The sequence below is a fragment of the Yoonia vestfoldensis SKA53 genome (genome assembly GCF_000152785.1).
In the GTDB taxonomy this organism is placed as follows: Bacteria; Pseudomonadota; Alphaproteobacteria; order Rhodobacterales; family Rhodobacteraceae; genus Yoonia; species Yoonia vestfoldensis_A.
Map to the genome: position 1 here is coordinate 2,384,591 of NZ_CH672414.1, position 113,593 is coordinate 2,498,183.

Here is a 113,593-nt window from a genome sequence, read left to right on the forward strand (position 1 = left end):
GCAGCCTGACACTGCGCCAGACCTATATCACCCCGTTCTGGCATATCGAAAAACAGGCGGAACGCTGGGACTGGCCTGTCGCGCATACGCCCTTCGATCCGGCAATGGTCGATCCCAAAAAGGCTGCCAATTTTCAACGGTTCTGGCAAAACCGCCTGTTCGGTGACACGATCCATGTGCCGCGCAAGGACGGTTTTGTCTTTGTGCCGTTGCAAGGGCGCTTGATGGAACAGCGGTCGTTCCAGTACTGCAGCCCGATCGACATGATCCGCACCGTCCTGCGGCATGATCCTGTCCGCCCTGTTATCGCCACGCTGCACCCGTCTGAAACCTATCAGCGCGATGAAGAACGCGCCCTGGAACAGCTGCTGGCGGAAAATGACCGGCTTTATATCCGCAAGGGCGACCCTGACAGGTACCTGCGCACCTGCGATTACATCGTTTCGCAGAATTCCGGCGTCGCGCTTCAGGGGTTCTTTTTCAATAAGCCTGCGATCCTGTTCGGACGGTCCGATTTTCACCATATCGCGCTGAATGTGGCCGACACCGAAGCACAGGCCGCGTTTGGTGCAGTGACCCGACACGCGCCCGATTTTGCAGCCTATCTCTATTGGTTCTTGCAAATGCAGGCGATCAACGCAGGCAGGCCAGAGGCGCAAGACCGGATTGCACAGGTCTTGCGCGGCCATGGCTGGCCTGTCTAGGGGTTAGATCGACTCTTCGATCCAGCCCTGGATCGCGGCTTTGGGAGCAGCGCCCGCCTTGTTGGCGACGACCTGACCGTTCTTGAACACGAACAGCGCGGGAATGCCGCGCACGCCCATCTGTGCAGGCGAGTTGGGGTTGTCGTCCACGTTGACTTTGACGATTTTCACCTTGCCGGCCATCTCGTTGGATAATTCTTCCAAAGCGGGGCCGATCTGTTTGCAAGGGCCACACCATTCCGCCCAGAAATCTACGACGACGGGGATATCGGACTGGCGCACTTCGGCGTCAAAGGTTGCGTCTGTTACTGCTACGGTGGCCATTGGGATGCTCCTTGGCGAAATTCATTGGAAGGCGAAGGTATGAACGCAGGCCGGAATGGTCAAGCCGTGGCAAGACCTGTCATCGTTTCGTGAAGCAGGGTCTCAGGCAAATCCATCAATTGCGCCTTTGCTGTCCACAAGATTGCGACCGTGATCTGGCGGTCCGGGAACACCTGCCGCAGCGCCGCGCAATAGACGGCCTGCTGGCGCAACACGCCGAGCGGCGTATGTGCGGGCTGGTCCGGCACGATACGGTTGGTCTTGTAATCTACCGCCAACACGGTCGTCGGGGTCAGGATCAGACGGTCAATTGTGCCATGGATGCGGCCAAGATCTGGCAGATCGGCGGTAATCGGCACTTCTGTCAGAGCATCGTCGTTCCATAGATGCGCAAGCGCGGGCTGGTCCAGCAGCTGGATCACGCTGTCCGTCAGGGCTGTGTCGGTCGGTACCAAGGCATATCCCAGCGCCGCCCTGTCGGCAGGGGTGGCGCGCGGCAGATGTTCCAGCAGCAGGTGGATCAGCGTGCCGCGTTCCTTGGCATCCGCGTCGTCCTCCGCGATATCGCCTGGCAGCACTTTGGCGCCCAGCAATTCTGAAGGAGAAATCGTCTTGGCGCGCGCAATGTCAGGCAGTGGGCCAAACTCTGGCACGATCACGTCGGGTGCAGTAACCGCGTCCTTTGGCACCAGATCGAGCCCGTTCCAATCCAGATGTGCCACGCGCTGCACCTGCAGATCGCCCGACATCGCGGCTCCGGCCTGCCGTTTCTTCATCCCTGCGGCGACGATGTTGTACCAGCTTTCCATCCCTTCGCCGACATCGCCAGAGGCCCCGATGATCAGCCATTTTTCCGCCCGCGTCATCGCGACATACAGCAGGCGCAGGCGTTCTTCGTCCTGTTTGGCCAAGACAGCATCGCGCAGCGTGACCATCGACGCGGGCGTTGCGGCGCTGATTGTTTTCCAGATCACACAATCGGGCGCGGGCAGGATTTCGCCTTTGAAGTCCTTTTTTCGCGTCATTGTTTCGGGCAAGATCACGATGGGTGCTTCCAGCCCCTTGGCGCCATGGACGGTCATCACCCGGATCTTGTCGCCCTGGCTGTCCATCTGGCGTTTGACCTCCAGATCATCGGTCTGCATCCAGGTCAGGAACCCGGTCAGGCTGGGCACGCCAGTCTGTTCATAGGCCAACGCCTGCGACAACAGCGCGTCGATGCCATCCTCGGCCTCTGGCCCCAACCGGGCGAGCAGCTTGCGCCGCCCGTCGTGGCGGGTCAGGATGCGGGCTATCAGGTCATAGGGGCGCAGGAAATCGGCCTTGCCACGCAGGTCGTTCAAGACCGCAAGTGTTTCATGATGCGCCGATTTGCGCAGGGCTTCCCACAGGAATTTCTTGTCACCGCGATGGTGCGCCAGCGTGAAAAGATCCTGTTCCGACCAGCCGAACAGGGGCGAGCGCAAGGCAGCGGCCAGCGACAGATCATCCTCGGCCAGTGCCAGAAACGATAAAAGCGCCGCCAGATCCTTGACCGCCAGTTCGGCGCCCACGCGCAAACGGTCGGCACCGGCGATGTTCAGCCCTGCGGCCTTGCAGGCGCGGATAATCTCGGCGAACAGGTCCGACCGGCGCTGCACAAGGATCAGGACATCCCCCGCCGTGATCCTGCGGCGTTTGTAGGTGCCGGTATTGCCGTCTTCCACAGGGATGGTTTCATGCGCGATCATATGACTGATCTGGTCCGCAATGCGCTGGGCCATCTGCACATGATGGTCGGCATCGCCGGGCTGATCAACGGGTTGATACCAGGGGCGGTTATCCTCGGTCTTGGCGGCTTCGATTACGGGCCACAGATCGACACGCCCCGGCATCCGGTCCTTGAACGCGATATGGGTCAGCGCGTCATCCATCCCCGCGGCCTGATCGCCGGTGAACGTGGCATCAACGACTGACAGGACCGCCTGCGACGACCGGAATGAATGGTCAAGCGATGTAGCCTCGAAAGGTTTGCCAATTGCTTTGTGCGCTGCGCGAAAATGCGCCTTCATCTTGTCAAAGGCGGCGGGATCGGCCCCTTGGAACGAATAGATTGATTGTTTTTTGTCGCCTACGACGAACACCGTGCGTTCGCGGTTGGGCCGCGACCCCGCGCCGGTCGCAAATTCCTGTGTCAGCGTTTCGACCACATCCCATTGGGCGGGGCTGGTGTCCTGCGCTTCGTCCACCAGCACATGATCAATGCCACCATCCAGCCGGAATAGGACCCATTGCGCCACTGCCGGATCGGTCAGTAGCGCGCGCGCCTTGCTGATCAGATCGTCGAAATCAAGCGACCCCATCGCCAGCTTGCGCGCCTCGTACGCGGGCACGAAAGCGCGGCCAAAAGCATAAAGCGCAAGGGTCCGATCCAAGGCGGCCAGCGCCATCCGGTCCTGGCGCGCGCCTGCGACCAGTTCCATCAGGATGTCGATATCCGCGATGAGTTCGGGGTGGGCTTCGCGCAGGGCCTTGGTGGGAAAGCTGCCGATCTTGGGGCCAAAGGGGTCTTTGGCACTGTCCCCGAACAAAAACACGCCTTCCAGCAGTTGCAGGTCCGACAGCCGTGCTGTGCCATCGGCAGCGACCGCACGCAGTTTTTCGGCAGCCTTGCGATCTGTGACGCTGCCGGTGGCACAGATCTGCTGCAACTGGCGTAGCGCGGCGATGGCATCGGCATCCAGAACCCGCAAAACCAGCGTTTGCACTGTCATCGCCGGATCAAGGTGGAGTGTCCGGCAGATGTCGGATCGTTGCGTATCTTTTGGGAAAGCGTCCTTGTGGCGCGCGACCTCGGCTGTCAGTTTGGCCAGACTATCGCCGCTGAAATGATGCAGCATCTTGTGTACGACACCTGATGCATCGCCTTGCACCAACTGGTCCATCACATCAGCGCGCAGCAATTGCGCGGCGCGGTCTTCCATTTCGCGAAACTGGGGGCTGACCCCGGCTTCCAGCGGGAAACGGCGCAGCACACCGGCGCAGAACGAATGGATTGTCTGGATTTTCAAACCACCCGGCGTCTCGATCGCACGGGCGAACAAGGTACGCGCAGCGCGCAGCTGGTCTGCGTCGATGGATCGGTCCACGCCAAGGCCCCGCAGATCGGCGCGCAGGGAATCATCCTGCATCATCGCCCACGCACCCAACCGCTTGAACAGGCGGTTCTGCATTTCGGCGGCGGCGGCCTTGGTATAGGTCAGGCACAGGATGTTTTGCGGCGACACATCCTCTAGCAGCAAACGCGCGACGCGGTCGGTCAACACGCGGGTCTTGCCGGACCCCGCATTGGCAGCCAGCCATGTGGATATCTGCGGATTGGCGGCATCGACCTGCCGCTGGGTTGCAGCGTCACGGATCATGTCAGCACCTGCGGTTGCGCGGGATCGCTGCTGTCCCATTCGCCAAAGCGGGACAGATGGTCATAGCTGCCCACGTCTTTCTTGGAAAATAACGCATAGCGAGCGGTATAGCCGCTGTCAGCCCGCCGCCAATGTTCGAAAAGTGCTGTCAGTTCGGCCATGGTCGTGTCGGTCGGATTGTCACTGATCGGTGCAAGGACGGTCTTTGCATCGGGCTTGATGCTGACAAATTGTGCATCGTCAACCTGCACCGGACCAACACCTTCAAAACCACCGCGTTCTACCATCGCCACCTCTAGCAACAGTTGTTTGTCGAACTTTTCCTGCTGCGGTTTGGTTGGCATGGTGCCGGTCTTGTAATCATACAGGATCGCCGTGCCGCTGGGCGTCAGGTCGATCCGGTCGGCCTTGCAGGTCAGTGTCACCTCGACATCAGGGATCAAAAGCTTGCCTTCTTGCTCGACCAGACGTGTGTCTGACAGGGCATGCCGGCCCACCTCGGCCTTGCAGAATGCATCTGCAGCCAGCGCAAAGCGTGCCATCCATTGCGCGCGATGCGTGGGCCATGGGCATTTTTCGGTGAAATGCCGCGTGGCGATAGCCAGCAAGGCGTCCAGATCATCAGGCGCATGGTTTTGCCTGACAAACTCCTCAAGTATGCCGTGGATGATCACCCCGCGTAGCGGGGCATCGGCGCTGGGCGTCAGCGGGTCCAGCGGGTCCAGCCGCAGCACTTTGCGCGCATAGATCGCATAGGGGTCGCGGATCAGCGTCTTGATCTGCGTGACGGAAAACCGGTTTGGCCGTGCCGCGACAGGCGGGCAGGGCGCTGGGCGTTTCACTTTTGCGACATCAGCCCCGGGGGCGGATAGTTTTGCTGCCATCGCCAGCCACGCCGCACCGCGCGCTTGCATACGGTCCAACGCCTCTGGCCCGTTCTGGTCTGGCAAACCGCCCAAAAGGTTCGTAAGCCGGTTGAGCCAGCGCGACGGGATGGTTTCGGCGTCAGATGACCGTTTGGCGCGGGTAATCCAGACCTCGCGGCCGGCCACGGCCTGCTGGTAATCATGCGCTGACAGCCCCACGCGGCGTTCTGGCAGCAACAGCCCCGCCTGCGCGCGCATCATCCGGTTTAACCAGGGGTCGGGGGCGGGCGCCTCTGGCCAGACGCCATCATTCATGCCGCCAAGGATGGTCAGATCAGCGCCTTGTACGCGCGCCTCTAGCGTGCCCCAGATCAAGATCTGTGGATGGCCTGCATCACGGTCGCGCACCACGCCCGCCGACAGGATCTTGCCGAACAAAGCCGCATAATCGCGGGGCGACATGACGCCACCGGCACCGGCATGGGTGCGCAGATCGGTGCAGATGCGCTGTGCCTCACGGCCCGCCGCTTCGTCCCAAAGACCGCCGGCACCGGGCAGGGCGGGACCGGCGCAAAACGATTCTGCCAACGTCAGATGCGCGTCCAGATGGTCGGTCAGATGTTTGTCGCCCACGGTATCAAGGCCTGTGACCAGCTCCGCCACCCATTGCGCCCAAGGCTGGCGATCTGCGCGTGTGCTTGCCCATCCTAGCAGCGTGTCCGCCGTCGGGAACGGTGGCCCATACTTGCGCAGGTCCAGTTCCAGATCATGCGTCATGCGCAGGTGATCACCGCGGTCGGCGTTGTCCGAATGGCACAGCGGGTGCTTGAGCAGGGTCAGCAACGCCTCGCCCGTCAATTGCGTGCCGAACAGGTCTGCCACATGCCGCAAAAACCGCCCCGGTGGCGACAGTTGCAAGGGCGTGCCTGCGCTGTCGTCAGGTTTGATGTCCCACCGGTCCAAGGCGGCGGTCACCTGCCGCGTCAGCATCCGGTCAGGCGAGATCAGCGCGGCGGTGATCCCGTCCTGCACCGCTTGGCGCAGGCGCAGCGCGATGGCCTCTGCTTCGGCGCGCGGGGATGCGGCCTCTAGCAAGGTTAGCCCTTCGGTCGCGGCGATCAGACAGCCCAGGTCGGGGCCTTCTTGCAACCACTGGTTTGTGACGGGTGCAGGCCGCAGCGACAGCGACACCAGGCGGTTGCGCGCGGGGCGTTGTGGCGCAAGGTCGGACCAGCGGGCCACATCGGCAGGGCCAAAACCGATCAGGTCCATCAACCGTTTGAACCGGTATTGCGGATGACCCTCATGCGTCAGCCCGTCATCCATCGCGGACCAGACGGTATCCGGCAGGTCGGTGTCATAGCCCGGTAGCACGATCGCCCCTTGCGGCAGTTTCGCCACCGCCTGCATGAACAGCGCCGTCGCCCCGCGCGACCCGGTGGACCCTGCCACGATCACGGGATGATCGGGGGGCGCGTCCGCCCAGCGCGCGGCTAGTGTTTCGATCACCAGCCTTTGGCGGGCCTCTGTATCGGGCTGGGTGGTGGTGTCGAAAAACTGCGCAATGATCGTCAGGAATTTCTGCGCGCGCGCCCAATGGCCAGACTGATCGCTGACATCAAGTTTGGCAATGGCATCGGGGCTGACCCCTTCACCCTGCATTTCATCCATCAAGCTGGCCAGACTGTCTGACAGATCATAAAGTGCCGCACGCGGGGCCAGATCGGGTTCGCTTTGCAGCAGCTGCGCAACCAGTTGCGACAGTTCCAGACGGCGCTGCAAAGGTGCTATGGCAGGTGGTACATCTTTCGAGATGGGGTCCCGGGCAAGGTCCGTTACCAGCCGGATGCGCGGCAACAGCAGTGCAGGCCCGTCATCGAACATCGCACGGATGCGACGCTGCATACGGGCGGTGTTGACGTAGATCTCCACCCGCGCGAAATCCTCTGGTGGCATATGCTGCGCGCGCGCCATCAGCCCCGTGACAAGGCCCTTGGCATAATCAACACCGCAGGGTTCGCAAAAAATGCGGGGGGTGGTGGTTGGGTCAAACATGCAGCATCGCCTCTGCCAGCGGGATGCTGGATGGTTGCCCGACATCGCACCATTGCCCGTCATAAACCACGCCATAAAGCCCGCCACGTGCGGCCATCGCATCCCAGATCAGGTTCAGCGAAAAGACATCCTGCCCGACATCACCCAACGTCTCGGTACGGATGATCTGCACGCCGGTATATATTGCGTCTGGCGCGCGGTGCAGCCTGCCGTCCGCATCACGGGCGAAATCGCCCGCGCCTTTGTGCCCGTGGACGCGGTCGCGCGGCACGATCAGCAACAGCGCTTCCATCGCGTCGTGCCAGGCGGCGGTCAATTGCGCAATCGGGTTTGGCCCGCGCCAGACCGCGTCACTGTTCATCGTGATCACCGGACCTGTGCCCAGCAATGGCAGCGCGTTGCGTAAGCCGCCGCCGGTTTCGCGCAGCTGGTCGGTTTCGTCGGAAAACATGATGTTCCTGCCTGCCAGATGCGTGCGCAGCATGGGAGCATGGTAATGCAGGTTCACGACCTTTGCACCGATCTGTGGCAAGTCAGTCAGCGCCAGCGCATGGTCGATCAGCGGTTTGCCTGCGACCTGTACCAGCGGCTTGGGCCGGTCCTTGACCAGATCGCCCATGCGGGTGCCCAGCCCCGCCGCGAACAAAAGCACAGGAAACTTCATCGTTGCAACCTTGCCAGTAGAGCTGTGTCTGGTGCTGGTAGCATGTCAGATACTGCCGCGCGCAGATCGGATAGCGCGGGATGCGCGAGGTCTTTTTGCAACTGCGCCCAGACGCGCGGGATCATCGGGATGTAGCGGGTTTTGCCCATTTCGACAGCTAGCCGCGCAAAGACGCCCAGGATTCGCAGGTTCCGCTGCGCACCCAAACAGGCCAGTTGCGCGGGGAAATCCGCGCCTGCGCCGGTCTCTGCCATGAAATGCGCGACCATCGCGGCGCAGATATCATCCGGCACATCGCGCCTTGCGTCACGCAGCAGCGACGCCAGATCATAGCCCAAAGGTGCGACAAAGGCGTCCTGAAAATCGAGCAACCCGACGCGGGCAAGACCCACCAGTTCAGGCCGCCAGATCAGGTTTTCTGCATGGTAATCGCGCAGCGCCAATGTATCAGGCTGTGGGGCCAGCGCCTGCATCGTTTTGGTCACGGCGGCAACAAGATCAGGCAGGGGGCGCTGGGCGTAATGGGTGCCGGTGATCGCCACCATTTCTCCTGCAACCTGTGGTGTCAGCCGTGTCAGCGCAGGAGGTGGCAGCTTGGCCAGATGGATCAGCACATCGGTGCTGGCGCGATAGACCGGCAGCGCCTCGGTCGGGTGTTGGTCGAGCCATTGCGCCACGCTGTCGCGGCCAAGGTCGGACAACAGCAGCAACCCCGCCTGGCTGTCCTGCGCCAGTATCGCGGGCGGGTGCAGCCCAGCACTGACCAGACAGTGCGCAATGTCGATAAAAGGCGCAATATTCTCGCCCGTCTCGGGTGGTGCGTCCATCAGGATCACGGTCTTGGTCCCGTCGGTCAGCCGCAGATAGCGCCGGCTGGACGCATCGGCTGCGATGACCTGCCGTGTCCAGCGTTCATGCCCGGTGCGTGACAGGAAACCGGTGATGGCAGGGTCACGGTCAGACATGCAGGTCTGCCAGACGATCCTGCCAAGCAAGCGGCGCGTCGAAGGTTACAAGGTGATCAGTCGCACGCGCCGCGAAAGTCAGGGTCAGCGCATCTAGCGGCGTATCATGCCCCAACCTGTCAGGCCATTCAATCAGGCAGATCGCGGTCTGGAACGCCTCGTCCAAACCAAGCTCCAGCACTTCGGACGGGTCGGTCAGGCGATACAGATCGCAGTGCCAGATGTCGCCATCCGGTGCGTCATAGGTCTGGACCAGTGTGAAGGTTGGGGATGGCACATCCTCCATCCGGTTCAGGCGGGCGCGGATCACGCCGCGCGCAAAGGCAGATTTTCCCGCACCGATGGGACCCTGCAACAGGATCGTATCACCGGGGCGCAACAATGCGGCCATCGCTGCGGCAAAACGATTGGTCGCCGCTTCATCGGCAAGGCTGATCTGGCGGGCTGTGGCGGTCATGGACGGACTCTATGGTCTGTGCCACCACCTGCAAGTCCAAATCAGCGTTTCAGCGCGCGGATCGCGGGATCGGTCTGGGTCAGTTTGCGCAAAACAGGCAGGTGCCGCGGAGCCAGCGAGAAACGCACCATCGTCATGCCGCCGGCAATCGGTGTCGCCTGACAGCGCAGCATCCGGCCATCCGCCAAGAGCGCATCATCAGACCAAGTTTCGCGCGGTCCTGCCTGATGGATAAAGTGGTGCAAGTCGGTCCAGTCTGTGGTGGGCGCGCAATAGGCATGCCATCTGGCGATTTCGGATGTTGCAGCGCGATGTTCCAACCCTGGATCTGCCACCATCCCCCACAGCGATGCATACGCACGGTTATACATCACCAGCGTCCCGGCTACAGTGAACACTGCGATCCCGTCTGACAGCGCGTCCAGTACGGCCTGTCCTGTTTCAATATCGGACCGGAACCGGCGGGTCAGGGACAGATCGGCGGTGACATCCTCGAACAGAAAGGCAAAGGCGCCGTTGGGATGCGGCCGACCTGTCACGCGAAAGGCTTGCCCGTCAGGTAGGTTCCACATCTCTCGGTAGGTGCCGTTCTTGGCAGCCGCTTCAACGGCGGTGAATTGATCGCGCCAAGACGCATAATCCTTGGGTTCGGGCAGGATGCGGGTTTCGCGCAGCCGGTCCAGCACGGTATCAATTGTCGGGCGTGTGCTTAGAAATTCGAACCCCAGCCGTGTCATATCCAGCAGCGCGGGGTTGAATGTTACCAACCGGCGCTGTTTATCAAAAATCGCAAGCCCGATCGACAATTCAGCAAATGTCTTGCCAAGGGTCTGAACAAAACTCTGGCGGTCTTGGTCTGCGCGGACGGCGATGCTTGTGTCGGTGGCAAAATGTAGCGTTGACCCACCCTGTTGCACCGATAGCACGTCGAACCATTGGTTGGTCTCTTTGCCCGCCGTTGGAAAGGCAATCCGGCGGGTGCCATTTGTCGCGCCCGCCTCGAATGCCGATCTCTGCGCCACCATCTCGTCGTGTGTCATGTCGTGTTTTGCCCAGAAATCTGCATGGGCTTGATTAGACCATGTCACCTTTCCGTCGCCATCTGTGCGCCATATCAATTGCGGCGTATGCCGCAGCACATCGCGCAACAAAGCCAGTTCGCCGGCTTGCTGGCTGGTCGCGAAGGGGACTGGTGCTGCGCCATCCGCCTCGGTCGGTAACGCGCCGCAGACGGCCACGCGCAACTGGCCAAGCGGCCAGTCCACCTCGATCCACATGGTATCGTACTGACGATGCCCGATCCTGCACGGCTTTTGTTCGGTGGTGTCAAGATACCCGGCCAGACCAGGAAATTCTGGGTCAAGGACATGGATCATCGCATCACGTTCGGGAATCAGGTTGAACGGTGCGATCATCTGCTGGGCGTCCTGCGTCGTGTCGATCAACTGATCGCCATGAAACAGGAACACCGGCCCTGACGGCGCCATCACAGGCTCTGGATCAACCGCCGCCGCGCGGGTGGTTATGTGCCATTGCGATCGAAGTCCGACGACGATCGCCAGAACGGCGATGGTCAAGAGAATCAGCGACATCATGCAGCAATCCTTGCCAGTTCACGCCAAGACCCTCACCCAGCAAAGTTAATCGCCGGTTAAGTGTCAGGCAGAATCATGGCCAGGGTCTGATCGGTACATTCTGCCCCAGCGCAGTGGCATTACCCTTGGGATCGGATGCCAGCTTTTCGCGTGGCCAGACGACTTCAACGATCGCGCCACCCGTGGCCTGCCCTGTCCAGCTGGCATGGCCATGTCTGCGGCTGTTGGCAAAGGTCAGTTGTGCGCCGGATCGTTCAAGCAGCGTCTTGGCGATGAACAGTCCCAGCCCCATGCCTTCGTATCCGGGGCGGCGATAGCCGTCTTCGGCCAGCCTGCGCCGCCTTACATAAGGATCGCCGATGCGCCCGATCACAGATTGTGGAAAACCGCTGCCATCGTCTGATATGCGGATGCTGATCGCGCTGTCGGACCATGTCATTTCGATCCAGACTTCGCTTTGGGAAAAGTCGACGGCGTTCTGGATCAGGTTGCGCAGGCCGTGGATGATTTCGGGCCTGCGGTTGATAACCGGTTGGGTCTGGCTTGCGCCTTGCTCGGGGGCGATCTCAAACGTGACCATCTTGCCACGGCTCAGATGTGGCTCTGCCGCTTCGCGCACCACGGTTTCCAAGGGCGCCTGCCGCAAATGCAGGTCATCCTTGCCGACGCGTCCCATCGAATGCAGGATGTCGCGGCATCTGTCGGCTTGCGTCCGGATCAGGATGGCGTCCTCAAGCAGTTCGGGGTGGTTTTCCAATTCTTCCATCAGTTCGGTGCTGACCAGTTTGATCGTCGCCAGCGGCGTGCCCAGCTCATGCGCAGCGGCGGCGACGACACCGCCCAGATCTGTCAACTTCTGTTCGCGCGCCAGTGCCAACTGCGTGGCAAGCAGGGCTTCGCCCATGGCGTGCATCTCGGTTGTGACCTGGCGCGCATAGATCGCCAGAAAGACGACACCGATCACAAGGGCCAGCCAGAACCCGAACTGGAACAACATGGGCAAGGCCAATGGGCGCCCATCAGGCATGAGCAATGGCATGTGAGAATTGGTGATCAACGTGATCAGCAAGATCGCGACAACGCCCAGAAATACCGTGCTGCGCAAGTGCAAAACCGTCGCGGCGATCGTGACAGGGGCCAGCAACAAAAGGGCGAAAGGATTGTTCATCCCCCCCGTCAGAAACAGCAGAACACCCAATTGCATCAGGTCAAAAAATAGCCACAGGGTGGCTTCGCGTTCGGACAATCGCTTGTTTTCGGGGCTGCTGTAGCGCGACAACAGATTGGCAAGTACCGCGCTGGCGATGACCAGCCCAACCATCCCGTACTGAAAATCCAGTTGATAAATGTTCGCTGCGACAATCGCAGCAATCGCCTGCCCCAACGCCGCGAACCAGCGCAGCGTGACCAGTGTGCGCAAACGCACCCAGTTGCTGCGTTCCTGATCTTGAAACATCTGGAATTCGGAAATTGACATCGGCAGCGCCTCTGCAGCTGAAAGTGTCGTGATAATGCCTGGCCGCGCTGCGATCAATGCGACCAATCGACGATCGGCCTGCCACCGTTGACTGGCTGGCCGCGCGGCCTACTTAATAGGCGGTAAGATCAAGGATGACACGCATGACGACCGATCCGTTGGACCTTGGCGACGATAAATCGCTGCTTTTGGTAGATGATGACGAAGCTTTTCTGAAACGTCTGGCCAAGGCCATGGAAAAGCGCGGGTTCGAGGTTGAAATGGCTGGGTCCGTTGCCGCAGGCAAGGCGATTGCCACGGCCCGACCACCCGCCTATGCCGTCGTTGATCTGCGGCTCGAGGATGGCAACGGGCTGGATGTGGTCGAGGTCTTGCGCGCCCGCCGCCCAGAAAGCCGGATCGTCGTGCTGACCGGTTATGGTGCGATCGCAACGGCCGTCGCAGCGGTCAAGATCGGGGCGACAGATTATCTGGCAAAACCAGCGGATGCGACCGATGTGACCAATGCGTTGCTGGCTCTGACCGATACCCTGCCGCCGCCGCCCGAAAACCCGATGAGCGCAGATCGCGTGAGGTGGGAACATATCCAGCGGGTTTACGAACTTTGCGACCGTAACGTGTCTGAAACCGCGCGGCGGCTTTCGATGCACAGGCGCACTTTGCAGCGTATATTGGCCAAGCGCAGCCCACGCTAGCTGTCCTTGCGGGACGTGTTTTGTCGCGCTAAAGCTCTCGGAAAAGGAGAGCCTTATGAAGTATTTGATGATTGCCGCGCTGTTGCTGCCCACCTCCGTGATTGCGCATGACTATACTGTCGGTGGCTTGCAGATCATCCACCCCGCAGCCGGGGCCACGGCGCCTGCGGCGCAGGCCGGTGCGGGATATTTCCAGATCGTGAACAAAGGCGACCAGCCCGACCGGCTGATCGGGGTGACTGCTGATTTCCCGCGTGTGATGATCCACACCACCCAGATGGACGGCGATATCGCACGCATGGTGCATCTTGATGCCGTCGACATTCCCGCAGGCGAAACTGTGACCTTTGCGCCCGGTGGATTGCATGTCATGTTCATGGGACTGAACGGCGATCCGTTCGAAACTGGCGAAAGCTTTGATGCCGTGCTTGTTTTTGAAACCGCAGGCGACGTGCCCGTGACGTTCCATGTCGAAGACATCAACGACCTGACCGACCATAACAATCACTGATTGTCGTCGGGTTCCCGGATCAACAGATCAAATTTGCGCAGTTTGACGTAAAGCGACTGGCGCGACAGGCCCAACATTTCTGCGGCCGCAACGCGGTTGTTCATGGTCAGCGCCACCGCTGTTTCGATACACATCTTTTCGACGACATTCGTCGTTTCGGCCACGATTTCCTTGAGCGTGGCACTGCCCACCAGTTCAACGACAGATCGCATGCTTTCGTCGTTGCTGGGCAACATTGCGCCACGGCTGGTATCGGCGTGGTTCGAATCGCGCATGACGAAGGCAAAGACAGAATGGGTGCCTGCGTGCAGTTTGGTGACTGAAATTTCCACCGACCGGGGGCTGCCGTATTGCCCGGCGATCCGTGTGGCGTAAATCCGCATCCGGCCTGCGCGCGTGGCGTTTTCAGTCATCACCTTCAGATCGACACTGCCGCGCTGCAGATAATCACCAAGGCTGCGCCCGCGCACATTGATGTCATGGGCCACGTCTATCAGGTCGAGGAAAGCATCGTTCGCGGACAGCACATCACCATTTTCCGACGCAAAAACAATGGCTTCTGGCCCACTCAGATACAGGTCCTGCATATTGCGGGCAAGATTATCCGCCTTAAGACTACTGTCATCGTCAGGCACGATCCGGCAGAGTAAAATGCGTTCGCCTGCTGCACGGAACAATGTCGGCGCAAGCTGGACCGCCTTGGATTTGCCGCGCAATTCTATCTTCATGCCATCTGCACGCTCTGAAATCGCAAGCGTGGTTAACGCCTCAACAAGATCGCCGCGCTTGCGGCTCTCGAAACAGCTCATCAGCGGATCGCCGATCAGGTCGTCGCGCGATCTGTCCAGCAATGTCGTGGCGGCGGCATTTGCTTCGGTTATTTCACCGCTTTGGACAGATACAAACAGCACGGGTTCGGCCATGCTGCCCAGCAGCACACGAAACCGCGTGTCGAATTCGCGCTGCACCTCGTAATCGCGTTCCAGCGCGAGTTGCGCCTTGATCAACTGCTGCTGCATTTCGGAAATCGCACGCAGGTCACGGCCCAGCATCAACACGGCCCCATTGGGCGCGATCCGGTGAAAGCTATAACGGACAGGCGAATCCCAATCGCTGACGTCACGCGAATGGTTCAATTCGACCGGGCGCACATCGGCCCTGCCGTCCAGAAACTCCGCTAACCGGCTTTCGAATTTTGGCAGACTATCGGCAGCCAGCGAATCGCGGATATCCTTGCCCTCCCAATGTTCAAGCACCAGAAACGAACGATGGTTCGGGTTGACGATGACCGATAGCACTAGGCCTTCTTCGGAAATCACGATGGCCAGATCGGCCACATCAGCGATAATATCGCCCAATATTTCGGGTGCAATCAGGGGAATTGCGCCGCTTTTCCAGAATTTCGCACCACGCGAGGTCATCGTAAATTTCCTTCGGGCAGCGTCTTTGGCATGATCTAGACCTCGCGCGGCTGTCGCGCGAGGGTCAGATATTTTGTCGTCAGGCCGCAAAGCTCTAACGCCTCGCTTGGCACATTGGTTGCATGATCCGCGCCCGTCAAAGCCGTAACATCATATTGTTTTTCGACCTCGAGGATTGTCCCGCCGATCACGACAGGCATGGATGTCTTGGACGAACTGCGGATGACGTAGACAATACGCCGCAGCGATTCAAGACTTTCGCCCGAGGATGCTGAAATGAACACCGCGTCATAGCTGGTCTTGGCCAGTTTCTGTGCAAGCTCTTGCGAGTCCGCACCCAGCATCAGCCGGACCGATAATCCCTTGCGGCGCAATTGCCCGCTCAGCACCATGGCGCCCAAAGTGTGATATACGTCCTGTCCGACGATCAACATGATCGAGGGCGCCGCTGGATTGGCCGACTGGTCGCCTGCCCATTCGGGGCCAAGTTCACGCAGCATCGCCTGCAACCGCGACACGCCGATTGTCACAGCCGCAAAGCTAAGCCCGTCCGAGCACCAATCGTCACCAAGCTCACGCGCAAGCTGGGGAATATAAAAATCCGCGATATCATCACGGCCGATTCCTGCCAAAATCGCATCCTGCATCACTGCGATACACCCATCGCGGTTCACATCCAGCGCGGCGGCGCGCATTGCGGTTATGACTTTCCTGTCTAAATGTCGGGGGGCAAAGGGCACAAGCGTCAGCCCAGTGCCGGTAGCCTGTGGTATCGGGTCCGGAATCTGGCGAAGCGCGTTTGCCGCCATGACGTCTATGTTGCGGCGATCAGCCATGTCTGCTCCTGACCTTTGACCCGCATCAGCGCGCATCAATAGAGTTGGGCTATTGTCGGTCTTGCCGCCCATAATGTCAAAGTAAATTGACACAACGCAAAACAAGCTTCCAATTATATGTGATAAATTACTGTTTTATATGTTATTTAATGCCCCCGAAGGGGTTGGGTGGTGATCTGACACATCCTGCAAGATAAGTGTAAGTTAAAGTTGACACATGCCCCCAAAGGCTCCTAATCTGGGTTCAGTCAATATCGGGAGGCCACATGTCAGTCACAAGCACCGCGCCGGGAAATACCGCCGTTCGGGGTCGCCCTGCGGCCCGCCGGCTTTATTCCGATGCAGAGCGTGCACGGCGTGACAGCACCCGCTGGACCTTGGTTCAGGGTATTCTTGCGCCGGTGCAGTTTTTGGTCTTCCTGATCTCGCTGGGGTTGGTGTTGCGCTATCTCGTGACGGGGGCCGGATATGACGCTGCGACACTCTCGATCGTGATCAAGACCGTCTTGCTGATCACCATCATGATCACCGGTGCGATCTGGGAAAAAGTTGTTTTCGGTCAATACCTTTTCGCCCCTGCCTTTTTCTGGGAAGATGTGTTCAGCTTTGGCGTGATCGCCTTGCATTGCTGGTACATGGTCGCACTGCTGACTGGCGCGATGGACCCCATGTCGCTGATGTATGTGGCTCTTGCCGCCTATGCCGCCTATGTCGTCAACGCCGGTCAATTCCTGTGGAAACTGCGCATGGCGCGCCTTGATGCAGAGGCACGCGCATGAACGCCCTGACCCCCTCTAACGGCGGTTGCCGCACAGCGCCGGTCCTCAAGGAGCGTGGCCAGCGCGAAGTGTTCTGCGGCCTGACGGGAATCATCTGGCTGCACCGCAAAATGCAGGACGCGTTCTTTCTGGTCGTTGGATCGCGCACCTGCGCCCATTTGCTGCAATCGGCGGCGGGAGTGATGATTTTCGCCGAACCCCGATTCGGCACAGCGATCCTGGAAGAAACCGATCTGGCCGGCATGAAAGACGCGCAGGTCGAAATCGACCGCGAAGTCGCCCGCCTGCTGGAACGCCGCCCGGATATCCGGCAGCTGTTCCTTGTTGGGTCTTGTCCGTCCGAAGTGATCAAGATCGATCTGGCCAAGGCCGCTGAGCGCCTGTCGCAGATTCATGCGCCGCATGTACGCGTGCTGAATTATTCCGGCTCCGGGATTGAGACGACCTTCACCGAAGGCGAAGACGCCTGCCTTGCGTGCATGGTCCCAGTACTGAAATCGACCGCGGCGCGCGAATTGCTTGTCGTCGGCGCACTCCCCGATGTGGTCGAAGACCAGATGCTGTCGCTGCTGGCTGATATGGGCATTGGCCCTGTCCGCCTGCTGCCCGCGCGTCGGATAGACGACACAACCGCCGTTGGTCCCAATACCGTTTTCGCACTGGTGCAGCCTTTCCTTGGCGAAACCCATGCCGCGTTAGAGCGGCGTGGCGCGCGCTATTTGCCCGCCCCTTTCCCCTTCGGTGACGAAGGCACCACAGCCTGGCTGCGCGCCATCGCCACAGAATTCGGCGTCAGTGAAGAAACCTTCGACGCCGTCACAGCCGCCCCCCGCGCCCGCGCGCGCAAGGCGATTGCACAAGCGGCAGAGGTATTGCGCGGCAAATCGGTGTTCTTTTTCCCCGATAGCCAGCTTGAAATCCCGTTGGCCCGTTTCCTGACCCGCGAATGTGGCATGACTGCGATCGAGGTTGGCAGCCCCTATATCCATGATACCTTGCATGGTCCCGATCTCGACCTGCTGCCTGCTGGTCCACAGATTTCCGAAGGGCAGGACGTGGACAAACAACTTGACCGCGCCCGCGCCGCACGGCCTGATTTGACAATATGCGGCCTTGGTCTCGCCAACCCGCTGGAGGCCGAGGGCCTGTCCACCAAATGGGCCATCGAGCTCGTCTTCACGCCCGTGCATTTCTACGAACAAGCAGGCGATCTGGCGGGTCTGTTCTCGCGCCCGTTGCGCCGCAAGGCCGTGCTTCATCTGGAGGCCGCCGAATGACACCTGCCCTCGCTTTGTTCAAAATACTCATCTCAGGACGGACCGAATGAAGCTGACCGTCTGGACATATGAAGGCCCGCCCCATGTCGGCGCGATGCGCGTCGCCACGGCTATGAAGGGTTTGCATTACGTCCTGCACGCCCCGCAGGGCGATACCTATGCTGACCTTCTGTTTACGATGATCGAACGGCGCAACCACCGCCCGCCGGTCAGCTACACCACCTTTCAGGCGCGCGATCTGGGCGCCGATACCGCCACCTTGTTCAAGAAATCCTGCCAGGATGCCGTCGACCGGTTCCAGCCCGAGGCGATCATCGTAGGTGCGTCCTGCACCGCCGAACTGATTCAGGATGATCCCGCAGGCCTGTCGGAAACGATGGGCCTGACGATCCCCGTGATCCCGCTCGAACTGCCCAGCTACAGCCGCAAGGAAAACTTTGGCGCGGATGAAACATTTTACCAGATCGTCAAAGCCTTGGCCAAACCCAAAGACCGCACAGCGCGGGTGACATGTAATATCCTTGGGCCCACAGCCCTTGGATTTCGCGCCCGCGACGATGTCGAGGAACTGACCGGTCTTTTGTCTGACCTTGGTGTGCAGGTGAATGTCACAGCGCCATTGGGCGCGACGCCATCCGATATCGCTCGCCTGCCTGCTGCGCATTTCAACGTGCTGTTGTCGCCTGAAACGGGTGAAGCCGCCGCGCGCTGGCTGGAAAAAACCTATGGTCAGCCGTTCACGAAAATTGTCCCTATCGGCGTCGGTGCGACCCGCGATTTCATCGCAGAGGTCAGCGACATCATCGGCAAACCTGTGCTGATCGACGAAAGCCGTTTGCGCCTGCCGTGGTGGTCGCGGTCGGTGGACAGCACCTATCTGACCGGCAAGCGCGTGTTCATCTTTGGCGATGGCACCCATGTCGCTGCCCATGCCCGAATCGCGCGCGATGAAATGGGGTTCGAGGTCGTCGGGCTCGGCTGCTACAACCGCGAAATGGCACGGCCCGTCCGCGCGCTGGCCAAATCCTACGGCTTGGAAGCCCTGATTACCGACGATTACCTCGAGGTCGAGGCCGCGATTGAGGCACTCAGCCCCGAAATGATCCTTGGCACCCAGATGGAACGCCATATCGGCAAGCGTCTGGGCATCCCCTGCGCCGTGATTTCCGCGCCCGTCCATGTACAGGATTTCCCCGCCCGCTATTCCCCGCAGGTCGGTTTCGAGGGTGCGAATGTCATCTTTGACACGCTGATCCATCCGCTGGTCATGGGTCTGGAAGAACATCTGTTGACGATGTTCCGCGACGATTTCGAATTTCACGACGATGCAGGCCCCAGCCATCACGGCGGCAAGGCAACAGCAAAGGTCGAGCCTGTGGCCGAAGAAGTGCACGCACCGCAGGACGATAATATCATCTGGCTCGCCGATGCCGAAAAAGAGCTCAAGAAGATTCCGTTCTTCGTGCGCGGCAAGGCGCGCCGCAACACTGAAACCTATGCGACGCAAAAGGGTCTGCATCAGATCAGCCTTGATACGCTTTATGAAGCAAAGGCACATTATGCGCGATAATGTTGATCATAGCGCGTATCGCTTCGTCATCCTGACGCTGGATTCGCATTCCGCAGGCCCTGCGATGCGGGCCAGTGACAAGCTGACAGCGGCTTTTCCGGGGCTCGATATCACCATCCACGCCGCCGCCGAATGGGCCGAAAATCCCGCCGCGCTGATCGACGCCAAGCAATCCATCGCGACGGCCAATATCATCGTCACGAACCTGCTGTTCCTCGAGGCCCATACCGCCGCGATCCTGCCTGAGCTACTGGCGCGCCGCGCGGGCTGCGACGCGATGATCAACATCATCGCCGACAGCGATATCGTCAAACTGACGAAAATGGGCGATCTGGACATGTCCAAGCCCGCCAGTGGCCTCATGGGTCTGCTCAAGCGGCTGAAACCCACGGCCAAGGCCAGCAAATCCGGCGAAAGCCAGATGAAAACCCTGCGCCGCCTGCCCAAAATCCTGCGCCTGATCCCCGGCAAAAGCCAGGATCTGCGCAACTGGTTTTTGTCGATGCAATACTGGCTGGGCGGGTCGGACGACAATATCGAACAGATGGTCCGCATGCTGGTGTCGCGGTATGCCAAGGGGCAGGACTGGAAGCCGGTCAAGATCGCGGCGCCCATCGAATATCCTGATGTCGGCGTTTATCACCCCGACCTGCCCGGCCATCACATCAGCACCGATATCGCTGATTTGCCCAGCCCTGCCGCGCCGGTTGCTACTGTCGGCATCCTGATGCTGCGGTCCTATATCCTGTCGTCGGATTGCGCGCATTACGATGCGGTGATCCGCGCTTTCGAGGACAAGGGGATGCGCGTCATCCCCGCCTTTGCGGGTGGCCTTGACGGACGTCCCGCCATCGAGCAATTCTTTCAGGGTCGGGTTGATGCGATGGTGTCGCTGACCGGCTTTTCGCTGATCGGTGGCCCTGCCTATAACGACAGTGATGCGGCTGTCTCGCTGCTGTCGAAACTGGATGTGCCTTACATCTCGGCCCAGCCCTTGGAATTCCAGACGCTTGGCCAGTGGGCCGGATCTGCGCAGGGCCTTGGCCCGATCGAAACCACGATGCTGGTCGCCTTGCCCGAAATCGACGGGGCGACCAACCCGACCGTTTTCGCCGGTCGCCACGGCCCTGACGGCTGCGACGGTTGCGCCCATAAATGCCAGCTGCAATCCCATTGCAAGGCGATGGCCCCCTGCCCTGAACGCATCGAAAGTCTGGCCGAAAAAACCCGCCGTCTGGCTGTCCTGCGTCGTAAGGATAACGCCGATAAAAAGGTCGCCATCGTCCTGTTCGGCTTTCCACCCAATGCAGGCGCTGTCGGCACGGCTGCTTATCTGGCAGTATTTGAAAGCCTGTTCAACACGCTGCACCGTATGCAATCCGAAGGTTACGCGCTGGAAGCCCCCGAAACGGTGGACCATCTGCGCGCGATGATCCTGCAAGGGAATTCCCAGCAATACGGCGAGCAGGCCAATGTTGCGGCCCATGTCGATGCAGATACCATCGTGCGTACGTCCAGGCATCTGCCCGAGGTCGAGGCCGCATGGGGCCCTGCCCCCGGCAAGGTGCAATCCGACGGGCGCGGTGTGTTCGTTCTTGGCCATCATTTCGGCAACGTCTTTGTCGGCGTCCAACCTGCCTTCGGCTATGAAGGCGACCCGATGCGCCTGCTGTTCGAACGCGGTTTCGCGCCGACCCATGCTTTTGTCACTTTCTACAGCTATCTGCGCGATACGTTCAGTGCCGATGTCGTGCTGCATTTCGGGATGCATGGCGCGCTGGAATTCATGCCGGGCAAACAGGCGGGCCTAGGCGCGCGCGACTGGCCGGACCGGTTGATCGGCGAGATGCCGAATGTCTATCTTTACGCCGCCAACAACCCGTCCGAGGCGTCGTTGGCCAAGCGCCGGTCAAACGCGATCACGATCACCCATCTGACGCCGCCTTTGACGACGGCGGGGCTTTACAAGGGCCTGATCGACCTCAAGGACAGTCTGAAACGCTGGCGCGAAATGCCGGCCGAGGATAGCCAGCGCGACGATCTGGAACAGCTTATCCGAGATCAGGCCAATGCGGTCGATATGAACGCGCGCAACATCGACACGCTCTGGCTGAAACTGCTGGAAACCGAAGGGTCGCTGATCACCGAAGGTTTCCATGTCGTTGGCCAGCCGATGTCTGCCGCCGCCCGTGCTGATATGATCCGCCTGATGCCAGCAGGTGAAGCCGCCGACCGCGCCGCTGAACTCCTGAAAGAAGACCATGAACTGCCCGCGCTGATGCGTGCGCTGTCGGGCCATTTCATCGCCCCCGTGCCGGGTGGTGACCTGATCCGGTCGCCAAACATCGTACCGACAGGCCGCAATATACACGCCTTCGATCCGTTCCGCATGCCGACCGCCTTTGCGATTTCCGAAGGCCGCAAACAGGCTGATCTGCTGCTGGAAACCCACCCGACATTCCCGCGCACTGTGGCGCTGGTGCTGTGGGGGTCTGACAATATCAAATCTGATGGCGGCCCCATCGGGCAGGCAATGGCCTTGATGGGCACTGTGCCGCGGTTTGACAACTTTGGTCGTCTGGCCGGTGCTGACCTTGTGCCGCTGGAAAGACTCGGCCGCCCGCGCATTGACGTGGTGATGACGCTGTCGGGTATTTTCCGCGACCTGCTGCCCTTGCAAACCCGCATGTTGGCCGAGGCTGCGTTGAAATGCGCCCAAGCCGACGAACCGCTGGAGCAGAATTTCATCCGCGCCCATGCGCTGACCTATGCGCGTGAAATGAATTGCGATCTGGAAACCGCCGCGCTGCGTGTGTTTTCCAACGCTGAAGGCGCCTATGGGTCCAACGTCAACCAATTGGTCGATAGCTCTGCCTTTGATGACGAGGATGAACTGGCTGATGCCTATGAGGCCCGCAAGAGTTTCGCCTATGGCGTGAACGGCAAGGCCACGCAGAACCCCGGCCTGCTGCAAAAGGCGCTGAAGGATGTGGATCTGGCCTATCAGAACCTTGAATCCGTCGAACTGGGCGTCACCACCGTTGACCATTATTTCGACACGTTGGGCGGCATTTCCCGCGCCGTCAAACGTGCCAAGGGTGGCGTGTCTGCCCCCGTCTATATCGGCGACCAGACACGCGGGTCGGCCAAGGTGCGCACTTTGCAGGATCAGGTCGCATTAGAAACCCGCAGCCGCAGCCTGAACCCGAAATACTATGAGGGTCTGCTGAAACACGGCCACGAAGGTGTCCGCCAGATCGAGGCCCATGTCACCAACACGATGGGCTGGTCCGCCACCACGGGTGAGGTCGAACCCTGGGTCTACCAGCGCTTGTCGGAAACGTTCGTGTTGGACGATGCCATGCGTGAACGGCTGGCGGCGCTGAACCCGCAAGCCTCGATGAGGATGGCCAACCGCCTTTTGGAAGCATCGGACCGCAAATATTGGGCACCCGATGCCGCAACGCTGGCGGCCCTGCAAAACGCAGCCGACGCCCTTGAAGATCGTATGGAAGGGATCGCCGCAGAATGACCCCTTTCACCATGAATATAACTGAAAGGAGGCTCCCATGAGCCCCAGAGACGAAATCCCAAACCTGCGCGGCCAAGATGGCGAAGGTTCGGTTCAGGTCCATCAGGATGACGACACCAAGATCGAAGGCGCAAAGGTCTTTGCCGTTTACGGCAAGGGCGGCATCGGCAAATCGACGACATCGTCGAACCTGTCGGCGGCCTTTTCCAAGCTGGGCAAGCGGGTGTTGCAGATCGGTTGCGACCCCAAGCATGACAGCACTTTCACGCTGACCGGCACTTTGGTGCCGACGGTGATCGACATTCTGAAAGAGGTCGATTTCCACGCCGAAGAACTGCGCCCCGAAGATTTCATCTTTGAAGGTTACAACGGCGTCAAATGTGTCGAGGCTGGCGGCCCCCCCGCCGGTACCGGTTGCGGCGGCTATGTTGTTGGGCAGACGGTGAAACTGCTCAAGCAGCATCACCTGCTGGAAGACACCGATGTCGTGATCTTCGACGTGTTGGGCGATGTGGTTTGCGGTGGCTTTGCGGCCCCCTTGCAGCATGCCGACCGCGCGCTGATTGTCACCGCCAATGATTTCGACAGCATCTATGCGATGAACCGGATCATCGCGGCAGTGCAGGCCAAATCGGCCAATTACAAGGTGCGTCTGGCAGGCTGTGTCGCCAACCGGTCCAAGGCCACGGACGAGGTGGACCGCTATTGCGCCACGGTCGGTTTCAACCGCATCGCGCATATGCCTGATTTGGATGCGATCCGCCGCAGCCGTCTGAAAAAGAAAACCCTGTTCGAAATGCCCGATGACCAAGATGTCGTCATGGTGCGCGCCGAATACATCCGCCTTGCCGAAACGCTGTGGAACGGGACAGAGGCGCTGGCCCCCGCACCGCTGCCTGATCGTGAAATCTTTGAATTGCTCGGGTTTGATTGATGACGCAATACGCCGCCACACGTGACCGGGTCGAACACTATTTCGACCGCACCGCGACCAAGGTCTGGGAACGGTTGACGTCCGACGCGCCGGTGTCGGGCGTGCGGGCGACCGTGCGCGCGGGCCGCGACCGGATGCGCGCGCTGATGCTGGCGCAATTGCCCGACGATCTGCGTGGTGCGCGGATTTTGGATGCCGGATGCGGCACGGGCGCGATGGCGGTTGAACTGGCGCAGCGCGGGGCCGATGTGGTGGCGGTGGATATTTCGCCCGCACTGGTTGAAATCGGGGCAAAGCGGATGCCAGCCGGTCTGCCCGGCACGATCACCTGGGTCGCGGGCGATATGCTGGACGCGACCACCGGCGTGTTCGACCATGCCTTGGCGATGGATTCGTTGATCTATTACAGCGCGCCCGATATTGCCGCGCTGCTTGATCGGGCCTCGCCACGGATCAACGGCAAATTCGTCTTTACCCTTGCCCCGCGCACACCTGCGCTGATGCTGATGTGGCGGGCGGGCAAGCTGTTCCCCGCCGGGGACCGAAGCCCTGTAATGATCCCGCACACGACCGCAGGCGTCGCAGATGCCCTGCGCAAGGGCGGCGTCAAAGGTGCGCTGCGCGATATCGAACGGGTCAAATCGGGTTTCTACATCTCGAATGCGCTGGTCTTTGAAAGGGCACGCAAATGATTTTCAAGGCGTCGACACTCAAGCGTATTTCGGTCAACCTGCTGCCCTTTAGCGACGCGGTCAGCGATGATCTGCCGCTGGGCCAGCTGTTGCGCCTGTCGCTATTCCAGGTGTCGGTGGGCATGGCGGCCGTGATGCTGCTGGGCACGCTAAACCGTGTGATGATCGTCGAGCTGAACATCGCCTCGACCCTTGTGGCGTTGATGATCGCGATTCCGGTGCTGGTGGCACCGTTCCGCGCGCTAGTGGGGTTCAAGTCCGACAATTACCGCTCCGCCATCGGGTGGAAACGGATTCCCTATCTTTGGTTCGGGACAATGTGGCAATTCGGCGGCTTGGCAATCATGCCGATGGCGCTGCTCGTGCTGTCTGGGGATCGCACGCTGGATGTGGATTGGGCGGGTTATGTCGGTGCGGGGCTTGCGTTTTTGCTGACCGGTGTCGGTATGCATATGACCCAGACCGCAGGGCTTGCGCTGGCAGCGGACCGCGCCACCGATGAAACGCGGCCACGTGTTGTGGCGTTGCTTTATGTAATGAACCTTGTCGGCATGGCGATTTCGGCGCTGATTATCGGCGCGCTTTTGCGTGATTATAGTGCTTTGCGCTTGGTTCAAGTCGTGCAAGGCACCGCGGTTGCGACCTTAATTTTGAATATGATCGCGCTGTGGAAACAGGAACGCGTGAACCCGATGACCAAGGCGCAACGCGCCGAACCGACCCCAAGCTTTCGTGAAGCATGGGGCGATCTGGCCAAAGGTGGCGATGCAGGTCGGTTGTTGGCGGTCGTGTTTATCGGCACCATGGCGTTCAGCATGCAAGACGTGTTGCTGGAACCTTATGGCGGCGAAATCATGGGCCTGTCGGTTTCGGCCACAACATTGCTGACCGCGATGTGGGCCTGTGGCGCGCTGGTGGGTTTTGCGCTGGCGGCGCGTTGGCTGGCGGCATCGCTTGATCCGTTCCGCATGTGTGCGCGCGGTTTGCTGGCGGGCGTGCTTGCGTTTAGCCTTGTGATTTTCGCAGCACCCATCGGGTCATCTGCATTGTTTTATCTGGGCGCCGGTATGATCGGTTTCGGCAGCGGGTTGTTTGGGGTTAGCACGCTGACCGCCGCAATGACCATGCCGACGATCGGGCGCGCCGGTCGCGGTCTTGCCCTTGGTGCCTGGGGGGCTGCACAGGCCACCGGCGCAGGGCTATCCATCTTTATCGGGGGCACCTTGCGTGACCTTGTAAACCACGCCGCTGGGAACGGCATATTGGGAGAGGCGCTCGCCACGCCTGCCACGGGGTATTCGGTGGTTTATCACACCGAAATCGCCCTTTTGTTCATCACAATGATCGTGCTGGGGCCGCTTGTGCGGCTGCGGCCAATAACACAAGGGGGGTCTGCCAAGCTGGAATTGGCCGACTTCCCGACCTGATCTCGAAAGGACCACAACATGGTTGGAACTACATTCTTTGGCAACTTCGATCTGGCGAGCGCAGCAATCTGGCTTTTCTGGATCTTCTTTGCGGGTCTGATCTATTACCTGCAAACCGAAAACATGCGCGAAGGCTATCCGCTTCTGGACGAAGAAGGAAAGCCTGCCCCGAACCAAGGGCCGTACCCAGTCCCGTCCGACAAGACATTCCACCTGCGCGATGGTCGCGGTGAACTGGCCCTGCCAAGCGGCCAGCGCGGCGATCGTGACGATCTGGCGCTGGTGCAATCGTCGCGCGCTGCTGGATCGCCTTATATTCCAACTGGCGATCCGATGATGGATGGCGTTGGTCCGGCATCCTGGGCGCCACGCCGTGACGCGCCGGAACTGGATGCGCATGGTCACGTCAAGATCAAGCCTATGTCGATGCTGCCTGAGTTCAGGATCTCTGCTGGCACCGATCCGCGCGGCAACGTTGTCGTCGGCGGTGATGGCGAGGTTGTCGGCCGTGTGATCGACATGTGGGTCGATGTGCCAGAAGCGCTGGTGCGTTTCCTGACCGTCGATCTGAACCCCGAAGGCAGCGGCAAGACCCGCCTGATCCCGATGAATATGGCACGGATCAAAGGCGACCGTGTCGTTGTCCGGTCGCTGTACGCGCACAACTGGGACGGCGTGCCTGTGACCAAGTCACCGGATGTCGTCACCCTGCTCGAGGAAGAAAAGATCATGGGCTACTACGCTGGTGGGACGCTTTATGCCTCTGCCGACCGCCTAGAGCCACAAGTCTAACCGCTACTGGCCCCGGCTCGCCACCGGGGTCCGCCAACCCAAGGGAATACGAAAATGACCCACGACGATTTCGCCGCAGAACCGATCCCCGGACTGCCTGAAAGACTGCCCGCAGGTGAATATATTATCTGGCAGGGATCACCCGACCACAAAGCGCTAGCGCGTGAAGCCTTGTCGCTCCGCTGGGTGGCTGGGTACTTCGCGCTGCTGACGGTGTGGCGCATCGGCGCGTCCTCGGCGGATTATCCGCTGAATGTATCGGTCATGCACGGCGTGCCTTTCGTTGTTGCGGGCCTTGTGGCCTGCGGCCTGCTGTATCTGGTTGCCTATGTGCAGGCGCGCGCCACGATCTATACGCTGACCAACAAGCGCGTTGCGATGCGGATCGGTGCGGCGCTGACGATGACGCTGAACCTGCCCTATACATGGATCGGCACGGCCAAGCTGGATCTGCGGCCCAATGGAACCGGCACGCTGGCGTTCGAGCTGATCGGTGACAGTCGCGTGTCCTATCTGATGACCTGGCCGCATGTCCGGCCTTGGTACATGACCCGCACCCAGCCTGCGCTACGCTGCATCCCCGATGCGGAAAATGTCGCGCGGCTGTTTGCCGAAGCCGCGGAAACCCGCATTTCCGCGCCGAAAGTGACCCGTGCCGCAACCAAAACCGGCGTATCTGCCGTCGCAGCGGAGTAAGTATCATGGCACATGCCCCCAACACGATGAAGCATCCTGAAACGATCCTCGTGCCGCCATTTGTCGCGCGGGCGATGTTCGCGCTGATGATCGCCGCGGTCGGTCTGGTCGCTTATGCCAAGATCACCGACAAACCGCTGGTGGCGGTTGTCGCGCAGACACCGGTCGCGCAAAGCCTGGATGTCATCATCACCGGCGACAAAAGCGGGATTTATACCGTCACCAGCCTTGATGGTGCGCTGCTGGCACGGTCGTCGGATGAATTGGCCGGATTTTTGGGTGTCATGGGGCGCGTGATTGACCGTGAACGCCTTGTGGCGGGTGTGATGGGCACGCCGCCCTTGCAGATCGTGCAGCGCCAGAACGGGAATGTCGCTATTCTTGATCCAAGTACTGGTATGACGACCGAACTGATTGGCTATGGCCGAGATAACGTGGCAGCCTTTGCCAAGCTGTTGGATTGAAACTGTGCGCAGGCTAGCCCCCTGCACGCGATGATGTGAAAGGGAACTCACATGGGACTATTTTTAAGAGAGACGGAAACCGCGCCTTGCACGGTGACCATTTCCCACCGGTTCGAGGAACTGTCGGCACATGTCCGGTTGGACAATGGTGCTGTGATCTATCCGGGGGACACCGTGCAGGTGCAGGGGCCGGAAATCATGGCTGCCTTTGGTGAATTGATCGAGGAAAAGCGCACCGCCGTCATCACACGAGCGTCCAAGCTCGAACAGCTCTGGACCCGCGCAACGGGTGATTTCGAATTCATGGAACTGTGCGAATTTTCCTTTAGTGACGAGGTGCTGTCATGAACATGCATTCATCCAATGCCGCCACCGCCGAAGAAGCCATCGCCGCGCAAGAGGCCCTGCCGCCGCTCACGAATGAAGAAGCGACCAAGGTCGCGATGTCGAATACGTTGCTGACGCCGCGGTTCTATACCACCGATTTTGCCGAAATGGATGCGATTGATGTCACACCAGTGCGCAAGGATTGGGATGTGCTGATCGCGCAGATGAAGGCCGACCCCAACAAGGGTCATTTTCGCAAGAACGCAGACTGGGACCATGTCGATTGGGACGGGATGGAACCCAAGCTGAAGGCAGAGTTCATTGATTTCCTGATCTCAAGCTGTACTGCCGAATTTTCGGGCTGTGTGCTGTATAAGGAAATGAAACGTCGCGGATCGAACAAGGACATCACCGAATTGTTCCAGCTGATGGCCCGCGACGAGGCCCGCCATGCCGGTTTCATCAACGATGCGCTGCGCGAAGCGGGCATTGCCGTGAACCTTGGGTTCTTGACGCAGGCCAAGAAATACACCTATTTCCGGCCGAAATTCATCTATTACGCGACCTATCTGTCGGAAAAAATCGGTTATGCGCGGTATATCACGATCTACCGTCATCTGGAAGAAAACCCCGAATACCGGTTCCACCCGATTTTCAAATGGTTCCGCGAATGGTGCAATGACGAGTTTTCGCATGGCGAGGCGTTTGCCCTGCTGTTGAAAACCGATGCCAAGCTGACTGAAAGCCGCACCAACAAGTTGTGGATCAAGTTTTTCCTGACAGCGGTGTTTTCCACGATGTGGGTGCGCGATCACCAGCGGCCCGAATTCCACAAGGCGCTGGGCGTTGATCCGGCATGGTATGGCCAGGAAGTGTTCCGCAAAACATCGGACATTTCGCGGCAGGTGTTCCCCATGGTGCTGGATATCGACCATCCGCGCTGGCAACCCGCGCTGAACCGGATACAGGATGCCAATGTGCAGATCGCATTGGGACGCAAGCAGGGCGGCTTTGGCGGCTGGGTGAAACGCATGACTGGATCGGCACGGGCCGCAACGTCATTCGTGTCCTTGCTGATGATCCCAGTCGTGAAAAGCGATGTTCCTGAAAGCCCGCTGATGGCGCCGGCCTATTGATGGCGCGGGCGGTTTTCATCTTGAAAACCGGTGGAGGCGCTGCCTCCACACCTCCGAGGTATTTGTGCTCGGAAGATGAAACATGACCGGCGCGGTGACAGCCATCATCGCGGCGATATTTCTGTGGTGGTTTTCCACAGGGGTGATTTTGCTGGCTGTGCGCCGCGCGGATCGCAGTGGGCGCCATCAGGCGGTCGTTCTGGCAGGTCTGCCGTTGCTGATGGTCGGTGTCTGGGCTGTCGCCGCGTCGCTGATGCGGGTCGATGTGGCGGGGGTTTATCTGGGGTTTCTCGGCGCGCTGGCGATTTGGGGCTGGATCGAGCTTGCGTTTCTGGCTGGTGTCGTCGCCGGCCCGATGCGCGACGATTGCTTGCCCGGCCTATCTGGAAAAGCGCGGTTCTTTCGCGCCTTTGCCACCGTTTCTCATCATGAACTTTTGCTGACGGCTGGTCTTTTGGGGCTGGTTCTGGCCTCTGGCGGGGTTGAAAACCAGATGGCGGTGGCGACTTATCTGATCCTGTATCTGGCGCGTATCTTTGCCAAGCTGAACCTGTTTTTCGGCGTGCCGCGGATCAATATGGAATTTGTGCCGCTGCGCCTGATCCATCTGAAAAGCTATTTCCGGCGCGGCCCTGTCACGCTCGCCTTTCCTGCGGCGATCACCGTCCTGACCGCCTTGCTTGCGCTGTGCACCGAACTGTTGTGGTTCGCTGGGTCTGGCGCGGCGGTTGCGGGCTATGGCCTGCTGACGGCGCTTGCGGCGCTTGCCCTTCTCGAACATTGGCTGATGGTCATTCCATTGCCGGATGCGAAACTCTGGCGCTGGATGTTGCCCGCGCCCAAAACGATGCCCAAAGAAGAAAGATAAGACCGATGGATTTTGACGCCCTTTTCAATGCGCAGCTGGATCAACTGAAGGCCGATGGCAATTACCGCTATTTCGCGGAACTGGAACGCCAATGCGGCAAGTTTCCCCGCGCGGCCAGCCATGCTGTGGACGGTGCTGTGCGCGATGTGACGGTGTGGTGTTCCAATGATTACCTTGGCATGGGTCAGCATCCCGCTGTCATCGGCGCGATGTGTGAGGCTGTCCAGCGCACCGGCACCGGATCGGGCGGCACCCGCAACATCAGTGGCACCAACCATGATCACCTGCTGCTGGAACGCGAATTGGCTGATCTGCATGGCAAGGAATCGGCGCTGCTGTTCACATCCGGCTATGTGTCGAACTGGGCCGCGCTGTCGACCTTGGGTAGCCGGTTGGAAAACTGCGTGATCCTGTCGGATGCGGGCAATCACGCCTCGATGATCGAGGGCATCCGCCATTCGCGCGCGCAAAAGGTAATCTGGAAGCACAACGATTATCGTGATCTGGAGATGAAGCTGCGCGCCCTGCCCGCCGACGTCCCCAAGATTGTCGCTTTTGAAAGCGTCTATTCCATGGATGGCGATATCGCGCCCATCCGCCAGATCGTCGAAGTCTGCGAAAAATACGGTGCCATGACCTATCTGGACGAGGTCCATGCCGTCGGCATGTATGGCCCGCGCGGTGGCGGTGTGAGCGAACGCGAAGGGCTTGCCGACCGGATTACCCTGATCGAAGGGACGCTTGGCAAGGCGTTTGGCGTTGTCGGCGGCTATATCACCGGATCGGCGGCGCTGTGCGACTTCATCCGCAGTTTTGCCTCGGGGTTCATTTTTACAACCGCCTTGCCACCCGCGATCGCTGCTGCTGCGCGCACATCGATCGCCTATCTCAAGCAGTCCGAGATGGAACGCGCCCGCCAGCGGCGTCAGGTCGCGCGCCTGCGCGCCGCTCTCGACCGCGAAGGCATTCCGCATATGCATAACGATAGCCATATCGTGCCGGTCTTGATCAAGGACCCGGTCAAAACCCGGATGCTTGCGGATTACCTGATGCGCGAATGGGACATCTATGTGCAGCCGATCAATTATCCCACGGTCCCCAAGGGAACAGAAAGGCTGCGTTTTACCCCATCGCCGCTGCATTCGGATGAAGATATTGACCATCTGGTCACGGCGCTGCGCGTTTTGTGGAAACAATGCGCATTGGCGCATGCTGTTGCCTGAATGCTAGGCCACTTCTTTTCCTGCGTGGGGGTGGACCGCCGCACAGGATGCTCTACAGTAACAAACGACTGGGGCAACGGTCACTTAATCAGGTCGAAAAGGAATACGATCATGAAAAATTTTACAATCGCTGCGGCGCTGGCCATTCTGGCAGCACCAGCATTTGCACAAGACCTTACACCGACACTCGGCGATGCCGCGAACGGTGAAGAACAGTTCAACCGTCAGTGTGTGGCGTGCCATGTGGTGGCAGACGCTGATGGCAACGTTCTGGCAGGCCGTAACGCGCGCACGGGCCCGAACCAATATGGTCTGATCGGCCGTGTGCTGGGGTCAAATGAAGATTTCAAGTATAGCGACGGCCTTGTCGCACTTGGCGAAGCAGGCGAAGTCTGGAACGAAGCGAACTTCGTGGGATACGTTCAGGACCCAACCGGCTGGATCCGCGAAAAACTGGAAGATCGCCGCGCACGCGGCAAGATGGCCTATCAGGTGCGCGCCGAACAGGACGCCTATGACCTTTATGCCTATCTGGCGACTTTCTCTGACATGTAAGAAATGGGCGGCGCGCGAACGCGCCGTTTCGCTGTGATCGAAGGGCTGTCAGGGAAACCTGTCAGCCCTTTTTCATTGGCCAGTGATCAGCCTTGCGATCAGGGCTGCGTTTTCTTCATGCGCCAGATGGCCCAGCTGTGCCAATTCGGTCAGGCGTGCCTGTGGCAGGCGGGTGGCGGCGTCACGGCTGACAGATGGCGGCACGGCCCTGTCATTCAATCCGCTGATCAGATGCACAGGGGCGGTGACCTGAGGCAAGCGCGATAGCAACCCATCCAGCGACCATTGCGCCATCATCGACAAGGTGCCGTCGATATGAGATCGGTCGCCCAGCAAGCGATAATAAAGGTCGATCCCGTCATCATCCAGCACCGAACCTGTCCCCTTGATCAGGTTGCGGATCGTATTGCGGCTGCTGGTCACGGTCACCATGCTGGCGGTGAACGGGGTTGCGGCCAGCGCCTTGGCCATGACCGGAAACAAAAGCCCTGCGACACCTTTGAAATTGCTGAGCGCCGCATTGATCAGGACGATTTCCGCAGGGCGCAACCCCAGTTCCCACAATCGCAGCGCAATCGCGCCACCGGCTGAATGGCCAAGGATGATGGTGGGGTTCCAGCCCTGCGCGCGGCACAGCGATACGATATCCTCGGCCATGTGATCCAGCCCGCAGCGTTGCCGCGCGCCCATCTGGGTGAACCCCTGGCCGGGCAGGTCGATGGCCACGACATGATGGGTCTGGATCAGAATCGGGAACAGGTGCCGGAAACTTTGTGTGGCCCCACCAGCGCCGTGGATCAGCAGGATCAGCGGGCCGGTCCCGGCCTCTTGCACATGCCAGCGGTGCGGGCGGTGCAGGATCTGGCGGGAATGGTCTGACAGCGGCCAGTCGCGCGGCGGCCAGCGCATCAATCACCCAAGGCGGTGGCAACGCTGGCCGACAGGCGCGCCGCATCCGCGCGGGGCAGGGGCAGATAAATTGCGCCCAAGGTCTGCGCCAGCGCCGCCAACGCGGGTTCTGGCCGGTTGCCGGTATCGATGATCAATGCGTCGATCCTTTGGGCGCGTACCGCCTGCGCCATGCGTTGGGCGTCGGCGGCAGCTTGCGCGCGGTTTCCCGCGCCATCCAGCGCGACATTTGCGCGGCCATCTGTCAGGATGACAATCGTCGGCGTCAGCCCTTTGCGCGTGGCGGTGATCGCCTGTTCCAAGGCCGTAACGATCCCGGCAGCCAGCGGCGTGCCACCGCCACCGGGCAAGGCGGCAAGGCGGCGTTTGGTCTGCACCAGCGACCGTGTGGGCGGCAAAAGTACCTCGGCCCCGGTCCCGCGAAACGACACCAGCGCCACATGGTCTCGCCGTGCATAGGCCTGCGCCAGCAACAGCTCGATCGCGCCTTTCGCCTCGGCCAGTCGGGACAGGGCGGATGACCCAGATGCATCGACGGTGAATACCAGCAGGCGGTCGGATTTTTCCTCGAACCGTTTGACGCGGATGTCATCACTGCGCACTTGCACGCTGTCGCGCCCTGTCGCCTGCTTGCGGATCGTCTGCCAAGGTGCGGCGGCCCGCAAGGTTCCGACAATATCAATCCGCGCGCCGTCACCCAGCCGCCCCGCGCGTGACGGCATCGGCCTGCCGCGCCGGTTGCCCTTGCGCGCAGCGCCGCTGCCGCTGCCTTTGCCTTGGCGTGCTTTTTGCGCGGCGATCCGGTCTAGTAGGTTGTCAGGCAGCAGGGCCTTGATCGCCTCTAGCAGCAATTCGTCCGGCAGATTGAGCGTATCGGTCTGATCCTGATCGTCGCGGTCGGTCTGGTCGGGTTCGGGGGCTTCGGCTTCTTCTTCATCGCTGCCCGGCATCTGCGTGGCGCGGTGCGCCAGCACCAGCAAGCAGGCAATTTCCACATCATTGGCATCGACTGTCATCTTGCCGCGCAAGGCAGCATGCGCCTTGGCCGCGCGCAAGGCGAACAGTGGCGCGCGCAGGCTGTCGATCCCAAATTGTGCCGCGATACGCGTTACTTGTTCGGCGATGTCGTTCGGGACAGCGACCTGGTGCAGATGCGTGATCGCGGCGGATGGATCAAAAGGGTCGGGTGCGATGGCTTCGCTGATGGTGACATCCGACAGGTCGGCGGCAAAGGCCAGCCGTTCAGCCAGTTTCGGGTTCAGTGCCTCGTCAGGTTCAGCGCCTTCATCCAGCGCGATCAGCCGGTGGGTGGTGCCTGCATCCAGCACCATCGCCAGCCGCGCGGCCAGCTGTGTTGCCGCCCGTTCCGCCATCGTCAGGATCACCGTGCCGGGGCGTGATAACAGACCCTGTTCCTGCACAAATTGTCCACGGGCCAGCGTTGCCGACAGGTCCAGCCCGCCAAACAGCGCCTCGTCCGAAATCGCGGGATGGATGCGTTGCTGTGGTTGCGGCAACCAGTCGAGCAGGCCAACCAGCCTGTCGCGCACTGGCCCTGACCTTGCGCGCAAAGCCATGCCGCCCAAGGCAGGATCAATCGCCAGCAATTGCATCGCCAGAACAGCGCGGTGCCAGACGGCCTCAGCCAAGGGTTTCTTCCACGATCCGCGCAACCCGCGTGCCGCTGCCCGCTTCGTCCAGCGGATCGCGGCGCAGGCGATGGCGCAGGGCCATTGGCGCCATATCCTTGACATGCGCTCGGGTCAGCGCGGTGTCATTGCGCCACGCAGCATAGGCGCGGGCGGCTTTTAGCAGGGTCAGTTCCCCGCGCAAACCATCGGACCCCAGCGCAAGGCACAGTTCAGCGACGTCATGCAGGGTCTTTTCCGGCGTTTTCAGCCGTGCCAGTGCGTTGCGCGCGGTTATGATCCGGTCACGGATCGCCGCATCCTCGGCCTGCCAGCGCAGCATGAAGGCCGTGTTGTCGTTGTCGAACGCATCGCGGCGTTTGATGACCTCAACCCGTGTTGCAATGTCCTTGGGGGATGCCACCTCGACCGACAGGCCGAAGCGGTCGAGCAATTGGGGGCGCAATTCGCCTTCTTCAGGGTTGCCGGACCCGACCAGTACGAATCGCGCGGCGTGGCGAATCGACAGCCCCTCGCGCTCCACCACGTTTTCACCCGATTGCGCCACGTCGAGCAGCAGATCGACGATGTGGTCCTCCAGCAGGTTCACCTCGTCGATATAAAGGTATCCCCGATTGGCGCGCGCCAGCAGGCCGGGCTGAAACGCCTTTTCGCCCTTGGTCAGCGCCTTTTCGATATCAAGCGCGCCGGTCACACGATCCTCTGTCGCGCCAAGCGGCAAATCGACAACGGGGGTGGGCATTTCCACCAACGTTTTCGTCGCTAACACGGCCCAATCAGGGACATCACCGGCCTTGGCGCTGTTCACGGGGCAGCCCTGCACCGCCATGATCGGTGGCAGCAAGGCGGCCAGCGCGCGCACGGCGGTCGATTTGCCGGTGCCACGGTCCCCGAACACCAGAACGCCGCCGATCGACGGGTCAATGGCTGTCAGGATCATGGCCTGTTTCATCTCGTCCTGACCGACGATGGCGGAAAAGGGGAAGGGCTGTTTCATGCGGCCTCTGGTCTGGCAAGGGGGGAGGTACCGTTCCATGTGCCGGCATCGGAATGCACGGCGAAACGGGCGTAAAGTTCTTCGGCAAACCAGCCTTCGTCACGCACGGCGCGGATCGCCTCGGCATGCGGGCCAGTGCGGGCGAAAGCGGCCATCGCGGCCTCGGACGGCCAGATCGAGAACGTGACCTGATGCAGCATCGGCACCTCGCCAATGCCGATCTTGAACATCACATTGCTGTCGGCACCGATCTTGGCGGAAATATTCGGCACCCGCCCCCAGAACCGGGCAAGGATGCGTGGCTTGATCGTCGCGCGCGTCAGGGCTGCCAGGGGACCGGGCGTCGTGGTTGCATCGGGCGCGAAAGGTGCTTTGCCAGACCATTGCCCGCGGACGGATTGGGTTTGTAAAAAGACAGTCCAGTGTTCCGCCGCCCGCGCCATGTAACGGGCGAAAACGCCGGTGCTGGTGCGCGCCTTGGCAGTCGCGATGTCGGGCCATGTGGCAAGGATTGCATAGACGGCGGTATTAGGAACAGGCGTGAATCCTTCGCCGCTGCCCGACCCGCAAAGTTTCCAGAAACCGATGTCGGGTGTGCGCGACAATGGCAGGCGCGCGCCGCCCATCATCGTCAGCGCCCAAGCGCGCGCCAATGGCCCGGCAAAGCGGAAAAACGACAATGTCACGATCTGGGTCAATGGTTTGCCTACGCTAGTGTCAACTTAGTCTGACATAGCACCCGTCTTTTGAAAAGGGAGTGCGAATAATATTTGTCAACTTTGGTTTACACATCTACTGTGGGCTTATGTTGACACATGAACACACCGATTCAAATGCAGCCATCGTGATTGGCGCGGGGCTTGGCGGCCTTGCCGCCGCGATGCGACTGGGCGCCAAAGGCTATGCCGTCACCGTTCTGGACCGGCTCGATCTGCCCGGTGGGCGGGGGTCGTCCGTCACGCAGGACGGGCACCGCTTTGATCTGGGCCCGACGATCATCACCGTGCCGCAGGTCTATGAAAACCTCTGGCGCGCCTGCGGGCGGGATTTCCACAAGGATATCAGCCTGCGCCCGATGGACCCGTTCTACGAGGTGCGCTGGCCTGACGGATCAACGTTCACCGCGCGTCAGGATACCGATGCCATGCTGGCGGAGGTTGCCCGCCTCAGCCCTGCGGACGTGGCAGGCTACAAGCGGTTCCTGAAGGATAGCGAGGCCTGCTATAAGGTCGGTTTCGAAGGCATGGTCGCCCAGCCGATGAACAAGATCTGGGAAACGATCAAGGTGCTGCCTGAATTCGTGCGCCTGCGTGCAGACCGGTCGATCCTTGGTCTGGCCAAGGCGCGGGTCAAGGATGCCCGCCTGCGCATGGCGCTGTCGTTCCATCCGTTGTTCATCGGGGGTGATCCGCGCAAGGTGACGTCGATCTATTCGCTCGTCGCTTATCTCGAAAAAACCTATGGCGTGCATTATGCAATGGGCGGGGTGCAGGCGATTGCCAATGCGATGGTCAAGGTGATCAAGGGGCAGGGCGGCACAGTGGTGCAGAATGCCGAAGTTGACGAGGTACTGATCGAAAACGGGGCCGCGAAAGGCGTGCGCCTGACCGACGGCACCGTGATCCATGCGCCGTTGGTCGTCAGCAATGCCGACGCGGGCCATACCTATCAGCGCCTGTTGCGCAACCATCCGCGCAAGCGCTGGACCGATGCCAAGCTGAAATCGCGCCGTTGGTCGATGGGCCTGTTTGTTTGGTATTTTGGCACCAAAGGCACGGCGCAGATGTGGCCCGACGTGGGCCATCACACGATCACCAACGCCCCCCGCTATGAAGGTTTGCTGCGCGACATTTTCATCAAGGGCAAATTGTCCGATGACATGAGCCTATATATCCACCGCCCCAGCGTCACCGACCCCGGCGTCGCGCCAAAGGGTGATGATACGTTCTATGTCCTGTCGCCGGTGCCGCATCTGGGGTTCGACAATCCTGTCGATTGGGCCAATGAATCTGCGATCTACAAGGCCAAGGTCATGGCCGAGGTTGAAAAAACCATCCCCGGTTTCGCAGAGCGCATCAGCACCGAAATGATCCTGACCCCCGAAGATTTCCGCGACAGATATCTGTCGCCCAACGGGTCGGGGTTTTCCATCGAACCGCGTATCCTGCAATCTGCCTGGTTCCGCCCCCATAACATCAGCGAAGAGGCTAGGGGCCTGTTTCTGGTCGGCGCGGGCACCCACCCCGGCGCCGGTGTGCCCGGTGTGATTTCCAGCGCCGAGGTGTTGGCCAAACTGGTCCCTGACGCCGCCGCGCGCGTGACAATGAAAGTGGCGGCAGAATGATCCGGCCCGACGATCTGGCGCATTGCGAAAATGCGATCCGGCATGGGTCATTGTCGTTTCACGCCGCGTCACGCCTGTTGCCATCCTCGGTCCGCGATCCGGCGCTTGCGCTTTACGCCTTTTGCCGTCTGGCCGATGACGAGGTGGACGAAGGCACGCAGCAGGCCGGTGCCGTGCTGCGCTTGCAGGACAGGTTGGACCTTGCCTATGCCGGCCGGCCGCGCAACGCGCCCGAAGACCGCGCCTTTGCCGCGATTATCGACGCGTTCGAGATGCCGCGCGCCCTACCCGATGCCCTGCTGGAAGGGCTGGCATGGGACGCAGCCGAATACCGCTATGATACCTTGTCCGGCGTGCGCGCCTATTCCGCGCGCGTGGCCAGCGCCGTGGGTGCGATGATGTGCGTGCTGATGCGGGTGCGCGACCCCGACGCATTGGCGCGCGCCTGCGATCTGGGTGTTGCGATGCAGCTGACCAATATCGCGCGCGATGTGGGCGAAGATGCGCGGATGGGGCGGATCTATCTGCCGCTGGATTGGCTGGCAGAGGCGGGGATCGACCCGCTGAACTTTACCCGCGACCCGCTGCCTGATGCTGCCTTGCGCGGCATGGTCAAACGGCTGCTGGCCGAGGCCGACAGGCTGTACCTGCGATCCGAATCCGGCATCAACGCCCTGCCCGTCAAGGCGCGCACTGGCATTTGGGCTGCACGGCTGATCTATGCGGGCATTGGCAGACAGGTTCGGCAGAACGGATATGACAGTATCACGATGCGCGCGCGCACATCCGTGTCACAGAAACTGGGCTGGGTCGGGCAATCTGCACTGCGCACCGCCTTTTCTGTCATCACGCCAAGATCACCCATCATCTATGCGCGTCCTTTGGACGAGGTGGCCTTTCTGGTGGATGCCGCCAGCCGCAGCAAACCCAGCCAAAGCCGGTCCTTGGCCGTGCTGGATGTGCTGGCCGAATTGCGTAACCGCGAAGCAGGGGTTGGAAATACCGGCCATCGCGCTTAGGTATCTGGTGTACCGCGAAAGGGCACCTGATGGACTATCTGCTGTTCTTCTTGTTTTTGGCCGCGACCTTTGCCGCCGGATCGACGGGTGCGCTGTTTCCAACAGGCGCGTGGTACAAAAGCCTGAAAAAGCCGACATGGGTACCGCGCGACTGGATGTTTCCGGTCGCATGGACATCAATCTATTTGCTGATTTCCTTCGCAGGCGCACGGGTCGCAGGCATCGACGACAACGGCTATGCAATGGCATTCTGGGCGATCCAGATCGCATTCAACGCATTGTGGACCCCGGTATTTTTCGGCCTGCGCCGCCTGAAAGGGTCGTTGCCCATCATTGGTGGTCTGTGGCTGGCCGTACTGGGCTGCACGGTCACGCATTTCCAGCTGGATTTCTGGGCGGGTCTGGCCTTTGTGCCCTATCTGGTCTGGGTGACGATCGCCACCGCGCTCAGTATTGCGATGCTGCGGCTGAACCCGAATGAAAAACCACTCGACCTGAGCGCGATCTGACCCCCCTTGAACACCGCCTGAATCGGTGTCAATTTTGGGGATGGAAAATCACATCAAATCTTGGGCGGAGGTTGCTCCGCAATTGGTGGCAGTCGCGGCGGGGCGGATGCCTGCGGATTGCGTCATTCGTGGCGGCAAGCTGGTCAATGTCCAGACGCGCGAGGTGCTGGACTGGCAAGTCGCCATCGCTGCAGGGCGTTTTGCCTATATCGGCCCTGACGCCAGCCATTGCATCGGCCCCGATACCGAAGTGATCGAGGCGGCTGGCCGTTACCTGATCCCCGGCCTTTGCGATGGGCATATGCATATCGAAAGCGGGATGCTGACCCCTGCCGAATTCGCCGCTGCCGTGATCCCGCATGGCACGACTACCATGTTCACCGACCCGCATGAGATTGCCAATGTCCTTGGCCTGCGCGGTGTGCGGATGATGCATGACGAAGCACTGATGCAGCCCGTTAACATCTTTACGCAGATGCCGTCCTGCGCGCCGTCTGCGCCGGGGCTTGAGACGACAGGGTTCAAGATTTCGGCAGATGACGTGGCCGAGGCGATGGCATGGCCTGGCATCATCGGGCTGGGCGAGATGATGAACTTTCCCGGCGTCGTGAACGGCGATCCGCAGATGCTGGCCGAAATGGCCGCCACAATGCGCGCGGGCAAGACCGTGGGTGGCCATTATGCCAGCCCTGACAAGGGCGTCGCGTTCTCAGCCTATGTCGCAGGCGGTGCTGCCGACGACCACGAAGGCACGGCAGAGGCGGACGCCATCGCGCGCGTACGCAACGGGATGCGGTCGATGATGCGGCTGGGGTCGGCATGGTATGACGTCGAAAGCCAGATCACCGCCGTGACGCAAAAGGGGCTGGACCCGCGCAATTTCATCCTGTGTACCGATGATTGCCATTCCGGCACGCTGGTCAACGACGGCCATATGAACCGCGTTGTCCGCCATGCCATCGCTTGCGGCTGCGACCCGCTGGTTGCGCTGCAGATGGCGACGATCAACACCGCCACCCATTTCGGGCTGGAACGTGAACTTGGGTCGATCACGCCGGGACGCCGCGCCGATGTGATTCTGACATCCGATCTGGTGACGCTGCCGATCGAGCATGTGATCGCGCGCGGCAAGACCGTGGCGCTAAATGGCAAGATCACGGTCGATTGCCCGCATTATGACTGGCCCGATGACGCGCGTCAGACGGTGCGCATGGGCAAGGTGCTTGATCATGCCGATTTCGCCGTTCATGCGCCCAAAGGGGCCAACAGCGTCGTGGCCAAAGTGATTGGCGTCGTCGAAAACCAAGCCCCGACCGAGGCATTGACGGCGGAACTGCCCGTCGTCGATGGCGTCGCCTGCGGGCAAGGCGATACCTACCAGATCGCGCTGGTCGAACGGCACCGCGCGACGGGTAAGGTTGTGAACGGTTTTGTTTCCGGTTTCGGCTATACGGGTCGGATGGCGATTGCGTCGACCGTGGCGCATGACAGCCACCATATGATCGTTGTCGGCACCGACCGCGCGCTGATGGCCAAGGCCGCGAACCGGCTGGGGCAGGTTGGCGGTGGCGTGACCGTCTGGAAAGACGATGCCGAACTGGCGCTGGTCGAACTGCCCATCGCGGGCCTGATGTCCGACAGCCCCGCCGCCGAAGTCGCTGCCAAGGCTGATGCAATGGTCGCCGCGATGGCTGCCTGCGGTTGCACGCTCAACAATGCCTATATGCAGCATTCATTGCTGGCGCTGGTTGTCATACCTGCGTTGCGGATTTCTGATCTGGGCTTGGTCGATGTGACAAGATTCGAAATTACCGATCTGTTCGAGGAAAATACATGAACGCTCCCCAGAAGGTAGTCATCCGGACACCTGACCTGCCGCCGCACGAGGCCTTTACCGATCCAAAAAAGGCCGTGGTGCGCCTGAACGAACTTTATGCCGCGTCTGTGCGGTTTTTGTCGGAAAATTTTGTCGCCGCCCTGCGCGATGGCCAACCAGACGGGCGTTTTCGTGCGTTTTATCCCGAAATCCGGCTGACGACGACGACCCATGCCAAGATGGACAGCCGCCTGTCGTTTGGCCATGTCGCCGAACCTGGCATCTATGCGACGACCGTTACCCGGCCTGACCTGTTCCAAAGCTATCTGGAACAGCAGATCGACCTTTTGCTGAAAAGCCACGGTGTGCCTGTGGTGATCGGTACATCGGATACTGTGATCCCCGTGCATTTCGCGGTCGCCAACGATGCCGGTGTCACCGTGCCGCAAGACGGGTCGATGGAATTCAACCTGCGTGATAATTTCGACGTGCCGGACCTGAGCACGACACATGATGCCATCGTGAACGGGGCTGGTTTCACCTATCCTGACGGCGCGCGCCCGCTGGCGCCGTTTACCGCACAGCGGATCGACTATTCGTTGGCGCGGCTATCACATTACACCGCCACCGCACCTGAACATTTCCAGAACCATGTTCTGTTCACCAACTACCAGTTCTATGTCGAGGAATTCGAGGCTTTCGCCCGCAAGATGCTGGCCGATCCTGCCAGCGGCTACACCAGTTTCGTCAGTACCGGCAATGTCGAGATTACGGCCCATGACGGACCGCTGCCGGTACCAGCAAAACTGCCGCAGATGCCGACCTATCACCTCAAACGTCCGGGGGGTGCGGGGATCACGCTGGTCAATATTGGCGTTGGCCCGTCGAATGCGAAGACTGCGACCGACCATATTGCCGTGCTGCGCCCGCATGCGTGGTTGATGGTCGGCCATTGCGCCGGTTTGCGAAATTCGCAGCGGCTGGGCGATTTTGTGTTGGCGCATGCCTATCTGCGCGAAGATCACGTGCTGGATGATGATCTGCCCGTCTGGGTGCCGATCCCCGCGCTGGCGGAAATCCAGATCGCGCTGCAGACGGCGGTGGCGGATGTGACACAGCTGGAAGGGTATGACCTGAAACAGATCATGCGCACCGGCACCGTGGCGACAATCGACAACCGGAACTGGGAATTGCGCGAACAGGCAGGGCCGGTGCAGCGCCTGTCGCAATCGCGGGCGATCGCGCTGGATATGGAAAGCGCCACCATCGCCGCAAATGGATTCCGGTTTCGCGTACCATACGGCACCTTGTTGTGCGTGTCGGACAAACCATTGCATGGTGAATTGAAATTGCCTGGAATGGCGTCGGAATTCTATAAAACACAAGTCGCCGCACATCTGATGATTGGCATCCGCGCGATGGAATTGCTGCGCGAAATGCCGCTAGAACGCATCCACAGCCGCAAATTGCGTAGTTTTGAGGAGACGGCATTCCTCTGAACATATAAAAAACGGCGGAAAGGTGCGTTTTTGCCTTGTCAGGAGCCACTATTCGTAGTGGTGTGCCACAACATACCGTTATACAGGCGGGGAATAGGCCCTATAGGTGGGGCGAATGAGGGAGACCAGTAACATGGCGACGAAACCAATGACAAAAGCGCAGCTGGTTGCTGCAATTGCCGATCAGACCGGCATGGACAAAAAAGCAGCCGGCGCTGCGCTGGATGCTGTGACCGGCATCATCACATCCGAAGTAGCTGGCGGCGGTGCTGTTACTCTGCCAGGCGTCGGCAAGATCTATTGCCGCGAACGCCCAGAGCGGATGGTGCGCAACCCTGCGACCGGCGAGCAGATCAAAAAAGAAGCTGACAAGGTCGTCAAAGTCACGATCGCCAAGGCTCTGAAAGACAGCGTCAACGGCTAAGCTATCGGGCCTTGTGCCGGATACGAAATCAGGAAAGGGTCGCCCCAACAGGCGGCCCTTTTTGCGTGAGGTGACATGGATATCAAAGCGGTTCTGATGGGCCTTGCCTTCGCGTTCATGTGGTCCTCGGCTTTTACATCGGCGCGGGTGATCGTGGAATATGCGCCGCCCCTGTCGGCGCTGGCGCTGCGGTTCCTGATCTCTGGCCTGATCGGTGTGGGCATCGCGTGGATGCTGGGCCAGTCCGCGCGGCTGACACGGCGGCAATGGACGGGGGTGCTGGTCTTCGGGCTGTGCCAGAATGCCCTGTATCTGGGCCTGAATTTCGTGGCGATGCAGACGATTCCCGCATCCTTGGCGGCGATCATCGCGTCGAGCATGCCGTTATTGGTGGCGCTGGTCGGCTGGGGCGTGTTCGGCACACGCGTCCGGCCCTTGGGGATCATCGGGTTGCTGGCGGGGCTGTTGGGTGTTGTCCTGATCATGGGTGCGCGGTTGCAGGGTGGCATAGATTTGTTCGGCTTGGTCCTATGCGTGATTGGCGTGATGTCCCTGACGGTTGCCACGCTTGCCGTGATGGGCGCGTCGTCGGGTGGCAATGTGCTGATGATCGTCGGGTTGCAGATGCTGGTCGGCAGTGCGCTGTTGTTCATTCCTGCCATGGCGCTGGAAACGCTGGTCGTCACATGGAACTGGCAGCTGATCGTTGCCTTTGCTTATACCGTGCTGGTGCCGGGGCTGGCGGCGACATTGGTCTGGTTCCTGCTGGTGGGTCGGATCGGCGCAGTCAAGGCGTCAACCTTTCACTTTCTTAACCCATTTCTGGGCGTCACCGTGGCGGCGATCCTGCTTGACGAACAAATTGGCCCGCTTGACGTGGTTGGCGTGATCATCATCGCGCTGGGCATTCTGGCGGTGCAATTGTCGCGTCAGGCAGCCCCGATCACGCCGCGCACGCCGCCGGTCTGACCGCGATCCAGCAACAGGTGGTCGAGGATCACGCAGGCCATCATCGCCTCGCCCACCGGCACGGCGCGGATGCCGACGCAGGGGTCGTGGCGGCCTTTGGTGATCACCTCGGTGGGGCTGCCGTCCATCATGATCGACTTGCGCGGTGACAGGATTGACGAGGTCGGCTTCACCGCAAAGCGCACGACGATATCCTGCCCCGTGCTGATCCCGCCAAGAATACCGCCCGCATGGTTGGACGAATATTCCGGCCCGTTCGGACCCATGAAAATCTCGTCCGCATTGTCGCGCCCTGTCAGCGCGGCGGCGGCCATGCCTTCGCCAATCTCGACACCTTTGACCGCATTGATCGACATCATTGCAGCCGCCAGATCAGTATCCAGTTTTGCGTAAACCGGCGCGCCGATGCCCGCAGGCACGCCGCGCGCCACCACCTCGATGATCGCACCGACGGAATTGTGATCATCCTTGCGCAGCCATGTCAGATAGTCGTTCCATTCTTCGGCCGCCTGCGCATCGGGGCAGAAAAAATCGTTCTGGTCGATCTGGCTCCAATCCATCCGCGCGCGGTCGATCTGTTTGGTCCCCATCTGGGTCATGTAGCCCTTGATCTGGACGTTGGGCGCAATCAGCTTGATCGCCTCGCGCGCCACACCGCCTGCGGCAACGCGCGACGCTGTTTCACGCGCCGAAGACCGCCCGCCGCCGCGCGGATCGCGCAGCCCGTATTTCTGGTGATAGGTGATATCGGCATGACCGGGGCGGAACGTGTTCAGGATATCGCCGTAATCCTTTGACCGCTGATCGGTGTTGCGGATCATCAACTGGATCGGCGTACCGGTCGTGCGCCCCTCATAGACGCCCGACAGGATTTCGACCGCATCAGGTTCATTCCGCTGGGTCGTGTTCTTGTTCAATCCGGGGCGGCGTTTGTCCAGCCATTGCTGGATCATCGCAGGTTCCAGCGGCACATTTGGCGGGCAGCCATCGACCGTAGCACCAAGGGCTGGCCCGTGGCTTTCGCCCCATGTGGTGAACCGGAACAAATGACCGAAACTGTTGATGGACATGGCAAACCCCCGTTTGACAACGGTCTAGCGGGCGGGGCGGACAGGCTCAAGAGGTTTCCCTTGCGCCTGCCTGCGTTCCACCCTAGCTTTTGCCCCACCTCGGGGTGCCTTTACTGGCTGAGATGCGCAAGCAGACCCGTTGAACCTGAACCGGTTAGGACCGGCGGAGGGAAGGTATGGCAATTCCGCTATCCCCCAATCCGCCCGACGCATTTGGAGGATAGAATGCAAAAATCCATTTATCTGCCACTTGTTGCGGGATTTGCGCTTTGTGCCAGCGGCACATCTGCGCAGACCCCCGTGCTGCAAGTGATGACATACGACAGTTTCGTCAGCGAATGGGGCCCCGGCCCCGCCATCGCGGCCGCGTTCGAGCAAACTTGCGGATGTGATCTGCAATTCATCGGCACGGGTGACGGTGCTGCCCTGCTCGCGCGTTTGCAATTGGAAGGGCCCCGGACCGAGGCTGATATCGTGCTTGGCCTTGATACCAACCTGATCGCCGCCGCGCGGGAAACTGGCCTCTTCGCGCCGCATCGGGTGACCGCCGATCTTGATCTGCCGATTACATGGGACGATCCCGAATTTCTGCCGTTTGATTGGGGCTATTTCGCTTTCGTCGGCAATGCCGGTGCCGAAGCGCCCATATCACTGCGCGCCTTGGCCGATAGCGACATCCGGATCGTCATTCAGGACCCGCGGTCATCCACCCCGGGTCTGGGGCTGCTGATGTGGGTCAAGACGGCCTATCCTGACAGTGCCGCCGAGCTGTGGGCCGATCTTGCCGACAATATCGTTACTGTGACGCCGGGCTGGTCCGAAGCTTACGGGTTGTTCCTTGAGGGCGAGGCGGATGCCGTCCTGTCTTACACGACATCCCCTGCCTATCATCTGATCGCGGAAGAGGATGACAGCAAGGTCGCATGGGCGTTTGACGAAGGGCATTACATGCAGGTCGAAGTCGCGGCAAAAGTCGCAGGGACCGACCAGCCTGAACTGGCAGATCAATTCCTTGCCTTCATGGTGTCGGATGCGTTTCAGTCCATCATTCCTGAAACCAACTGGATGTATCCTGCCGTGGTCCCCGAGGGTGGCCTGCCCGCAGGGTTCGAGACGCTGATCACGCCTGCAACCGCCCTACTGCTGTCGCCCGAGGAGGCCGCAGCGATCCGTGACGTGGCGTTGGACGAATGGCGCAACGCGCTGTCGCAATAGCCCCGCGCTGGCCCGGTGCCGCTGCGGCGGCGCTGGTGCTGGTGCTGACCATCGGCACGCTGGCCGCTGTCGGCTGGCGTGCTGCATGGCAGGGCGGGTTGACGCCGGCTGATTGGGCCGCGGTGCGTTTCACCGTGATCCAAGCGCTTGTGTCGGCAGGGCTGAGCGTGCTGCTGGCGATCCCTGTGGCGCGCGCCCTTGCGCGCCGGCAGTTTCGTGGCCGTGCGGCGTTGATCACGCTGATGGGCGCGCCGTTCCTGCTGCCAGTGGTCGTTGCGGTGATCGGCTTGCTGGCCGTGTTCGGACGCGCAGGCATGGTCAACAGCGCCTTGGCATGGCTGGGCCTGCCTGCGATCAGTATCTTTGGCTTTCACGGCGTGGTGCTGGCCCATGTGTTTTTCAACGTGCCGCTGGCAATCCGATTGATCTTGCAAGGGTGGCTGTCGATCCCTGCGGAAAGGTTCCGTCTTGCGGCATCGCTGAACGCGCCCGTCGGGCGGTTGCTGGAATGGCCGATGCTGCGCGCCGTCGTGCCGGGAGTTTTTCTTGTGATCTTTCTGATCTGCCTGACCAGTTTCGCCGTCGCGCTGACGCTGGGTGGCGGGCCGCGTGCCACGACGGTCGAGCTTGCGATCTATCAGGCGTTGCGGTTCGATTTCGATCTGGGCCGTGCGGCGTTGCTTGCTTGCGTGCAATTCGGGCTGTGTGTCGTGGCGGCGGCGATTGTCTGGCGGATGTCGTTGGTCGATGCAATGGGCGCGGGGCTGGACCGCACCGTGCAGCGCTGGGACCTACGCTGGCCAGTGCTCGATTACCTGATGATCGGATTGGTCGCTGTTTTCCTGTTCACCCCGCTGGGCATGGTTGTCTGGCGCGGTGTGCCAGGGTTGGCGTTGTTGCCGGCCGAGGTCTGGGCGGCGGCGGGACGGTCGGTGATCGTGGCTGTGGCCTCTGCCCTGCTTTGCACATCTATGGCGCTGGCGCTCGCTTTGCGCGGCGGGCGCATGGTTGCAATCACCGGCGTGCTGCCCTTGGCAGCATCCGGTCTGGTGGTCGGTACCGGAGCCTTTTTGCTGGTTTATCCTCTCATCAACCCCGCGCGTCTGGCGCTGCCGGTCACAGTTCTGGTGAACGCAGTGCTGGCGCTACCATTCGCGCTGCGTGCCATCGGGCAGGCGGTCGCAGGCGTCGAGCGTGATTTCGCACGCCTCGGAGCCAGCCTAGGCTTGTCGCGCTGGGGCTGGGTGGGCATTGTCGTGTTGCCACGCATCCGCCGCCCCTTGGGGTTTGGCGCGGGTCTTGCGGCGGCCTTGTCGATGGGCGACCTTGGGGTCATCACCCTGTTCGCCGGCGAGGCGCAGCAGACCTTGCCGCTGGCCATGTATCGCCTGATGGGCGCTTACCGGATGGAGGCGGCGGCGGGCGCCGCGCTGGTGTTGCTGGCGCTTAGCCTTGCGGCATTCTGGATCTGTGACCAAGGAGGGCGCGGCAATGCTGATCTGTGAGGCTCTGGTCATTGAGCAGGACGATTTCCGCCTGACCGCCGACGTGACGTTCGACAAAGGCAAGATAACCGCGTTGATCGGGCCGTCGGGTGCTGGCAAATCGACCTTGCTTGCGGCATTGGCGGGGTTTCTGGCCCCGGCATCGGGGCGGGTGCTGTGGCGCGATATGGACCTGACACCTGTACCGCCGGGTGCGCGGCCGATCAGCGCAATCTTTCAGGACAACAACCTGTTTCCACATCTGACCATCGCGCAGAATGTGGGTCTTGGGCTGCGCCCGACGTGGCACCTGACTGCGGACGAACGTGGCTGTGTTGAGCGCGCTTTGTCTTCGGTCGGGCTCGCGGGGCTGGGGGCGCGCAAACCGGCGGCCCTGTCAGGTGGTCAGCAAAGCCGTGCCGCATTGGCGCGGGTGTTGCTGGCGGACAGGCCGGTGGTGTTACTGGACGAACCTTTCGCGGCACTTGGGCCGGGCCTGAAAGACGAAATGCTGGATCTGGTGCAATCGACGCTGGGCGTTGCCGGACGGACGGTGCTGATGGTCACGCATGACCCCGATGATGCACGGCGCATCGCGGATCAAGCATCCTTGGTCGCTGCTGGGACTGTGTCCGCACCGGTTGAAACGCGGGTATTTTTCGAGGCTCCGTCCCCGGCGCTGTCGGCCTATCTGGGCTGAACGAAAAAGGCCCGCCGGGATGGCGGGCCTTTTCATGTTGGATCAAACTGGCTTTATGCCTTTTTGTTCTTGTAAGGCGCCCAAAGCCGCTTGTTGGTCAGATACAGCAGCACCGACAGCAAGGTCAGGAAAATGACGCCGGTCAGACCGGCCTGTTTGCGTGCCATCATCTTTGGCTCGGCGGTCCACATCAGGAAGGCTGCGACATCCATGGCGACTGCTTCCAGCTCGGTCGAGCTGCCATCTTCGAAAGTGACGTCATCGCCATAAAGCGGGGGTGACATCGCAATCCAGCTTCCGGGAACAAGATGTTCGCCGTGGTCGCCCTTGCAGCTATCTGGGAACCCACCAGCGGCAAAGGCGATGTTGTAATAGCCATCCATCGGCTCGCCTTCCAGCGCGCATTCTGGCTCATCAACATAGCCGGTCATCAAAGAAGCGATGTATTCCGCGCCCCCCATACCCTGGAACAGCTGTGCCATGCCCGTCCCGTATGGTCCGGAAAAGCCTGCACGCGCCTTAGCCATCAGCGTCAGGTCTGGCGCGTTGGACAGGTTTGACATCGGAAATTTGTCGGCTGGCGTGGCGGGGCGGAAATCGCCTTCGCCGTCAAACAGGGACTGATCGAAGATTTCGTAGAATTCGGCATAGGCGAAAACCTGATCTTCCGGCAGGTGAGGCCCACCTTCGTCACCAAGGTTGCGGAAAGACAGGTATTTCAGGCCGTGGCAGGCGGCGCAGATTTCGGTGTAAACCTGCAGACCGCGCTGCAATTGCATCTGGTCGAACTGGCCGAACGGCCCTTCGAACGGGAAGGCGAAGTCGGTCACTTTGATTTCTGCGCCCGCAGCGGATGCTTGCCCTGATGTCAGGGCAAGCGCTGCTGCTGCGGCGAGTGTGGCGTTACGGAGCATATTCATTGGTCTTCCTCACTCGGCCGGATTGACGACAGGTGCGCTGTCGCTTTTCGGCGCGTAATGCGCGTTGTAGTCATCCTCAATCGTAGCTGGCGGTGTCAGCGGCTTTTCGATGACGCCAAGCAGTGGCAGGATCACGAGGAAATAGGCGAACCAATAGGTCGACGCGACCAAAGAGATCATGTCGTAAGGCGATTCCGCTGGGCGGGCGCCAACCCACATCAGAACGAAGAAATCGACCACCAGCAGCCAGAACCACCACTTGAACATTGGCCGGTACCGGCCAGACCGCACGCTGGATGTGTCCAGCCATGGTGCCAGCGCCATCACCGCGATTGCGCCGAACATCGCCAGAACCCCAAAGAATTTGGCGTCGATGATGCCAAAGCTCAGGAACTGGACGATCTGTACGACCCAGACGTCTGCGGTAAAGGCCCGCAGGATCGCGTAGAACGGCAGGAAATACCATTCAGGCACGATATGCGCGGGTGTCGCCAGCGCGTTCGCAGGGATGTAGTTGTCGGGGTGGCCCAGATAGTTTGGCATGAACCCGACGATGGCCACGAACACGGCCAGGATGATCGCCAATGCGAACAGATCCTTGATCACGAAATAAGGCCAGAATGGCAGCGTGTCCTTTGCAGCATCTTCTTTGGATGTGCGGCGGACTTCGACGCCGGTCGGGTTGTTGTTCCCCGTGGTGTGGAACGCCCAGATATGCACGATCGTCAGGCCCAGCAGGATAAAGGGCATCAGGTAATGCAGCGAAAAGAAGCGGTTCAGCGCAGGCTGGCCCACAGCGGACGCGCCCAGAAGCCAAGTCTGCACGCCTTCACCGATGAACGGAATAGCGCCGAACAGGCCGGTGATAACGGCAGTGCCGTGGAACGACATTTGGCCCCATGGCAGCACATAGCCCATGAACGCAGTGCCCATCATCAGCAGATACATCAACATGCCGATGATCCATGTCACTTCGCGCGGGGCTTTGTATGACCCGTAATACAGCGACCGGAAGATGTGGGCGTAAACAGCAACAAAGAACAAGGATGCGCCGTTCTGGTGGAAATAGCGGATCATATGCCCGCCGTTCACGTCACGCATGATATGTTCGACCGATGCAAAGGCCATGTCGACATGCGGAACATAATGCATCACCAGCACGATCCCGGTGATGATTTGCAGCACCAGCGTGAACACCAGCACGATTCCCCATATCCACATCCAGTTCAGGTTGCGGGGGGTCGGCAGCATCAGCGTGTCATAAAGAAGCCCGACAATTGGGAGCCGGGAATAAAGCCACTTTTCGCCGTTGGACTTTGGTTCGTAATGGTCGTGGGGGATACCAGCCATGGATCGCTCTCCTTAACCGAGTTGAATGGTTGTGTCGTCCACGAAGGACGCGACGGGAATATCGAGGTTGCGTGGCGCAGGTCCGCGGCGGATGCGTCCTGCTGTGTCGTAATGCGACCCGTGACATGGGCAGAACCAACCACCGAAATCACCTTGTTCACCCAGCGGCACACAACCGAGGTGGGTGCAGACACCCATCTGGACCAGCCAGACGCCATCTTCGGACAGAGCACGGTTCGCGTCGCTTGCATCCGCTGCCGGATCAAGGTTGGCGTTCTGTGACAGACCATCAGGCAGCGTCGAAAGATCCACGGCATTCGCTTCGGCGATCTCTTCTTCGGTACGCGCGCGAATGAAGACGGGTTTGCCTTGCCAAAGAACCGTCAACTGCGTGCCGGGGTCTACGGCGCTGATATCCACACGGATCGACGCCAGCGCGAGCACGTCCGCAGAGGGGTTCATCTGATTAACTAGCGGCCAGACCGCGGCACCCGTCACGACAACGCCGGCACCGGCGGTGGCATAATAAAGGAAGTCGCGGCGTGTTCCCTGATGTTCTTCAACTTGTGACACTGGGTGCATCTCCGGTTCGTTGGCGGGCAGTCTGCCCATAAATAAAATAGGCCGATGTCGCCATCAGTCCAATTTGCCGCTGTTTAGCCCCGTTCACCACAGGCGTCCAGCGGACATTCGGGCGCAGGGGCAGCCGCGACTAAGCGACTGTGCAAGCAGCGACACAGATGTTCCTGCAGGCAAGCGCGTGGGACAGATAAGTTGAATAACCAACCAGTCTGTAATCAATGCGCATTTTTCCTGCCGATATGCTGAATTTGTGGCCAAGTAGGCACATAATAACAAGATAGACTATATCACTTAATGTTTTATTGCGCGTCTTTCTGGCAGTCTTTAGGGGTACACTCCGACCGACACGCTGGAGATTCGATAATGTTGCGCACCTTTGCACTTTGCTGCGGCCTTCTGGCTTTGCCGACCTTGGCGTCTGCCGAGGTTGAGCTGAGCTTTTATGGCGGCGCGCAATCGGCGCCTGCGTCCGACGTGGTGATTCGCGATGACAGCGTAATACCGGATTCGAATTTCTCGCAAAGCTGGGAAGGCCGGTCCGCCAGCGCGCCAATCTATTATGGTATCCGCGTGACCCGGTGGCAGTCCCCGGTGTTCGGTTTTGGTCTCGATTTAGCCCATAACAAGATCTATCCCAAAGATGATGTATTGCCGACAGGGTTCAGCGTACTGGAATTCACCGACGGTTTGAATACGCTCACAGTCAACGCCTATCGTCGCTGGCCCAACATGCTGGGCGATGTCACGCCTTACGTTGGTGGTGGGCTTGGTCTGGCGATCCCGCATGTCGAGGTGACGCACGGCGCCTCTGAAACCTTTGGCTACCAGCTTACTGGTCCTGCGGCGACGTGGATTGCGGGTGCAAGATATCCGATCAGCGACCAATGGTCCGTCTTCGGAGAATATAAGGGCACATTCACGTCCAACGTGGGTGAGCTCGATACTGGTGGCAAAATAGAAACTGATGTGTTCACCAATGCGGTGAACCTTGGCGTCAGCTTCAATTTCTAAATATCAGACGGCTGTGGCGGCCATGCTGGCGCGCGTGGTAAAATCCGCGTGCCATTTCGCCAACGCGTCATTGCCCTGCCGCCAGCCACGCGCATCGTGGCGCAGGTCCACATAAGATAGCGCGCAAGCGATCCCGATATGGCCGATGTCCAGCGGGCCTTGCAGATGGCTCATCCAGCGGGTGTTGACATCGGCGATAGTGCGGCTGGCCTTGCTCCATTGCGCTTCGACCCAGTCGGATGATTGCTGTGCCTCGGGACGCAGCCGTACTTCGTAGGTCATCAGAACGGCGGCTTCCATGATGGCATCCGCCGTTGCCTCGAGCGTCAGCACCTCCCAGATCCGCGCCTGCGGATACAGCGATCCAGCTGCAAGGTCATTCAGGAACCGTGTGATCACGCGGCTGTCATAGATGGCAGGGCCGGTGTCGCGCATCAGCGCTGGGATCTTGCCGGTCGGGTTCGCCGCAACGACCGCCGGGTCTGAGGCAAGCGGTGTTGTCGTCACGCTCATTTCTTCTACCTGGTCAACCAGATCAAGCTCGCGCAACGCAACACGGACCTTGCGCACGAAGGGAGAGGCGGGGGACATCAGTAGTTTCATTGCGGTACCTATTTGACAATCACCCAAACAAGACCTGATCCTGCCCGCTTTGCCAAGGTGGATATTTCCGCATCACGCCAGCAAAGCGCACGGAGCTTTTGAAATCTGCGAGCCAGCGCGCCAGATCCGGCATGCCTTGGGTGGCAAACCACGCGAAGTCGATATGCGCGAACTGGCGCACGAAGGGCAGGATCGCCATATCGGCCATGCGCGCTTGCGGTCCGAACAGGTATTCCGACCCACGCAACCGCGCGTCCAGATCGTGCAGAAAATCCAGCGCCTTGCCACGTTCTGTTTGCATGTCCAGATCGGGATAGCGCACGGCATATTTGGTGTGATCAAGGGCTGTCTTGAACGGCCCATCACAATAAGCGATCAGGTCATGCCCGTCCTGTGGCATGGCAAGCCAGTCTTCTGGGTCGTGCTGGCCTAGCGCCCACAGCATGATGTCGCGGCTTTGCGCGATCACGCGGTTGCCGGTGTCGATGACCGGCACGGTGCCTTTGGGGGATGTCTCCAGAAACGCCGCCGGTTTGTCGCGCAGCAGGATTTCACGCAGCTCGACCTGCACGCCGCTGGCATGGATCGCCAGCCTTGCGCGCATGGCGAAAGGACAGCGGCGGAATGTCCAGAGGATGGGGCGGGATTGCAAAGATTCTATGCCTCAGACGTGATTCAACGATGTCAAATGGTCAGGCGATTGTCGGCAGAACCGGTGATTGTCGCCGTGACGATCCGGCTTTCGGGTTGGTCGGTGGTAAAGGTCACTTCGGTGAATTGTTCGGTCCGGCCCATGCGCGGACTTTCCATCAGGATGTGATGGGTGCGCCCGATCTGGGCAGCCAGATGGCTGCTGACCTGCGCATCGCCTGCGGCCCGCAGGCGGGCGGCGCGGTCCTTGATCGCGGCACCATTCACGGCGGGCATGCGCGCGGCGGGCGTGCCGGGGCGCGCGGAATAGGGAAAGACATGCAGCCATGTCAGGTCGCATTCCCGCACAAGCGCCAGCGAACTGGCGAACATGTCTTCGGTTTCGGTTGGAAAGCCTGCAATGATGTCGGCGCCGAACGTCATGTCAGGGCGCAGGCGGCGCGCGGTTTCACAGAACCGGATCGCATCATCGCGCAGATGGCGTCGTTTCATCCGTTTCAGGATCAGATCGTCACCATGTTGCAGCGACAGGTGCAGATGCGGCATCAGGCGTGGCTCGGTCGCAATGGCGGCCAGCAGGTTGTCGTCTACCTCGATCGAATCAATGGAACTGATCCGCAGGCGTGGCAGGTCTGGCACCAGCTTCAGGATGCGCATCACCAGATCGCCCAGTTTCGGGGCAGAGGGCAGGTCTGCGCCCCAGCTGGTTAGGTCGACACCGGTCAGCACAACCTCGGCATAGCCGCGATCCACCAGCCGTTTGATCTGGTCCACTACCACGCCAGCGGGGACAGAGCGCGAATTGCCCCGCCCGAAGGGGATAATGCAGAACGTGCAGCGATGGTCGCAGCCGTTTTGCACCTGCACATAGGCGCGGCTGCGGGTGCCGAAACCGTCGATCAGATGGCCCGCCGTTTCGGTCACTGACATGATGTCATCGACCTGCACGGGCTCGGTCTGGCCGATCAGGTCGGGCGTCAGGCGCGCCCATGTGGCGGGGTCCATCTTTTCGGTATTGCCGATCACCAGATCGACCTCGGCCATTTTTGCGAAAGTGTCCGGTTCGGTCTGGGCGGCGCAGCCTGTCACGATGATGCGCGCACCCGGATGGTCGCGGCGCAGCTTGCGGATATCCTGCCGCGCCTTGCGCACAGCCTCGGCCGTGACGGCGCAGGTGTTTACGATCACCGCGTCTTGCACGCCAGCCTGTGCTGCAAGCTCTTTCATGGCTTCGGTTTCATAGGCGTTCAGACGGCAGCCGTGATTCGAAAAGATCGGTGCCTTGGTCATCACAGCCGCCATTGCCCGTCAAAGACATAGGCCGTGGCCCCAGTCATCCATATCCCGTCATCGCGCCAGTCGATGGCAAGATCGCCACCGTCGAGCGTGATTGTCACTTTGCGCCCGGTCAGTCCGCGCCGTGCGGCCGCCACCGCCGTGGCACAAGAGGACGAACCAGAGGCCAGCGTGACCCCGACACCCCGTTCCCAGACACGCATCCGCAGATGGTCGGGTCCGATCAGGCTGGCGAACTGGACATTGGTTCGTTGCGGGAACAGCGGGTGATGTTCGATCAGCGCGCCGCGCATGGCCAGATCAACCGCCTCGGCATCATCGACGAAAAACGTACAATGCGGGTTGCCCATGCCGGTGGCTGTGGGTGATCCGTCGATGGGCAGCTGCAGCGTATCTATTTGTTCTGCCAAGGGAATTTCATGCCAATCAAGCTGCGGCTGGCCCATGTTGACCGATGTCAGGCCGCCACCCGTATCGACTGCCTGCAATGTCCCGCGGTCTGTCGTGATTGTCAGGTTGCGCTGTCCTGTCTGGTCCATCACCAGCCGCGCGATACAGCGTGTCGCATTGCCACAGGTAGCGGCGGTCGATCCGTCACTGTTCCAGAATGTCAGATGCAGGTCCGCATCGGGCGTGTCAGAGATCACCGCCAGCTGGTCAAACCCGACGCCGCGGTGTCTGTCGGCAATCGCCTGCACAAGCGCTGCCGTGACGCGCGGCGTTGTCCCGCGTTCGTCCACGACGACAAAGTCGTTGCCAAGCCCGTGCATCTTGCGAAAGGGCAGAAAGGTCTGATCGGTTTGTGCCATCGTCACGATATAAACAAAGCCCTGACACATATCCAGCCATGAAGGCATTTGGGGGTTGACCGCGATGCAGCAGCTTTCTAAGTAGCGCCCTGTGTGGGCCGGTAGCTCAGTTGGTAGAGCAACTGACTTTTAATCAGTAGGTCTCGGGTTCGGATCCCGACCGGCTCACCAAAATAAAAAGGCCCAGGCATTGCTGCCTGGGCCTTTTGTTTGGTTGTCTTGCAAACTTTTGACGTCTTTCGTTTATCTTCCGATTTTGCGACTTGGTTGTCAAACAAGTAAGCAGCAGAGTTTTGACGGTGTTGGATAATTTCAAGGGAACCCATTATCCCAAAAGCGTGATCCTGTACGCAGTGTTTTTCTACGTGCGGTATGGCGTTTCCTATCGTGACCTGGAAGAGATCATGGAGGAGCTTGGATTCAAGGCTTTCCATTCCGCCGCCGCAACATTGGCTGGGATCGAGACAGCACATATGATCCGTAAGGGGCAATTCGACATCAACGGGCCCAACACATTCCAGCAGTTCGCGGCGCTCGCAGCATAAATGTGTCCACAGAACGCTGGCCCGCAATTGTTAAAAACTTTGCGACAGAACCTTTTGTTTTTGTCGTGCCGCTCTTGTGCCGGTCGAGATCCACAGCGAGATGATGATCTAGACGACAGATGGCCTGCGCGGTGGGCCGGTCAGCCTTGGCGATAGGTTGGCAGGATATCCCCCTGTGCCGCCGTCGCCTCATGGACAGCGCGCGCGATGGCGCGGCTGAGGCAGATCGCACCAGCCGCCGCGATGCTGCGAAAGGCGGTTGCATCGACCAACCCATCGCCGCCGGTGGCGACCCCGAACACAAGATCACCATCCAGCGGCGTATGCGCCGGTACAATCGCACGCGCCATGCCGTCATGCGCGGTCACGGCCAGCCGGTGGCATTGCACCTTGCTGAGGGGCGCATCAGTGGCGACGATGGCAATGGTTGTATTTGACCCGCCCGTGGCCTGCATCTGCATCGCCTGTTCTTTCAGGCTGGGCTCAGGGCTGACCAGCCCGCCGCGCGGGTCAGGGCCAGCGCCGCCGAATTCGCCGCCAATCTCGAAGGGTGCCGCCCAGAAATGCCGCCCGCCCGGTGTGGTCACGCTGCCCAGCGCATTGACGACGACCAGCGCGCCGACCGTCGTGCCATCGGGCAGCACCAAGGACGCCGACCCAAGCCCGCCTTTTTGCATCGCCGCCAGCGCGCCTGTGCCAGCGCCTGCCGTGCCAAGCGCGAAATCGGTGCTTGCCGCTTCCAGCGCTGCTCGGCCCAGTGCGCGATAGGGGTTTTCATCCCAATCCTTGGCTCCGCCGTTGATCAGATCGAAAATGATCGCGCCCGGTACGATGGGTATCCGCATCGGCCCAATGGCAAAGCCGCGCCCCATCGCGCGCAGCCCGTCCATGACGCCGGAACAGGCATCAAGGCCGAAAGCTGACCCACCCGACAACACCAGCGCGTCGATCTGTTGGACGGTCTTGTCAGGTGCAAGCAGGTCGGTTTCCTTGGTTCCTGGTGCGCCGCCCATCACATGCACGCTGGCGGTGAATGGCGCATCTGCAACCAAAACTGTCGTGCCTGTCTTGATGTGATTGTCTTGCGCATTGCCCACGCGCAGCCCCGCCACATCGGTGATCAGGTTTCTTGGTCCGGGTCTATATGCACCGCCCACCGTCCACCTCCATCGCGATACCTGTGATCATGCTGGCTTCGTCCGAGCACAAAAAACAAGCGGCATTGCCCATATCCTCGGGGGTAGAAAAGCGGCCCAAGGGGATCGTTGCCAGAAACTTGGCGCGGATTTCCGGCGTATCCTCGCCCATGAAGGATTTCAGCAGCGGCGTTTCCCCCGCCACCGGATTGATCGCATTCGCTCGGATGCCAAAGGGCGCAAGTTCCACCGCCATCGTTTTCGTCGCCGTAATCATCCAACCTTTGGAGGCGTTATACCAGTTCAGCCGTGGACGCGGCGACACGCCAGCGGTGGATGCCACGTTCAGGATTGCCCCCGTCCCTCGTTCCTTGAAATGCGGGACAAAGGCACGGGCGGTCAGATAGACCGATTTCATGTTCACGCGGAACACGCGGTCAAAATCATCCTCTGTCACATCCTCCATCGCCTGCGGCAGATGCGTGATGCCGGCGTTGTTGACCAGAATGTCCAGTGGTCCGGCGGACAGCACGATTTGCGCCATTTCAGACACTGACCCCGCATTCCCCACATCGCAAGTGATCGCTGTGCCGCCCAGTTCCGCCGCGATCTGTTCTGCCGCCGCACCGTTGATATCGGCGCACCAGACCCGTGCGCCTTCGGCTGCGAATTTGCGCGCGATGCCAGCGCCGAACCCTGATCCGGCCCCTGTCACCAAAGCTGTCTTGCCTGCCAGTCTCATCCCGTCACCCATGCCATGCGGCCACTGTTTTCAGGGTTGAAAAGCCATAGAGCGCTTCGAACCCCTTTTCGCGGCCATGCCCCGATTTACCGACGCCGCCAAAGGGCAGTTCTACCCCGCCGCCCGCGCCGTAATTGTTGATAAACACCTGCCCTGCATGCAGCGCCTTTGCCAGCCGCATCTGGCGGCCACCATCGCGGGTCCAGATTGATGCGACCAGCCCGAAGGCAGTACCATTGGCGATGGCTAACGCCTCGGCCTCGTCGTCAAACGGGATCAGCACCTGCACGGGGCCGAATATTTCATCCTGCGCCAGCACATGATCGCGCGGCACGTCGGCGAATAGCACGGGGGCTATGTAATGGCCCGCCGCATCCGTCACGATCTGGCCCCGCGCCGCGATGGTCAGATCTTCCCCCTGCGCGATGAACCCCGTCACGATGTCTTTTTGTCGGGCAGATATCAGCGGGCCAAGGTTCAGGTCATCCAGCGCAGGCCCAACCTTGAGCGCAAGATAAGCCGCAACCATGCGGTCGCGGACCTGATCGTAAACCCCGCGCTGCACCAAAATCCTGCTTGATGCCGAACAGGTCTGGCCCGCGTTCTGGATGCCGGCATTCACCAGAAACGGCAGCGCACGGTCCAGATCTGCATCGTCGAACACGATCTGGGGCGATTTACCGCCCAGCTCCAGCGTGACGGGGATCACGTTTTTCGCTGCGGCCGTCTGTATCGCTGCACCCGTGCGGACCGACCCGGTAAAAGACATGTGCTGCACGCTGGGATGGCTGGCCAATGCCGCCCCCGCCTCTGCCCCCAGCCCTGTCACAACGTTCAGCGCGCCCGCTGGCAGGCCCGCCGCTTGTGCGATGGCGGCGAATGCCAGTGCGCTCAGGCAGGCATCCTCGGCGGGTTTCAGCACGCAGGCATTGCCCATCGCAAGTGCTGCCCCAACAGACCGCCCGATGATCTGCATCGGATAGTTCCAAGGAATGATATGGCCAGTCACGCCATGCGGCTCACGCAGGGTATAGACGGTGTAGCCGTCCAGATAGGGAATCGTTTCGCCCATGATCTTGTCGGCGGCACCGCCATAGAACTCCATATAGCGAGCCAAAGCCACAGCATCGGCGCGCGCCTGTGTCAGCGGTTTTCCGACATCGCGCGCTTCGAGTTCCGCCAGTGCATCGGTCTGCGCCAGCACGGCTTGCCCGATGCGGGTCAGGATACGACCACGCTCAGTCGCTGTCATCCTTCCCCAGTCTCCGGCGCGGGCGGCATGGGCGGCAGCGACAGCCGCGTCGATATCTGCCGCCGTGCCGCGTGCGATTTGCGTCAGGTTCTGACCTGTCGATGGGTCTGTAATCTGGATCGTGGCTGCGCCACGAATCCAGGACCCACCGATCAGGTGGCTGGCAGGCGGGATATCAAAGGGCGTCAGCGGCATGGGCAAGCTCCGGCAATTGGGGGGCGGCGGCGATGAGGGATTGGGTATAGGGATGTTGTGGATCGGCAAAAACAGTCTCTGTTAAACCCGATTCAACGATTTTTCCGGCCTGCATCACCAGCACGCGGTCAGTGATGCTGCGCACGACGCTCAGGTCATGGCTGATGAACAGATAGGCCAGCGGGCGCTTGCGGCAGATGTCTGCGATCAGATCCAGGACTTGGGCGCGTACTGATACATCGAGCGCTGACACCGCCTCGTCAAAGATAATGAGATCAGGTTCCACGATCAATGCGCGCGCAATGGCAAGGCGCTGGCGCTGCCCGCCGGAAAACTCATGAATGTACCTGTCCGCGGCATCAGTTGGCAGCCCCACATCGGTCAGCGCTTTCGCGATGGCCTTATCGCGCGCTGCCCCTTTGGGCGGGCTTTGCAGCAGATGGAACGGTTCGGTGATCAACCGGTCCACGCGATGACGCGGATTGAAACTGCCGTAGGGGTCCTGAAACACCACCTGCATCTTGCGCCGCAAGGCAAGATCGCCTTGCAATACTGGCGCACCGTCAAGCGTGATCTGCCCACCTTGAACGGGCTCTAACCCCAAAATCGCCCGTGTCAGTGTCGATTTTCCGCAACCGCTTTCGCCGACAAGCCCCACACGTTCAGCGCGGTTTACGGTCAGCGACACGTTGTCGAGCGCGCGGAAGGTCGGGCGCGGCCCCAACAGGGACACCCGCTTGGTCGGGTAATCGCGCACCACATTGCGTACCGCCAGCAAGGGCGCGTCTTGCTGCACCGCAGGCAGGTCAACCGCATGCGTCGAAGCGGCGAACAATGCGCGCGTATAGGGGTGGCGCATAACGCGCAGCAGGTCGCTGGTCGGGCCTTGCTCTACGATGCGGCCATGCTGCATCACGGCGATCCGGTCGGCGACATCGGCCACCACAGCCAAATCATGGGTGATCAGCAGCAGGCCCATGCCGAATTCATCCACCAGCCCTTGCAGCAGGTCCAGGATGCGCGCTTGCGTCGTGACATCCAGCGCGGTGGTCGGTTCATCTGCGATCAACAGCTTTGGGCGCATCGCAATCGCCATCGCGATCACGACACGCTGCCGCTGTCCGCCGGACAATTCATGCGGATAGCGTGTGGGCGCCACCTTCAGCCCGACACGGTCGAGCATGGTGGCGGCGCGGGCGTGGGCCTCGGCCTTGGTTACATGTTCATGGACCCGGATCGTTTCGGCCACCTGCGCCCCAATCGTCTGTACGGGGTTCAGCGCCGTCATCGGTTCCTGAAACACCATGCCCATCGCATTGCCGCGCATCTGGCACAGGTCGGGTTCGGGGGTTTGCACGATATCGGTGCCATCCAGCAGGATTTGTCCCTGCAGCTCTGCCCCCTGCGGCAACAGCCCCATAATCGCCAGCGCGGTCATCGACTTGCCCGACCCGCTTTCGCCGGTGATCGCGGTGATCTGGCCCTGTGCCATGTCCAAGTCGATGCCCTGCAGCACAGGCGTGCCGCCAATCTGCAGCGACAGGGTCTTGAGTGACAAAAGGCTCATGTCCGTACCACGCGGATGCGCGGATCAAGCCAGTCGCGCAGCCCGTCACCGAGCAGGTTCAGCCCCAGCACCGTCAACAGGATTGCAAAACCGGGGATCAGGGCCACATGCGGCGCGATACTGACCAAGGTCTGCGCATCGGCCAGCATCCGCCCCCAACTGGCCGTGGGTGGCTGCGCGCCAAGGCCGATATAGGAAAGCGCCGCCTCGGCCAATATCCCAAGGCTGAACTGGATCGTCCCCTGCACGACCATCAGGTTGGCGATATTCGGCAGGATATGTTCCGCTGATATGCGTGCTGCCCCCTTGCCGCTGACGCGGGCGGCAAGGATGAAATCACGCTCCCACAGCGGCAGCGCCGCGCTGCGGGTCAGGCGCGCGAAAACGGGGATGTTGAAAATACCGATGGCGATGATTGCATTGCCTGCAGAGGGGCCGAACACGGCGGTAATCAGGATCGCGATCACCAGCGACGGAAAGGCAAACACCAGATCATTGCCGCGCATGATCACATCATCCAAAAGCGACCCCCGCCGCGCCGCCGCCCACAGCCCCAGCGGCACACCAAGGCCCATCCCGATACCCACCGCGACCAGCGCGACAGCAATCGACGTGCGCGCACCCATCATCACCATCGACAGGATATCGCGGCCAAAATGGTCGGTGCCCAGCAGATGCACGCCACCGGGGGTCAGCAGGCGGTTGGGGATGTCCAGCACCTCGATATCGTAAGGCGTCCAAAGAAACGACAGCGCCGCCAGCCCGGTGAAAAAAGCGGTCAGGCCCGCCCCGATGATCAGGTTGCGCGACATCAGGCGCGCGCCCGCAGGCGGGGATCGACGGCGGCATAGGTCAGATCGACGATGAAATTCACCATGATGACGGTGAACACCAGCAGCATCACCACGCTTTCCACGACGATCAGATCACGTGCGCTGATCGCCTGAAAGATCAGCCGCCCCAACCCTGGAAGAAAGAACACCTGTTCGATGATAATGGCCCCCGCGAGCAGGAACGAAAACTGCAACCCGATGATCGTCAGCACCGGGATCAGCGCATTGCGCAGCGCGTGCCGCCACAGCGCCTGCCGACGGGTCAGCCCCTTGGCCCGTGCCGTGCGCATGAAATCCTCGCCCAACATATCCAAAAGCGACGACCGCATAACCCGCGCAAGGATCGCCGCCTGCGGCAGGGCCAGCGCGATGGCCGGCAGGGTCAGCGCCTTGATCGCGGCGAACGGATCGGCCCAGCCCGGAAAGCCGCCTGCCGAAAACCAGCGCAGGTTGATGGCAAAGATCAGCACAAGGATCATGGCGAACCAGAAATTCGGAATCGCCACACCCAGTTGCGTCGCCCCCATGATCGCGGTGTCGCCTGCGCCACCCCTGCGGCTGGCGGCATAGATCCCTGCCGGAAAGGCCACCAGCGTGGACAGGGCTAGCGCATAGATGGCCAGCGGCAGCGACACCCAGATCCGGTCCGCAACCAGTGTCGCGACGGGCGTTTTATAGGTCCATGACATTCCAAAATCACCCTGCACCATGCCACCGACCCACGCGGCGTAGCGGGTGACCATCGGCTCATCCAGCCCCATTTCTGCGCGCAAGGCCGCGATCGTGTCAGGCCGCGCGTTCACCCCCAGCATAAAGGCCGCGGGATCGCCGGGGATCACCTCGACCACCGCGAAGATCACGATGGAGGCGACAATCAGGCTGGCTGTCAGCGACGCAAGCCGCCCGAGGGCAAAGCGAATCATGTCCGCTCAATTGCCCCAGGACACGCCCGTCAGATCGACCGCAGCGGTCGGCTGGTTGACCCAAAGCCCTGTGATCTCGGCCCTCGCGACGGTCGCAACACCCAGCTGGAACAGATAGGCGTTGACGTAATCCTCGGAAATGATCGTCTGCGCCTGCGCCAGCAAGGCTGACCGCCCCGCAGGGTCTGTCGTCGCGTTCAATTCGTCCAGCACGGCGCGGAAATCGGCGTTATCGTATTGGAAATAGTAGCCGGGGTTGGCGTAGATGTTGATGTCCATCGGTTCGGTATGGCTGACGATGCTCAGGCCGAAATCCTTGTTGGTGAAGACTTCTTCGATCCATTGCGCCCATTCAAGATTGGCAATCTCGGTTTCGATCCCGACCGCGCGAAGCTGGCTGGCGATGATTTCACCGCCACGACGGGCATAGGACGGCGGCGGCAGTTTCAGCGTCGTGGTGAAACCGTCGGCCAAACCAGCCTCGGCCAGCAGGCTGCGCGACAATTCGGGGTCGAATTGCGAATTGGCCAGCAGGTCGACGTAATCGGGGTTATGCGGTGCGAAATGCGTGCCGATGGGCGTGCCTTGCCCGAACATCGCGCCGTCGATGATCGCCTGACGGTCAATGGCATGGGTGACAGCGCGGCGCACCAGCGGGTTGTCGAAAGGTTCGCGCTGGTTGTTCATGGCAAGGATGGTTTCGCCTTCGGTATTGCCGTTCAGCACCTGAAAGCGCGGGTCAGCCGCGAATTGCGGCAGGTTTTCAGGGGCAGGGAAGCCCACGAAGACATCCACATCCTCGGCCATCATCGCAGCAAAGGCAGCGGTCGGGTCCGAAATAAAGCGGAAGGTCGCGGTTTCCAGCGCGGGGGCGGCCCCCCAATAGCTGTCGTTGCGCGCCAGTTCCAGCCTGTCACCCTGCACCCAATTGGCAAAGGCGAAAGGCCCGGTGCCGATAGGGTTGGTTGCAATCGTGTCGATGCTTTCAGGCGCTACGATCACCGCATCACCCCAGGCCATGTTGAACAGGAACATGCCGTTGGGCTTTGACAGCGTGACCTGCAGTTTCAGCGGGTCGATCACAGTGACATCCGCGATATCCGCGAACAGCGCCTTTTGCGCATTGGTGCTATCCTCGGCCCGCGCGCGGTCAAGGCTGAATTTCACATCCTCGGCGTCCATCGTCGTGCCGTCGTGAAAAGTCACGCCAGCGGCAAGGTTGAACGTATAGGTCAGCCCGTCCTCGGAAATGTCCCAGCTTTGCGCCAGACCGCGAATGATCGCGCCATCAGCATCGAAACGGGTCAACCCCTCGAACACATTGGCATAAAGGACGCTGTCAATCGCCTGCGCCGCCCCGCTGGTCGGGTCAAGGTTTGGCGGCTCCAGCTGGATTGCGACAGTGATGCTGTCCTGCGCCAGCGCACCAGAGGCGCAAAGCACGATGGCGGTGGATGCGGCAAGGCGTTTGAAATGATGCATGATGGCCCTCTGTTTGTTGATGATAGTGTTCACTGAACCGGGGTGGCAATTCAAGCCCCGGTGGTCGAGGTTCATCTCGACATTCCCCCCAAGATCACAGCCAGCCCGCCTGCCATGACCTGCGCACTGTCGATCATGTCGTCCACGCCGATATATTCATCCGGCTTATGCGCCAGTTCGAGCAGACCCGGACCGTAAGCGATGCAATTCTTCAGCTTGCCGATCCTGTCGATATGTTTCTGGTCATAGGTGCCAGGGCTGGCCACGAATTGGGCGGGCCTGCCCAGCACTTTTTCAATCTCATCCGCGATTACCTGCACGACGGGCGCTTCGCGGTCAGTCATGCTTGGCAGGACCATATTAATCTCGCGCAGGTCATAGCGGAATTTGTCGCGCTGCGTTTTGAGGTCTTCAAGAAGGGCTGTCACCTCGCCGCGCACATCGTCGATGTTTTCCTCGGCCAGAAAGCGGCGGTCGATCACGATGCGGCAGCTGTCCGGCACGCAATGGGCGGGCAGGCTGGTGTCACCCATGGCGAATTCAGGCTGGCCGCCGTGGATGGAATTGATGTTCATCGTGGACGACCGCGCGCCATCGGGGACCACTGGCATATCGGTGCGCCGCGCCGCCATGGCGGGGTAAAGCGTGGTCTCGAACGCGGCCAGCACCGCCCCCATGTGCCGCACGGCGCAATCGCCCAGAAACGGCATTGACCCATGGGCGATTTCGCCGTGAGTCTCGATCTCGGCCCACCAGCCGCCGCGATGGCCCAGACAAACGCGGTCCTTGTGCAGGGGTTCGGGGATGATCACATGCTGCACGCGGGCTGGGTCGAAAAACCCCTGTTCGGCCAGATAGGCAACACCGCCATAACCGCCCGATTCTTCGTCTGCGGTGCCGGAAATCTCGATCGCGCCGGCAAAATCGGGGTGGGTCGCGATGAACGCCTCGGCCGCGATGATGGATGCGGCCAGCCCGCCTTTCATGTCGCAGGCGCCACGACCGTAGATTTTGCCGTCGATCAACGCGCCGCCGAAAGGGTCCTGTGTCCAGCCATGCCCGACCTCGACCACGTCGATATGGCTGTTGAAATGCACACATTCACCCAGCCGTGTACCGTCGCGCCGCGCGACGATGTTCCAGCGGGGGTATGCGTTGCTGTCGCCCGGCGTGCCATGCGCGCGGATCAGTTGCGTCGCGAACCCTGACTTGCGCAGTCGTCGGTCCAGATAGTCGCAGATGTCACGGTACAATGCGCCGGGCGGGTTCAGCGTGGGGATGCGGATCAGGTCTTGGGTCAGCGCGATCAGATCCTCGCGCCGGTCAGTGATGGCATCCATCAGGGGAATGTGGTCGGTCATGTGTAAACTATCCGTCAAGCCCTGCGCGCGCGCAAGAGGTCAGATGATCTGCCGTGGGTTGATTTGTTGTTGTAGCATCGCCGCCAGAAACCCTGTGGTGATAATCTGCACACCCAGCGATGCGGCGACCACGGCAAGGGCTGCAGGCCGCACGATGCGGCGCGCGTCCAGATCACCAAAACCTGTCGCCCCCCAGCTGAACACGCCCGACAGGGTCGCGATGACCGCGACCAGCAACAAAACGCCGCCCGCAATACAGGCGTTGTCAACGGACAGGCGGGATTTGAACCGCTCAAACCGATCCGAACTGGGCAAAAGCGCGAAACGCACGGCAAAAATCCGCGACAGCGCGTAAAAGCAGATCATCTGAAAACCCGTCAGGATCAGCGCGGCGGTCAGGATGAGCGTTGCCACATCGAAACTGACGGCCCCGATGGTCACAGGGCCGAACAGTAGCGCAAGAAAACCGGCACCACCCAGCCCGAACAGGATCAGACCCGGGTAATAGAATAGCCAATAGGGCGCGAAGGTCATCAGCAGCTTCAGATGCAGCCAGCCATCGCGCCAGCTGCGCAGATGCGGCGGGCGCGACCGACCATCGGGTTGCAGCGTCGTCGGCACCTCGCGGATGTCCAGACCCGACAAGGTGGCTTTGATCACCATTTCAGACGCGAATTCCATGCCGGGCGTGTTCAGATGCAGGCCAAGGATAGCGTCACGGTTGAACCCGCGCAGCCCGCAATGGAAATCGCCGACCGGTGTGCGGTAAAAGATCCGCCCCAAAGTGGACAGCACCGGGTTGCCAAGATAGCGGTGCAGGGGCGGCATGGCCTTGGGCGCGATCCCGCCGCGAAAACGGTTGCCCATCACCAGATCGGCCCCGTCGCGCAATTGCGCGACGAAAGGATCAAGATTGGCAAAATCATAGCTGTCGTCGCTGTCGCCCATGATCACGAACCGGCCCTTGGCGTCCGCAATGCCCGCGATCAGCGCCGCACCATACCCTTTGACAGGCACAGCGATGACGCGCGCGCCAAGGCGGCGGGCGATGTCCTGACTGCCATCATTTGACCCGTTATCCGCAATCAGGACCTCGCCAGCGATGCCCGCGCGGTCAAGATAGCCTTTGGCCTTGCGAATGCAGGTTTCCAGCGTTTCCGCTTCGTTCAGGCAGGGCATCAGAATGGTCAGCTCGGTCATCAAGGCGCCCCGGTCCTGCGGCATCATCTGGCCGGTCTGCCCGGTCCTCTCCAGCGGTACGACAACCAGTGGCTGTTATGCAACAACCATGACGTGCAAAAATGTTTGCGCTGGCGGGCTATGTTGCCAAATGGTCACCTGTGCTAGCCACCCCGGATCATTGAAGAAAGACAGGACCGATGCGCGACACGCATGCCCTGACCCCTGTTCGGGTCGATCGCTTTGCTGCGACGCTGGTGGCTGCGATCGTTCTGGTCGTGCTGCGCGCCGTGCTGGACGGGCGCGCCATGCATGACAATTTCGCGACCATGGACAATGACGACATCCTGCGGCTGGTGATGGTGCGCGATTTCATCGCGGGGCAGGGCTGGTTCGACATGACGCAATACCGGCTGTTGCCACCCCAAGGCGTGGTAATGCATTGGTCGCGCTATATTGACGCCGGTATCGCCGCGATCATCGTGCCGCTGTCATGGCTGCTGCCGATGGCGATGGCCGAGCAGTTGGCGGTAACGATCTGGCCGACCGCGATCCTTGGTCTGACGGTGCTGGTCATCGGCTATGGCACGCGGCGTGTTTTTGGGGCCTCGCCTGCCTGTTTCGCGCTGGCGATCACGGTCATCTGGCCCACGACGGGGCAATTGCATGCAGGTGCCGGCAATATCGACCACCACAATGTCCAGATGCTGATGATGACAATTGTCGCCTTTGCGCTGATCTGGCCTGCGCGTCCCGTGATGGCGGGCTTGATTGGGGGCGTTGCTGCCGCTTTTTCACTGGCTGTCGGGCTAGAGGCCCTGCCTTTTATCGTTGTCGCAGGCACCGTGGCACTAGGCCGTCATCTGCTGGACATGTCATCTGAAAGCCGGGCCTTTCTGGTAGCATTCTGTCTGGCGCTGGCCGTAGCGGCCCTGCTGTTCTGGCTGGGCCAGACCGCCGCTGACCTGCGCGCCATCGGCCATTGCGACAGGCTGAGCCTGCCTGCCTTGGCGCTGATCGCCATCTGCGTCATCGCAAGCCTGCTGGCGGCTTGGATCACCCGCTTTGGCGCCTTGGCGGGTGTTGGTGGTGCGGTGTTGGTCACTGTCGCGGGCTGCATGCTGATCTGGCCGGTTCTGGCTCCTTGTCTGGACGGACCTTATGGCACTTTGCCCGACGAACTGCAGGTTTTCATCGCAACCCGCATCAACGAGGCTTTGCCTCTGCACCTTTTTATCCGTGACAGCCCTGCGGGTTTTGTCGTTTTCACCTTGCCGATCATCGTGGTTGCGGGCGCTGGCGGGGTCATGCTGTGGCGCGGGGCTGCGCCGCGCATGGCTTTGACGGTGCTTTGGGTGCTGTGTCTGTTGGGGCTGGTAATGCTGTTCTATCAGATGCGCACGGTGGTGATGGCCGCCGCTGTCGTCCCTATGCTGGGCGGTGTGGTGATCGCGCGCGCGCTGGATGTCTATCTGCAAACGCGCGCGCCCAAGGCGGCCGCGATCTGGCTGGCGCTGGCCACGACGATCATCGCGCCCACGCTGATTGCGCAACAGGTCACAGCGCTGACGCCGAACGATGACGCGCCCGGTTCTGCGCTGACAGCGGCCTGTCGGGGGTATGATGCCTTGGTGGGTTTGAACGCCCTGCCGCCAGCGGTTTTTATCACGCCGATGAACCTTGGCCCTGCGCTGCTGTGGGCCACGCATCATGATGTGGTGTCGGCGGGGTATCATGTTGATCCGGTGATCCTGATGAATGCGATCCGGCCCTATCACCTGCCCGAAAATGACATGGCGGCGTTTCTGCGCCAGTCCGGCGCCTCACTGGTCCTGATCTGCAGGGGTGCGACCTATGACAGCGATTTTGCCACAGAGTTGGCAGCCGGTGCGCAGGTGGACTGGCTGCGCCCGGTGCCGGTGCCTGCCGAAGCACTGCTGGTGTTCGAGATTTTGCCGCAATGATGGCCTTTGTGCGATTCTTACTGGTTGGTGCCAGTTTCAGCCTTGGCTATGCGGTGATCACTGCCGGATTGATCAGGTTCGCGGCAGCACCGCCGCTGCCGACCTCTGTCGTTGTTTATCTGTTGTGCATTCCCGCTGCATTCTGGGCGCAACGCGACATCGCATTTCGCGCGAAACGTCAGGCCAAGGGCGCGATCTGGATTTATAGCGCCACGCAGATTTGTAGTCTGGCGGTCGTATCCGCTATCACCACGCGTTTTGTCACGCGGGTGTTTTGGCAGGATATACTGTTGTTTTTGACAACAGCGGGCGTGGCGGCGGTGGCAAGTTTTCTGATCTGCCGCTACATCGTGTTCAGGACGCAGGCACCAGACGGGCGATGAAATGCAGCTGGCGGCCAAAGACCCAGGATGCGGGGGCCGGATACAGCGGGACCGCGCTGTCAAAGACATCGGTGGCAAGCCCCGCCTGCGCAAACCAGCGGTCCCAATCGGCGCGCGACGCATAATTATAGGGCAGCACGACGCCATGCGGCGCGTTGCCGACCCAATCCATCAGTCGCAAGGTGGCGTGGTCGAACGCGTTTTCGCTTAGATGATCCTTGATGATGACAGCACGCCGCGCGACGCGGGCGGCCTGCGAAATCAGCTGTTGCGGGTCATCGGTATGGTGCAGCACATCGACAAAGGTCACGACATCGACGCTGTTGTCGTCGAACGGGATTGTGGTGCCATCGAATAGCGTGACGGGGATATGGGTCTTGTCGCGCAGCATGATGTCGATGCCCTGCACCTGCGTGCCTGCCTGTTCTTCGCCGATCATCCGGGCGATTTGCCCGTCGCCGGTGCCGACATCCAGCATCTGTGCGCCTGCGGGAACCAACGCGCCAATCTGATCCACCAACACCCGCACGCGACGGTTGAAAACCAGTCTTTCGTGGGCCTGACCCAAAGTCTTTTTGAACATCATTCGAATATATCCCACAGGTTGTGTGAACATTGGGTCAGATTCGTGCCGCCGTAAAGATTGCGCCTTGAAACGCATAATCCGCGTTGCAATTTCGCCCATTCCTTCGTTTACCGTATGCAGGGTTCGCAGAGGTACCAAATGGCCTATCTACTCGGTGTCGATACTGGCGGCACATATACCGATGCTGTCGTGCTGGATGACACAAAACAACGGGTCGTTGCCTCTGCAAAAGCGTTGACGTCGCGCCCTGATTTGGCGCTGGGCGTGGGGGCAGCGATTGATGCGGCGCTGACCAAGGCCGGTGTGGCCGCGCGCGATATCGCCATGGTGTCCTTGTCCACAACGCTGGCGACCAATGCGCTGGTCGAAGGGCAGGGTGGGCGGATTGCCCTTGTGTTCATCGGGTTTGACGCCGCCGAACTGACCCGCGCAGGTTTGCAAGACGCCTTGCGCGGCGATCCGGTCATCGCGCTGGCAGGCGGGCATAGCCATGCCGGGGTCGAGGCTGCGGCGCTCGATCTGGCCGGTTTGCAGGTGGCATTGGCGGCGTTGGACGCGGGCATCACCGGTTTTGCCGTCGCCGCCAGTTTCGCCACCCGCAACCCCGCGCATGAAATCGCGGTGCGTGACATGATCCGTGATCTGACCGGCCTGCCCGTAACCTGTTCGCATGAATTATCCTCGGCGCTTGGCGGGCCGAAACGGGCGCTGACGGCTGTGCTGAATGCCCGCCTGATCGGCATGATCGACGGGCTGATCACCGCCTGCGAAACCCATCTGGCGACCTGCGGGGTCACCGCCCGCCTGATGGTCGTGCGCGGCGACGGGGCGCTGGTTTCAGCGGCTGTCGCGCGCGAAAAGCCGATTGAAACAATCCTGAGCGGGCCCGCCGCATCCATCGCGGGGGCCAGCTGGCTGACCAAGCAGACCGACGCACTTGTCAGCGATATTGGCGGCACCACCACCGACGTCTGCCTGTTGCGCGATGGCCGCCCGATGATCGACCCCGCAGGCGCACGCGTCGGCCCGTTCCGCACCATGGTCGAGGCGGTGGCGATGCGCACCACCGGCCTGGGTGGCGACAGCGAGGTCCATGTGACAGAAGGTCTGACCGCTGCTCTGCGACTTGGGCCGCGGCGGTTGATGCCGATCGCGCTGGCCGCAACGCAATTTCCCGATCTTGTGCATCAGGCGCTGGACCGCGCGCTGGCCAGCGGTGTGCCTGCGTCCGATGGCGGGCAGTTCGTGCTGCCGTTGTGGCGGGTGCTGCCGCAGGGGCTCGATGCGCGCGAACAGGCGGTCGCGCAGCGGCTGGTCGATGGTCCGTTGCGGCTGGGCCAGGCGGTGCAGACGCGGATGGAAAACCCCGCGCTTGGCCGGTTGATCGGGCGCGGGCTGGTGATGTTGGCGGGGGTGACACCATCGGATGCGTCGCATGTGCAGGGGATGCAGGATGTCTGGGACAGCGATGCCGCGACCAAGGCGCTGACGCTATTCGCGCGCAGGCGCACCGGTGGTGGCCAGCAGATCGCGCCGGATGCACAGACACTTGCGCGGATGATCATCGACCAGTTGACCGCGCAGACCGTCGATTGCCTGCTACAGGCCGCCTTTGCCGAGGATGGGCGCGACTGGCCCGACCCCGCCGCCATGGCGCAGCACCCGTTGGCGCAGGCGGGGTTGGACCGGCACCGGGGGATCGTGCGGATAGACATGGCGCTGGCGTTGCCGGTGATCGGGCTGGGCGCATCGGCGCGCGCCTATTACGGGGCGGTAGGCACGCGGCTTGGCACGGAAATGCTGGTGCCGGATCATGCCGATGTCGCTAATGCCATCGGCGCTGTCGTTGGGCAGGTGCAGATGCAGGCCTCCGGCACCGTGACCAGCCCGGGCGCAGGCGCGTTCAAGGTACATCTGGCAGGCGATGTGCAAAGCTATTCCAGCCGTGACGCCGCCTTGTCCGCGATCCGCGATGCGCTGACAGCACAGGCCACGGCTGCCGCGCGTGGCGCGGGCGTCGAAGATATCAGCCTGCATGTTGCCCAAGACATCACCGAGGTCGATGTTGAAGGCCAGCCCATGTTCATCGAAGCCAAGGTCAGGGTAACCGCGCAGGGCAGGCCGCGTATCGCGGCGGGGTGATTGTGGCTGGTCACTTTCTTGTCAGTCCGATTGCGCGGCTGCGCATGATGAAGGACAACGTCGCGATATTCAGGACCATATCATGCTAGACCGCTATCTTCGCCCAATGATCGACCCGCCGCTGAACCGGATCGGGCGCCGTATGGCAGCGCGCGGGATTTCGGCGGATCGTGTCACGTTGGTCGGGTTGGTGCTGGGGTTGGTGGCCGCGCTTGTGATCGCGCTTGGCGCGCCAATGCTGGCATTGGTGCCTTTGCTGGCCAGCCGTGTGGCAGACGGGCTGGACGGGGCGGTGGCGCGGGCCACGCGCCAGACCGATTTTGGCGGCTATCTGGATATCGCTGCGGATTTCCTGTTTTACGCAATGATCCCGTTGGCCTTCGTGCTGATCGATCCGGCTGGCAACGGGGCTGCGGGTGCGTTTTTGCTCGCATCGTTCTATGTCAACGGCACCAGCTTTCTGGGCTTTGCCATACTGGCTGAAAAGCATGGCCACAGGACAACCGCGCAAGGCCAAAAATCGCTGTATTATTCCAACGGTATCCTTGAAGGGACCGAAACGATCCTGTTCTTCGTGCTGCTTTGCCTGTTCGCACCTTATTTCGCGCCGCTGGCGTGGGTTTTTGGCGCTTTGTGCTTTCTGACTGCCGCACTGCGGGTCAGGGCGGCCTATCGTATCTATGTTAACTAAAGGACATCTTTGATGAAACACCTTGCCGTTCTTGCCGCCTTGCTGGCGCCTTTGCCTGCGATGGCGGATGTTGATCCCGCCGATTGGGAGGCGGTGACAGCACAGGCCGAAGGCCAGACCGTCTATTGGAATGCCTGGGGCGGATCGACGACGACGAATGATTTCATCGCTTGGGTCGGATCGCGTGTCGCGCAGGACTATGGCGTGACCCTGAACCATGTCAAACTGACCGATACCGCCGATGCGGTCACCCGCGTGCTGTCGGAAAAGCAGGCAGGCCAGAACGAAAACGGCGCGATTGACATGATCTGGATCAACGGCGCGAATTTCGCTGCGATGAAAGAGGCCGATCTTCTGTTTGGCCCCTATGCCGAACAGCTGCCCAATTGGGCGCTGGCCGATTTTGAAAACAAACCTGCCCTGCAGACCGATTTCACTGTGCCGGTGGACGGATATGAGAGCCCTTGGGCAATGGCGCAGGTCGTGTTCGTGCATGATACCGCACGGATGCCCGACCGTCTGGGGTCGATGGATGCGCTGCTGGGCTGGGCGCAGGCCAATCCGGGGCGGTTCAGCTATCCGCAGCCGCCGGATTTTCTGGGAACAACTTTCCTGAAACAGGTGCTGATCGACATTCTGCCTGATCCATTGGTGCTGGCCGAACCTGCAACAGATGCCAATTATGATGCGGTGACAGCGCCTTTGTGGGCCTATCTTGACGCGCTGACGCCGCATCTGTGGCGCGAAGGCCGCGCCTATCCGGCAAGCGGTCCTGCGCAGTTGCAGTTGATCGCCGATGCCGAAGTCGATCTGGCGATTTCCTTTAGCCCCGGTGAAGCGACTGCCGCGATCGCCAATAACCAGTTGCCCGATACGGTGCGGACCTTTGTGCTGGACAAGGGCACGATCGGTAACGCCTCTTTCGTGGCGATCCCCTATAATTCAGGGGCCAAGGCAGGGGCGATGGTTGTCGCCAATTTCCTGCTGTCGCCCGAGGCGCAGGCCCGCGCCCAAGACCCCGCGATACTTGGCTATGGCACGGTGCTTGCGATGGACAAGCTGTCGGATGCCGACCGCGCGCTGTTCGAGACATTGGACCTTGGCATTGCGACGCTGACACCGGCGGAACTGGGGGTCGTGCAGGATGAACCGCATCCGACATGGATGACCCGCATCAGCGACGATTGGGTCGCGCGCTACGGCGTCGCGCAGTAAACGCCGCCCATGTCCCGCCGCCGCCTGTTGCCGTTGTTACCGGCGCTGACCATGCTTGCATTGCTGGGGCCGGTGCTGGCGGGGCTGTGGGGGACGGTGTTGCCGGCCTTTGGACATTTGCCTGCGGCGGGGCTGACCGGGCCGTCGCTGGACCCGTTCCGCGACCTGTTGGGTTGGGCCGGGTTGCCGCGCGCGGTGATGCTGTCGGTGGGGACCGGCGTTCTGGCGACGGTGATGTCGTTGGCCATCGTCATGCTTGTGACGGCCGGCTGGTCTGGCACGCGGGTGTTTGGGGTGTTGGAACGGCTTTTGTCGCCATTGCTGGCGGTGCCACATGCTGCGGCGGCGTTCGGGCTGGCGTTCCTGATCGCGCCATCGGGCTGGCTGGCGCGGCTGACCTCGCCGGAGCTGACAGGCTGGGACCGGCCACCAGACCTTTTGATCGTGCATGACAGCTGGGGCCTTGCAATGACCGCTGGGCTGATCGTGAAAGAAGTGCCGTTTTTGCTGTTGATCACCTTGGCTGCCTTGGGTCAGGCGGATGCCCAGCGCAGCGTGCGCGTGGCGCGGGCGCTAGGCTATGGGCGGCTGACTGGCTGGCTCAAGACCGTGTTTCCGCGGGTCTATGCGCAGATCAGGCCGCCGGTCTATGTCGTGCTGGCCTATGCGATGTCGGTCGTGGATGTCGCTGTCATTCTGGGTCCAAACACGCCGCCGTCCTTGTCGGTGCAGATCGTCAAGCTGATGGCGCATCCCGACCTGAGCCATCGACTGGAGGCTGCGGCGGGGGCCGTGTTGCAACTGCTGCTGGTGATTGGCGCGCTTTTGGTCTGGCGTCTGGGCGAGGGTGCCGTAGCAGCCCTTGGGCGGCGGTGGATCGCAGCGGGCGCGCGCGGCAAGGCCGACCCGGTCATCGCGGGTCTGGCGCTGGTGGCCGGGGCGGTTTCGGCGCTGGCGGTTTTTCTGGGGTTGGTCGTTCTTGGGGTCTGGTCAGTCGCGGGATTCTGGGGGTTTCCCGATGCATTGCCGGACAAGATCACGATGGCGAATTGGCTGCGTTTCGGCCCTGGCACATTGCAGGCGCTGGGCGAGACAGCCTTCATCGCGGTGGTCGCGGCGCTGGTGGCACTGGTGCTCACCATCGGCTGTCTGGAGGCTGAATATCGCCATAAACTCCGGGTCAGCCAGCGTGCGCTCTGGGTGTTGTACATACCGCTTTTGGTCCCGCAAACGGCCTTTCTGCCGGGGTTGCAGACGCTGATGTTGAACCTTGGGGCCGAAGTGGGCCGGGGGCCTGTGATACTGGCGCATGTGGTTTTTGTGCTGCCATATGTTTTCTTGTCGCTGGCGGATCCGTTCCGTGCCTGGGATGCGCGGATGGGCGTGATCGCCGCAGCACTGCGCGCCAGCCCCGACGGCATTTTGTGGCGCGTGCGGCTGCCCATGTTGCTGCGTCCGGTGCTGACAGCCTTTGCCGTCGGGCTGGCAGTATCCGTCGGGCAATACCTGGCGACCTTGCTGATCGGTGGCGGGCGCGTCGCGACCCTGACGACCGAGGCGGTGGCGCTGGCCTCGGGTGGCGACAGGCGCGCGATCGGTGTTTATGGGCTGATGCAAACGGGGGCGGCGCTGGTGCCCTTCGCGCTGGCCTTGCTTATTCCGGCGCTGGTCTGGCGCAACAGGAAAGGATTGCGGCATGGATAAGGGATTATCGCTGCGCAATGTCACGATTTTCAAAGACCGATCAGCGCTGATCAGGGTGCATCAAGATGTGGCCCCGGGTGATGTCTTGACGATCATGGGGCCGTCCGGTGTGGGCAAATCCACATTGCTGGCCTTTATCACCGGCACCTTGCCCAGCGATTTCACCGCCACTGGCCGGGTATTGCTGGACGGGCATGACATCACCCATGCTGCGGCGCATCAACGGCGCGTCGGCATCCTGTTTCAGGATGACCTGCTGTTTCCGCATCTGTCGGTCGGGGCGAACCTTGCCTTTGGCTTGCCGCCAGGTGGGTCGCGGCATAACAGGCAGGCCCGGATCGACGCCGCCTTGGCCGAGGTCGGGCTTGACGGTTTTGCGCAGCGTGATCCTGCCACTTTGTCGGGTGGACAAAAGGCGCGTGTCGCCTTGATGCGGATGCTTTTGTCCGAACCCTGCGCCCTGCTACTGGATGAACCCTTCGCGCGGTTGGATGCGGCGTTGCGCGCACAGGTCCGAGACATGGTGTTCGACAGGGCGCGCAGCCGCGCCTTGCCTGTGCTGATGGTCACCCATGATGCCGAAGACGCGCAGGCCGCAGGTGGCGCAATCATTACGCTGTGCAATGAAAGCGGCTACTGAAGGCCCGCGCAACTAGATCACATCAGTGACGTGAGGTTGATCCCCACAGTCATCGCGCCCACGACGGCACCCGCGCTGTCCACAATGGACATGGACACCTGTGCCTGTACTTCGCCGGATGATCCATCCAGTTCAACCTCGCCAAAATGGAGCGCGTTCGGGCCCTTGGGGAAGGTTTCGGTAAATTTTACCTCGTCACCCTGCCAGTAATCCGATGTCGCTTCGGCTGCAGCGACGTTCAGACCGCGGGCATCCATCACGAAGATTTCAGCAATGGTTCCGCCCGCTGTTGCGATGCGTTGCCGCAGAAAATCAGAGGTGGGGTTTTGCAACACCCCATCGATCAGCGGAATACCTGCCATTCCGGACTGCGCAGTCCACAGCGCATCGAGTTCGTTGATCTTGGCCTGATCATAGCTGCCAGTGATCGCATTTTGCGCAACGATCGCATCCACGATGATTGGGTCCGTTGCCCATTCTATGACGTGTTCAGTGACGAATTTCTCCATCTGGGATGTCAGATCCTGTGCTGCCCCAGCTGTCGCGGTCGTGGTGGCCAGCATCATCGCGAGCCAGAAAGTCGTTTGTTTCATCTATGATCCTCCTATGCATAGCCGGATACGGAGGATTCATTTCCAGCCGGTTAAACAACGCACAGAAGTATGAACAGTTTGAATTAACCGTCAGCTTAATCGCCCTGTTGCCAACCGGCGCGTCGCGGCACGCGAAAGGCCAGCATCGGCTTGATCAGCGGTGACGCATAGCGGTCCAGATCCAGTGCTTCGTGGACGCCGGTGACGGTTTCGCCGTCCAGCACCGTTTGGACGGCGGAGCGTGAATAGAACGGCGCGTCCAGCATGCCTAGGACCTGCCGTGGTGCGATGCCGGGGTCGGCGCGGGTTTCGCGCCTGATCCGCCAGCCCGACGATTTGAACGGCACGCGCGGTGGCGCGCTGACCTGGCGGGCCGTGCCGTCATGGTCAAAGGCGATGGCGGTTTCCAGCATGGACCCGTCCCGCCGCGTCGCGTCATAGATGCAGGTCGCGCCCGCCTTGGTCGGATACCGGCCCCATGTCCAGAATTTGAAGTCGTCCTCTAGCGGTCTGGTGCCGAAATTGGCGTCGAAATACCCATGCCCCGACCATTGCCAGCCCTTTGCCGCCAGATCGACCGTGATGTCCGACGATGGCGCAAAGGGCCGCCAGACATGCGCTCCATCCGGCGTCAGCGGCAGTTCGACGGATGTTACCGCGCGCGGCGTGATCGTGATCTGCCCTTGCACGCGGCTGATGACGGGCGGGCCGCTGATCTCGTTGATGTCGATCACCAAGGCTTTGCCGTTCCAATGCATCGACGATGGGCCGACCTGCAATGTGTCGGTGCTGGTGCGCAGCGCCTGTCGCCCGCGGTCGGTCATGGTGAACCGCCCGCCGGGGCCGTAGGTCGCCACATTGATGCAGCAATGATTGGCCGGATCACCGCGCCCCGACCATGCATACCATGGCGAAAAGACGGACCCTATGAACCCGATGACGCTGACGGCTTTGGTGCCGCAGGCGCTGATGCCGTCGATGTACCACCAAGCATAACCCCCCGGCGGGACGTCGAGCGCAAAGCAAGGTCGCTCAAGATCGCCGCGGCCGCGTGCTGGGCGCAGAGCGTCGCCATTGGCACCCCCGCCCCCGGATGCACCCCGCCACCCGCCAGATACAGCCCCGGCATCGCCGTTCTGATCGTCGGTCGCTTGAAGGCCGCCGTCAGACCGTGCGGGCTGCGCCCGTACAGTGAACCGAGGCTCGCGGGGAACAGATCCGCGAACCCCTGCGGCGTGGTCAGGCTGTCCGGCCCGGGTGTCGGGCTGAAGGTCAGTCCGAACTGGCGGAAACGGGCGAAAATCTGTGTCTGACATTGGGCTTTTTCCTGTTCGGGGTCGCGCAGAACGGGGGCTGCGTTCATGATGATTTCGAAACGTTGCAAGGCGTCTGGGGCTGCCGTGCCATGATCCTGCGCGCACAGGTACAATGACGCATCGCGCGGCATTTCATTGCGGGCGAGTGCGCTAAATTCCGCCTTGGGGTCATGGCCGAAAAACACAGTATGATGCGCAAGATCTATGCCGTGCGGCACAGCTGCGAAGGCATGGACATAGGCCGACAGGCTGCGCGGTGCGATACCGTCGCGTTTGACAATCCCTGCAAAACTGTCGCCCAGTAATCCGGTCGCCAGCGCACGTGGTTCGCCATTGAACACGACGGTGGCGGCGGCGAAATGGCCTTTGGTCGTCTCGACCCCGCTGATCTGCCCACCTTGGCGGGTGATCCGCAGGGCGCGGGTGTCGTAATGAAACTGCACGCCGTGCCGTTCTGCCAGCCCTGCGATAGCCTGCGCGAGCTTTTGCATCCCGCCTGCGACGGTCCAGACGCCCTGCGCCTCGGCCTGCCAGATGAGCGACAGGATCGCGGGCGACTGGTAGGGTGAGCCGCCGACATAGGTCGCATAACGCCCGAACAGCTGCGCCAAGCGCGGATCGCTGAAGCTGGATTTCAGCAGCCCCGCCAGCGTGCGGTGCGGTGCCATATCGGCGATCAGGTGGGGCTGGGCCAGCACCTTGCGCGCCACGGCGATCTGGTCGGGCATGGCGGTGCGCATCATTGGCGCGTCGAAGGCATCAAACAGCCGCTTTGCGCGGGCCGAGAAACTGGCGAATTCCGCCGCTGCCACTGCGCCAAAAGCATCGCGGACATTGGCAAGGCTGGCCTGCGCATCGGCCATCAGGTCCAGCTGCGTGCCGTCGTCCCAATAATGCCGCGCCAACGTTGCCAGCGGCGTCAGCGTGACATGATCGGCCAGATTATCACCGACATCCGCGAACAGCGTGTCAAACACATGGCGCATCGTCAGCACGGTGGGGCCGGCATCGACCGGACCCGCTGCCGATGGAATGGCGCGCATTTTACCGCCCGGTGCAGCGTGCATATCCACGACTGACACATCGTATCCCGCATGGCCCAAGCGCAAGGCAGTGGCCAATCCGGCGATTCCCGCGCCGATGATCACGATCTTTTCCGCGGATGTGGTCATTTCGCACGGGCCTCTAGTGTATCGTTTGATTTACATTGACATATGTAAACTAAAATAGACAGTATGGAAGTGAGATAGGACACATGCCATGAAAATCGCCGACCGGATCGAAGCTACAATGACCGCTGCCATCGCGCAGGGACAGGGCGGCGTGGCGCCTCCCAAACTGGCGGCGGCGTTGAATTATGCCGTCACTCCGGGTGGTGCGCGGATCAGGCCAACGATTCTGATGAGCGTGGCAATGGCCTGTGGTGATGACCGTCCGGCGCTCACGAATGCGGCGGCGGCGGCGCTGGAGCTGGTGCATTGCGCCAGCCTTGTGCATGACGATCTGCCCTGTTTCGACGATGCCGATATGCGCCGTGGCAAGCCCGCGCTGCACCGCGCGTTTTCCGAACCTTTGGCCGTGCTGGCGGGCGATAGCCTGATTATTATGGGATTTCATTTGCTTGCGCGCGCGGCGGGCGACGCGCCTGCGCGTGCGATCACGTTGCTTGATATCCTTGGCACGCGGACCGGCATGCCCTTTGGCATTTGTGCTGGGCAAGGCTGGGAAAGCGAAAGCCAGATTGATTTATCCGCCTATCATCAGGCGAAAACCGGGGCCTTGTTCATTGCCGCGACCCAGATGGGGGCCGTGGCCGCAGGGCAAGAGGCCGAACCCTGGGCCGAACTTGGCGCGCGGATCGGAGAAGCGTTTCAAGTCGCCGACGATTTGCGTGACGCGCTTTGCGATGATGCGACACTGGGCAAGCCTGCAGGTCAGGACGATCTGCACGGGCGGCCCAATGCGGTGGCCGCTTACGGCGTACAGGGCGCGGTCAAACGGTTTGACGATATCCTTGGTGGTGCGATTTCATCGATTCCCGCTTGCCCCGGCGAGGCGGCGCTGGCCCAGATGGTGCGCGCCTATGCCGATAGATTGGTGCCTGCGGGCGCGCGTGACCGGCGCACCGTGCCGGGCGAATAATGACGGATGCGGCTGTGACAATGCCGGTATCCGGGCCTGACCTTGACCGCCAAAGCGCGTCGCGTTTCACACGTCTGGTGGCCTCGCCTGCCTTTCAGAAATGGGCTGCCCGCTTTCCCCTGACACGTCGCCTGGTCCGGTCCGAAGGCCATGCGATGTTCGATCTTGTCGCCGGTTTCTGTCACTCGCAGGTGCTTTATACGCTGGTAGCGTTGGATATCCCCAAGCTGTTGTTGGTCCATGAACTGCCCTTGTCCACCTTGGCGGTGCAAGGGCGGATGCCGCCCGACCGCATGGCGGTGCTGCTGTCCGCGGCCGGGGCGCTGGGCCTGCTGAAACAGCGCAAATCGGGCCTTTATGCGCTGACAACGCGGGGTGCCGCACTTGCAGGGGTGCCCGGTCTGGCGGGGATGATCGCGCATCATGACGTGCTTTATCGTGATCTGTCGGACCCTGTTGCGTTTTTTCGCGGCGAAGTGGACACGGAACTGGCCGATTTCTGGCCCTATGTGTTCGGCGCTGGGGCTGCGACCAACCCGGACAGTGCCGCCAAATATTCGCGCCTGATGGCCGATAGCCAGCTTTTGGTCGCCGATGACACGCTGGCAGCGGTCGATTTTCGTGGTGTCACCCGCTTGATGGATGTGGGTGGTGGGACAGGTGCATTCCTTGCGGCGGTGGGTGCGGCCTACCCGAAACTGGCGATGACATTGTTCGATCTGCCCGCCGTCGTTCCTGCCGCGCAGGACAGGTTCGGCGCAGCGGACATGACGAATCGGGTGCAGATCGTGCCAGGATCGTTCCGCGACCAGCCGCTGCCGCAGGGGGCCGATATGATCAGCCTTGTGCGCGTGCTTTACGATCACAGCGATGAAACTGTGGCTGATTTGCTGGCTGCCGCCTATGCCGCGCTGCCCACCGGCGGGCGGATCGTGATTTCCGAACCGATGACAGGCGGCGCTGCCCCGCATCGCGCGGGTGATGCCTATTTCGCGATCTATTGCATGGCAATGCGCACCGGGCGCGCGCGGTCGGCCGACAGGATTGCGGCGCTTTTGCAACAGGCCGGATTCTCCAGCCTGCGTCTGCCAAAGGCCGCGCGCCCCTTCATCACCTCGGTTGTTGAAGGTGTAAGGTAAAGTTTACACACTATGTGTCTAAAAGAATTGACACTGCCCATCAAAAAGATAAACTCAATCCAAGAGGAGGCGCTGCTGTCAGGTCAGAATGGCCCCAAGCACCGCAGGAGAGATTAATTGGAAACAAGGGCCGTCATATTATCAGCACCCCGCAAGCTGGGGCTTGATACGGTGGGAATCACACCCCCGGCGCGTGACGATATTGTTGTCCAGATTCGCCATTCCGGCATTTCCACAGGCACCGAAAAACTGTTCTGGTCCGGTGATATGCCGCCATTTCCCGGCATGGGTTATCCGCTGATCCCCGGCTACGAGGCCGCGGGCGAAGTGGTCGAGGCTGGCCTGGACAGCGGGTATCGCGTGGGGGAACATGTCTTTGTCCCCGGTGCCAATTGCTATGAAGGCGCGTTTGGCCTGTTCGGGGCTGCTGCACAGACCATCGTGACCAAGGCGTCCCGTGTGACACGGATCGACCGTGGCCTTGGGGCGGGTGGCGCGTTGCTCGCACTGGCTGCCACCGCGCGGCACGCGATGGCGGGGCCGAACAAATCTGTGCCTGATCTGATCATTGGTCACGGTGTTCTGGGCCGCCTTTTGGCGCGGCTGACCATTGCGGCGGGCGCACCTGCGCCGACCGTCTGGGAAGTGGACCCTATCCGCATGGCGGGTGCCAAAGGGTATCAGGTGATGACACCCGAAACCGACACGCGCCGCGATTATACATCCATCTATGATGCCTCCGGCCGTGGTGATCTGCTGAACGAGTGGATCGGGCGCATCGCCAAGGGCGGCGAGATTGTTCTGGCGGGTTTTTATACCGCGCCACTGCAATTCGCCTTTCCGCCCGCCTTTATGAAAGAGGCCCGTTTGCGCATCAGCGCGGAATGGACCGCTGACGATATGACAGCCACCCGTGCGCTTGCCGAAAACGGCACGTTGCGGCTGGCCGATCTGATCACACACGAACAAGCCGCCGAAACCGCGACCGCTGCCTATGAAACGGCGTTCAGCGATCCGGCCTGCCTGAAAATGATTTTGAACTGGGGAACCGCATGAAAGATGAAATACCGAATCTGAAGGATTTCGATCAGCGTCTGCGCGATGAAGCCCATGAGGAACCCAGCCTGGAGGTCCCAAGCGGCCCACCCACATCGAAAACCCAGATCATCGCGATCTATGGCAAAGGCGGGATCGGCAAGTCGTTCACGCTGGCCAACCTGTCCCATATGATGGCCGAAATGGGCAAGCGCGTGCTGCTGATCGGCTGCGACCCCAAATCCGACACAACCAGTTTGCTGTTTGGTGGCAAGGCCTGCCCGACGATCATCGAAACATCCGCCAAGAAAAAGCTGGCGGGCGAAGAGGTCGCCATCGGCGATGTCTGTTTCAAGCGTGGTGGCGTGTTCGCGATGGAACTGGGCGGGCCAGAGGTTGGCCGCGGTTGCGGCGGGCGCGGTATTATTCACGGGTTCGAATTGCTCGAAAAGCTGGGGTTCCATGATTGGGACTTTGACTATGTGCTGCTCGATTTCCTTGGCGACGTGGTCTGTGGCGGTTTCGGCCTGCCGATTGCGCGCGACATGGCGCAAAAGGTGATCCTTGTCGCGTCCAACGATCTGCAATCGCTTTACGTCGCCAACAACGTCTGTTCGGCGGTGGAATATTTCCGCAAGATGGGCGGCAATGTCGGTGTGGCTGGTCTGGTCATCAACAAGGACGATGGCACCGGAGAGGCGCAGGCCTTTGCCGAAGCCGTGAAAATCCCCGTGCTTTGCGCGATCCCGCAGAACGACGATCTGCGCAAGAAATCCGCGAATTACCAGATCGTGGGCAGCTATGACAGCGAATGGGGCCCGATGTTTGCGGGTCTTGCCGATGCGGTTGGTATTGCGCCACCTGTGCGCCCGACCCCGCTGGACCAAGACGGTCTGCTGGGGCTGTTCGATGCCAAGGATACCGGCGGCGATTACAAACTGGTCCCTGCCACCGACATGGACATGCGCGGCAAGAACGCTGTGGCCAAAGAAAGCCTGGAGGTCATTTACGATGACGCCTGAGCCATCCCGCCAAATCCGTGACGAGGTGCGCCAGATGCTGGCGCAGGCCCGCCCCGACCAGTTGCAACGGCTGCTTGCCGCGATCGCCCGCGTTCCCGTGAAGGAGGCGCAACATTATGACGCTTGATCACCAGACTCAAGGTTACGAAGTCGGCTATGACGAGGCGGGCAATGTCCGCATCATCGAGGGCGAGGCTGTTGCTGCGACACCAGAGGTAACGCAGACAGCATTGGCTGGCGGCTGTTCTTCGGGCGGCACCATGAAGGACGCGGCGCGCGCTGCGGGCAAATCCGACATTCTGGACCAATATGCCAAGGACTATCCGCAAGGACCACATGACCAGCCACAATCCATGTGTCCGGCGTTCGGGTCTTTGCGTGTGGGCCTGCGTATGAAACGCGTGGCGACAATCCTGTCGGGGTCTGCCTGCTGCGTTTACGGGCTAACCTTTGTGTCGCATTTCTATGGTGCGCGCCGGTCTGTCGGCTATGTGCCGTTCAATTCCGAAACGCTGGTCACCGGCAAGCTGTTCGAGGATATCCGCGAAAGCGTGCATGATATGGCCGATCCCGACCGTTATGATGCGATCGTGGTCACCAATCTGTGTGTGCCGACGGCGTCCGGTGTGCCTTTGCGCCTGTTACCGCGTGAGATCAACGGCGTGCGGATCGTCGGCATCGACGTACCAGGCTTTGGCATCCCCACCCATGCCGAGGCCAAGGATGTTCTGGCCGGTGCGATGCTGGCCTATGCCCGTGAAGAGATCAAGGCAGGCCCCGTTGCCCGCCCTGTCGGCGGCAAATCTGACCGCCCGTCTGTTGCCCTGCTGGGCGAGATGTTCCCCGCCGATCCAATGATGATCGGCGCGATGCTGGCGCCCATGGGTCTGGCCGCTGGCCCAGTTGTGCCAACCCGCGAATGGCGCGAGCTTTATGCCGCCCTTGATTGCGGTGTCGTGGCAGCGATCCATCCGTTCTATACGGCATCGGTGCGCGAATTTCAGGCGGCTGGGCGTAAGGTCGTAGGCTCAGCGCCTGTCGGATACCACGGTACCGCCGCATGGCTGGCCGCGATTGGCGAGGCGTATAATGTGCCTGCTGTGCAGATTGCCGCCGCACAAAACGCGTTCCTGCCTGCGATTACAGCCGCCCTTGGTGGCGCGCAGATCAAGGGCACCGTGACGCTGTCGGGCTATGAAGGCTCTGAGCTGCTGGTCGCGCGTCTGCTGATCGAAAGTGGCGCGGATGTGCCTTATGTTGGCACCGCCTGTCCGAAAACCCCTTGGTCCGCCGAGGATGCTGCATGGCTGGAAAGCCGCGGTGTGAAGGTGAAATACCGTGCCTCGCTCGAGGATGATCTGGCGGCTGTGGATGCGATCAACCCTGATCTGGCGATTGGCACTACGCCCGTAGTGCAACATGCCAAGGAACGCGGGACGCCCGCGCTGTATTTCACCAACCTGATTTCCGCGCGTCCCCTGATGGGGCCAGCCGGTGCCGGGTCATTGGCGCAGGTCGTCAATGCGGCGATTGCGGGCAAGGAAAAGATGGACACGATGCGCGCCTTTTTCGAAGGCGTGGGTCACGGCGATACCGCCGGTGTCTGGGAAGGGTCACCCAACCTGCGCCCTGATTTCCGCGCGATGCATCAGAAAAAGCTCGACAAGCAGGCGCGTGCGGCTGCGGCGGAGCAGATGATATGATGGCGTATTTTGGAACAAAATCGCCATGGTGCGGGAAAGAGATTGGCAAAGCCAATCGCGGCCGCACAGCGACCGCAGGGGGCGCTGCCCCCGCTGCGCTCCCCCGGAGTTTTTTGAACAAAGCGAGGGGCGGATCATGCTGATCATGGATCACGACCGCGCGGGCGGCTATTGGGGTGCGGTTTACGCGTTTTGTGCCGTCAAGGGATTGCAGGTTGTCATCGACGGACCTGTGGGCTGCGAAAACCTGCCGGTGACGTCGGTCTTGCATTACACCGACGGCTTGCCACCGCATGAATTGCCGATTGTCGTGACCGGCCTGGGCGAGACCGAGATGGGCGAAGGCACCGAGGCGGCGATGAAACGCGCTTGGGAAGTGCTTGATCCCGCACTGCCTGCCGTGGTTGTCACAGGGTCGATTGCCGAGATGATCGGGGGCGGTGTCACGCCGCAAGGTACCAATATCCAGCGGTTCCTGCCGCGCACGATTGACGAGGATCAATGGGAAGCCGCGGATCGCGCGATGACCTGGATCTTCACCGAATTCGGCATGACCAAAGGCCGGATGCCCCCTGAAAAGAAGCGGACCCCAGGCGAGGCGCCGCGCGTCAATATTTTGGGTCCGATGTATGGCGCGTTCAACATGCCATCCGATCTGGCCGAGATCCGGCGTCTGATCGAAGGCATCGGGGCCGAGGTCAATATGGTGATGCCTTTGGGTGCCCATGTGGCCGAAATGCGCAATCTGGTGAATGCGGATGTGAATATCTGCATGTACCGCGAATTCGGGCGTGGTTTGTGCGAGGTGCTGGGCAAGCCCTATCTGCAAGCGCCGTTCGGGATTGATTCCACCACGAAGTTCCTGCGCAAGCTGGGCGAATTGACGGGGCTTGACCCCGAACCGTTCATCGAATGCGAGAAGCATTCTACCATCAAACCCGTCTGGGATTTGTGGCGGTCGGTGACGCAGGATTTCTTTGCCACTGCCGAATTCGCGATTGTCGCGAATGAAACCTATGCCCGCGGCATCCGCCATTATCTTGAGGGTGATCTGGGTTTCCCATGTGCCTTTGCTGTTGCGCGCTGCCGCGGCAAAAAGACCAACAATGACGAAGTGCGCGCAATGCTGCATGCCAAGCGCCCGCTGATCGTCATGGGATCGATCAATGAAAAGATGTATCTGGCCGAAATGAAGGCCGGACATGGGCCAAGCCCGGTGTTCATCCCCGCCTCTTTCCCCGGTGCCGCGATCCGGCGCGCCACGGGCACGCCGTTCATGGGCTATGCCGGTGCGACCTATGTGCTGCAAGAGGTCTGCAACGGGTTGTTCGACGCTTTGTTCCATATCCTGCCGCTTGGCAGTGAGATGGACAAAACCGATGCCACGCTGACGCCTTTGCGCCGCGATTTCCCTTGGGATGCGGATGCACAGGCCAAGCTGGACGAGATCGTGGCGACGCACCCGATCCTCACACGAATTTCCGCCGCCAAGTCTCTGCGCGATGCCGCAGAGCGGGCTGCGCTCGACGCCGGCAACGACAGGGTCGTGCTGGAGACCGTCGAAACCCTGCAACCATCCTTGGGAGGACGCAAATGACTGATTTCACCACAGACGCACCGATGACACGGGCGCGGCACACGGCCCCGAAACGGGAATATTATGCGTATTTCGCGCTGATCTTTCTGGCGACCCTGCCGCTGGCGATCCTGACATGGGTCCTGTTTGCGGCGCGCCGGATGGAGCTGCCCGAACACGGGCCCATCGCCAAGGCCTGGACCCAGGCGCGCATCATCACGCCGCATATCTTCAACGCATGAAGGTACGGCACGACATTTGTCCGGAAACGGACATCACGATATTCGTCATTCCCCCCCGGGATGGCGGATTAGGGCAGAGGACAAGCTTCTGTCGTAACCCGGCCGCGGGGGCTGCGCGGCGTCAGTATTCTATTTTGGAGACAAAACATGGCTGACAAATCCGACCTTTCGTTCACAGGTCTCACTGATGAGCAAGCGCAAGAGCTGCACTCAGTTTATATGAGCGGGTTTACGATCTTCACGATCGTGGCCGTCGTCGCGCATATTCTGACGTACATCAAGCTGCCTTGGTTCAACTGGTAAGAAGAGGAATATCCACATGGCACAGTTCTATAAGATCTGGCTGGTTTTCGACCCACGCCGCGTATTCGTGGCACAGGGCGTTTTCCTGTTCCTGCTGGCAGCGATGATTCACCTCGTCCTGCTGAGCAATGAAGCAACAAACTGGTTCCAGCTGGCCTTTGGCGGTTGATCAGCGCTTTCAATAACATCGCTACGGGCGGGACTTTGGTCCGCCCGCGGCAAACACCGACATTGACGATCACAGGGCGCAGCCGAACGGGGATGCAGGGCCTGTAGCATATGGAGTAGGAAGATGGCACAGCTCAGCTTCGAAAGAAAATACCGGGTCCGTGGCGGGACATTGGTAGGCGGAGATCTGTTCGACTTTTGGGTGGGGCCATTTTATGTTGGCTTCTTCGGGGTCACGACGTTCTTTTTCGCCGTCCTTGGGACAATCATGATTTTTTACGGGGCCAGCCAAGGCCCAACATGGAATCCGTGGCTGATTTCGATTGATCCGCCACCACTCGAATACGGCCTTGGTGCCGCACCTTTGCTGCAAGGCGGATTGTGGCAGATCATCACGATCTGCGCTGTCGGTGCCTTCCTCAGCTGGATGATGCGCGAGGTCGAAATCTGCCGCAAACTGGGCATCGGCTATCATGTGCCTTTTGCCTTTGGCGTTGCGATCTTTGCCTATGTCACGCTGGTCATTATCCGGCCGGTGTTGCTGGGGGCTTGGGGACATGCGTTTCCTTATGGCATCTTCAGCCACCTCGATTGGGTGAATAACGTGGGCTATGCTTACGGCAACTTCCACTACAACCCGGCCCATATGGTCGCGATCAGTTTCTTCTGGATCACGACACTGGCGCTGGCGCTGCATGGATCGCTGGTTTTGTCCGCGGTCAACCCCGGCAAGGGCAAGACCATCGGCGCGCCTGATCACGAAGACACCTATTTCCGCGATCTGATCGGCTATTCGATCGGGCCACTGGGTATTCACCGTCTGGGCCTGTTCCTTGCGCTGATGGCCGGTTTCTGGAGCGCGGTCTGTATCGTGATTTCCGGCACCATCTGGTTCGAGGAATGGATCGTCTGGTGGGATTGGTACTATGAACTGCCCTGGTGGGTAGACCTGTAGGAGGGTATGAAAATGGCTGAATATCAAAATATCTTCACGCAAGTCCAAGTCCAGGGCCCTGCCGAAATGGGGGTCGTTGCCGACGCGGACACGATGCGCGAACGCACCAAAGGCACCCGGTTCTCGACCTTGCTTGGCCTTTTTGGCAACGCCCAGATCGGGCCTGTCCATCTGGGATCAAGTGGGATGATCGCGGTCATCGGCTTTGCGGCATGGTTTTTCATCATCGGGATGAATTTCTGGGCCGAGGTCGGCTATAGCCCCGGTCTGTTCTTCCGTGACCTGTTCTGGCTGTCGCTGGAACCGCCGGGGCCACAATACGGGCTGGGCTTTGCGCCCCTGGCCGAAGGCGGATGGTGGCTGATCGCCAGCTTCTTCTTTCTGGTCGGGTGCTGTGCCTGGTGGCTGCACACCTATCAGCGCGCCAAGGCGCTGGGTATGGGGCTGCATGTTGCTTACGCCTTTGCCGCGCTGCTGTGGCTGATCTTTGTGCTGGGTCTGATCCGGCCGATCCTGATGGGATCATGGAGCGAGGCCGTCCCTTACGGAATCTTCTCGCACCTTGACTGGACCAACCTGTTCTCGATCACCCATGGTAACCTGTTCTACAACCCGTTCCACGCGCTTTCGATCGCGTTCCTTTACGGGTCGGTGCTGCTGTTCGCTATGCATGGTGCGACGATCCTTGCGGTCAGCCGTTTCGGTGGCGAACGCGAGATCGAACAGATCGTGGATCGTGGCACGGCATCTGAACGGGCTGCATTGTTCTGGCGCTGGACCATGGGCTTTAATGCCACGATGGAAGGTATCCACCGTTGGGCCTGGTGGTTCGCGGTTCTGACACCGCTGACAGGTGGTATCGGGATCCTGCTGTCCGGAACTGTCGTGGACAACTGGTTCGTCTGGGCACAAATCCACGGCTATGCGCCCCTGAACTGAGGAGAGAGACCATGAAAAACAACGACATCCTCCAAATGAACAGCAAAAGCAGGCTGACCGCTGACATCACCTTCCTGATGCTCAAAGGTGCGGGTTATGCAGCGCTCTTCGTTGTGGCGATCTGGTTCTTCATCGGGGCGTTCGCCTTGATCGGCGAGGCACTGCCCGAGGAAAGCCGCAGCACGCCTGACCCGGTCAACCGGGCGGCACCGATGGAAGACGCGGTCGCTGACTAAAAACCCATTGGATCAGGCATCGCGCGACGCCTGCCTGATCCTTCGCTGTCGGATCACCCTTCCCTGGTCGGTCCGTCATTGGGATTTCGATCCCAGTTCCCTTCCTGTTGGCTACAGGAGACTAGCGTCGCAAGCGGTTCAATCCACTTGCGACGCTTTTTTATTGCAAAGGTGACGTCATGACGAACCGCCCTTCCACACCCTTTCTGGACAGTATCGCAGGCCCTGCTGACCTGCGCCGGATGAATATGACAGCGCTTGCCAATCTCGCGGATGATCTGCGCGCCGAGGTAATCTCGGCCGTATCCGAAACGGGCGGGCATCTTGGGTCGTCTTTGGGGGTGGTCGAATTGACCGTCGCCATTCACGCCGTGTTCGACACGCCGCGCGACAAGCTGATCTTTGACGTGGGCCACCAATGTTATCCGCATAAGGTGCTGACCGGCCGTCGTGACCGCATCCGCACTCTGCGCCAAGAAGGTGGGTTGTCCGGTTTCACCAAACGCAGCGAAAGCGAATACGACCCCTTTGGTGCCGCCCATTCCAGCACCTCGATTTCCGCCGCCCTTGGGTTCACTGTGGGCCGTGATCTGGGTATGCCCACGGGTGATGCGATTGCCGTGATCGGGGATGGCTCGATCAGCGCGGGCATGGCCTATGAGGCGATGAACAACGCAGGGTCCGAAGGACGGCGGTTGTTCGTGATCCTGAATGATAACGAAATGTCTATCGCGCCACCTGTTGGTGCAATGTCGAAATACCTGTCGGGTCTTTACGCATCGCCCTTGGGCGATCTGCACAAGATGGCCGAAGGGTTCGAATCCGTCCTGCCCGGCCCGATCCGTGACCATGCGCGGCGCGCGCGGCAGCTCGTGACTGGCATGCAATCGGGCAATACGGGTACCTTGTTCGAAAGCCTTGGGTTTTCCTATATCGGCCCGATCGACGGGCACGATATGTCCCAGCTTTTGCCGGTGCTGCGCGCGGCCAAGACCCGTGCCACCGGCCCCGTGCTGATCCATGTCTGCACCAAAAAAGGCAAAGGGTACGCCCCCGCCGAACAAAGCGCCGACAAATACCACGGTGTCGCGAAATTCAACGTGGCCAGTGGCGAACAGGCCAAATCGCGCCCCAACGCGCCCAGCTATACCAAGATCTTTGGCACGGCGCTGACGGTCGAGGCGCAGCATGACCCACGCATCGTCGCGGTCACTGCCGCAATGCCCAATGGCACTGGGGTCGATATTATGGGCCAACGTTTTGGTAGCCGCGTGTTCGACGTGGGTATGGCCGAACAGCATGGCGTCACTTTTGCCGCAGGTATGGCAGCAAGCGGGCTGAAACCGTTCTGTGCGATCTATTCGACCTTCCTGCAACGCGGCTATGACCAGATCGTGCATGATGTTGCATTGCAAAACCTGCCTGTCAGGTTTGCCATCGACCGCGCTGGTCTGGTCGGCGCCGATGGCCCGACACATGCGGGGTCGTTCGATATCGGCTATTTGGCCGCCTTGCCCAATATGGTGGTTATGGCGGCAGGGGATGAATTGGAACTGATGCATATGGTGCGCACCGCCGCTGCCTATGACGAAGGGCCGATTGCGTTCCGCTATCCGCGCGGCGAAGGCGTCGGGCTGGACCTTCCCGAACGTGGCGAGATCATCGAAATCGGCAAAGGCCGGATCGTGCAGCAAGGTAGCGATGTTGCGATCCTGTCCTTTGGCGCACATCTGGATGAATGCCGCAAGGCCGCCCGCGCACTGGAAACGCAGGGCGTATCGGTCACCATTGCGGACGCGCGTTTTGCCAAACCGCTTGACCGCGCGCTGATCCGGCAATTGCTGCGCCATCACAAGGCGTTGGTCACGGTCGAACAGGGCGCGCAGGGCGGTTTCGGGGCCATGGTGCTGCATGATCTGGCCAATGATGGGCTACTGGATGGGCGCTGTCAGGTCCGCACGATGACGCTGCCTGACCGCTATATCGACCATGCTGCCCCCGATGTGATGTATGCCGAGGCCGGGCTGACCGCCGTCGATATCGCCGCAACGGCGATGCAGGCGGCCAATATCGGTCTGCGCAAGGTCCAGTCCCGCGTGGTGGATCAGGGTTAAGCAGTCAGCCGCCCGTCCTATTTGCCCTTGAACTGGACATCGTAAAGCTGCTTGAACTTGCCACCGGTCGTCAGCAGATCGTCGATCTTGCCGCGTTCGACGATCTGGCCATTTTCAAGATAGCAGATTTCATCCGCATTCATCACGGTCGACAGCCGGTGCGCGATGACGATGGTGGTCACACCGCGCGTGATGGATTCAAGCGCGTCGCGCACCAAGACCTCGGAATGGCTGTCGAGCGCGCTGGTCGCTTCGTCCAGCAGCAGGATTGGCGCCTGCCGCAGCACGGCGCGGGCAATGGACAGACGCTGGCGCTGGCCACCTGACAGGAATGACCCATTCTCGCCAATCACCGTGTCATAGCCCTGTGCGAGCTTTTCGATGAATTCATGCGCATGGGCCACTTTGGCGGCGGCGATGGCTTCGTCCTGGGTTGCGCCCTCGCGGGCCAGCAGCAGGTTGTCCATCACGGTCCCCGCAAACAGGAACGTATCCTGCCCGACGAAAGCGATATTCGCGCGCAAAGAGCTGAAGGTCGCGGCCTTTATGTCCTGCCCGTCGATCAGAACATTGCCCTCGGTCGGGTCATACAGCCGCAAGAGCAGGTTCAGCAGTGTCGATTTACCACCACCCGAGGGGCCGACAAGCGCCGTCGTCTTGCCTGGCTGGAACGCCATGTTGACCGATCGCAGGACCTGTTCGTTGTCGCCATAGGCAAAACAGACATCCGACAGTTCAACCGCCCCCGGACCCACGACAAGCGGTACGGCATCAGGGCTTTCCAGCATGGTCTGCTTGGTATCCAGCAATTCATACATCATCCGGACGCCGACCATGTTGCTTTCGATGACGACCCGCATTTTCGACAGACGCATCGCCGGTTCATAGGACATCAGGAAAGCGGTGACAAAAGACATCAGCTGCCCCGCTGTTCCGGGCGCGCGGCCAAACAGATCAACCGCGCTGAGGACGACGATCGACGCGATGGCAAGGCCCGCCACGACATCCAGCAAGGGCATGGTCGCCGATTGCAGCTGAACGATCCGGTTGTTGCGGTCTTCGACCTGGCGGACCGCGGCCTCCATCCTGTTGGCCATGCTGGTTTCCAGTCCAAAGGCCTTGACCACCCGCGCACCCAGCGAGGTTTCCTGCACCACCCTGATAATCTCGCCCAGACCAGCCATTTCCTGCTGCATGACGTCCTGCACCAGCCGCAGGATGCGCTGCACCCCGTAAACCACGATGGGCGCCACGACGAGGCTGACCAGTGACAGCACCGGCTGTTGATAGACCATCACCGCAATCAGCCCGATCAGCGTCAAAAGATCGCGGATGAACCCCGCGACAATCGTGTCGATGATGGCGCGCGCAGATTGCGCGCTTTGCGTCACCTTCAACAGCAGGTCGGATGATGCATTGCTGTTGAAAAACGCAACGCCCTGACCCAGCATCCGGTGGTAAATCTGCATCTGCTTTTGCGCGACGATCCGGTTGCCCGCCCGCGCCATCAGCACGGCCTGCACATACATCGCAACGCCACGAAACGCGAAAACAAGCGCGACGCCCGCGCCCACAGCCATCACCCGGCCCCGGTTGTCGGGTGTCGATAGTGCATCAATGATCTGGCCCATCATCCATGCCGTCGCTGCCGTCGCCGTCGCCACCAGCACCATCGCGCCTGCGGCGGCAAGATATTTCCAGCGATGTTCGTGAAAGCTTTCCAGCAACAGACGCATGATCAGGCGATCCGCGGGTAAACGGGCCAGCCATCGCTCGTGCCATTTGGTCGGTTGTGCCATCTGCTCACATGTTCTTAATCCGGTTCAGAGGGTTCCTAAACCGTTTTGCGGATTTATGCGATAGCCACACCAACAACTTCTTGGTGACCCCGGCAGGATTCGAACCTGCAACCTGCCCCTTAGGAGGGGGCTGCTCTATCCTGTTGAGCCACGGGGCCGCCGGTTTGTTCAATGCCTGCGTTTGCTTGTCTGGTCAACGTCTCTCGGGCCAGCTAACCTTGGGCAAACGACAAGACAGGACCATGCCTTTGACCAGCGATCACAAACGCCCCCTGACCCTGCGCGATGTCTCTGAGGCATCGGGCGTCAGTGAAATGACCGTCAGCCGCGTCTTGCGCAACAAGGGCGATGTCAGTGCGGCAACCCGCCAAAAAGTGCAGGATGCGGCGAAACGCCTGGGCTATGTTCCCAACAAGATCGCGGGCGCGCTGGCGTCGTCGCGCGTCAACCTTGTGGCGGTGATCATTCCGTCACTGGGCAACATGGTGTTCCCCGAGGTGCTGGCCGGCATATCAGAAGTGCTCGAAGACACCGACCTGCAGCCCGTTGTCGGCGTCACGGATTACCTGCCCGAGAAAGAGGAAAAGGTCCTGTTCGAGATGCTGTCATGGCGGCCCTCTGGCGTCATCATCGCGGGGCTTGAACATTCCGAGGCGTCGCGCGCCATGCTGCGGCAGTCGGGCATTCCCGTGGTCGAGATCATGGACACCGATGGCGATCCGATTGACGCCTGCGTCGGCATTTCGCACCGGCGCGCGGGCCGCAAGATGGCCGAGGAAATCATCGCCGCCGGCTATAAAAAGATCGGGTTTATGGGCACCAAGATGCCGCTGGACCACCGTGCGCGCAAACGTTTCGAAGGGTTCACCCGTACGCTGGCCAAGGCCGGGATCGAGATTGCGGATCAGGAATTCTATTCCGGCGGGTCCGCACTGGCCAAAGGCCGCGAAATGACCGCCAAGATGATCGCGCGCAGTCCTGATCTGGATTTTCTGTATTATTCCAACGACATGATCGGCGCGGGCGGTTTGCTGTATCTGCTGGAACAGGGTGTCGCGATCCCCGATCAAATCGGGCTTGCCGCGTTCAACGGCGTGGAATTGCTGGACGGTCTGCCGCGCCAATTGGCAACGATGGATGCCTGCCGCCGCGAAATCGGGGTCAAGGCTGCGCAGATCATCGTGGCGCGCAATCAGGGGCTGGCGCGCGAGGATGAAACCACCGTCACGCTGAGCCCGAAATTGTCACCGGGCGAAACATTGCGGCGTAGCTAAACCATCTTGATCACGTTCTTGTCGATGGCCAGCATATAGCCTTTGCGCGCGATGTTCTTGATCAGCAATTCGCTGACCAGCTGATTGCCCAAAGTATCGCGCAGGCGCTTGATGCGGGTGGCCCCCGCCGCTTCGTCGCAATCCGATGGGTCGCGGCCTGAAATCACGCCTTCGATTTCGGCGCCTGACAGCACCTCGTCATCCATCCTTGCTTCGGCCAGGACAGACAGGGTTTCAAGGGCGGCATCGGTCAGTTTGAATTCGAAATCGTTCAGATAAACCGATTTCTGGTCGCGGCTGATCAGCAGGGAATTGACCTCGATCCCCTGCCGTTCGATCCGGCCCATCCGGCGGTTCAGCGCGATTAGCATGACCAAAAAAGCGACGGCAGTGACCAAAAGGGCGGTTGCAAAGATCAGCAGCACGAAGATCACGAACCGATAAGACGCGAGAGTATCCGAAAACGCGGTGCCAGATTGCGCAAGGATTTCCAGCAGCTTGATTTCGGCATTGCCCGTCAGCGTGTCGTTTTCCACGAACAGCCGTTCGACCCGCATGTTGAACGCATTGGCGTCGGGCAGGCTCATGAACAGCAAAACCGCTGTGATACCCAAGACCAGCACGATGGCGGCAATGCCTGCCACCACGATCCGGTTGCCGATTTCGCGTGATTCAGTAGCGGAGGTAAAACTCACCGGCGCTGTCCCTTCGTTCTTCCAGCCCGGACTCGTCAAAGACCCCAAGCACATTCAACAATTGCCACCCGTCGCGGGCCAGAGCGTCACGCAGCTGTGCCTCGGCGGTCGCAACACTGCAATCGCCGCGGACTTCGGTCACACCGTAATGCAGCCGCAGGGGATTGTCCTGCTTGGCTTTATAATCAGCATAACACGCCGCCTGCGCGAAAGTTGCGGACAGACAAAAGATCAGGAAAGAGAAGGAAAAGAATTTCATCGGTCGAACTCATCCCAAATCATGCGGCTATTCAATAGCATCAATCGTACGCGCCTGCACGATGTCATGGCCAGCCCTTGATATTGTCTGACAAAGCCAGATTGCGGCAAAGCTAACGCACGACATGGCGCGGTGTCTTGTCCCAGTTACCGCGCCGTTCGGGGGCAGAGTGTCAGGTCTGACGCTCTGCCCCTTTTTTCTTGCGCTCGCGGCGGTCATCGGGTCACTTGGCGCATGACATTGCCTGACTTTTCTTTCGAAGACACGGCCCATGGCCGTGGCCATCTGCGGATCGCAGGGGTGGACGAGGTCGGGCGTGGCCCGCTGGCCGGGCCGGTTGTGGCGGCGGCGGTGGTGCTGGACCCAGCGCGCCTGCCTGCCGGATTGAACGACAGCAAGAAACTGACCCTTGACCGGCGCGAGGCGTTGTTTTCGCAGATCATGGATAGCGCCGATGTCAGCATCGCGCAGGCCAGCGTGGCCGAGATCGACAGCCATAACATCCTGCGCGCCTCGCATCTGGCGATGCTGCGCGCGATTGCCGGATTGGCCACCCCGCCTGACCATGTCCTGATCGACGGCAACATGGTGCCACGCGGCCTGACCCTGTCGTCCGAAACAATCGTCAAAGGTGACGCGCGGTCGCTGTCGATTGCGGCTGCGTCTATCGTGGCAAAAGTGTGGCGTGACCGCCACATGGTGGATTTGGCGCAACAGTTTCCGGGTTATGGCTGGGAAGCGAACGCCGGATATCCGACGCCTGCGCATAAATTGGCGCTGGTCACCCTTGGTGTGACCCCACACCATAGGCGTTCGTTCAAACCCGTCCACAATATCTTGTATCAAGATAAAATCATAAGTGATTGATTCAATAAAGGTTTTGACAGCGAATCATCTCTGACTCAGATTGGGGCCAACCAAAGAGCGGGCAATCCGCCGGGGCAATGAGGCGAACATGACGGTCAAGACCAAAGCAAAGGTGGCGCAAGCGCTGCCATTGAATACAATTATCGACGGCGATTGCATCGCGGTCATGAACAGCCTGCCGGCAGGATCGGTGGATCTGATCTTTGCCGATCCGCCCTATAACTTGCAGTTGAAAGGCGATCTGCACCGCCCCAACAATTCCAAGGTCGACGCCGTTGACGACGCCTGGGACCAATTCGACAGTTTCGCAGCCTATGACCGGTTTACCAAGGCGTGGCTGGCTGCCGCCCGTCGCCTTTTGAAACCGAATGGCGCGATCTGGGTGATTGGCAGCTATCACAATGTGTTCCGCATGGGTGCGGAATTGCAAAACCAAGGTTTTTGGATTTTGAACGATGTGGTCTGGCGCAAATCCAACCCGATGCCCAATTTCCGTGGCAAACGCCTGACCAATGCGCATGAAACGCTGATCTGGGCGTCCAAGGAAGAGGCCAGCAAATACACCTTCAACTACGAGGCGCTGAAATCGCTGAACGAAGGCGTGCAGATGCGTTCCGACTGGGTGCTGCCTATTTGCACCGGCCACGAACGGCTCAAGGACGACCAAGGCGACAAGGCGCATCCGACACAAAAGCCGCAATCCTTGCTGCACCGCGTGATCGTGGGCACGACGAATCCGGGCGATGTGATCCTTGATCCATTCTTTGGCACCGGCACCACGGGGGCGGTGGCCAAGATGCTGGGCCGCGATTTTATCGGGATCGAACGCGAAGCCGCCTATCGCAAGGTTGCAGAAAAACGCATCGCCAACACCCGCAAATTCGATACCGAAGCGTTAGAGGTGTCCTCATCCAAACGATCCGAACCGCGTGTTGCCTTTGGCGTCCTGGTCGAACGCGGCATGTTGCGCCCGGGCGAGGAACTCTGGTCCATGAATGGTCGCCACAAGGCCAAGGTCCGTGCCGACGGCACGCTGATCGGCGATGACATCAAAGGGTCGATCCATCAGGTCGGTGCGCATCTGGAAGGCGCGCCAAGCTGTAACGGCTGGACCTATTGGCAATTCAAACGCGACGGCCAGAAAGTGCCGATTGATCTGCTGCGTCAGCAGATCCGCTCCGAGATGGAGAAACACTAAGTTTTACCAAAGTTGATACCGCCGGTGTCTGCGGTGAACCCAGCCATGGTGGTAGGGGCTGCAGGCGCTAACTTTGCCCCGTCATCGCAAGATGGCGGGGTTTTTTATCGTGGCATTGGATTTCGCGCATATTTATATGGCTGCCAGTTCCTGATTTCTGGATAGAATGCCGCGCGCCAGTCACTGATCCGCGGGTGCATCACCTTGCGCCACAAAGGCGGCACTAGCGCCATCATCGTCATCACCGGATAGCCATAGGGCAGTTGCGGGGCTTCATCCTCGGCGTAGGTTTGCAGCAAGGGGAAACGGCGGTCAGGTTTGTAATGGTGGTCGGAATGGCGTTGCAGGTTGATCAGCAGCCAGTTGGATGCGCGCTGCGACGCGTTCCATGAATGGCGCGGTTTGACATGTTCATATTTGCCGTCGCCCAGATGTTTGCGCGTCAGCCCATAATGTTCGACGTAATTCACCAGTTCGAGCTGGAAAACCGCCCAGAACGCCTGTGTCGCGAACAAGAACACCCCCCCCAGCCCCCCGATATAGGCAGCAAGCCCCAGAAACATCAGTTGCAGCGCCAGATACCGCCAAAACGGGTTGGACAGGTGGGTGGCAGGCAGGTCTTTGCGCGCCAGCATAGCCTTTTCCGCGCCAAACGCCGAGACAAAGCATTGATACAGCACGCGCGGGAAAAACCGGTAAAAGCTTTCGCCATAGCGCGCTGTGACCGGATCGCGCGGGGTGGCGACATAGCGGTGATGCACCAGCATATGTTCGGACCTGAAATGCGAATAGAACACCGAGGCCAGCAAAATATCCGCCAGCCAGCGTTCGGTCTTTGGCTTTTGATGCATCAATTCATGCGCATAGGTGATCCCGATGGTCCCCGACAGGATGCCCAGCCCTGCAAACAGCGCCCATGCCTCGCTCCGGCTCAGATGGTCGGTGTTCACGACGTAATGCAGCACGCCAAAGATCGTTACCAATTGCAACGGCGTCCAAAGCAGCGTGATCAGCTTGTGCCAGAGCAAGGCCTTTTCGGGGGTTGCAGGATCAGGGTTCACCTTGTCCAGCCCGACAACATAATCGAGGCCCGAAAACAGCCACCATGTCGTCAGCGGCAGCAGCAGCAATGCCCAACCGCCCTGCGTTGCGACAAAGACCGCAAGCGGGATCAACCCGAGCGACAACCAGAACGGCAAGGCCGACGGGATAGGGCCGGTTTCGGGCGCTGCGGATGGCGTCATCGGCATGTGATCCTTTCGTGCTCCGGTTGTGTGACCTTAGCTGTAATGATGCTGCCTCTCAATCACTCTGCATCAGATCGGCAACCAAATCGTAAACCTTGCGCATGGCTGTGGGCAGGGCCGCAGGGCTGAAATCCTGCTTTGCGATGAAATGCCCACGGTCGGGCTGCGCGTCCAGCGGCACTTGGGCCAGCATGATCTGCAGATGCAGATGAAAATGGGTAAAGGTGTGGCGCGCTTGGGCCTCGACCGCTATCCAATCGGCGTTGATCGGTGGCGCGGGTGCCGGATCATCCGCCCAATCACTGCAAGGCCAGCCCAGCATCCCGCCCAAAAGCCCGCTTTCGGGGCGCGTTTCCAGCAGGACCGCCCCATCCGCGCGCCGCGCGACATAGGCGATCCCGTATCGCGTCGGTGTCTTTTTCTTGGGCGTCTTGCGTGGCAGATCGGTGGCGGTGCCTGCGATCCGCGCGGCACAGGGCGCGTGCCATGGGCAAATCCCGCAGGCCGGATTGCGCGGGGTGCAGATCGTCGCACCAAGGTCCATCACCGCCTGCGCGTAATCGCCTGCACGGTGCTGGGGTGTCAGCGCACGGGCGCGGCCGGTCAGTTCCGGTTTCGCGGCAGGCAGGGGCGTGTGGATGTCGAACATCCGCGCCATGACGCGTTCCACATTGCCATCGACCACGGTTTCGGGCGCATCAAACGCAATGGCTCCAATGGCCGCCGCCGTATAGGGGCCGATGCCGGGAAGGGTCAGCAAGGTCGCGTGATTGCGCGGAAACGTGCCGCCATGCTCGGCCACCACGACCCGCGCGCATTTGAGCAGGTTGCGCGCGCGCGCATAATAGCCAAGCCCCGCCCAAGCGGCCATCACAGCGGCATCATCCGCTGCCGCCAGATCGCGTACGCTGGGCCAAAGTGCTGTGAACTTGCGGTGATAATCGCGCACCGCGGCGACGGTGGTCTGTTGCAACATCACTTCTGACAGCCAGATGGCATAGGGGTCGGGGGCGACACCTGCCTTGCGATCCGCTGGCGGGACACGCCACGGCATGGCGCGGGCGTGACGGTCGTACCAGTCCAGCAAGGCAAAGCTCAGATCGTGCAAGGCGGTTTCCCCCATTTGCGGCAGCGCAGGCTTGGCGCAGGTCCAGACATAAGGTAATGCAAAGCCATGAAACAGCCACGCCCCAATGGCACGACCTATGGTTTTTCGCGCGCCGCCGCGCTGATGCAGACCCGCATCCGCAGCGCCAGCGAAAAGCGCGGTTTTGCCGTGACCCGCCTGTTGACCCATTGGGCCGAGGTTGTGGGCGCCGCCACAGCGCAGATCGCGACGCCGGTGAATGTGAGCTATGGCAAGGGTGGGATGGGGGCGACGCTGACCTTGCTGACCACCGGCGCGCAGGCCCCGATGCTGGAAATGCAAAAAGACCAGATCCGCGATAAGGTGAACGCCTGTTACGGCTACCGCGCTATTGCACGGGTGCGGATCACACAGACAGCACCTACGGGCTTTGCCGACGGGCGGGTGGCCTTTGCGCCTGCGCCCAAACGTGTAACGCAACCCAGCGCAGACGTGATTTGCAAAGCGACTGCCTTGTCTGAGAATATAGACAACGATGATTTACGGGCCGCCTTGGCCAGACTTGGTAGCCACGTGCTTGCGAAACAACAGAACTAAACAGAGGTAGACATGAAACGCAGAACGCTTTTGGCCGCCGCCGGTGGCGCAGCCTTGATCTCCGGTGCCGGCTGGCTGATCGGACGCCCTGATCCCGTGACCGGCCTGCTGCCTGGTGCGGCCAATGCCCAAGCTGCCGATGGTGCCTTGCCGCAGGTTATCGAAATGGTGTTGGGTAATCCTGATGCCGCCGTCGAAGTGATCGAATATGCGTCCTTCACCTGCCCGCATTGCGCGTCTTTCCACGCTGACCAGTTCAAGCAGATCAAGGAAAACTATATCGACACGGACAAGATCCGCTTTGTCTATCGTGAAGTGTATTTCGACCGGCCCGGCCTGTGGGCATCGATGATCGCGCGCAGCACGAACAATCCGGATTTCTTCTTTTCCTTTGCTGGCATGTTGTATGAACAGCAGCGCTCTTGGCTGGCGGGCGGCGATCCTGTCGTGATCGTCGAAGAACTGCGCCGGCTGGCCAAGGTCGCGGGTTTGGATGACGCAGCGCTTGATGCGGCACTGTCCAATGGGCCCAAAGCAGAGGCACTGTTTACCTGGTATCAGGCCAATGCAGAACGTGACGGGATTAGCTCGACCCCGAGCTTCTTGATTGACGGGCGGCTTTACAGCAATATGGCCTACCCCGAATTCGCGGAAATCCTGGACGCGCGGATCGGCTAAAGCCCGAGCCGGTCAAAGGCTGCATCCAGCGCGGACCAATCCGTCAGATGCAGCCGGACCGGCAGCGTCAGCACCTGCATCCGAAAGGCGTCGGGCAAACGCACGGCGTCTTTTTCCGTTGTGACCAGCTGCGCGCGCTGGACCTGCGCCTCGATCTGCAACCGCTTGATCAGCGCGGGCGTCAGGGGTTGGTGATCGGCCAAGCCTTCGGTGCGTACAACATCGGCCCCCATATCGCGCAGGGTGCGAAAGAATTTTTCAGGATGCCCGATCCCCGCAAAGGCCAAAAGGCGCAGGTCGCGCCACGGCATGCCCGTGGGCAGCGGGGCCAGATGGCCCACCAGATGCGGCAGGGCGATGGGCCAGTCTGCGGCAAACCTGTCCTGCGCCTCGGGCGGGCCGATGGACAACAGTAGATCCGCGCGTGCCAGCCCGCGCGCCACCGGTTCGCGCAAGGGGCCAGCAGGGATCACCCGCCCGTTGCCAAAACCGCGCAAGGCATCGACAACGACGATAGACAGATCCTTGGCCACATCGGGGTTCTGGAACCCGTCATCCAGCAAGATCACATCCGCCCCCGCCGCCTGTGCTGCGGCAACGCCGGCCGCACGGTCGCGCGCGACCCAAGTTGGGGCAAAGGCCGCCAGCAACAGGGGTTCATCGCCGGTCTGATCCGCCTTGTGCTGGCGTTCGTTCACTTGCACCGGCCCGGTCAGCGACCCGCCATAGCCGCGCGACACCACATGCGGATTGCGCCCACGTGCGCGCAGCCGGTCGATCAGGGCGATGGTTGTGGGCGTCTTGCCGGTGCCGCCCGCATTCAGGTTGCCGATGCAGAGCACCGGCACAGTGGCGCGCAGCTTGGCGGGCCTGCGCAGACGCACCGCAGTTGCCGCAGCATAAATCCAGCCCAGCGGCGCCAACAGCCGCGCGGTCAGCGCGGGGCGTTGCGGCGGCGTGAACCAAAAGTCCGGCGCGCGCATCAGGCTACCCTGTCTTCTAGCCGCTGACGGATCAGCGACACGATCTGGTTCGTCACATCGGCCCCGCGCGACGTGACATCCCATGCCGCATGGGCCATCGTCGCGGCCTTGTCGGGGGATAGCAAGGATTCCACCGTGGGGCCAAGCGTGTCAGCAGACCCGATCAACCGCGCAGCGACAGCGGCGGTCAACCGCGCGGTGTGACGCTGATAGGGCGCGACATGCGGCCCATGAAGCACCGCAGACCCAAGGGCAGCCGGTTCAAACGGATCACGGCACCCGCCACCAAACAATGTGCCGCCCAGATAGGTGACCGGCGCAATCCGGTACCACAGCCCCAGATCAGGCTCGGTATCAACGACAAAGACCTGCGTTGGTTCGGATGGTTCGGGGTTTTCTGATCGCAGCGTGACGTGAAATCCGAACTGGCGCATGTCTTCGGCCAGTTGCAGCGCGCTGTCGGGCGTGTCGGGCACGATGATCAGCAGCAGGCGGTGCGCGCGGCGTCCTGCCTCCAGATGGGCGCGGCAGAGCGCCTTGCAATCGTTCGCGCGCGCCGCCGCGGCCAGCCAGACAGGCCGCGTCCCGATAGCGGCGGACACATCGCGGCGGTCAGCCTCGGTGCAGGGCAGCACGGGGCTGCAATCTTCCATCAGCCCGGTGACGACGATGCGGGCCTGCGGTGCGCCTGCGCTGATCAGCTTTTCGGCTGAGGCTGAATCAACCGCGAGAACCGTGTCAAAGCCAGATAGCAAGGACCGGATTGCCCCCGGCACCCAGCCGCCCGCCACATGGTCGATCCCGTCAGCCGTTGCATCGACAAGGATGCTTGGCACGCGGGCAGACTGGATCGCGTCCAGCAACACCAGATCCAGATCGCCGCGCATCCAGATCGCCAGCATCGGTCGCCAATGCGCCAGAAAGGCACGAATCTTGTCCTTGCCCTTGGGTTCGGGCCAGGCGCGGCCCGCCAGTGACGGGTTCCAATCCGAAACGGTCACGATGATCTGGATTGCGTCAGCATCATCCGAGAGCTTGCGTTGCAAGGTTTCAATCGCGGTCAATTGTTCGGGCCGGCTGCACCGCGCCCAGACAATCGCGCCGTCAGGCCGGTCGGGATAGGCCGTCTGCGAGGCGTCAGGGCTGCTGCGCCGAAGCCCTGCCATATAGGCCGCGATTTTAAGGGATCGCGCCATGATCCTGCCCCTTGCCTTGCGTCAGCCGCCCAGTTCCTCGGTCGTGGAGCCTGCGGTTTCTTCGTCACGCAGGCGGTGGATATGGGCGATGAAATACCGCATATGCGCATCATCCACGGTTCGCTGGGCGGCGGCTTTCCATGCATTAAAGGCGGTCTGATAATTGGGGAACATCCCCACGATATCAATTGCCGCGACATCCTTGAATGCATTCTTGGTCGGATCGACAAGTTCGCCGCCAAAAACCAGGTGCAGGCGCTGTGTCATCGGGAAATCCTCGCGTTACTGTGGTTGTACGGACCCTAGTGGTTCGCGCGCGCAGGCTCAAGCCGCGCCGAGATATCGGCGTGTAAATCATTCCCTGCCGCGATGACGCCCGGCACCTGCGGATGTGCATTGTTGAACATCAGCGGCAGGCCGCGCGCATCGGTGACGGTGCCGCGCGCCTCGGCCACGATCAGCGCACCGGCGGCGATGTCCCATTCCCAGCTGGGGCGCAGGGTCAGCATCGCGTCGAACCGGCCCTGTGCCACAAGACATAGCCGATAGGCCAGCGATGACCGGAACGCCTGTTGAAACGGCGGCAAGGTCGCGCCCTTCCACAATGCGGGCGCGAAATTTGGCTTCGACGCCAGCACCCGCGCCTGATCAATCGCTGACCTGCTGACGTTGATTGTCTGGTCATTGGCCTGCGCACCCATGCCTGCGGCGGCGGTGAACATCAGGTCATGCAGTGGCAGATAGACGGCAGCGGCGACAACGGCACCGTTTTCCACGATGGCCAGCGAATGGGACCAGTCCTTGGTCCCGCCGATAAAGGCCCGTGTGCCGTCGATCGGGTCGATCACGAACTGGCGCGCCGTGGACAGGCGCGCGGGGCCGTCTTGTGATTCCTCGGACAGCCAGCCGTAATCGGGGCGTTTGTCGCGCAGGAAATCCGCGAGCATAAGGTCCACGGCCAGATCGGCCTCGGTCACGGGGCCGGCACCGCCCGGTTTGTCGGTCACCTGCGGCGATTTGCCGAAATATCCTGTGGCGATGGTCCCCGCCTTGCGCGCGGCGGTGACCAGCAGGGTCAGATCACTCTCCCGCAAGGGTCAGACCTTCGACCAAGAGCGATGGGACAGCGCGCGACAGATGCAGTTGCGCGTCATTGGCGGGGATCAGGGTCAGCAGCATGTCGCGCAGATTGCCCGCGACGGTACATTCGTTGACCGGATAGGCAATTGCCCCGTTTTCCACCCAAAATCCCGCCGCCCCGCGCGAATAATCACCTGTATTGGGGTTGATCGTGGACCCGATCATCGAGGTGACCAACAGCCCCGTTCCCATCTGTGCGATCAGGTCGTCGCGCGATGCGCTGCCTTGCGTCATGGCGATATTGGTCAGGCTGGGCGCGGGTGGCGCGCCGGTGGATCGTGCCGCATTGGCCGTGCTGTCCAGCCCCAGTTTGCGCCCGGTGGCAAGGTCCAGCGTCCAGCCCGTCAGTACCCCGTCATCGACAATGGCGCGGCGCGCGGTTGGCAAACCTTCGGCATCATATAGCCGCGATCCGGACACGCGCGCGCGGTGCGGGTCTTCGATCACCGACAGCCCCTTGGGCAGCACCTGCGCGCCAAGTGCGTCGCGCAGCCAGCTTGACCCGCGCGCGATGGCCGCACCATTGGTAGCCTGCAACAGATGGCCGATCAGGGAACTCGCGACGCGTTCGTCAAACAGCACCGGATAGGCACCCGTCTTGGGGCGGCGCGCGCCGCTGCGTTCGACGGCACGTGCGGCGGCGCGGGTGCCGATGGCATCGGCATCGCGCAGGTCAGCGCGGAACACGCGGTTGTCGTAATCATAATCGCGCTCCATGGCGGTGCCGGTCCCGCTGATTGCCACGCAGGACAGGCCGCTGTCGGTGCGGGTATAGCCTGCGGAAAAGCCGTTGGTCGCTGCCAGATGCACGCGGCGGCGGGAATATCCGGCAGAGGCCGATTGCACCTGCGCCACGCCTGCATTGCGCAGCGCCGCAGCCTCGGCGCGGGCAGCTTGGTCTTGCAGCATCGCGGGATCGGGTTCCTCGGCGGGGTCATGCATTTCCAGCGCGGCATTATCCGTCACCTGCGCCAGTTGCGCGGTGTCGGCAAGGCCCGCATGCGGGTCTTCGGGGGCTTCTTTTGCCATGGCCACGGCGCGTTCGGCCATCTGGCGCAATGTGTCGGGCTTGATGTCGGACGACGACACGCAGGCCTGCCGTTTGCCGATCAGAACCCGCAAACCGATGTCGATGCCTTCGGACCGTTCGGCGTGTTCCAACACGCCGCCCCGCACGTCGATCGACAGCGACGTGCCGTCCACCGCGATCGCGTCGGCGGTATCGGCGCCGGCCTTGCGGGCAATGTCGATCAATTGGTGGGTCAGGTCGGACAGGGAATGTGTCATTGGGCTTCCTTTGCTTGCAGCAGAGCTAGCGCGCGGGCAGGGGTGCTGCAAGGCCGCGACACGACGTGCGAACGGCGCGCCGACAGAGCGACGCGCCGCAACATTGACAGGACCGGATCAGCGGATTCGCTGCCCGTTGGCCAGAACCTGCCCGTCGCCGGTGATTTCCAGCTGGCTTTCGAGTTGATCGTCGCCGGTGGACCGCGCGAACATGCCCATCATCATGCGCGGGGCCATCATCTGGTCGGCGGGGACCAGACCCATGGTGACCAGATTGTCCAGCAACCCGTTCAGGCCGTTGATCTGCACGCGCAGCGCGCCTTCTGGGCGAGGCAGCGGGGCGAATGTCACCATATCGCTATTGTCAAAGCTAAAGGCCCCGTCGCCCGTGACGGTGGCACCGGCAACCGCGATATCAAGATCGGTCAGCGTTACTTCGGACAGTTCGAACGGCATGTCGCTGTTCATCACCGCCTCTTCCTGCGCGGGGTCCATCATGTCGAACAGCGGACGGGCGAGACCGGCAAGGCCGATCTTGATCGTCGCCGGATCGCGCGGCAGCACATTGGTTGGATCAAACAGCGACCAGATCATGTCGCTGACCGTCAGATCCGCCAGCTCGATACCAAAGGCAAAGGGCTGTGCGGTCTCGGACGCCGCCAGAGGTATGTCCAAGTTGAACCCATAGGCCGACAGGCCGATTTCAACAGGGAAAGGGGCCGCTGCCGATACGATCGTTGCTGCGACATCGGTGGTCCGCCCGGAATAGGCCAGCCGGTCGGCGCTGATCTGGGTTGCCAGCATACCGGAACCGGCACTAACCGACCCCGCCATCTGATCGCCTTCGGCATTGACGTCGAATACATAGTCGCTTTTGCCAACGGTATAGCCACCTGACATCGACGTGCCGTTAGTGAAATAATCGTTGTCGTTGATCATCACACCATCAAGCGGCATCTTGATCTCGGCCTGCATGTTCAGCCCGTTGATCTTGCCGCCCAGGGTGATGTATTCGCCCGCCGCTTGCGGGATCTGCACATCGACAAGGATATCGACAGATTCGACTGCTCCGGCATAGGTCAGCTCGCGCATATCGCCCTGACGGCTGGTATAGCTGCCCGTCAGGCGGTTGCCGGTCATGCTGACATCACCGTCAAAGGTGAAATCACCATCGACGACACTGTCCAGCGCAATCCTGTAGCTGTTGGCGCTGACGGCATAATCAATCGCGTCGCTGGTCCCGCTGACAGTCATTTCCAGACCCGTCTGGGTGACCAGCACGGTGGCGGTCATGCCTTGCCGGTCGGTCAGCACGATGGGAAAGCTGTCTTGCATCGTCACGCGCACGCTGCCGTTACCCTGTTCGGCAAAGCTCACGTCGCCAATCGTGGCACGGATTGTCACATCATCTTCGGTCATGGTCAGCGCGACGTCGCGCACGGTCAGCGTGTCGCCCGCCATATCCTCTGCCCCGACGGACAGGCTGTTGGGGCCGTAGACGGACAGCTGCGCTTTCCAGTCGTCCCACACCTGCTGGGCCGTCACCTCGGCAAGGGCGGTGTTTGCGGTCAACAGCGCCGCCAGACAGACAGCACCGCGCAAAGTCGTTCTAAAGGTCATCAAGATCCCTTCCGTTCTGGGTTTGCCCCTCCGGCCCACGTCTTCCAACACGGGCCAAGGAAGGATAGCATCTGCAAAACTGTTACCCATCCGCAGGCCAGACCGAAAGGGATTGATGTGAAAAAGTTCGATATGATGGGCAAAACCGTGCTCATCACGGGGGCCAGCCGTGGCATCGGCGAGGCTGCTGCGCGGGAATTTGCCGCTTGTGGCGCGAATGTCGCCCTGATTGCACGCAGCATTGACGATATCGCCCAAATTGCAGGCGAGATCGGGGAAAAGGCGCTGGCGATTCCCTGCGACGTGTCGCGGTATAACGAGGTCGAACAAGCTGTTGCCGCCACGGCCCAGACATTCGGCGGGCTGGATGTGTTGATCAACAATGCCGGTGTTGTTGATCCGATGGGCTATTTCGCCGATCTTGACCCCGAAGCATGGGCGCGCACGGTTGATATCAACCTCAAGGGGGTGATGTACGGGATGCGCGCGGTTTTGCCCGGCATGATCGCACAGGGGCATGGCACGATCCTGAATATATCCTCTGGGGCGGCGCATAATCCGGTGCATGGCTGGACCGCCTATTGCGCGTCCAAGGCGGGTGCCTACATGCTGACCCGCACCGCCGATCTGGAATGCCGCGCCCAGGGGCTGCGGATCATGGGCCTGTCGCCCGGCACCGTTGCCACGAAAATGCAGCGCGACATCAAGGAATCAGGCGTCAGCCCTGTCAGCCAGCTGGATTGGTCGGTGCATATCCCGCCCGAATGGCCGGCCAAGGCGCTGGTCTGGATGTGTTCGGATCAGGCCGACCCCTATCTGGGACAGGACGTCAGCCTGCGCGAGCCTGCTATTCGCAAGATGGTGGGTCTGACATGATCCGCACAGATAGGGACGCCGACAGCCTGATCGTCACGATCGACCGGCCCGACAAGGCGGGTGCGCTGACGCCCGCTATGCTGACAGAACTGGCCGATATTGCCGATGGTGCGCGTGATGCAAAGCTGCTGATCCTCACCGGCACGGGCCGCGTGTTCAGCGCCGGTGCCGATCTGGACGCCGCCCGCGCGGGGCTTGCGACCGATCCGGTCTGGGAACGGCTGTCGGGCGCCATTGCCGCCTGTCGTGGGCTGACCATCGCTGCCTTGAACGGCACGGCGGCGGGCGGGGCGCTGGGCATGGTGCTGGCCTGCGATCTGCGGATCGCGGTGGCGGGGGCGCGGTTTTTCTATCCGGTGATGAAACTGGGCTTTCTGCCGCAACCGTCCGATCCGATGCGGCTGGCGCGGCTGGTCGGGCCTGCGCGGGCCAAAATGATCCTGATGGCGGGCCAAAAAATCGATGCAGACACCGCGCTTGGCTGGGGCCTGATCGACCGGATCGTACCGGATGATGCGCTGGTGCAGACCGCCCATGATCTGGGAGTGGATGTCTGCGCGGCTGCCCCCGCCCATGTGACCGCCATCAAGCGGATGATCGACCCCGCATGACCGACCTGATCGTGATCGGCGCAGGCCCGGCCGGTCTGATGGCGGCAGAAATGGCCGCCGCGCAAGGCATGTCCGTCACAATCGCGGACGCGATGCCGTCGGTCGGGCGCAAGTTTCTGATGGCGGGCAAATCCGGCCTGAACCTGACCAAGAACGAAGATATGCCTGCATATCTGGCCGCTTTTGGCCTCTTGCCCGACAATTTACGCGCCATTCTGGCCGATTTTGGCCCGCAGGCCGTGATGCGCTGGGCAGAAGGACTGGACCAGCCCCTGTTCACCGGATCGACAGGCCGGGTGTTTCCCAAGGCGATGAAAGCCTCGCCCTTGCTGCGCGCATGGCTGGCGCGGTTGGGGAATGCAGGCGTGACCGTGCAAACCCGCTGGCGGTGGCAAGGCTGGCAAGGCGATGCGCTGGCCTTTGACACGCCCGCAGGCGTGCAGATGATCAGCGCCAAGGCGGTCGTGCTGGCGCTGGGCGGGGGCAGTTGGGCGCGGCTGGGGTCGGACGGCGCTTGGATGCGGCATCTGCCCGATGTCACGGCCCCCTTTGCGCCTGCGAATATGGGGTTCATGGTGGACTGGTCGCCGCATATGGCACGCCACCTTGGCGCGCCGGTCAAGGCTGTGGCAATGATGGCAGGGGCGGTCACGACGCGGGGTGAATGCATCATCTCTGCCCGCGGGATCGAAGGCGGCGGCATCTATGCGCTGTCGCGCGCGATGCGCGAAGGTGCGCCGCTGGTCATGGACCTTTTGCCCGACTGGACGCTGGCGCAGGTGCGCCGCGCGTTGGCGAAACCGCGCGGCAAGGCGAGCGTCACCAACCACCTGCGCAAGGTGCTGCGGCTGGACCCCGTGCGCCTTGCCCTGCTGGCGGAATTCGGGCTGCCCTATCCAGATGACCTCGCCCCGCTGATCAAGGCGCTGCGTGTCTTGCACGCAGGCCCCCGCCCGCTGGACGAGGCGATTTCCACAGCGGGCGGCGTGCGGCTGGATGCGCTGACCGATGACCTGATGCTGCGCGCCCGCCCCGGCGTGTTCTGCGCCGGTGAAATGCTGGATTGGGAAGCGCCGACAGGCGGCTATCTGATCAGCGCCAGCATGGCGACAGGGCGACAGGCAGGGCTAGCGGCTGCGGCTTACGCCAAAAGCCGCTGAAACGCGGGGCGGTCGCGCATGCGCTGCTGATAGGCCAGCACGGGATCTGGGGTAATGTCGAACTTGATCGCCATGCCCCAATTCAGGCAATGGGCGCACAGGATATCCGCAATCGTGAATTCATCCCCCATCAGGCAATCGCCCGCGATGCGCGGTGCCAGACGGTCAAGGCTGCGCGCCCATTCCCAGCGCAAACTGTCCTTGATCGCGGGCTGGCGCTGGGCCTCTGGCAGAATGAAACTGTGTTTTGCCGCCATCCACAGGATCGCGTCCATTTCGTCCAGCACAGTATGCATCAGCGCGTCGTGATGCGCGCGCTGGGTGGTGCCAGGGGCCGGGATCAAGGCACCGTGGCGGTCGGCCAGATAGGTCATAATCGCGGTGGAATCCGTCAGCGTCGCGCCATCCGCGATCAGCACAGGCACCTTGCCGGACGGGTTCAGCGCCTTGACAGCATCCGACCCCGGCATGTCGGGCATATGGTCGTAAGGCGCGCCCAATTCCTCCAGCGCCCAAAGCACCCTTAAGGCGCGCGACTTTTTCGGACCAATAACCTTATACATGCTGTCTCCCCCCCTGCTTTTGCCGCATAAGGCGGCGTCACGCGGGGCTTTGCAAGGCAATTTGCCGGTTTGGTGGCATTTGTTCAGGGCAGGCAGTGTTGCATTTTTTCAGAAAGACTGTTGCAATCCGGCACCTTTCTGGCGGACAAAATCCGGTCAAATGCTGCATCCGGCGCAATAGGGCGGCCTGTTTCCAGCAAAATTCCAGCAGGCAACAGCGGGAACAACCAGTATTTATTGGGTTAATCCGTCCCAACAGATCATCCGATGCGTGTAGGCGGTTTCCCCCGATCTGGGCCGTCTTCAAGCCGCGCTTTTGCGATCCTTGCACAGAGTCTTGGTTTTCTCAAAATGGACTGATTTAAGAGAACAATGTGGAGAGCCACGCCGTGGCACACCACCCGTGCATCAATAGGAGGACCGACATGCGCCTTACAACTACTCTCGCTGCATCCGCAGTCATCGCCGTTTCCGCCGTCGCCGCAAATGCAGGCAGCCTTGCCCCAACCACGATGGAAGCTCCCGTCGTCGTGATGGCAGAGCCAGCACCAGCCGGTTCGTCCGTCAACCCTTCTTTCGTCGTTGTCGGCGTTCTGGCGGCCCTGCTGATCGCAGCTGCTGCTGACTGATTTCTGACGCCGGCCAAACGGTTCTATCACGAAAGGCAGACCTTCGGGTCTGCCTTTTGCGTCAGCGCCGCGCCATCATCGCAAGGCGGATCAGCGTGCGTTCCATCAGCGCCGCCTGCGGCGCGGTGCTCGCGGATCGCAGTTGCAGATCGGTATCCGTCAGCGCGGTCAGCGCCTTTTCCAGACGGTCGCGGCCCCAGTGGCTGACCTGTCGCGCGATCTTGTCGCGGCGGGGGCCATAGACGGGCGGGCGCAACCGCGCGACACCGGCGCTGGCCCCGCCCGGATCGGACGCCACAACATGCAACCGCCGGAAATGCCGCATTGCCCCGATGCATAGCGTGACCGGCGTGACCCCTTGGGCATATAACCCGCGCAGCACAGGCCCAAGCTGGTCGACCTGCCCCGCTGTGACCACGTCAAGCACATCGTCAACATCAACCTCGGCTGATTGGGGCGCATTGGCCATGACATCTGCGATGGTCAAAGGCGTGGCATCGCCCTGTTTATACAGCCCGACCTTGTCCACCGTTTGCCGGAAATCGCCCGGTTCCAGCGTCCCCGCCAGCGCGAACAGCGCGTCCATCACGTCGCGGCCGGGTTGCTCCAGCCCCGCATCGGCCAAGGCGCGCGCGATGTCGGACATGCTGGGTGGATCATCATAGATGCCGATGGCCATGGCGTTGCGGTGGCTTTCGAAGGCTTTGCGCAGGGCCGATTTGGCAGTCAGCTGACCTGCGGTCACGACCAGTTGCGCATCGCCCGGGCGCCAGTCGGTCAGTGCGGCCTCGATCAGTTTGGACAGGGTGTCGGTCGCATCCTCCACAAAGGCGACGCGATGACCCGGAAAAAACCCCTGCGCCTTGATCGCATCGTCCAAAAGGGCGGCATCCTTACGCAGGTCTGCGGCATTGATGCGGGTCAGACGCATTTCCTCATCGCCTTGCGGGCCGACAAGGGCGGCAATCGCCTGCTGGCGTTTGGTCGCTACGCGCATTGGATCGGCACCAAAGATCAGCAACCCCGCATGCGCCGGATCGGGCTTGCGCAGGTAACCGGCGGCGGCATCGCCCGCCAGTTTCATCGCGGCAGGTCCGGCGCCAGCAGCAACAGGCGGCTGACGATGATATCGGCCAGCGCCACGGACAGGCGGGCAGTCGCGTCGGTCTCGGCGGCTTGGGTTGCCGTGGTCGATCCGGTGGCGGCATAGCTGGTAAAGGTTTCGTGGCGGCCATTGGCAAGCGTTTCGCCGCTCGTGGCATGGGTCAAGACCCATGTGACGGTGCCCACCACGTTGAAACGCTGGTTGTCCCCCGATGTCGTGATCGCCAGACTGCGCCGCCGGTCGGTGATCTGCGCGCGCAGCACATAGAGCGGCGCATCCGCGACACCAAGCCGTTGTTCCAGCCTTTCACGCAGGCGGAACCCCGGCACGGTGTCGCGTGTCTCGAATGCGATCCGGCCGCGCAGGATCGTGTCATCACCATAGACCGGCGCAAACCCGCAGCCGCCAAGGGCAATAAGGCCCAGTAGCAACAGGCGACGGGAAGGGGTCTTAGATAACAATGTTCACAATCCGTCCGGGCACCACGATCAATTTCTTTACACTAGCGCCGTCCAGCGCCTTTTGCACCACATCCAGTGCCAGCACGGCGGTTTCCACCGTTTGCGCGCTGGCATCGGCTGCCACGACAATCTCTGTTCGGCGTTTGCCGTTGATCTGCACGGGCAGGGT

Annotated in this window: 109 protein-coding genes, 2 tRNA genes, 1 pseudogene and 1 riboswitch (2 of these 113 cut by a window edge); of the genes and pseudogenes, 61 read left to right on the forward strand and 51 right to left on the reverse strand. The window is 61.1% G+C overall.

Annotated elements, in window-relative coordinates; genetic code table 11:
- Positions 1-704: the 3' portion of a hypothetical protein gene (locus SKA53_RS11570; protein ID WP_007206333.1), read on the forward strand. It extends 214 nt beyond the left edge of the window; only the last 704 of its 918 coding nucleotides appear in the window; its start codon lies off the left edge, out of view; the stop codon is at positions 702-704.
- A 3-nt stretch (positions 705-707) separates the two neighbouring features.
- Here SKA53_RS11570 and trxA read toward each other — a convergent pair whose 3' ends face one another.
- The 8 genes from trxA to regB form a co-directional block, all read right to left on the reverse strand.
- Positions 708-1,028 carry a thioredoxin gene (trxA, locus tag SKA53_RS11575; RefSeq protein WP_007206334.1) on the reverse strand — a complete coding sequence of 107 codons (321 nt, stop codon included), beginning with the start codon at positions 1,026-1,028 and terminating at the stop codon, positions 708-710.
- A gap of 59 nt (positions 1,029-1,087) precedes the next feature.
- Positions 1,088-4,429 carry a double-strand break repair helicase AddA gene (gene addA / locus SKA53_RS11580; protein WP_007206335.1) on the reverse strand — a complete coding sequence of 1,114 codons (3,342 nt, stop codon included), beginning with the start codon at positions 4,427-4,429 and terminating at the stop codon, positions 1,088-1,090.
- Complete coding sequence (addB, locus tag SKA53_RS11585; protein WP_007206336.1) at positions 4,426-7,350, reverse strand: double-strand break repair protein AddB; 2,925 nt, start codon at positions 7,348-7,350, stop codon at positions 4,426-4,428. Before addB ends, addA begins: the two co-directional genes overlap by 4 nt.
- On the reverse strand, positions 7,343-8,014 hold the full coding sequence (locus tag SKA53_RS11590) for a nucleotidyltransferase family protein (RefSeq protein WP_007206337.1): 672 nt from the start codon (positions 8,012-8,014) through the stop codon (positions 7,343-7,345). Before SKA53_RS11590 ends, addB begins: the two co-directional genes overlap by 8 nt.
- Positions 8,011-8,979 (reverse strand): aminoglycoside phosphotransferase family protein, encoded by a 969-nt coding sequence (locus SKA53_RS11595; RefSeq protein WP_007206338.1) that lies wholly within the window; start codon positions 8,977-8,979, stop codon positions 8,011-8,013. Before SKA53_RS11595 ends, SKA53_RS11590 begins: the two co-directional genes overlap by 4 nt.
- Positions 8,972-9,436, reverse strand: coding sequence for a tRNA (adenosine(37)-N6)-threonylcarbamoyltransferase complex ATPase subunit type 1 TsaE (gene tsaE / locus SKA53_RS11600; protein ID WP_007206339.1), 465 nt, complete (start codon positions 9,434-9,436; stop codon positions 8,972-8,974). The genes SKA53_RS11595 and tsaE overlap by 8 nt, the downstream gene beginning before the upstream one ends.
- Before the next feature lie 41 nt (positions 9,437-9,477).
- Positions 9,478-11,031 carry a PAS-domain containing protein gene (locus SKA53_RS11605; protein WP_007206340.1) on the reverse strand — a complete coding sequence of 518 codons (1,554 nt, stop codon included), beginning with the start codon at positions 11,029-11,031 and terminating at the stop codon, positions 9,478-9,480.
- 73 nt (positions 11,032-11,104) lie between these two features.
- Positions 11,105-12,508 carry a sensor histidine kinase RegB gene (gene regB / locus SKA53_RS11610; protein WP_040483281.1) on the reverse strand — a complete coding sequence of 468 codons (1,404 nt, stop codon included), beginning with the start codon at positions 12,506-12,508 and terminating at the stop codon, positions 11,105-11,107.
- Positions 12,509-12,651: 143 nt separating this feature from the next.
- Here regB and SKA53_RS11615 point away from each other — a divergent pair, with 143 nt between their 5' ends.
- Both SKA53_RS11615 and SKA53_RS11620 read left to right on the forward strand, forming a co-directional pair.
- Positions 12,652-13,203 (forward strand): ActR/PrrA/RegA family redox response regulator transcription factor, encoded by a 552-nt coding sequence (locus SKA53_RS11615; protein ID WP_040482963.1) that lies wholly within the window; start codon positions 12,652-12,654, stop codon positions 13,201-13,203.
- A gap of 55 nt (positions 13,204-13,258) precedes the next feature.
- Positions 13,259-13,714: a copper chaperone PCu(A)C gene (locus tag SKA53_RS11620; protein ID WP_007206343.1), complete on the forward strand. Its 456-nt coding sequence runs from the start codon at positions 13,259-13,261 to the stop codon at positions 13,712-13,714.
- Here the strand turns inward: SKA53_RS11620 and ppsR are convergent.
- Both ppsR and SKA53_RS11630 read right to left on the reverse strand, forming a co-directional pair.
- Positions 13,708-15,135 (reverse strand): transcriptional regulator PpsR, encoded by a 1,428-nt coding sequence (ppsR, locus tag SKA53_RS11625; RefSeq protein ID WP_007206344.1) that lies wholly within the window; start codon positions 15,133-15,135, stop codon positions 13,708-13,710. The two genes, SKA53_RS11620 and ppsR, sit on opposite strands and share 7 nt — an antisense overlap.
- Positions 15,136-15,170: 35 nt before the next feature.
- The gene (locus SKA53_RS11630; protein ID WP_110549031.1) at positions 15,171-15,971 is read right to left on the reverse strand and encodes a cobalamin B12-binding domain-containing protein; all 801 of its coding nucleotides are present in this window, start codon (positions 15,969-15,971) and stop codon (positions 15,171-15,173) included.
- A gap of 266 nt (positions 15,972-16,237) precedes the next feature.
- Between SKA53_RS11630 and bchF the strand changes: the two genes are divergently transcribed.
- The 15 genes from bchF (at position 16,238) to SKA53_RS11705 (ending at position 32,243) form a co-directional block, all read left to right on the forward strand.
- Positions 16,238-16,750 carry a 2-vinyl bacteriochlorophyllide hydratase gene (bchF, locus tag SKA53_RS11635; RefSeq protein WP_007206346.1) on the forward strand — a complete coding sequence of 171 codons (513 nt, stop codon included), beginning with the start codon at positions 16,238-16,240 and terminating at the stop codon, positions 16,748-16,750.
- Positions 16,747-18,027, forward strand: coding sequence for a ferredoxin:protochlorophyllide reductase (ATP-dependent) subunit N (locus SKA53_RS11640; RefSeq protein WP_007206347.1), 1,281 nt, complete (start codon positions 16,747-16,749; stop codon positions 18,025-18,027). The genes bchF and SKA53_RS11640 overlap by 4 nt, the downstream gene beginning before the upstream one ends.
- A gap of 46 nt (positions 18,028-18,073) precedes the next feature.
- A complete protein-coding gene (gene bchB / locus SKA53_RS11645) occupies positions 18,074-19,597 on the forward strand; it encodes a ferredoxin:protochlorophyllide reductase (ATP-dependent) subunit B (RefSeq protein ID WP_007206348.1) in 1,524 nt (507 codons plus the stop codon).
- Positions 19,587-23,129, forward strand: coding sequence for a magnesium chelatase subunit H (locus SKA53_RS11650; protein ID WP_007206349.1), 3,543 nt, complete (start codon positions 19,587-19,589; stop codon positions 23,127-23,129). The genes bchB and SKA53_RS11650 overlap by 11 nt, the downstream gene beginning before the upstream one ends.
- A 37-nt stretch (positions 23,130-23,166) precedes the next feature.
- Positions 23,167-24,063 carry a ferredoxin:protochlorophyllide reductase (ATP-dependent) iron-sulfur ATP-binding protein gene (gene bchL, locus SKA53_RS11655; protein WP_007206350.1) on the forward strand — a complete coding sequence of 299 codons (897 nt, stop codon included), beginning with the start codon at positions 23,167-23,169 and terminating at the stop codon, positions 24,061-24,063.
- The gene (gene bchM / locus SKA53_RS11660; protein ID WP_007206351.1) at positions 24,063-24,755 is read left to right on the forward strand and encodes a magnesium protoporphyrin IX methyltransferase; all 693 of its coding nucleotides are present in this window, start codon (positions 24,063-24,065) and stop codon (positions 24,753-24,755) included. The genes bchL and bchM overlap by 1 nt, the downstream gene beginning before the upstream one ends.
- Positions 24,752-26,182 carry a PucC family protein gene (locus tag SKA53_RS11665; protein ID WP_007206352.1) on the forward strand — a complete coding sequence of 477 codons (1,431 nt, stop codon included), beginning with the start codon at positions 24,752-24,754 and terminating at the stop codon, positions 26,180-26,182. Before bchM ends, SKA53_RS11665 begins: the two co-directional genes overlap by 4 nt.
- An 18-nt stretch (positions 26,183-26,200) precedes the next feature.
- Positions 26,201-26,974 (forward strand): photosynthetic reaction center subunit H, encoded by a 774-nt coding sequence (puhA, locus tag SKA53_RS11670; protein ID WP_007206353.1) that lies wholly within the window; start codon positions 26,201-26,203, stop codon positions 26,972-26,974.
- A gap of 54 nt (positions 26,975-27,028) precedes the next feature.
- Positions 27,029-27,670, forward strand: coding sequence for a photosynthetic complex putative assembly protein PuhB (gene puhB, locus SKA53_RS11675; protein WP_007206354.1), 642 nt, complete (start codon positions 27,029-27,031; stop codon positions 27,668-27,670).
- A gap of 5 nt (positions 27,671-27,675) precedes the next feature.
- On the forward strand, positions 27,676-28,134 hold the full coding sequence (puhC, locus tag SKA53_RS11680) for a photosynthetic complex assembly protein PuhC (protein ID WP_007206355.1): 459 nt from the start codon (positions 27,676-27,678) through the stop codon (positions 28,132-28,134).
- A gap of 51 nt (positions 28,135-28,185) precedes the next feature.
- Positions 28,186-28,482 carry a hypothetical protein gene (locus tag SKA53_RS11685; protein WP_040482964.1) on the forward strand — a complete coding sequence of 99 codons (297 nt, stop codon included), beginning with the start codon at positions 28,186-28,188 and terminating at the stop codon, positions 28,480-28,482.
- The gene (gene acsF, locus SKA53_RS11690; protein WP_007206357.1) at positions 28,479-29,597 is read left to right on the forward strand and encodes a magnesium-protoporphyrin IX monomethyl ester (oxidative) cyclase; all 1,119 of its coding nucleotides are present in this window, start codon (positions 28,479-28,481) and stop codon (positions 29,595-29,597) included. Before SKA53_RS11685 ends, acsF begins: the two co-directional genes overlap by 4 nt.
- A gap of 82 nt (positions 29,598-29,679) precedes the next feature.
- Entirely contained in the window at positions 29,680-30,465 is a 786-nt protein-coding gene (gene puhE / locus SKA53_RS11695) for a putative photosynthetic complex assembly protein PuhE (protein WP_007206358.1), read from the forward strand.
- 5 nt (positions 30,466-30,470) lie between these two features.
- Entirely contained in the window at positions 30,471-31,688 is a 1,218-nt protein-coding gene (hemA, locus tag SKA53_RS11700; protein WP_007206359.1) for a 5-aminolevulinate synthase, read from the forward strand.
- 111 nt (positions 31,689-31,799) lie between these two features.
- On the forward strand, positions 31,800-32,243 hold the full coding sequence (locus SKA53_RS11705; protein ID WP_007206360.1) for a c-type cytochrome: 444 nt from the start codon (positions 31,800-31,802) through the stop codon (positions 32,241-32,243).
- 72 nt (positions 32,244-32,315) lie between these two features.
- Here SKA53_RS11705 and bchO read toward each other — a convergent pair whose 3' ends face one another.
- The 4 genes from bchO to crtA are packed head-to-tail and all read right to left on the reverse strand — an operon-like array spanning position 32,316 to position 36,496.
- Positions 32,316-33,152, reverse strand: a complete 837-nt coding sequence (gene bchO, locus SKA53_RS11710; protein ID WP_007206361.1) for an alpha/beta fold hydrolase BchO — start codon at positions 33,150-33,152, stop codon at positions 32,316-32,318.
- The gene (locus SKA53_RS11715; RefSeq protein ID WP_007206362.1) at positions 33,152-34,765 is read right to left on the reverse strand and encodes a magnesium chelatase subunit D; all 1,614 of its coding nucleotides are present in this window, start codon (positions 34,763-34,765) and stop codon (positions 33,152-33,154) included. Before SKA53_RS11715 ends, bchO begins: the two co-directional genes overlap by 1 nt.
- A 28-nt stretch (positions 34,766-34,793) precedes the next feature.
- Positions 34,794-35,798 (reverse strand): magnesium chelatase ATPase subunit I, encoded by a 1,005-nt coding sequence (gene bchI, locus SKA53_RS11720; protein ID WP_007206363.1) that lies wholly within the window; start codon positions 35,796-35,798, stop codon positions 34,794-34,796.
- Entirely contained in the window at positions 35,795-36,496 is a 702-nt protein-coding gene (gene crtA, locus SKA53_RS11725; RefSeq protein WP_007206364.1) for a spheroidene monooxygenase, read from the reverse strand. The genes bchI and crtA overlap by 4 nt, the downstream gene beginning before the upstream one ends.
- 107 nt (positions 36,497-36,603) lie before the next feature.
- On the opposite strand from crtA, the gene SKA53_RS11730 reads away from it, so the two are divergent.
- From SKA53_RS11730 to SKA53_RS11760, 7 genes are all read left to right on the forward strand, one after another.
- The gene (locus SKA53_RS11730) at positions 36,604-38,142 is read left to right on the forward strand and encodes a phytoene desaturase (RefSeq protein ID WP_007206365.1); all 1,539 of its coding nucleotides are present in this window, start codon (positions 36,604-36,606) and stop codon (positions 38,140-38,142) included.
- A complete protein-coding gene (gene crtB / locus SKA53_RS11735) occupies positions 38,139-39,161 on the forward strand; it encodes a 15-cis-phytoene synthase (RefSeq protein ID WP_007206366.1) in 1,023 nt (340 codons plus the stop codon). Before SKA53_RS11730 ends, crtB begins: the two co-directional genes overlap by 4 nt.
- A 29-nt stretch (positions 39,162-39,190) precedes the next feature.
- Entirely contained in the window at positions 39,191-39,670 is a 480-nt protein-coding gene (tspO, locus tag SKA53_RS11740) for a tryptophan-rich sensory protein TspO (protein ID WP_007206367.1), read from the forward strand.
- Between the two features lie 40 nt (positions 39,671-39,710).
- A complete protein-coding gene (locus SKA53_RS11745; protein WP_007206368.1) occupies positions 39,711-41,507 on the forward strand; it encodes an adenine deaminase in 1,797 nt (598 codons plus the stop codon).
- Positions 41,504-42,985 carry an AMP nucleosidase gene (locus tag SKA53_RS11750; RefSeq protein WP_007206369.1) on the forward strand — a complete coding sequence of 494 codons (1,482 nt, stop codon included), beginning with the start codon at positions 41,504-41,506 and terminating at the stop codon, positions 42,983-42,985. The genes SKA53_RS11745 and SKA53_RS11750 overlap by 4 nt, the downstream gene beginning before the upstream one ends.
- A 133-nt stretch (positions 42,986-43,118) precedes the next feature.
- Positions 43,119-43,409, forward strand: a complete 291-nt coding sequence (locus tag SKA53_RS11755; RefSeq protein WP_007206370.1) for an HU family DNA-binding protein — start codon at positions 43,119-43,121, stop codon at positions 43,407-43,409.
- Between the two features lie 75 nt (positions 43,410-43,484).
- Positions 43,485-44,378: a DMT family transporter gene (locus tag SKA53_RS11760; RefSeq protein ID WP_007206371.1), complete on the forward strand. Its 894-nt coding sequence runs from the start codon at positions 43,485-43,487 to the stop codon at positions 44,376-44,378.
- Here the strand turns inward: SKA53_RS11760 and aroC are convergent.
- Positions 44,339-45,448, reverse strand: coding sequence for a chorismate synthase (gene aroC, locus SKA53_RS11765; RefSeq protein ID WP_007206372.1), 1,110 nt, complete (start codon positions 45,446-45,448; stop codon positions 44,339-44,341). The two genes, SKA53_RS11760 and aroC, sit on opposite strands and share 40 nt — an antisense overlap.
- A 90-nt stretch (positions 45,449-45,538) precedes the next feature.
- Positions 45,539-45,637: riboswitch (TPP riboswitch) on the forward strand.
- A 36-nt stretch (positions 45,638-45,673) separates the two neighbouring features.
- Here aroC and thiB point away from each other — a divergent pair.
- Genes thiB through SKA53_RS11780 form a run of 3 tightly spaced genes read left to right on the forward strand, consistent with a single transcriptional unit; the run spans position 45,674 to position 48,847 of the window.
- Positions 45,674-46,663, forward strand: coding sequence for a thiamine ABC transporter substrate binding subunit (gene thiB / locus SKA53_RS11770; protein ID WP_007206373.1), 990 nt, complete (start codon positions 45,674-45,676; stop codon positions 46,661-46,663).
- Positions 46,639-48,168 carry a thiamine/thiamine pyrophosphate ABC transporter permease ThiP gene (locus SKA53_RS11775; protein ID WP_007206374.1) on the forward strand — a complete coding sequence of 510 codons (1,530 nt, stop codon included), beginning with the start codon at positions 46,639-46,641 and terminating at the stop codon, positions 48,166-48,168. Before thiB ends, SKA53_RS11775 begins: the two co-directional genes overlap by 25 nt.
- Complete coding sequence (locus SKA53_RS11780; protein ID WP_007206375.1) at positions 48,155-48,847, forward strand: thiamine ABC transporter ATP-binding protein; 693 nt, start codon at positions 48,155-48,157, stop codon at positions 48,845-48,847. Before SKA53_RS11775 ends, SKA53_RS11780 begins: the two co-directional genes overlap by 14 nt.
- 53 nt (positions 48,848-48,900) lie before the next feature.
- Here SKA53_RS11780 and SKA53_RS11785 read toward each other — a convergent pair whose 3' ends face one another.
- Genes SKA53_RS11785 through petA form a run of 3 tightly spaced genes read right to left on the reverse strand, consistent with a single transcriptional unit; the run spans position 48,901 to position 51,690 of the window.
- A complete protein-coding gene (locus tag SKA53_RS11785; RefSeq protein WP_007206376.1) occupies positions 48,901-49,767 on the reverse strand; it encodes a cytochrome c1 in 867 nt (288 codons plus the stop codon).
- Between the two features lie 9 nt (positions 49,768-49,776).
- Positions 49,777-51,117: a cytochrome b gene (locus SKA53_RS11790; RefSeq protein ID WP_007206377.1), complete on the reverse strand. Its 1,341-nt coding sequence runs from the start codon at positions 51,115-51,117 to the stop codon at positions 49,777-49,779.
- 12 nt (positions 51,118-51,129) lie between these two features.
- The gene (gene petA / locus SKA53_RS11795) at positions 51,130-51,690 is read right to left on the reverse strand and encodes a ubiquinol-cytochrome c reductase iron-sulfur subunit (RefSeq protein WP_040483283.1); all 561 of its coding nucleotides are present in this window, start codon (positions 51,688-51,690) and stop codon (positions 51,130-51,132) included.
- 372 nt (positions 51,691-52,062) lie between these two features.
- Between petA and SKA53_RS11800 the strand changes: the two genes are divergently transcribed.
- Complete coding sequence (locus tag SKA53_RS11800; protein ID WP_007206379.1) at positions 52,063-52,710, forward strand: outer membrane protein; 648 nt, start codon at positions 52,063-52,065, stop codon at positions 52,708-52,710.
- Positions 52,711-52,713: 3 nt separating this feature from the next.
- Here SKA53_RS11800 and SKA53_RS11805 read toward each other — a convergent pair whose 3' ends face one another.
- From SKA53_RS11805 to dapF, 4 genes are read right to left on the reverse strand one after another with little or no spacing between them, the layout of a single operon-like run.
- Positions 52,714-53,313 (reverse strand): glutathione S-transferase, encoded by a 600-nt coding sequence (locus SKA53_RS11805; protein WP_007206380.1) that lies wholly within the window; start codon positions 53,311-53,313, stop codon positions 52,714-52,716.
- 19 nt (positions 53,314-53,332) lie between these two features.
- A complete protein-coding gene (locus SKA53_RS11810; RefSeq protein WP_081440138.1) occupies positions 53,333-53,965 on the reverse strand; it encodes a glutathione S-transferase in 633 nt (210 codons plus the stop codon).
- Positions 53,966-53,997: 32 nt separating this feature from the next.
- Positions 53,998-55,266 (reverse strand): tRNA (N(6)-L-threonylcarbamoyladenosine(37)-C(2))-methylthiotransferase MtaB, encoded by a 1,269-nt coding sequence (gene mtaB / locus SKA53_RS11815; protein WP_007206382.1) that lies wholly within the window; start codon positions 55,264-55,266, stop codon positions 53,998-54,000.
- Positions 55,254-56,069, reverse strand: coding sequence for a diaminopimelate epimerase (gene dapF / locus SKA53_RS11820; protein ID WP_040483284.1), 816 nt, complete (start codon positions 56,067-56,069; stop codon positions 55,254-55,256). The genes mtaB and dapF overlap by 13 nt, the downstream gene beginning before the upstream one ends.
- Before the next feature lie 95 nt (positions 56,070-56,164).
- Between dapF and SKA53_RS11825 the strand changes: the two genes are divergently transcribed.
- Positions 56,165-56,240, forward strand: a tRNA-Lys gene (locus SKA53_RS11825).
- A gap of 128 nt (positions 56,241-56,368) precedes the next feature.
- A pseudogene (locus SKA53_RS15850) lies at positions 56,369-56,506 on the forward strand (IS6 family transposase); the annotation flags it as partial.
- Positions 56,507-56,754: 248 nt separating this feature from the next.
- On the opposite strand, the gene SKA53_RS11835 reads toward SKA53_RS15850, so the two are convergent.
- From SKA53_RS11835 to SKA53_RS11875, 9 genes are all read right to left on the reverse strand, one after another.
- Entirely contained in the window at positions 56,755-57,771 is a 1,017-nt protein-coding gene (locus SKA53_RS11835) for a P1 family peptidase (protein ID WP_007206385.1), read from the reverse strand.
- On the reverse strand, positions 57,755-58,492 hold the full coding sequence (locus SKA53_RS11840; protein WP_040483285.1) for an SDR family oxidoreductase: 738 nt from the start codon (positions 58,490-58,492) through the stop codon (positions 57,755-57,757). Before SKA53_RS11840 ends, SKA53_RS11835 begins: the two co-directional genes overlap by 17 nt.
- A 4-nt stretch (positions 58,493-58,496) precedes the next feature.
- Positions 58,497-59,939, reverse strand: a complete 1,443-nt coding sequence (locus tag SKA53_RS11845) for an aldehyde dehydrogenase family protein (RefSeq protein WP_007206387.1) — start codon at positions 59,937-59,939, stop codon at positions 58,497-58,499.
- Positions 59,920-61,506, reverse strand: coding sequence for an ABC transporter ATP-binding protein (locus SKA53_RS11850; RefSeq protein WP_007206388.1), 1,587 nt, complete (start codon positions 61,504-61,506; stop codon positions 59,920-59,922). Before SKA53_RS11850 ends, SKA53_RS11845 begins: the two co-directional genes overlap by 20 nt.
- Positions 61,503-62,318, reverse strand: coding sequence for an ABC transporter permease (locus tag SKA53_RS11855; protein ID WP_007206389.1), 816 nt, complete (start codon positions 62,316-62,318; stop codon positions 61,503-61,505). Before SKA53_RS11855 ends, SKA53_RS11850 begins: the two co-directional genes overlap by 4 nt.
- On the reverse strand, positions 62,318-63,262 hold the full coding sequence (locus SKA53_RS11860) for an ABC transporter permease (protein WP_007206390.1): 945 nt from the start codon (positions 63,260-63,262) through the stop codon (positions 62,318-62,320). The genes SKA53_RS11855 and SKA53_RS11860 overlap by 1 nt, the downstream gene beginning before the upstream one ends.
- 6 nt (positions 63,263-63,268) lie before the next feature.
- Entirely contained in the window at positions 63,269-64,744 is a 1,476-nt protein-coding gene (locus SKA53_RS11865) for an ABC transporter substrate-binding protein (protein WP_007206391.1), read from the reverse strand.
- A 71-nt stretch (positions 64,745-64,815) separates the two neighbouring features.
- Positions 64,816-66,105, reverse strand: coding sequence for an acetylornithine deacetylase/succinyl-diaminopimelate desuccinylase family protein (locus tag SKA53_RS11870; RefSeq protein ID WP_007206392.1), 1,290 nt, complete (start codon positions 66,103-66,105; stop codon positions 64,816-64,818).
- A 39-nt stretch (positions 66,106-66,144) separates the two neighbouring features.
- Positions 66,145-67,305: a glycosyltransferase family 2 protein gene (locus SKA53_RS11875; RefSeq protein WP_050752716.1), complete on the reverse strand. Its 1,161-nt coding sequence runs from the start codon at positions 67,303-67,305 to the stop codon at positions 66,145-66,147.
- Positions 67,306-67,484: 179 nt separating this feature from the next.
- Between SKA53_RS11875 and SKA53_RS11880 the strand changes: the two genes are divergently transcribed.
- Together SKA53_RS11880 and SKA53_RS11885 are read left to right on the forward strand one after the other, a co-directional pair.
- A complete protein-coding gene (locus SKA53_RS11880) occupies positions 67,485-69,248 on the forward strand; it encodes a hypothetical protein (protein WP_007206394.1) in 1,764 nt (587 codons plus the stop codon).
- Positions 69,245-69,631 (forward strand): GtrA family protein, encoded by a 387-nt coding sequence (locus tag SKA53_RS11885; protein WP_007206395.1) that lies wholly within the window; start codon positions 69,245-69,247, stop codon positions 69,629-69,631. The genes SKA53_RS11880 and SKA53_RS11885 overlap by 4 nt, the downstream gene beginning before the upstream one ends.
- On the opposite strand, the gene SKA53_RS11890 is transcribed toward SKA53_RS11885, so the two are convergent.
- The gene (locus SKA53_RS11890; protein WP_040483286.1) at positions 69,603-70,217 is read right to left on the reverse strand and encodes a class I SAM-dependent methyltransferase; all 615 of its coding nucleotides are present in this window, start codon (positions 70,215-70,217) and stop codon (positions 69,603-69,605) included. The genes SKA53_RS11885 and SKA53_RS11890 overlap by 29 nt on opposite strands.
- A 138-nt stretch (positions 70,218-70,355) precedes the next feature.
- Between SKA53_RS11890 and SKA53_RS11895 the strand changes: the two genes are divergently transcribed.
- From SKA53_RS11895 to SKA53_RS11915, 5 genes are all read left to right on the forward strand, one after another.
- Positions 70,356-72,359 (forward strand): hydantoinase/oxoprolinase N-terminal domain-containing protein, encoded by a 2,004-nt coding sequence (locus SKA53_RS11895; RefSeq protein ID WP_007206397.1) that lies wholly within the window; start codon positions 70,356-70,358, stop codon positions 72,357-72,359.
- 82 nt (positions 72,360-72,441) lie between these two features.
- A complete protein-coding gene (locus tag SKA53_RS11900) occupies positions 72,442-73,050 on the forward strand; it encodes a CDP-alcohol phosphatidyltransferase family protein (protein WP_040482966.1) in 609 nt (202 codons plus the stop codon).
- Positions 73,051-73,062: 12 nt separating this feature from the next.
- Entirely contained in the window at positions 73,063-74,265 is a 1,203-nt protein-coding gene (locus SKA53_RS11905; protein ID WP_007206399.1) for an ABC transporter substrate-binding protein, read from the forward strand.
- 9 nt (positions 74,266-74,274) lie between these two features.
- Positions 74,275-75,969: an ABC transporter permease gene (locus SKA53_RS11910; RefSeq protein ID WP_007206400.1), complete on the forward strand. Its 1,695-nt coding sequence runs from the start codon at positions 74,275-74,277 to the stop codon at positions 75,967-75,969.
- Entirely contained in the window at positions 75,962-76,609 is a 648-nt protein-coding gene (locus SKA53_RS11915; protein ID WP_007206401.1) for an ATP-binding cassette domain-containing protein, read from the forward strand. Before SKA53_RS11910 ends, SKA53_RS11915 begins: the two co-directional genes overlap by 8 nt.
- A gap of 17 nt (positions 76,610-76,626) precedes the next feature.
- Here SKA53_RS11915 and SKA53_RS11920 read toward each other — a convergent pair whose 3' ends face one another.
- From SKA53_RS11920 to crtD, 3 genes are all read right to left on the reverse strand, one after another.
- Positions 76,627-77,202 (reverse strand): hypothetical protein, encoded by a 576-nt coding sequence (locus SKA53_RS11920; protein WP_007206402.1) that lies wholly within the window; start codon positions 77,200-77,202, stop codon positions 76,627-76,629.
- Positions 77,203-77,297: 95 nt separating this feature from the next.
- Positions 77,298-78,173: a carotenoid 1,2-hydratase gene (gene crtC, locus SKA53_RS11925; RefSeq protein ID WP_050752717.1), complete on the reverse strand. Its 876-nt coding sequence runs from the start codon at positions 78,171-78,173 to the stop codon at positions 77,298-77,300.
- On the reverse strand, positions 78,128-79,690 hold the full coding sequence (gene crtD / locus SKA53_RS11930; RefSeq protein ID WP_007206404.1) for a 1-hydroxycarotenoid 3,4-desaturase CrtD: 1,563 nt from the start codon (positions 79,688-79,690) through the stop codon (positions 78,128-78,130). The genes crtC and crtD overlap by 46 nt, the downstream gene beginning before the upstream one ends.
- An 88-nt stretch (positions 79,691-79,778) precedes the next feature.
- Between crtD and SKA53_RS11935 the strand changes: the two genes are divergently transcribed.
- The 14 genes from SKA53_RS11935 (at position 79,779) to dxs (ending at position 92,092) form a co-directional block, all read left to right on the forward strand.
- Entirely contained in the window at positions 79,779-80,660 is an 882-nt protein-coding gene (locus SKA53_RS11935; RefSeq protein WP_007206405.1) for a polyprenyl synthetase family protein, read from the forward strand.
- On the forward strand, positions 80,660-81,799 hold the full coding sequence (locus SKA53_RS11940) for a methyltransferase (protein WP_007206406.1): 1,140 nt from the start codon (positions 80,660-80,662) through the stop codon (positions 81,797-81,799). Before SKA53_RS11935 ends, SKA53_RS11940 begins: the two co-directional genes overlap by 1 nt.
- A gap of 117 nt (positions 81,800-81,916) precedes the next feature.
- Positions 81,917-82,855, forward strand: coding sequence for a chlorophyll synthesis pathway protein BchC (bchC, locus tag SKA53_RS11945; protein ID WP_081440139.1), 939 nt, complete (start codon positions 81,917-81,919; stop codon positions 82,853-82,855).
- Positions 82,852-83,856 (forward strand): chlorophyllide a reductase iron protein subunit X, encoded by a 1,005-nt coding sequence (locus SKA53_RS11950; protein WP_007206408.1) that lies wholly within the window; start codon positions 82,852-82,854, stop codon positions 83,854-83,856. The genes bchC and SKA53_RS11950 overlap by 4 nt, the downstream gene beginning before the upstream one ends.
- A complete protein-coding gene (locus SKA53_RS15600) occupies positions 83,846-83,983 on the forward strand; it encodes a hypothetical protein (protein WP_007206409.1) in 138 nt (45 codons plus the stop codon). Before SKA53_RS11950 ends, SKA53_RS15600 begins: the two co-directional genes overlap by 11 nt.
- The gene (gene bchY, locus SKA53_RS11955; protein WP_007206410.1) at positions 83,973-85,559 is read left to right on the forward strand and encodes a chlorophyllide a reductase subunit Y; all 1,587 of its coding nucleotides are present in this window, start codon (positions 83,973-83,975) and stop codon (positions 85,557-85,559) included. Before SKA53_RS15600 ends, bchY begins: the two co-directional genes overlap by 11 nt.
- A gap of 136 nt (positions 85,560-85,695) precedes the next feature.
- A complete protein-coding gene (bchZ, locus tag SKA53_RS11960; protein ID WP_007206411.1) occupies positions 85,696-87,156 on the forward strand; it encodes a chlorophyllide a reductase subunit Z in 1,461 nt (486 codons plus the stop codon).
- Positions 87,153-87,377, forward strand: a complete 225-nt coding sequence (pufQ, locus tag SKA53_RS11965; protein ID WP_007206412.1) for a cytochrome PufQ — start codon at positions 87,153-87,155, stop codon at positions 87,375-87,377. Before bchZ ends, pufQ begins: the two co-directional genes overlap by 4 nt.
- Before the next feature lie 147 nt (positions 87,378-87,524).
- Positions 87,525-87,680: a light-harvesting antenna LH1, beta subunit gene (gene pufB / locus SKA53_RS11970; RefSeq protein ID WP_007206413.1), complete on the forward strand. Its 156-nt coding sequence runs from the start codon at positions 87,525-87,527 to the stop codon at positions 87,678-87,680.
- Between the two features lie 16 nt (positions 87,681-87,696).
- Positions 87,697-87,849, forward strand: a complete 153-nt coding sequence (gene pufA / locus SKA53_RS11975; protein ID WP_007206414.1) for a light-harvesting antenna LH1, alpha subunit — start codon at positions 87,697-87,699, stop codon at positions 87,847-87,849.
- Between the two features lie 123 nt (positions 87,850-87,972).
- On the forward strand, positions 87,973-88,803 hold the full coding sequence (gene pufL, locus SKA53_RS11980; protein ID WP_007206415.1) for a photosynthetic reaction center subunit L: 831 nt from the start codon (positions 87,973-87,975) through the stop codon (positions 88,801-88,803).
- A gap of 12 nt (positions 88,804-88,815) precedes the next feature.
- Entirely contained in the window at positions 88,816-89,742 is a 927-nt protein-coding gene (gene pufM, locus SKA53_RS11985) for a photosynthetic reaction center subunit M (RefSeq protein WP_040483288.1), read from the forward strand.
- 11 nt (positions 89,743-89,753) lie between these two features.
- On the forward strand, positions 89,754-89,978 hold the full coding sequence (gene pufX / locus SKA53_RS11990) for an RC-LH1 core complex protein PufX (RefSeq protein WP_007206417.1): 225 nt from the start codon (positions 89,754-89,756) through the stop codon (positions 89,976-89,978).
- Between the two features lie 179 nt (positions 89,979-90,157).
- Positions 90,158-92,092: a 1-deoxy-D-xylulose-5-phosphate synthase gene (gene dxs / locus SKA53_RS11995; RefSeq protein ID WP_007206418.1), complete on the forward strand. Its 1,935-nt coding sequence runs from the start codon at positions 90,158-90,160 to the stop codon at positions 92,090-92,092.
- Positions 92,093-92,109: 17 nt separating this feature from the next.
- Here dxs and SKA53_RS12000 read toward each other — a convergent pair whose 3' ends face one another.
- The gene (locus SKA53_RS12000; RefSeq protein ID WP_007206419.1) at positions 92,110-93,891 is read right to left on the reverse strand and encodes an ABC transporter ATP-binding protein; all 1,782 of its coding nucleotides are present in this window, start codon (positions 93,889-93,891) and stop codon (positions 92,110-92,112) included.
- Positions 93,892-93,972: 81 nt separating this feature from the next.
- Positions 93,973-94,049: transfer RNA gene (locus tag SKA53_RS12005), tRNA-Arg, on the reverse strand.
- Positions 94,050-94,133: 84 nt separating this feature from the next.
- Here SKA53_RS12005 and SKA53_RS12010 point away from each other — a divergent pair.
- Positions 94,134-95,165, forward strand: a complete 1,032-nt coding sequence (locus SKA53_RS12010; RefSeq protein WP_007206420.1) for a LacI family DNA-binding transcriptional regulator — start codon at positions 94,134-94,136, stop codon at positions 95,163-95,165.
- Here the strand turns inward: SKA53_RS12010 and SKA53_RS12015 are convergent.
- The gene (locus SKA53_RS12015) at positions 95,162-95,812 is read right to left on the reverse strand and encodes a winged helix-turn-helix domain-containing protein (protein ID WP_007206421.1); all 651 of its coding nucleotides are present in this window, start codon (positions 95,810-95,812) and stop codon (positions 95,162-95,164) included. The two genes, SKA53_RS12010 and SKA53_RS12015, sit on opposite strands and share 4 nt — an antisense overlap.
- Before the next feature lie 25 nt (positions 95,813-95,837).
- Complete coding sequence (locus SKA53_RS12020) at positions 95,838-96,119, reverse strand: hypothetical protein (RefSeq protein ID WP_007206422.1); 282 nt, start codon at positions 96,117-96,119, stop codon at positions 95,838-95,840.
- Positions 96,120-96,353: 234 nt separating this feature from the next.
- On the opposite strand from SKA53_RS12020, the gene SKA53_RS12025 reads away from it, so the two are divergent.
- Positions 96,354-96,986 (forward strand): ribonuclease HII, encoded by a 633-nt coding sequence (locus tag SKA53_RS12025; protein ID WP_007206423.1) that lies wholly within the window; start codon positions 96,354-96,356, stop codon positions 96,984-96,986.
- A gap of 88 nt (positions 96,987-97,074) precedes the next feature.
- Positions 97,075-98,184: a site-specific DNA-methyltransferase gene (locus tag SKA53_RS12030; protein WP_040482967.1), complete on the forward strand. Its 1,110-nt coding sequence runs from the start codon at positions 97,075-97,077 to the stop codon at positions 98,182-98,184.
- A 104-nt stretch (positions 98,185-98,288) separates the two neighbouring features.
- On the opposite strand, the gene SKA53_RS12035 is transcribed toward SKA53_RS12030, so the two are convergent.
- Together SKA53_RS12035 and SKA53_RS12040 are read right to left on the reverse strand one after the other, a co-directional pair.
- The gene (locus tag SKA53_RS12035) at positions 98,289-99,434 is read right to left on the reverse strand and encodes an alkane 1-monooxygenase (RefSeq protein ID WP_007206425.1); all 1,146 of its coding nucleotides are present in this window, start codon (positions 99,432-99,434) and stop codon (positions 98,289-98,291) included.
- A 52-nt stretch (positions 99,435-99,486) separates the two neighbouring features.
- Positions 99,487-100,554 carry an A/G-specific adenine glycosylase gene (locus SKA53_RS12040; RefSeq protein WP_007206426.1) on the reverse strand — a complete coding sequence of 356 codons (1,068 nt, stop codon included), beginning with the start codon at positions 100,552-100,554 and terminating at the stop codon, positions 99,487-99,489.
- Between the two features lie 51 nt (positions 100,555-100,605).
- Between SKA53_RS12040 and SKA53_RS12045 the strand changes: the two genes are divergently transcribed.
- Entirely contained in the window at positions 100,606-101,115 is a 510-nt protein-coding gene (locus tag SKA53_RS12045) for a DUF721 domain-containing protein (protein ID WP_007206427.1), read from the forward strand.
- Between the two features lie 12 nt (positions 101,116-101,127).
- Entirely contained in the window at positions 101,128-101,793 is a 666-nt protein-coding gene (locus SKA53_RS12050) for a DsbA family protein (RefSeq protein WP_007206428.1), read from the forward strand.
- Here SKA53_RS12050 and lpxK read toward each other — a convergent pair.
- The 6 genes from lpxK to SKA53_RS12080 form a co-directional block, all read right to left on the reverse strand.
- A complete protein-coding gene (lpxK, locus tag SKA53_RS12055) occupies positions 101,790-102,776 on the reverse strand; it encodes a tetraacyldisaccharide 4'-kinase (RefSeq protein WP_007206429.1) in 987 nt (328 codons plus the stop codon). The two genes, SKA53_RS12050 and lpxK, sit on opposite strands and share 4 nt — an antisense overlap.
- On the reverse strand, positions 102,776-103,972 hold the full coding sequence (locus SKA53_RS12060; RefSeq protein ID WP_007206430.1) for a 3-deoxy-D-manno-octulosonic acid transferase: 1,197 nt from the start codon (positions 103,970-103,972) through the stop codon (positions 102,776-102,778). The genes lpxK and SKA53_RS12060 overlap by 1 nt, the downstream gene beginning before the upstream one ends.
- Positions 103,973-103,993: 21 nt before the next feature.
- Positions 103,994-104,239, reverse strand: a complete 246-nt coding sequence (locus SKA53_RS12065) for a DUF4170 domain-containing protein (protein ID WP_007206431.1) — start codon at positions 104,237-104,239, stop codon at positions 103,994-103,996.
- Positions 104,240-104,274: 35 nt separating this feature from the next.
- Positions 104,275-105,066 carry a 3'(2'),5'-bisphosphate nucleotidase CysQ gene (locus tag SKA53_RS12070; RefSeq protein ID WP_007206432.1) on the reverse strand — a complete coding sequence of 264 codons (792 nt, stop codon included), beginning with the start codon at positions 105,064-105,066 and terminating at the stop codon, positions 104,275-104,277.
- On the reverse strand, positions 105,053-106,399 hold the full coding sequence (locus SKA53_RS12075) for a TldD/PmbA family protein (protein WP_007206433.1): 1,347 nt from the start codon (positions 106,397-106,399) through the stop codon (positions 105,053-105,055). The genes SKA53_RS12070 and SKA53_RS12075 overlap by 14 nt, the downstream gene beginning before the upstream one ends.
- 117 nt (positions 106,400-106,516) lie before the next feature.
- Entirely contained in the window at positions 106,517-108,019 is a 1,503-nt protein-coding gene (locus SKA53_RS12080) for a DUF2125 domain-containing protein (RefSeq protein ID WP_040482968.1), read from the reverse strand.
- A 117-nt stretch (positions 108,020-108,136) separates the two neighbouring features.
- On the opposite strand from SKA53_RS12080, the gene SKA53_RS12085 reads away from it, so the two are divergent.
- From SKA53_RS12085 to SKA53_RS12095, 3 genes are read left to right on the forward strand one after another with little or no spacing between them, the layout of a single operon-like run.
- On the forward strand, positions 108,137-108,895 hold the full coding sequence (locus tag SKA53_RS12085; RefSeq protein WP_007206435.1) for an SDR family oxidoreductase: 759 nt from the start codon (positions 108,137-108,139) through the stop codon (positions 108,893-108,895).
- A complete protein-coding gene (locus SKA53_RS12090) occupies positions 108,892-109,506 on the forward strand; it encodes an enoyl-CoA hydratase/isomerase family protein (protein ID WP_007206436.1) in 615 nt (204 codons plus the stop codon). The genes SKA53_RS12085 and SKA53_RS12090 overlap by 4 nt, the downstream gene beginning before the upstream one ends.
- Entirely contained in the window at positions 109,503-110,666 is a 1,164-nt protein-coding gene (locus SKA53_RS12095) for a TIGR03862 family flavoprotein (RefSeq protein ID WP_007206437.1), read from the forward strand. Before SKA53_RS12090 ends, SKA53_RS12095 begins: the two co-directional genes overlap by 4 nt.
- On the opposite strand, the gene SKA53_RS12100 is transcribed toward SKA53_RS12095, so the two are convergent.
- Positions 110,648-111,229, reverse strand: a complete 582-nt coding sequence (locus tag SKA53_RS12100; protein ID WP_007206438.1) for a glutathione S-transferase family protein — start codon at positions 111,227-111,229, stop codon at positions 110,648-110,650. The two genes, SKA53_RS12095 and SKA53_RS12100, sit on opposite strands and share 19 nt — an antisense overlap.
- Positions 111,230-111,654: 425 nt before the next feature.
- On the opposite strand from SKA53_RS12100, the gene SKA53_RS15450 reads away from it, so the two are divergent.
- The gene (locus tag SKA53_RS15450; RefSeq protein ID WP_131494598.1) at positions 111,655-111,858 is read left to right on the forward strand and encodes a hypothetical protein; all 204 of its coding nucleotides are present in this window, start codon (positions 111,655-111,657) and stop codon (positions 111,856-111,858) included.
- A gap of 61 nt (positions 111,859-111,919) precedes the next feature.
- On the opposite strand, the gene holA is transcribed toward SKA53_RS15450, so the two are convergent.
- The 3 genes in view from holA to leuS are tightly spaced (at most 19 nt apart) and all read right to left on the reverse strand, a layout consistent with a single transcriptional unit that may run on beyond the window.
- Complete coding sequence (holA, locus tag SKA53_RS12110) at positions 111,920-112,942, reverse strand: DNA polymerase III subunit delta (RefSeq protein WP_007206441.1); 1,023 nt, start codon at positions 112,940-112,942, stop codon at positions 111,920-111,922.
- The gene (lptE, locus tag SKA53_RS12115) at positions 112,939-113,394 is read right to left on the reverse strand and encodes an LPS assembly lipoprotein LptE (RefSeq protein ID WP_007206442.1); all 456 of its coding nucleotides are present in this window, start codon (positions 113,392-113,394) and stop codon (positions 112,939-112,941) included. The genes holA and lptE overlap by 4 nt, the downstream gene beginning before the upstream one ends.
- A gap of 19 nt (positions 113,395-113,413) precedes the next feature.
- Positions 113,414-113,593, reverse strand: the final stretch of a protein-coding gene (gene leuS / locus SKA53_RS12120; RefSeq protein ID WP_007206443.1) for a leucine--tRNA ligase. The gene runs 2,352 nt beyond the window's last position; 180 of the gene's 2,532 nt are visible here — the last part of the coding sequence; its start codon lies off the right edge, out of view; it ends in the stop codon at positions 113,414-113,416.

Bases quoted from the DNA above. Each gene is read 5' to 3' on its own strand.
- regB (WP_040483281.1), bottom strand. From the start codon at position 12,508: ATGTCAATTTCCGAATTCCAGATGTTTCAAGATCAGGAACGCAGCAAC.
- SKA53_RS11935 (WP_007206405.1), top strand. From the start codon at position 79,779: ATGAAAATCGCCGACCGGATCGAAGCTACAATGACCGCTGCCATCGCG.
- aroC (WP_007206372.1), bottom strand. From the start codon at position 45,448: ATGTCCATCAACAGTTTCGGTCATTTGTTCCGGTTCACCACATGGGGC.
- SKA53_RS12025 (WP_007206423.1), top strand. From the start codon at position 96,354: ATGACATTGCCTGACTTTTCTTTCGAAGACACGGCCCATGGCCGTGGC.
- SKA53_RS12090 (WP_007206436.1), top strand. From the start codon at position 108,892: ATGATCCGCACAGATAGGGACGCCGACAGCCTGATCGTCACGATCGAC.
- SKA53_RS12100 (WP_007206438.1), bottom strand. From the start codon at position 111,229: ATGTATAAGGTTATTGGTCCGAAAAAGTCGCGCGCCTTAAGGGTGCTT.
- SKA53_RS11910 (WP_007206400.1), top strand. From the start codon at position 74,275: ATGTCCCGCCGCCGCCTGTTGCCGTTGTTACCGGCGCTGACCATGCTT.
- SKA53_RS11705 (WP_007206360.1), top strand. From the start codon at position 31,800: ATGAAAAATTTTACAATCGCTGCGGCGCTGGCCATTCTGGCAGCACCA.
- tsaE (WP_007206339.1), bottom strand. From the start codon at position 9,436: ATGACCGCCACAGCCCGCCAGATCAGCCTTGCCGATGAAGCGGCGACC.
- SKA53_RS11750 (WP_007206369.1), top strand. From the start codon at position 41,504: ATGAACGCTCCCCAGAAGGTAGTCATCCGGACACCTGACCTGCCGCCG.
- SKA53_RS11890 (WP_040483286.1), bottom strand. From the start codon at position 70,217: ATGATGTTCAAAAAGACTTTGGGTCAGGCCCACGAAAGACTGGTTTTC.
- SKA53_RS11870 (WP_007206392.1), bottom strand. From the start codon at position 66,105: ATGACCGACCACATTCCCCTGATGGATGCCATCACTGACCGGCGCGAG.
- bchY (WP_007206410.1), top strand. From the start codon at position 83,973: ATGACGCTTGATCACCAGACTCAAGGTTACGAAGTCGGCTATGACGAG.
- SKA53_RS12075 (WP_007206433.1), bottom strand. From the start codon at position 106,399: ATGACACATTCCCTGTCCGACCTGACCCACCAATTGATCGACATTGCC.
- SKA53_RS11620 (WP_007206343.1), top strand. From the start codon at position 13,259: ATGAAGTATTTGATGATTGCCGCGCTGTTGCTGCCCACCTCCGTGATT.
- bchZ (WP_007206411.1), top strand. From the start codon at position 85,696: ATGCTGATCATGGATCACGACCGCGCGGGCGGCTATTGGGGTGCGGTT.
- addA (WP_007206335.1), bottom strand. From the start codon at position 4,429: ATGATCCGTGACGCTGCAACCCAGCGGCAGGTCGATGCCGCCAATCCG.
- bchO (WP_007206361.1), bottom strand. From the start codon at position 33,152: ATGCGCTGGCCGCCGCGCGACTGGCCGCTGTCAGACCATTCCCGCCAG.
- acsF (WP_007206357.1), top strand. From the start codon at position 28,479: ATGAACATGCATTCATCCAATGCCGCCACCGCCGAAGAAGCCATCGCC.
- trxA (WP_007206334.1), bottom strand. From the start codon at position 1,028: ATGGCCACCGTAGCAGTAACAGACGCAACCTTTGACGCCGAAGTGCGC.
- SKA53_RS11940 (WP_007206406.1), top strand. From the start codon at position 80,660: ATGACGGATGCGGCTGTGACAATGCCGGTATCCGGGCCTGACCTTGAC.
- pufA (WP_007206414.1), top strand. From the start codon at position 87,697: ATGGCACAGTTCTATAAGATCTGGCTGGTTTTCGACCCACGCCGCGTA.
- puhA (WP_007206353.1), top strand. From the start codon at position 26,201: ATGGTTGGAACTACATTCTTTGGCAACTTCGATCTGGCGAGCGCAGCA.
- SKA53_RS12050 (WP_007206428.1), top strand. From the start codon at position 101,128: ATGAAACGCAGAACGCTTTTGGCCGCCGCCGGTGGCGCAGCCTTGATC.
- bchI (WP_007206363.1), bottom strand. From the start codon at position 35,798: ATGAAACAGCCCTTCCCCTTTTCCGCCATCGTCGGTCAGGACGAGATG.
- SKA53_RS11790 (WP_007206377.1), bottom strand. From the start codon at position 51,117: ATGGCTGGTATCCCCCACGACCATTACGAACCAAAGTCCAACGGCGAA.
- SKA53_RS11760 (WP_007206371.1), top strand. From the start codon at position 43,485: ATGGATATCAAAGCGGTTCTGATGGGCCTTGCCTTCGCGTTCATGTGG.
- SKA53_RS11875 (WP_050752716.1), bottom strand. From the start codon at position 67,305: ATGACCGAGCTGACCATTCTGATGCCCTGCCTGAACGAAGCGGAAACG.
- SKA53_RS11665 (WP_007206352.1), top strand. From the start codon at position 24,752: ATGATTTTCAAGGCGTCGACACTCAAGCGTATTTCGGTCAACCTGCTG.
- pufM (WP_040483288.1), top strand. From the start codon at position 88,816: ATGGCTGAATATCAAAATATCTTCACGCAAGTCCAAGTCCAGGGCCCT.
- puhC (WP_007206355.1), top strand. From the start codon at position 27,676: ATGGCACATGCCCCCAACACGATGAAGCATCCTGAAACGATCCTCGTG.
- SKA53_RS12035 (WP_007206425.1), bottom strand. From the start codon at position 99,434: ATGCCGATGACGCCATCCGCAGCGCCCGAAACCGGCCCTATCCCGTCG.
- SKA53_RS15450 (WP_131494598.1), top strand. From the start codon at position 111,655: ATGCGCCTTACAACTACTCTCGCTGCATCCGCAGTCATCGCCGTTTCC.
- puhB (WP_007206354.1), top strand. From the start codon at position 27,029: ATGACCCACGACGATTTCGCCGCAGAACCGATCCCCGGACTGCCTGAA.
- SKA53_RS12020 (WP_007206422.1), bottom strand. From the start codon at position 96,119: ATGAAATTCTTTTCCTTCTCTTTCCTGATCTTTTGTCTGTCCGCAACT.
- SKA53_RS11590 (WP_007206337.1), bottom strand. From the start codon at position 8,014: ATGAAGTTTCCTGTGCTTTTGTTCGCGGCGGGGCTGGGCACCCGCATG.
- bchB (WP_007206348.1), top strand. From the start codon at position 18,074: ATGAAGCTGACCGTCTGGACATATGAAGGCCCGCCCCATGTCGGCGCG.
- SKA53_RS11905 (WP_007206399.1), top strand. From the start codon at position 73,063: ATGAAACACCTTGCCGTTCTTGCCGCCTTGCTGGCGCCTTTGCCTGCG.
- ppsR (WP_007206344.1), bottom strand. From the start codon at position 15,135: ATGACCTCGCGTGGTGCGAAATTCTGGAAAAGCGGCGCAATTCCCCTG.
- crtD (WP_007206404.1), bottom strand. From the start codon at position 79,690: ATGACCACATCCGCGGAAAAGATCGTGATCATCGGCGCGGGAATCGCC.
- tspO (WP_007206367.1), top strand. From the start codon at position 39,191: ATGGACTATCTGCTGTTCTTCTTGTTTTTGGCCGCGACCTTTGCCGCC.
- thiB (WP_007206373.1), top strand. From the start codon at position 45,674: ATGCAAAAATCCATTTATCTGCCACTTGTTGCGGGATTTGCGCTTTGT.
- SKA53_RS11950 (WP_007206408.1), top strand. From the start codon at position 82,852: ATGAAAGATGAAATACCGAATCTGAAGGATTTCGATCAGCGTCTGCGC.
- lpxK (WP_007206429.1), bottom strand. From the start codon at position 102,776: ATGCGCGCGCCGGACTTTTGGTTCACGCCGCCGCAACGCCCCGCGCTG.
- SKA53_RS12010 (WP_007206420.1), top strand. From the start codon at position 94,134: ATGCCTTTGACCAGCGATCACAAACGCCCCCTGACCCTGCGCGATGTC.
- SKA53_RS11895 (WP_007206397.1), top strand. From the start codon at position 70,356: ATGGCCTATCTACTCGGTGTCGATACTGGCGGCACATATACCGATGCT.
- holA (WP_007206441.1), bottom strand. From the start codon at position 112,942: ATGAAACTGGCGGGCGATGCCGCCGCCGGTTACCTGCGCAAGCCCGAT.
- pufL (WP_007206415.1), top strand. From the start codon at position 87,973: ATGGCACAGCTCAGCTTCGAAAGAAAATACCGGGTCCGTGGCGGGACA.
- SKA53_RS11865 (WP_007206391.1), bottom strand. From the start codon at position 64,744: ATGCATCATTTCAAACGCCTTGCCGCATCCACCGCCATCGTGCTTTGC.
- SKA53_RS11855 (WP_007206389.1), bottom strand. From the start codon at position 62,318: ATGTCGCGCAACCTGATCATCGGGGCGGGCCTGACCGCTTTTTTCACC.
- dapF (WP_040483284.1), bottom strand. From the start codon at position 56,069: ATGGCACAAACCGATCAGACCTTTCTGCCCTTTCGCAAGATGCACGGG.
- SKA53_RS11775 (WP_007206374.1), top strand. From the start codon at position 46,639: ATGGCGCAACGCGCTGTCGCAATAGCCCCGCGCTGGCCCGGTGCCGCT.
- SKA53_RS11920 (WP_007206402.1), bottom strand. From the start codon at position 77,202: ATGAAACAAACGACTTTCTGGCTCGCGATGATGCTGGCCACCACGACC.
- SKA53_RS11880 (WP_007206394.1), top strand. From the start codon at position 67,485: ATGCGCGACACGCATGCCCTGACCCCTGTTCGGGTCGATCGCTTTGCT.
- SKA53_RS12060 (WP_007206430.1), bottom strand. From the start codon at position 103,972: ATGGCGCGATCCCTTAAAATCGCGGCCTATATGGCAGGGCTTCGGCGC.
- SKA53_RS11630 (WP_110549031.1), bottom strand. From the start codon at position 15,971: ATGGCTGATCGCCGCAACATAGACGTCATGGCGGCAAACGCGCTTCGC.
- bchL (WP_007206350.1), top strand. From the start codon at position 23,167: ATGAGCCCCAGAGACGAAATCCCAAACCTGCGCGGCCAAGATGGCGAA.
- pufB (WP_007206413.1), top strand. From the start codon at position 87,525: ATGGCTGACAAATCCGACCTTTCGTTCACAGGTCTCACTGATGAGCAA.
- mtaB (WP_007206382.1), bottom strand. From the start codon at position 55,266: ATGGCGGCTGTGATGACCAAGGCACCGATCTTTTCGAATCACGGCTGC.
- SKA53_RS11615 (WP_040482963.1), top strand. From the start codon at position 12,652: ATGACGACCGATCCGTTGGACCTTGGCGACGATAAATCGCTGCTTTTG.
- SKA53_RS11780 (WP_007206375.1), top strand. From the start codon at position 48,155: ATGCTGATCTGTGAGGCTCTGGTCATTGAGCAGGACGATTTCCGCCTG.
- SKA53_RS11800 (WP_007206379.1), top strand. From the start codon at position 52,063: ATGTTGCGCACCTTTGCACTTTGCTGCGGCCTTCTGGCTTTGCCGACC.
- hemA (WP_007206359.1), top strand. From the start codon at position 30,471: ATGGATTTTGACGCCCTTTTCAATGCGCAGCTGGATCAACTGAAGGCC.
- SKA53_RS11755 (WP_007206370.1), top strand. From the start codon at position 43,119: ATGGCGACGAAACCAATGACAAAAGCGCAGCTGGTTGCTGCAATTGCC.
- SKA53_RS12095 (WP_007206437.1), top strand. From the start codon at position 109,503: ATGACCGACCTGATCGTGATCGGCGCAGGCCCGGCCGGTCTGATGGCG.
- SKA53_RS11605 (WP_007206340.1), bottom strand. From the start codon at position 11,031: ATGATGTCGCTGATTCTCTTGACCATCGCCGTTCTGGCGATCGTCGTC.
- SKA53_RS11845 (WP_007206387.1), bottom strand. From the start codon at position 59,939: ATGCCGCTGACGCCCTTTGATATCCCGCCTGCCAGCCACCTGATCGGT.
- addB (WP_007206336.1), bottom strand. From the start codon at position 7,350: ATGTTTGACCCAACCACCACCCCCCGCATTTTTTGCGAACCCTGCGGT.
- SKA53_RS12045 (WP_007206427.1), top strand. From the start codon at position 100,606: ATGAAACAGCCACGCCCCAATGGCACGACCTATGGTTTTTCGCGCGCC.
- pufQ (WP_007206412.1), top strand. From the start codon at position 87,153: ATGACTGATTTCACCACAGACGCACCGATGACACGGGCGCGGCACACG.
- SKA53_RS11860 (WP_007206390.1), bottom strand. From the start codon at position 63,262: ATGATTCGCTTTGCCCTCGGGCGGCTTGCGTCGCTGACAGCCAGCCTG.
- SKA53_RS11850 (WP_007206388.1), bottom strand. From the start codon at position 61,506: ATGAGCCTTTTGTCACTCAAGACCCTGTCGCTGCAGATTGGCGGCACG.
- SKA53_RS15600 (WP_007206409.1), top strand. From the start codon at position 83,846: ATGACGCCTGAGCCATCCCGCCAAATCCGTGACGAGGTGCGCCAGATG.
- SKA53_RS11785 (WP_007206376.1), bottom strand. From the start codon at position 49,767: ATGAATATGCTCCGTAACGCCACACTCGCCGCAGCAGCAGCGCTTGCC.
- pufX (WP_007206417.1), top strand. From the start codon at position 89,754: ATGAAAAACAACGACATCCTCCAAATGAACAGCAAAAGCAGGCTGACC.
- SKA53_RS12080 (WP_040482968.1), bottom strand. From the start codon at position 108,019: ATGACCTTTAGAACGACTTTGCGCGGTGCTGTCTGTCTGGCGGCGCTG.
- SKA53_RS11745 (WP_007206368.1), top strand. From the start codon at position 39,711: ATGGAAAATCACATCAAATCTTGGGCGGAGGTTGCTCCGCAATTGGTG.
- SKA53_RS11685 (WP_040482964.1), top strand. From the start codon at position 28,186: ATGGGACTATTTTTAAGAGAGACGGAAACCGCGCCTTGCACGGTGACC.
- SKA53_RS11885 (WP_007206395.1), top strand. From the start codon at position 69,245: ATGATGGCCTTTGTGCGATTCTTACTGGTTGGTGCCAGTTTCAGCCTT.
- bchM (WP_007206351.1), top strand. From the start codon at position 24,063: ATGACGCAATACGCCGCCACACGTGACCGGGTCGAACACTATTTCGAC.
- bchF (WP_007206346.1), top strand. From the start codon at position 16,238: ATGTCAGTCACAAGCACCGCGCCGGGAAATACCGCCGTTCGGGGTCGC.
- SKA53_RS12000 (WP_007206419.1), bottom strand. From the start codon at position 93,891: ATGGCACAACCGACCAAATGGCACGAGCGATGGCTGGCCCGTTTACCC.
- SKA53_RS11730 (WP_007206365.1), top strand. From the start codon at position 36,604: ATGTTGACACATGAACACACCGATTCAAATGCAGCCATCGTGATTGGC.
- SKA53_RS12030 (WP_040482967.1), top strand. From the start codon at position 97,075: ATGACGGTCAAGACCAAAGCAAAGGTGGCGCAAGCGCTGCCATTGAAT.
- dxs (WP_007206418.1), top strand. From the start codon at position 90,158: ATGACGAACCGCCCTTCCACACCCTTTCTGGACAGTATCGCAGGCCCT.
- SKA53_RS11900 (WP_040482966.1), top strand. From the start codon at position 72,442: ATGCTAGACCGCTATCTTCGCCCAATGATCGACCCGCCGCTGAACCGG.
- crtB (WP_007206366.1), top strand. From the start codon at position 38,139: ATGATCCGGCCCGACGATCTGGCGCATTGCGAAAATGCGATCCGGCAT.
- SKA53_RS12065 (WP_007206431.1), bottom strand. From the start codon at position 104,239: ATGACACAGCGCCTGCACCTGGTTTTTGGCGGCGAACTTGTCGATCCG.
- SKA53_RS11595 (WP_007206338.1), bottom strand. From the start codon at position 8,979: ATGTCTGACCGTGACCCTGCCATCACCGGTTTCCTGTCACGCACCGGG.
- SKA53_RS11840 (WP_040483285.1), bottom strand. From the start codon at position 58,492: ATGAGACTGGCAGGCAAGACAGCTTTGGTGACAGGGGCCGGATCAGGG.
- SKA53_RS11650 (WP_007206349.1), top strand. From the start codon at position 19,587: ATGCGCGATAATGTTGATCATAGCGCGTATCGCTTCGTCATCCTGACG.
- SKA53_RS11915 (WP_007206401.1), top strand. From the start codon at position 75,962: ATGGATAAGGGATTATCGCTGCGCAATGTCACGATTTTCAAAGACCGA.
- SKA53_RS11805 (WP_007206380.1), bottom strand. From the start codon at position 53,313: ATGAAACTACTGATGTCCCCCGCCTCTCCCTTCGTGCGCAAGGTCCGT.
- SKA53_RS11715 (WP_007206362.1), bottom strand. From the start codon at position 34,765: ATGCAATTGCTGGCGATTGATCCTGCCTTGGGCGGCATGGCTTTGCGC.
- SKA53_RS11640 (WP_007206347.1), top strand. From the start codon at position 16,747: ATGAACGCCCTGACCCCCTCTAACGGCGGTTGCCGCACAGCGCCGGTC.
- puhE (WP_007206358.1), top strand. From the start codon at position 29,680: ATGACCGGCGCGGTGACAGCCATCATCGCGGCGATATTTCTGTGGTGG.
- SKA53_RS12040 (WP_007206426.1), bottom strand. From the start codon at position 100,554: ATGGGGGAAACCGCCTTGCACGATCTGAGCTTTGCCTTGCTGGACTGG.